The following is a 114,547-nucleotide window of genomic DNA, read 5'->3' on the forward strand; positions in this document are numbered from 1 at the left end:
GCAATTCCGGGTTCACGGCCGGTATGGGTAGGCGCCGCCGTCGATGACGATGCGCTGGCCGGTGAGATAGCCGGCGGCGGGGGAGACGAGGAAGGCGACGACGTCGGCTACCTCTTCGGGGCGGCAGACGTGGCCGAAGGGGGAGGTGGCGTCGAGGTCGGCGGCGTGGCGGTGGATGCCGCCGGACAGGGCTGCGGTCAGGCGGTCGCCCATGTCGGAGGCGACCAGGCCGGGGGCGACGATATTGACGTGGATTCCGTTGGGGGATTCCTCTTTTGCGAGGGTGTGGGCGAGGGCTTCGAGGGCGGCCTTGGCCATGTTGTAGGGGGCGCCGGCCGCGCCGAGGGCGTGGGCGGCGACGCTGCTGATCATGATGATGTCGCCGCGTTCGCAGGTGCGCATGCCGGGGAGGACGAGCTTGGTGAGGTGGTGCGGGCCGATGGCCTGAATGCGCAGCAGTCGCTCGACCTCCGCCGGATCGGTGTCGGAGACCAGGCGGCCACGGCTGGCGACGCCGCCATTGTGGACGAGGATGCTGATCGGGCCGAGCTCGTTCGTCACCCGGTCGACCATGGCGGTCACGGCCACCGGGTCGTCGACCGGGGCGTGCACGGCGAGGGCGGTGGCTCCCAGGGAATGCAGTTCGGCCACAGTGTCTTTCGCCGATTGCTCATGGCGCACCCAGTTGACCGCGACCGCCGCGCCGCGGGCGGCCAGCGCATGGCTGATGGCGCGCCCGATACCGCGCCCGCCGCCGGTCACCAGTGCGACTCGTCCGGCCAATTCGCCTGCTGCTGTGCTCACCTGATCAACATATGACACCTACCACGATTGCGGTCGAGAGTGTCGGCCATTACAGTCCGACCGTTGGGTACGCAGCGGTTCCTCAACCACGGGGTCGGGATGCAATTCACCAAGTTCAGGGGACGAATGCTGGGCGCGCTCGCCCTGTTCGCCACCGCAGTCACCGTCGGGGTACTGGTCCGGCCGCTGGCCACCGCCACTCCGGACGCCGGATCACTGGGCGCGGCCTGGACCGCGACCGAGGACGGGCCGCCGAAATATCCTGGCGTGCACATCGATTGGGACGTCCCGATCACCATGAGCGATGGCACCGTCCTGAAGGCCAATGTGTATCGGCCCATGGACGCCGACGGTCACATCGTCGACACCCCGCTGCCGACGGTCGTCAACCTCACCCCGTACACGAAACTCGTGTCCATGATCGCGGATTCGGCGCTGTCGATTCCCGGCCTGTCGGATGTGCTGTCGAACTTCCTGCAGGGTTTCGACCTGTCCGGTGTCGGCCTGGGCGGTCTCTCCGATCTGGTGAAGGTGGTGCCCGGCGGCGCGGCCCGCGTCTTCACCGCCGACCGGAAGCTGGTCCAGTCCGGCTACACCCAGGTCGTGGCCGACGTGCGCGGCACCGGCTTCTCCGAGGGCGTCTGGCAGGTCTTCCAGGAGCGTGAGCAGCTCGACAGCGTCGAGGTGATCAACTGGGCGGCCCAGCAGCCGTGGTCGGACGGCAAGGTCGGGATGTCGGGCATCTCGTACTCGGCGATCAATCAGGTGCAGGCCGCCGAACACCAGCCGGACGCGCTGAAGGCCATCTTCCCGGTCGAGCCCGGCAGTGACCTGGTGCGCGATGTGCTCGCCACCGGCGGCGCGCTCGGATTCGGTTTCATCCCACCGTGGTTGCTGGGTGTGGACAGCCTCAAACTGCTGCCGGATCTGACCTCGATCTTCTCCGGCGCCTTCGACTGGAAGTGGCTGGCCGACCGCCTGCAGAGCCCGTTCACCTTTTTCGACTACATCATTCAGGCGCTGACGGTGCAGTCCATCCCGGAGATCCCGGACAACCTGAAGAGCATCCTGGAACCCGACAGCAGCCTGCGCACCGCCTGGCTCGGGCATCCGGACCGGGTGCGGGTGCCGGCCATGGTCTACGGCGGCTGGCACGACATCTTCACCTACTCCGAACCCCGCATCTATGACGCGATTCCCTTGCCGCCCGGGCAAAAACAGCTGATCATGGGCGACACCTACCACGCCGATCCCGGCAGCGGCTTCGGCGCACCCGGGGCCCCGCCGCGCCTGGACGTGCTGGAGCGCGCCTGGTTCGACAGGTGGCTCGAGGGCATCGACAACGGCATCGACGGCTACGGCCCGGTGACGCTGTTCCAGCAGGGCGGCTCCTGGACCACGACGGACCAATTCCCGCGCAGCGACGTCGATTACCGCCGCCTGTACCTGTCCGGCGCGCCCAGCGGCACCGCTCCGATGAGTGTGCACGACGGCAGCCTGGTCGCCGATCCCGCCGGGCCGGAGCGGCTCACCGTCGCGCCCGGCGTCAACAGCCTGTGCTCACGCGATTCGGCGCAGATCACCGCGGGCGTCACGGCCGTCCTCGACGCCTGCGCCAAGGACGCGCGGCCGATGGAACTGAACGGCCTCACCTTCACCAGCCGACCGGTGGCCGACGCAACTCTCGTCTCCGGGCCGGTGAACGTGCACCTCAACACGGTGCTCGACGCCACCGACGGCTACTGGACCGCGACACTCAACGACGTCGCGCCCGACGGCAGGTCCACGGTGCTGACCTCCGGCCAGCTGACCGCGTCGCTGCGAAAGGTGGACGAGGACAAGGCGACCCGCTCGGCCAACGGCGACTACACCGACCCGTACCCGGTCCTCACCCTGGCCGATCGCGAGCCGCTCGTCCCCGGTCGGCCCACCACCGTCGATCTGGGCCTGACCGCCACCGACGCCGTCCTGCAGCCGGGCCACCGCCTGCGCATCGACGTCTTCGCGTTCAACTTCCCGCGCGGCCTGCCGCTGCGGCCGCTGTTGAACGAGAGCGAGCTGCTGCCCCAGCACATCGACCTCGACCCGACCGCGCCCAGCTGGGTGAACGTCCCTCTCGGCGGAAATATCGGCTGGTAGGGAGAAAAGAGGCCCTGTCGTCAGCGTGGACGGCAGGGCTTTCCGCTGTCCGGGTTCAGGATTCGAGCACGCCGACCACGTCGGCCTCGGCCATGACATCGTCGAAGGTGTCGCGGGCCAGCAGGTCGGCGTAGAAACCGTTGCGCTCCACCAGTTCCCGGTGCGTGCCGCGTTCCACCACGCGACCCTGATCGAGCACCACGATCTGATCGGCGTCCCGGATCGTGGACAGCCGGTGCGCGATCGTGATGGTGGTGCGATTCGCGGACAGCGCGTCGATCGCCGCCTGCACCTCGCGCTCGGTCCTGGTGTCCAGCGCGCTGGTCGCCTCGTCGAGCACCATGATGGGCGGATTCCGCAGGATGGCCCGCGCCACCGCCAGCCGCTGCTTCTCCCCGCCGGAGAAGCGGTAGCCGCGCTCGCCGACCAGGGTGTCGTACCCGTCGGGCAGGCTCATGATGTGGTCGTGGATCTGCGCGGCCCGGGCCGCGGCATGCAATTCCGCCTCTGTCGCATCGGGTTTCGCGAAGCGCAGGTTGTCGGCGACCGAGGAGTGGAACAGGTAGGTCTCCTGCGACACCACACCGACCGCCGCGGACAGGTCGGCGAAGGACAGCTCCCGCACATCCACGCCGTCGACGGTGACCCGGCCGGACGTCACGTCGTACAGCCGCGCCACCAGATACCCGAGAGTCGTCTTCCCCGAGCCGGTTTCGCCGACGATCGCCAGACTCGACCCGGCGGGCACCTCGATATCGATGTCGCTCAGCACGTTCCGATCCGCGTCGTAGGCGAACCCCACGCGCTCGAACCGCACCGCGCCCGTCACCTGCTCCGGCAGGGGCGTGGGCCGCTCGGGCTGCTCGATGTCCGGCCGCAGATCCAGGTATTCGAAGATCCGCCCGAACAGCGCCAGCGAGCTCTGAATGTCGACGCCGGTCGACAGCAGCATGACGGTCGGCCGCAGCAGGCCGCTCTGCAGCGTGGTGAACGCGACCAGCGTGCCGATCGACACCAGCGGATGCCCCTGGGCCACGGTCATGCCCGCCGCCCAGTAGATGACCGCCGGCATGGCCGCCATCACGATCGAGATGGTCGACTGCCGCCACCGCCCGGCCATGCTGGAGCGGATCTCCAGATCCACCAGCCCCCGCGATTCCCGGGTGAAATCCTCGACCAGCGCGGATGAGCGACCCATGGTGCGTGACAACAGGATTCCGCTCACCGACAGCGATTCCTCCACGATCGCCGACATGCCCGCCAGCTTGCGCTGCTTCTCCGCGGTGATGCGCCGGCGCTCGGAGCCGACCCGGCGGCTGATCCACACGAACAGCGGCAGCATGACCAGCGAGACCAGCGTGAGTCGCCAGTCCAGCGCGAACATGGCGATGACCGCCGCGACGACGGAGGTGAAGTTGGAGACCAGCGAGGTGATCGTCGAGGTGACCGTGGACTGCATGCCGCCGATGTCATTGGCGATTCGCGACTGCACCTCGCCGGTGCGGGTGGTGGTGAAGAAGGACAGCGGCATGGACTGCAGTCGCGCGTAGACGGCCGACCGCAGATCGTGCATGACGTCCTGTCCGACCGCGGTCGAGATATAGGTCTGGAAGACGCCGAACACACTGTTCAGCGCCGCGACCGCGATCATGCCCACGGCCAGCAGGGTCAGCAGTCCGGTGCGACCCTGCGGCAGGGCGTCGTCGATGATGCCGCGCAGCAGGAACGGGGAAGCCAGACCGGCCAGCGAGGCCAAACCCACCAGGGCCGCGACCAGGGCCAAGCGCCCGCGATAGGGATGAAAGAGCCGGACGATCCGGCGAAGTTCAGGTTGTGAAGCCATCAGCGCCTCCTTTCGCAGGGAGTCACGCGCTATAACTGAGTTTGGCTCATAATTGTTCCGAGGACAATGAGTTATGCTCTGGATCATGTCGAGCAGTCCTGCAGACGAGCCGCGCGCGACGGGCGAGAGGCGTGTCGTTCCCGACGATGACCTCGCCGAACTCTTCCTGCGCACCACCAAACGGCTGCGCCGCACGCAGTCGGCGCGGCTGTCGCCGCTCGGCCTCACCCCGGCCCAGGCCCGCGCGCTGCGCATCATCGGCCGCGCCGACGAGCACGGCGACGAACCGCTGCGCATGTCCGCCCTCGCGGAGCACCTGGGCATCGTGCCGCGCTCGGCTACGACCGTCGTCGACGCCCTGGTCGCCGCCGGACTGGTTGCCCGCGAACCGGATCCGGCCAACCGCCGCGCCACCCTGGTGACCCCGACCGCGGCGGGCCGCCGGGTAGTGGCTCGGATGTCCGACGCTCGCCGTGACGCCGCCGAAGAGATCTTCGCCGCCCTCTCGCCCGGTCAGCGCCACACCCTGCGCGAGCTTCTCGCCACCTTGGCGACCGACGACTGCACACCGCCGAACGCGGCGCTGACCCCGCGAACCGGCCCGGAGTAGCAGGTCGAGGGTCCGGTCGGTCGCGCGGATGGGTGGCCGGGCTGTCGTGAGCCTCGAGTACGGTCGGGAGCGTTGTGCCGATCCGATCTTCACCTCGACCCGGTAAGGAACCGATATGCCACGGGAGCTGGCCGACCTGCCTTTCGCGCGTTTCCTGGAACCGCAGGAGACGCTGCTCGATGAGGGCGCTTACGACTGTGCCCATTTCGACGGCCTCTCACTCGACGATCCGCAGCTGCGCGGCGTGACCTTCACCGAGTGCGCCATCTCGGCCACCACGGTGACCGGAGGTTTCTTCCGGTATTCGCGGTTCAACGATGTCTGGCTGGGCAGTACCCGCTGGATTCGGACCGATCTGTCCGAAACCAATTGGATGGATTCGGAATTCGTGCTCGCGGCCATGTCGGGGGTGGAGGCGTTCGGGTCGGCGCTGCGGCGGGTGAGTTTCCACAACTGCAAGTTCGATTCGGTGAATCTGCGTGGTGCGGTGCTGACCGATGTCTCGTTCGTGGATTGCGTGCTGCGGGACGTGGATATCAGCGAGGCGACGCTGACCTCGGTGACCTTCCCCGGCTCGGAGATCTCCGGGCTGTCGCTGCGCAATGCCAAGTTGAAGAAGGTCGACCTGCGTGAGGCCCGGTCGATCGGCATCTCCAGCGGGGTCGAGTCGCTGTCGGGTGCGCTGGTCACCAATACGCAGCTGCTCGAGCTGGCCCCGGTCTTCGCCCACTCCTTCGGAATCCTGGTCAAGGACCTGTAGACGAAAGCGGCCAAGGATCGCTTGTTAGTAGCGCTAGTGAACTGACTCGAGTTACGCTCCTCACATGACGGAGTGGCGGCCCACGGCGTGCATCCTGTGCGAGTGCAACTGCGGCATCCAGGTGCTGCTCGGGCCGGACGGCCGGTCCTTCGAGAAGATCCGCGGCGACAAGCTGCATCCGGCGTCGGAGGGCTACACCTGTAACAAGGCCCTGCAGCTGGACCGCTACCAGAACGGGCACACCGGCCGGCTGACCTCGCCGCTGCGGCGGCGTGCGGACGGCAGCTTCGAGGAAATCGATTGGGAGACAGCGATTTCCGAGGTGTCGGCCAAGCTGCTGGAGGTCGGGCACCACTTCGGCGGTGAATCGATCTTCTATTACGGCGGTGGCGGGCAGGGCAATCACCTGGGCGGTGCGTACGCCCCGGCGACCATGGCCGCGTTCGGCATGAAGTACCGGTCCAGCGCGCTGGCGCAGGAGAAGACCGGTGACTTCTGGGTGGGCGCGCGGATGACCGGCTACCCGATGCGCGCGGACGTCGAGCATGCCGAGGTGGCGTTCTTCATCGGCAAGAATCCGTATCAGTCGCACGGGTTTCCGCGGGCGCGCACGGTGCTGAAGGAGATCGCCAAGGACCCGGCACGGTCGATGATCGTGCTCGACCCGGTGCGCACCGAGACCGCCGAGCTGGCGGACTTCCACCTGCAGCTGCGGCCGGGCACCGACGTATACCTGCTGACGGCCATGGCCGCGATCCTGGTGCGCGACAACCTGATCGACGAGGAATGGCTGGCCGAGCACACCAGCGGCCGGGACGCGGTGCTGCCGGTGCTGCGAGCGGTGCCGATCGAAAAGTACTGCGCCATCGCCGACGTCGATCTGGACCTGGTGACCGCCGCGACGCACCGGCTGGCCCGTGCGAGCTCGGTCGCCGCGCTCGAGGACCTCGGCGTGCAGATGAACCGGTACTCGACGGTGGTCAGCTATGTCGAGAAGCTGGTCTGGCTGCTCACCGGCAATGTCGGAAAGCCGGGCACCCAATACGCTTTCACCGGCCTGAGCAATCTCGGCCACGACCGGGGGCATCCGGCGGGCGAGGGACCCAAGAGCCCGGTAGCCGGCGCGCAGATCGTGAGCGGTCTGGTGCCGTGCAATGTGATCAGCGAAGAGATCCTCACCGACCACCCGGCGCGTTACCGCGCCATGTTCATCGAGAGCGCGAATCCGGCGCACTCCCTGGCGGATTCGGCCCGCATGCGCGAGGCGCTGGCGGCGCTGGAACTGGTGGTCGTCATCGACGTCGCCATGACCGAGACCGCGCGCCTGGCCGACTATGTGCTGCCCGCGCCCACCCAGTTCGAGAAGTACGAGGCCACGTTCTTCAACTTCGACTTCCCGCGCAATATCTTCCACCTGCGGCACCCGGTGCTGCCCGCGCCGGCGGGCGTGCTGCCCGAGCCCGAGATCCACGCCCGCCTGGTCGAGGCCGCGGGCGTGCTGAGCGAGGCGGACTACGCGCCGCTGCGGGCCGCGCTCGCGCAGGGGCGGGAGGCGTTCGCCATGGCCTTCCTGGGGATCCTCGGCGATCCGGCGCGGTCGAAACTCGCTCCCGTGCTGCTGTATCGGACGCTGGGGGAGACGCTGCCCGACGGTGCGGCCTCGGCGGCACTGCTGTGGGCGGCGGCCTACAACATGGTGCGCAAGTTTCCGGCCAGCGTCGAACGCGCCGGGTACGGAACGGGTCTGGAGGCGGGGGAGCGGCTGTTCGAGGCGATTCTGACGGGCAAGCACGGCATCGTGATCTCCGAGGACGATTACGCGGAGACCTGGAACCGGGTGCGCGACAAGGTGATCCGGTTGGAGATTCCGGAGCTGCTGGAGGTGATCGCCACCCTGCCCGTGCCGACCGAGGACGACAGTGCGGACTGGCCGTTCATTCTCTCGGCGGGTGAGCGCCGGGCCTTCACGGCCAACACCATCTTCCGCGACCCGGCCTGGCGCAAGCGTGATGCGGCGGGCACCCTGCGCATCAGCACCGGCGATGCCGAGCGGCTCGGGCTCACCGCGGGCGACCTGGTCCAGGTGACGACCCGGCGCGGCACCGCGCAGGTCCCCGTCGAGCCCACCGACCGCATGCGCCCGGGCCACCTGTCGCTGCCCAACGGTTTCGGGCTCTCGGTCGCCGCCCCGGACGGCACCTCCGTCACCACCGGCACCGCCCCGAACGAGCTGACCTCCTTCGACGACCGTGACGAATGGGTCGGCACCCCCTGGCACAAGTACGTCCCCGCCCGCCTGGATACCGTGACCGCATGAAACGAACGAGTTTCGCGAACTGGCCGTGCACCGTCGCCCGCACCGTCGACCTGCTGGGCGACTGGTGGACGCCGCTCATCCTCCGCGAAGCTTTCTACGGCGCCAAGCGTTTCGACGATTTCGAATCCACCCTCGGTCTCAGCCGCAATATCCTCACCCAGCGTTTGAACCGATTGGTGGACGCGGGACTGTTGACCAAGGTTCCGTATCAGGAGCGGCCGGTTCGCCACGAATACCGGCTGACCGATCAGGGGCGCGATTTCTTTCCCGTCATCGCGGCCATGATGGCCTGGGGGGATCGGTACCTGGCTCCGGAATCCGGGGAGCCGGTGGTTCTGCATCACACGGCGTGTGACCACGATACGCACGCCGAGGTGGTGTGCTCGCATTGCCGGGAACCGTTGCGGCACGAGGACATTTCCGCTCGGCTGGGGCCGGGGTTTCCGGCTCGGCTTCGGAATACGGCATTAGCAACCGGTCGTTTTGGTGATGGGGATTGAAAAGCCTTGTATCAGAGTGGAATTCGGTACTAATGGATAGTGGGGGCGCGGTAGAATTAGTGCATGGGAATCAAGGGGGAGACACTCGACAGCTGTGGCATCGCTGATGTCGATGCTGCGGTGCGGTCTCTTTCGGGTTCGCTGCTGCACGGAGATATGAATCAGTTCTCCGATGACGATGTCGTGGAGTTGATGCAGCGGTTGGAGAGCTGTAAGAGGCAGCTGTCGGCGCTGGATTCACGGCTGATCATCGAGGCGATGGATCGGTCGCTGCCGGACCGCAGCGGGGCCGGTAACGCGGTGCCGTTTCTGCGGCAGACGCTGGGGTTGTCGCGGTATGACGCGTCGGTACGGGTGAAGATCACCAGGCAGTGCGGGGAGTTTCGGCAGCTCACGGGGCATCTGCGGCCGCCGGTATTGGCGGTGGTGGCGGAAGCCTATGAGGCGGGCGATATTTCACGCGATCACGTGCGGAACATCGTGGAGGTGATGACGCATCTGCCCAAGGAGATCGATGCGGGCACTCGCGACAGGACCGAGCGGATTCTCGTCGACTATTCCCGCGAAGGCTGGCCGGACGATCTGCCGAGGATCGGGCGGGAGATCCTCGCCCGGGTCGACCCTGACGGGACGATGACCAGCGATGCCGATCGGAAGCGGCGGCGCGGGATCGTGGTGTGCCGTCCGGGCGTGAATGGCATGTCCTGGATCGAGGGGTGGATCACTCCAGAGCTGCGGGCACTGCTGGATGCGGTGCTGGCCAAGTTCGGACGCCCGGGTATGTGCAATATCGAGGACACTGAAAGCCCCACTGCCGGTGCCGGATCCATCGACACCGATGTGCTGGAGGCCGCTGTGCGCCGCGACCGCCGTGACTCGGCCCAGCGTACGCACGATGCGCTGTTCGCGTTGTTGCAGCCGGGCGTGGACCCGGGCAAGCTCGGCTCCCACCGGGGTTTGCCGGTGGAGGCGATCATCACCATGAGTCTGGCCGATCTCGAGCGCGCGGCCGGGGTCGCGACCACCGCGTCGGGTGGGCACGTCTCGATCAATGAGGCTCTGAAGCTGGCCGAGGGCACGAAGCCGGTGCTGGCGGTGCTCGATGGTGAGGGAATGCCCTTGTACCTGGGACGGTCTCGCCGCCTGGCCAACTCGGCTCAGCGGCTGGCGCTCATTGCTCGCGATAAGGCATGCACTCGTCCGGGGTGCGATGCGCCCGCTTCGATGTGCGCGGTGCACCACATCGTCGACTGGGCTGATGGCGGACTCACCGACCTGAACAACCTTGTACTGGCTTGCGATCACTGCCATGCGTTGGTCAATGACAGTCCCGACGGTTGGAAAACTGTTGTGATGGGCAAGGATTCGCCGTATCGCGGGCGGTGTGGGTGGATCGCGCCCAAGAGGATTGATCCTTCGGGCACTGCTCGGGTCGATCAGAGACATCACGTTGGGGAGTTGGTCGCCAGCTCCATCGTTTCCAGTTGCTCGAGGTGGGGTCCTCGGGTTGCATGACACCCGGCTGCTCGTGTCCTGCTGGCGTGCGCAGGGAACGGGGAAGTGTGGTTGCGTCGCCTGCGCTACCGGACTTGGGCTCACGCCGGGTTGGGAGCCGTGACTTACCTTCCGGCCCACGGACTGCCCGGATCACCTTTCAGAGACAACCCACGAAGAGAATCCGAATCGCTCGTCTGCTGTGGGTCGAGTCCGAATCGCTCGTCTGCTGTGGGTCGAGTCCGAATCGCTCGTCTGCTGTGGGTCGAGTCCGGACCGTTCGTCTGCTGTGGGTGGGGTCCGAGCGGTTGGTTGGCGTGGGTGGAGTCTGAACCGGTTGTGGGCGGGGGTGGGGTGGGCTTTAGGCTGCTGGGACTATGGCCCTGAACGCGACTCTCTACAACGTGAATGTGCAGTTGGCTGATGTGGATCGGGGGGTCTACGAGGAGTTGGAGTTGCGGGTTGCGCGGCATCCTTCCGAGACCGGGGAGTACATGTTGGCTCGGATCCTGGCCTATTGCTTGGAGTATGAAGAGGGAATCGCGTTCAGTGATGGTGGGGTCTCTTCCACCGATGAGCCGCCGGTTCTCATCCGCGACCTCACCGGCCGCCTCACCACCTGGATCGACGTGGGCGCCCCGGACGCCGACCGCATCCACCGCGCCAGCAAACTGGCCGACCGTGTAGCCATCTACACCCATCGAGACCCCGCAAAAGTTCTCGCCCAACTCGCCGGCAAACGCATCCACCAGGCCGACCAGATCCCCCTCTACGCCTTCGACCGCTCCTTCATCGACGCCGCCACCGCCCTCCTCGACCGCCGCAACACCCTCACGCTCTCGGTCACAGACCGCCATCTCTACCTGGACCTGAACGGCACCTCTCTCTCGGCCCCCATCGAAGAACACTCCCTCGCCTAACCTCCGCCGACAGGCCGAGCGACCCGAATTCCACCCCGGGCTTCATGCGACCCGAGCACGCCATCTCAGGCAAACTGGCAACCACGATGCGTCGAACCCGTCCCCGCCCAGCGATCGCAGCCCTGGCCGTCATAGCCCTGGCTGTGGCCGGCTGCGCTCAGCAGCACTCCGAGCCTCCGGTGGAACAGCCCACGTACACCGGTCCGGCCAATCAGCTCATCACCGTCACCGCCGATTCCCCCACCGCCACCACCGCCACCCTCACCGCCTGGGATCGCGATGGCACACAATGGGTTCGAGCGATCGGCCCCCTGCACGCCGACGTGGGTGCGCAAGGCATCGGGCCCACCAGCGAATCGGCCACCCGTTCCCCGGCCGGAATCTGGACGCTGACAGAGGCTTTCGGCATCTCAGCCAACAACGGCACCAGACTCCCGTATCGCCGAGTGACACCATCGGATTGGTGGGTCTCCGACACCAGATCGCCGTTCTACAACACCCACTACACCTGTGCCCCCGGCACCTGCCCGTTCGATGAGTCCGCGGGTGAGGACCTGGGTACGGCCGGTCCCGCCTACGATCACGCCGTCGTCATCGACTACAACCGCTCTCCGGTCGTCGCCGGCGCGGGTTCGGCGTACTTCCTCCATGTCGGAGACGGCACCCCGACCGCGGGCTGCGTAGCGCTTCCAGGCGCGGATCTGGACCGCGTGATGTGCTGGCTGGACCCCGCCCAGGGGCCGGTCATCGACATCGAGGTCCGGGATCGCCCGGCGAACTCCTGATTCGGCGAAACCTCTGTGCAGGTTCTCACAATGTCGCAAATGCGACCGAAGTGGCTTTGACGTGCGCAAATGCGGAAGCATGGCGGTGCCATTCGGTATTTCCCCCGCCTGACCGGTAGCAATCCGCGTGATGTGCATCAGCTATCGGCTCGCATACCCGGGATGGCCTGATGTTTCGTTCAACTAAGGTTCGGGTATTCGACCTAGTCGAACACGATCACCGCAGCTCGGTGATTGTCCGCTGGACGTGTTCGCGGCGTCCTTCGGACGAAAGGATATGGATGATGGGCGCGAGCCTGATGATCGTGGGGGACGACTACCGGGTCCGCAGCGCCCTGCGGGCGGCGATGGAAGGGGAGGGCTACGAGGTCGCCGAGGCAGGCGCGGCCGAGGTGGCCCTGGAGCGGCTGCGCAATCATGGCGCGCCGGATGTGATGATCGTGGACCTGCTGGTGGGCGAGATGGATGCCTTCACCTGTATTCGCGAGGTGCGGCGCGCGCACGAAGTGCCGATCATGGTGGTCAGCGCCAGCGCGGACACCCACGATGTGGTCGCGGCGCTGGAGGCGGGCGCCGATGATTTCGTGACCAAGCCGTTCGAGCTCAAGGAGATCAGCGCGCGCATGCGGGCGCTGCGGCGGCGGCCGCACCTGGGCGGGCTGCCGGAGGATCCGGCGGCCGAGCCGCCGGTAGAGATCATCCTGGACTCCGATGATGCTGCGCCGCTGGTGCTTTCGCCCGATGGTGGCGTGGTGCGCCGGGGCGAGGAGCAGATTCCGTTGACCGTCACCGAGTTTCGCCTGCTGTGTGAACTCGCGGCCAATCCCGGCCGGGTCCTCAGCCGCACCCTGCTGCTCGAACGAGCTTGGGATGAAGGCTTCTTCGGTGACGAGCGGCTGGTCGACGTCCATGTCCGCCGGCTGCGCACGAAGATCGAGACGGACCCGTCGGAGCCGCGCATCGTGGTGACCGTGCGCGGCCTCGGATATCGCCTCGATATGCCGCGATAGGCGAATTCGCGGGTGTGTGAGGCCCGCGGAGTCATGGGATCGTCATGAGATCGCAATGAGTTCGCATGGAAGACCTCAAAACTTCACCGTCAGGCTGAAGTGGTCATGCAGATCCAAATCAGCAAATTTGACGCGATATCCCAGCAAACCATCCAGATCCGGGAGCCGGTGCTCGCCGACGGCGCACCAATGTGGCGCATTGCGGAGGACTCCCGGGTCCTCGACACCAACTCCAGCTATGCCTATCTGCTGTGGTGCCGCGATTTCGCCGATACCTCGATCGTCGCTGAAATAGACGGCGAGATAGCCGGATTCGTCATCGGCTACACCAGGCCCGCATGGCCGCACATCCTGTTCGTCTGGCAGGTGGCGGTCGATCAGCCCCATCGTGGGCACGGCCTGGGCGTCGACATGCTCGACGCGCTGCTGGAAAGTGCCGCGGCGCGCGGAGTCACGCAGCTCGAGACCACCATTGCCCCCGACAATCCGGCCTCGGTCGCCATGTTCGCCTCGCTGGCCCGCCGTCGTGGCGCGGCCCTGACCCGCACCACATTGTTCACGGCGGATCAGTTTCCCGGCGGGCATCAGCCCGAGGACCTCTACCGCATCGCACCGGTCACCACTCAGGAGGAATGGCGATGACTAGCCCCGATATGACGGTTTTCGCGGATCTCGAGTCGAATGTGCGCGGCTACTGCCGTTCCTGGCCCACGGTCTTCGACACCGCGTCCGGCGCCTGGCTCCGCGACGAGTCCGGCCGGGAGTACCTGGATTTCTTCGCCGGCGCGGGCGCGCTCAACTACGGCCACAACAACCCCGTGCTGAAGCAGTCACTGCTCGAGTACATCGCGGGCGACGGCCTCACCCACGGGCTCGACATGTCCACCGTCGCCAAGCGCGATCTGCTGCAGTCGCTGCGCGACCGGATCCTGAAGCCGCGCGGCCTGGACTACAAGGTGCAGTTCCCCGGGCCCACCGGCGCGAACGCGGTGGAGGCCGCGCTCAAACTGGCCCGCAAGGTGACCGGCCGCACCGAGATCCTCAACTTCACCAACGCTTTTCACGGCATGACGCTGGGCGCCCTGTCGGTCACCGGCAATGCCGCCAAGCGGGCAGGCGCGGGCGTGCCGCTGCAGCACGCCACCTCGATGCCCTTCGACGGGTATCTGTCCGGCGCGGACGATGATTCGTTCGAATGGATGGAGCGCGTCCTCGACGATGCCTCCTCCGGCCTGGACAGCCCGGCCGCCGTGATCGTCGAAACCGTCCAGGGCGAGGGCGGAGTCAACCTCGCGAGCGTGCAGTGGCTGCGCAAGCTGGCCGGATTGTGTTCCGCCCGTGAGATTCTGCTGATCGTCGACGACGTGCAGATGGGCTGCGGCCGCACCGGACCGTTCTTCTCCTTCGAAATGGCCGGTATCACACCGGATATCGTCACGCTGTCCAAGTCGATCGGCGGCTACGGCCTGCCGATGGCTCTGGTGCTGTTCAAGCCGGAACTGGACCTGTGGAAGCCGGGCGAGCACAACGGCACCTTCCGCGGCAACAACCCGGCCTTCGTCACCGCCCGTGCGGCGCTGGAGCATTACTGGGCCGACGACGCCCTGGAGGCCGCCACCCGGGCCAAAGGCGAGCGCATCGACCGTGCCCTGACGGGCATGTCCGCGGCCTTCGACGGTGTCGGCGCGCGCGGGCGTGGTCTGGTGCACGGCCTGGTCTTCGACGACGCCTCGCAGGCGGAGAAGGTCTGTGCCGCCGCCTTCCAGCGCGGGCTGCTGGTGGAGACCGCCGGTCCCGAGGACGAGGTGGTGAAACTGCTTCCGCCGCTGACCATTACCGACTACGAGCTCGATCACGGCCTGGAGCTGCTGGCCGCCTCACTGGATGCCGTCAGCGGCGGGCGGGGGCGCTGACATGATCGTGCGCACCACCGCCGAGATTACCGGCACCGATCGGGACGTCGCGGGCCCGGGCTGGCGCAGCAAGCGCATCGTGCTCGGCGGCGACCGGGTCGGGTTCTCGTTCCACGAGACCACCATCGACGCCGAGACCGTCCACGAATTCCATTACCAGCACCACATCGAGGCCGTCTGGCTGGTCGAGGGCGAGGGCACCCTGGTCGATCTCGACCACGGCACCACCTACGAGCTGGGCCCCGGCTCGATGTATCTGCTGAACGGCCATGAACGGCACCGCCTCTTCGCCCGCACCCGGATGCGCATGCTCTGCGTGTTCAATCCGCCGGTGACCGGGCAGGAGGTGCACGACGAGCACGGTGTGTACCCGCTCGTCGCCGTCGACTAGGAGTTTCGAATGACTGTGTCCGACAACGGAAGAATCGATCGCTATCGCACCCGCACGGTGGTCGGCACCCCGCCGATCGAGCGTGACGACCCGACGGTGTGGGGTGAGATCGGCAGCCATGCCCTCGCCGATTTCGACGACAACGGCTACGCCGTGGTCGACAGCCTGCTCGATCCGTACGAGGTCGGTGCGGTCGCGGCCGAAATCCAGCGGCTGACCGGCGATCCCGACCTCGTGCTGGACGAGCGCGTGATCATCGAGCGCGAGTCGCATCGGGTGCGTTCCCTGTTCGAGGTGCACCGGCTCAGCGCCATGATCGCGGATCTGGTGCGCGAGGAGCGGATTGCCGGTCTGGCGCGCGAGATTCTCGGCTCCGAGGTCTATCTGCATCAGACCCGGGTGAACTACATGCCCGGGTTCACCGGCACCGGCTTCTACTGGCACTCCGACTTCGAGACCTGGCACGCCGAGGACGGCATGCCGACGCCGCGGGCGGTGAGCCTGTCGATCGCGCTGTCCGACAACTACCCGTTCAACGGCAGCCTCATGGTCATGCCGGGCTCGCATCGCACTTTCGTCCCCTGTCAGGGTGAGACGCCGGCCGATCATCACCGGGTTTCCCTGCGCGGTCAGGAGATCGGCGTCCCGTCGCAGGCGGCCATCACGGATCTGGCCGGGAAGCACGGCATTACGCAGTTCACCGGGCGGGCGGGTTCGGCGTTGCTGTTCGACTCGAATCTCATGCACGGGTCGGCGGGCAATATCACGCCATTCCCGCGCTCGAATCTGTTCCTGGTGTTCAACAGTGTCGAGAACACGCTGCTCGATCCCTATGCCGCGCCGCATCCGCGGCCGGAGTACCTCGCGAGCCGGGACTTCACCCCCCTGGTGTGAATGGGGGAGTTGCAGAGGGTTTCGTCTCGTATGCCGATGTCGTTCCATGTGGGTGCGATCACATATTTCTCGGATGGGCAGTCTGAGCTGGCGATATGTCTGAGCTGACCATGCTCGATGGAACGACAATGGTTCATTGTGATTGTGGAACGTTGCATCGTACCTCTATGGTTTGACGTGGGTCGAACATCGGGCACGCGCCGGTCGACCAGCGCGTGCCCGGTCGATTCGGCTGCGTCCGAGGGATTTCCGCGCTCGTCGAATCCCGTGACCCTGAGGAACCTTTGCTGCTGGACAAGATTCGCTGGACCGTAGTCGTTCCCCTGCTCGCGGTGGTGATGCTCGCCGGGGTGTGGGGCCGGGAATTGTCGCTGCTGGCCGACATCCCGGTATTCGCTCTCCTGCTGGCGGCGGTACTGGCCGCGGTGCATCACGCCGAGGTCGTCGCGCATCGCGTCGGCGAGCCGTTCGGCGCGCTGGTGCTGGCCATTGCGGTGACCATCATCGAGGTCGGACTCATTCTGACGCTGATGGTTTCGGCCGGGGACAAGGCCGCGCCACTGGCCCGCGACACCGTGTTCGCAGCGGTCATGATCACCTGCAATGGCATCTTCGGAATGGCGTTGCTGGTGGGGGCGTTGCGGCGGCGGGTCGCGGTCTTCAATGCGGAGGGCACGGGTGCGGCGCTGGCCACGGTCGCGACCCTGGCCACGCTGAGCCTGGTGCTGCCGACCTTCACGACCAGCGAACCCGGACCGCACTTCTCGCCCGCCCAGCTGGCCTTCGCGGCTGTCGCCTCACTGGTGCTCTACGGCTGCTTCATCGCCATGCAGACCGTGCGGCACAAAGAGGATTTCCTCCCGGTGGAGCCCGGCACCGACGACGAGGACGAGCACGCGGAGCGGCCGAGTGGGCGCCGCGCGTGGATCAGCGGCGGACTGCTGATCGCCGCTCTGGTCGGGGTGGTCGGTCTGGCGAAGGCGGTGTCCCCGGCCATCGAATCCGGTGTCGACGCAGCGGGGCTGCCGCGCTCGGCGGTCGGCGTGGTGATCGCAATGCTGGTCCTGCTGCCCGAGGCGCTGGCCGCTGTGCGTGCCGCGCGCGGCGGTCGGGTTCAGGTCGGTCTGAATCTGGCACTGGGCTCGGCCATGGCCAGCATCGGCCTCACGATTCCGGCCATCGCGGTCGCCTCGATCTGGCTGGACACCCCGCTGTTGCTCGGTCTGGGCGCGACCGAAATGGTGCTGCTGGCAATAACAGTGGTCGTCGGCATGCTCACCGTGGTGCCCGGCCGCGCCACCCTGCTGCAGGGCACGGTGCACCTCTCGCTCTTCGCGGCGTTCGGTTTTCTCGCGGTCGCGCCGTAGGAACGCCTACTCCGCAGTCCCCTCGCCGACCTTGCGCCGGAACCGCCGGCTCCGGCGCTCCTCGCTGTCCGCCGCCTGCTCACCCTCGGGCGCCCGCCGCCGCACGGCCCGCCGCTCCCGCTCCACGGCCTCCTCCAGCAACTGCAACATGGGCACCTCGGCAAGCGCGTCCTTCGTTGCAGCATGATCGACATCGCTGCGCGTGATGAGCCCGGCAGCGATCAACCCCTCCACCGGATTCACCCCGTAGGCCCGCGCCAGCTCGATCACCGTGTCCGCCACCGGCGGATCCGACTCCTCCAAATGTCGCTTGATCCTGGGCCCATTGCTGTCCAGCTTCTCCGCAATGGCCCGGGTACTGGCACCCCGGGTCACCGCCCGCTTCCAAGCATCGAACGCTTGCCTCATCGCATCACCCTCGGCTCGATCGGCCCGCACGCCAAACCCCGAGCCTATCGAACTCGGTCGATTATGTTCAATCACGCAACACTGGCGTTTCACCCAGGACCGTCACCGCCAGCTGCCCGATAGTCCCGTAGGGGGAGCGGCGGGTGGCACCGTGGGGTGACGCGGGTCGGTGTTCGGGGTTTCTACGTTCGGCGGTGTGAAGACAATAATTCGCGTTGGGGCGGCGGTGGGGCTCGCAGTGGTGGTGTCGTCTGTGCTCGTCGGCTGCCGGTCGGATTCGAGCTCGGGCATCGAGTGGGCCGCGTGTCAGGGGGTGGGGGTCGATTCGCGGCAGGAGTGCGCGACGGTGTCGGTGCTACTCGACTACGAGCATCCGGAGGGGGAGCGGGTTTCCCTTGCGGTGTCGCGGATTCGGAGTGCGCATCCGGAGCATCGGCGCGGGGTGTTGCTGCTCGTACCGGGCGGGCCGGGTGGCAGCGGGCTGAATCTGCCGTCCACCGCGGGGCAGACGCTGCCGGAGTCGGTGCGGGACGAGTACGACCTGATCGGGTTCGATCCGCGCGGGCTCGGAGCGAGCACCGCGGCGAATTGCCATCTCGCGCAACAGGATCTGGCGACGGAGCGGCTGCGGCCGTGGCCGGACGCCAACGGCGGGATCGCGGAGAATGTGGCGATCGAGCGGCGGGTGGCCGAGGCGTGCGTGCGGGATGGGGGTGCGTTGGTGCGGTCGATCGGGAGCCGGACCGAGGCGCGGGACATCGACCGGATCCGGGAAGCGCTGGGGGAACAGCGGATCGCGGCGTGGGGAACGTCCTATGGGACATATGTACTGTCGGTGTACGCCACCCTCTTCGGGGAGCACACGGATCGGATCCTGCTGGACAGCAATGATGATCCGGATCCCGAGCGGGTCGAGCGGACCTGGCTGGGGAATTCCGCCGTCGGTGCGGAGGATCGGTTTCCGGACTTCGCGCGGTGGGCCGCGACCGAGGGGAATCCGGACCGGGTGGCGGAGACGCCCGAGGCGGTGCGGGACCAGTTCCTCACGCTGGCGGCGCGATTGGATCGCGCACCGTTGCCGTGGCCGGGTGCCGAGACCGCGGCATTGAGCGGCAACGGATTACGGCAGATCCTGCTCGACGGACTAGCCAAGGATCAGCGGTTTCCCTATGTCGCTCAGGTGATCAATGCCGCGCTGCGCTCGGACGCCCTGCCTGCCGCGCGGCTCTCCCCGCCGGAGCCCGCGGCCCAGGCGTCGACCGCGGTCATGGTGGCGACCCTGTGTAATGACGTGGCCTGGCCGACGTCGGCGGACGACTATGCGACCGCCGTAGCCGCGGATCGAGCCCGATACCCGCTCACCGCGGGCATGCCGCGCGGCCTCTCCCCGTGCGCGTTCTGGCCATATCCGATCGCGCCACGCACAGTCGTTACCGCGTCCGGACCGTCGAATGTGCTGCTGCTGCAGAATCTCCGGGATCCGCAGACCCCGTACAGCGGCGCGTTGCACTTGCGGCAGGCGTTCGGTGACCGTGCCCGGATGGTGGCGGTCGACGGCGGCGGGCACGGCGTGTATCCCTCGCCGGTCGCCTGCGCGAACGATGCCGTCGAGCGTTTCCTGCGCGACGGCACGCGTCCGGATCAGGACCTCACCTGCCGATGAAGTCGCATCTAATCAGCTTGCGGCAGGGACGGTTCGGTGCCCTCGACGGCCGTAGAGCTCGCGGGCGGCGGCCGGTGTGACCGTTTCGAGCCGGGCCGGGGCCTCCGCCTTCAGGTGCTGTTCCAGGATCTGCCCCGCCATCGGCGCGATGATCGGGGCGGCCATGATCAGACCCGCCTTGTCGAAGAGCGAGGACAGCCGGACCAGGACGCGCGCAGCGGGTCTCACCAGCAGGTCGACAATGCCCGGGCGGTCGAACTGGCCGAGCTTGCGCATCCACTTGGGCAGCGTCGCAATCGAGGCGAACGACAGCAGGCGTGCACCGATTGCGTACGTCCAGCCCGCGCCGTGGCGCGGCGAGGTGAACAGCAGCTGCCGCATGCCGTCCTGGGCGCGCTCCGAAGTACACAGGCGCGCACGGACATTCGCGAAATACTCCTGCACGCCCTCGCGCGTGACCGGTACTTCCTCGGGCTTGCAGGTCTGCAGCTCGGCCGCGATCCGGCACTCCTGCCAGTAGCGGGCCTCCTCCTCGGGAGTCAGTCCGGGCCCGAACATTTCGTAGGCCTTGAGTACCGAGTGCCAGCCGGTGATGTGGATCCACAGCTGGGTTTCGGGGGAATTGGCGCTGTAGCGCTGCCCGCTGATCGGCTCGATGCCCGTGTTCTCGGCATGCACCGTCATCAGGTGCTCGGAGGCCTGGATGGCCGTGCGGGAATCGCCGATGGCCACGATCAGGAAGTACGCGAAGGTAGCGTCGAGGCGGTGGCGGGGCTCGGAGTAGATCTTGCCGGTGTCGGCCACGGCCGCGGTCAGGAACGGATCGAAGTGCTCGAGGGTCACCGCGCGCTGGAAGCCGATCACCGCGGTGGGTGCGGTCCACACCTTCCAGCTTGGCGAATCCGGGCCGAAGAAGCCGTAGTCATCGCGGCGGAGAGTGGTCGGATCGAAGGTCACTGGGGCTCCTCTGCAGGCTCGATCCCATGGAATACAACGCCACCGTAGCAATTGTGGTCGCCGAATACAACGGGGTCGTAGCTTTAGCCCGGACAGGCACGTGACCTCGCTATCCGGGATGACAGAATGGGCCGGTGAAGGTGGAGCGGCAGTGAGCAAACCCCATGTGACGGCAGACCGGCCGCGGCGGCGCTATGCGCCCCGCCTGCCCCCGGGCGAACGCCGGGCCCAGCTGCTCGACGCCGCGTTCGCCGTACTCGAGCAGGCCGAGCTGCACGAGCTGAGCATGGAGGCCGTCGCCGCCGAGGCCGGTGTCGGCAAGCCCGTGCTGTACACGGTCTTCAAGACCCGTGCGGAGCTGGTCGCCGCGCTGCTCGAACGCGAACGCGAGCGCGCCCTGGAGCAGGTCGCCGACACCCTGCCCACCGACCTGCTCGGCGCGGACCCGGTCGTCGCCGCCTCCGCCACGGTCGAGGCGTTCGTCGATGTCGCCCTGCGTAATCCGACCCGCTGGCGACTGCTGCTCGCGGGCCCGGGCAATGCCCCCGACGAATATCGCGAGGCCATCCGCAGCTCCCGCGCCGGCATCTTCGACCGAGCCGAGGCGCTGGTCCGCATGGGTCTGATCGCCGATCCGCGCTGGGCCGGAATCGATTCCGGCCTACTGACGAACTCACTGCTGACCATCGCCGAAATGCTCGGCCGCCTGGCCGTCAGCGAACCGGACGCCTATCCCCGCGAGCGCATCGAAGGCTTCGTCCAGGCCATCGTCCACCTGCTGGTCGGCACCCGCTGACCCTGTTTTTGGGTAACCGGCGGCGCAACATTGACGCGATCCATACGGCGACTCGCCGATGTGCGCGTGCGGAACTCAGGTGGGCGGGCCTAGTATGCCCGCATGACGGTCGGCACTGACCTGCCCAAACCCGATGCCCTCTTCGATCTCGACGTCTGGCTACATCGTTGGCCGGCCAGTGTGTACGCCACCGAATTGCATTACGGCGTACTGGTTTTCACCGGCTGCGACCAGTTCGATGAGCGTGACGTGGAGATCGCTCGACGGACATATCCGGGGCGGCGCATCCTCATCGACGACACCGGCAAGCTCCAGGTGCATCCGGCGGGGGAGAGCCCGCCGATCTCGATCTTCGATCCCGCTCACCCGTTGCGGTCGGCGCAGTAGTCGACCTCTCCTGGCAGCGTTCCGGTCGTCGCGCCGACCGGACTCGCTGAGGGCTGCCACCTGGCCCTCTCGCGTCCGGAACGTGACCCTTGCCACAGTCGGTACAGACGCGTACCGTGCTGGTGGTACGCAGATGTACCAGGCTGGGAGATGGCGCATGACCACAGTGACACTGCCCGACGGACCAACCACGCCGGCCTTCGTGCAGGGCATCGAGATCCTGGCCGGGCGCACCCGGGCCTGGCGTCGCCTGCACCAGCGCTACGGATCGGCGTTCATGGTCGCGATGCCCCGCTTCGGGCCCACACTCGTGCTGTCGGAACCGGCCGAGGTCAAGGCGCTGTTCACCACACACACCGATCTGGTGGACAATGTCGACGCCAACCTCGGCCAATTCCTCGGCCCCGGTTCGCTTTTCGCGCTGCGCGGGGAAGAGCACCGCAAGGAGCGCAAGCTGCTCACCCCGCCGTTCCACGGGCGACGGCTGGCGGTCTACGAATCGCTCATCGAGGAGGAGGCCGTCCGCGAGATGGCCGGCTGGCCGTCGGGGCGCGAGTTCGCGACCATGGACTCGATGATGCGGATCACCCTGAACGTGATCCTGCGGGCGGTCTTCGGCGCGGAAGGCGCGGAATTCGACCAGCTGCGGGCGCTGCTCCCGAAACTGGTGCTGGTCGGGTCGGCGCTGGCGGCACTTCCGGTGCCGCGCAGGCTGTTCGGGCGCTTCGGGCCGTGGGAGCGGTTCGCCGCCTACCGCGCGCAGTACGACGAGATCGTCGGACGGCTCATCCGGCGCGCGGCCGCCGATCCGGAGCTGAGCGAGCGGGACGACGTGCTGGCCATGCTGCTGCAGGCCCGCTACGACGACGGTTCGGCCATGACGCACAGCGAGATCGCCGACGAACTGCTCACCCTGCTCACCGCCGGGCACGAGACCACCGCCACCTCGCTGGCCTGGACCGTCGAACGGCTGCGGCGGCATCCGGACATCCTGCGCCGCCTGGTCGAGGAGAACGACGCGGGCGGGTCCGCGCTGCGCGAGGCGACACTGCTGGAGACCCAGCGGGTACGGCCGGTCATCGACGCCACCGTGCGCAAGGTACGGACGGACTCGCTGCAACTGGGCCGGTGGACGCTGGCGCGCGGGCAGCACGTGATGGTGAGCATCCGGCTCATGCACGACAATCCGGAATTGTTCACCAACCCACGGGATTTCGATCCGGATCGATTCGTCGGCGCCCGGCCGGGGACCTTCAGCTGGATTCCGTTCGGCGGTGGCGCGCGCCGGTGCATCGGGGCGGCCTTCGCGACCATGGAGATGAACGTGGTGCTGCGGGTGCTGTTGCGGGACTTCACACTCGAGACCACCGACGCGCCCGATGAGCGCGCGCACTTCCGCGGTGTCGCACTGGTTCCGGCGAAGAAGGGGCGGGCCGTCGTGTATCGGCGGGCACCGCTGCCGCCGGCGGTCGAGGCCGCCGAAACCAGTGTGGAGCGTGGCGCCGAGGTGACCGCATGAGCGAGCGGGTGGCCGAGGTCGGGCGGGGGATCACCCTCACCTACGAGCGGGAGGGATCGGGCGTGCCGCTGCTGCTGATCGCCGGGCTCGGGCAGCAGAAACACGAATGGCACGACGGGCTGATCGGGCAGCTGGTGGTGCGCGGATACGACGTGGTGCGGTTCGACAATCGCGATGTGGGGACCTCCACGCACGCCGGGTTCCGGCCGCCGGGCGGGCTGGCGATGGCCCGCAAGCGCTGGGACCCACAGCAATACGATCTCGGGGACATGGCCCTCGACACCGTCGGGCTGCTCGACACCCTCGGCTGGCGGTCCGCGCACGTGGTCGGCATGTCGATGGGCGGGATGATCGCGCAGACCGTCGCGGCCCGCTATCCGGTTCGGGTGTCCTCGCTGACGTCGATCTTCTCGACCACCGGTGCGGCGCGGGTGGGGCGTCCCGCGCTGTCCACCTGGGCGCGCATGTTCCGCAAGCCCGCCGGGACCCGCGAGGAGCACCTGGACCGCGCGGTCGGCATGTACCGGCACATCGGCTCGGCGGGATATCCGTTCGACGAGGCCAGGATTCGCGCGACCGCGGGGACCACCTGGGACCGTGATCCGCGCCCGGCGGCGGGAGTGGGACGCCAGCTCGCCGGAATCATGAAGTCGGGCGACCGGACCGCCGAGGTGCGGACGATCACCGCGCCCACCCTCGTCCTGCACGGCGACCGCGACCGCATGGTGAACCCGACCGGCGGCAAGGTCACCGCCGCGGCAATCCGCGGCGCGCGCCTGCACACCCTCCCCGGCATGGGTCACGATCTACCCGCCGCACTCTGGCCCACCTTCGCCGACCTCATCGACTCGCACGTCCGCACCGCCGAATCCAGGAGTTCCGATGCCCCGAACCTCTAGGCCGCTGTCCGGCCACCCGGTCATGATCACCGGCGCGGCCTCCGGAATCGGGCGGGGACTGGCCCAATTGCTGTCTCGCCGTGGGTCGCCGGTGGCCATCGCGGATATCGATGCCGAGGGACTGAAGCAGACGGCGGCCTCCCTCAGCGGGCCGGTGCTGACCCGCGTACTGGATGTACGCGACGCGGCCGATCAGCTGGCCTTCGCCGACGAGGTGCGCGAGTGGCTGCCCGCGCCCCTGGCCGCGGTGTTCAACAATGCCGGGGTGGCGGTGTCCTCCTCGGTGCTCGACAGCGTGCCCGCGGACGATGAATGGTTGCGGCAGATCAACTTCGACGGGGTGGTGAACGGGACGCGCGCGTTCCTGCCGATCCTGGTCGAGCAGGGCAGCGGCGCCATCGTCAACACCTCCAGCGTGTTCGGGCTGGCGGGGATGCCGTATCAGAGTGCTTACTGCGCAGCGAAATTCGCGGTGCGCGGGTTCACCGATGCACTGCGGCAGGAACTTCGGGGCACGGGCGTCTCGGCGGTGACCGTGCATCCCGGCGGCATCCGGACCAATATCGCCCGCAACGGCCGGGTGCGCAAGGATCCCGAGGGCAAGGGCCGCACCCACGAGCAGATGGCCGCCGAATTCGAGGCCATGACCATGACCACGCCGGAGCAGGCGGCCGAAATCATCTGCCGCGGAGTCGAACGCGGCAAGGCGCGCGTTCTCGTCGGACCCGATGCCTACCTGTTCGACACACTGGCGCGGGTGACCCCGACGCACTACTTCGACGTGCTGTCGGTCGTGATGGGCCTGGTGCGCGCCCGGGCCGCGAAGGGAGCGAAGCAATGACCGAACACGTGGACGTGCTGATCGTCGGGGCCGGGCTGTCGGGCATCGGGGCGGCGCATCATCTCCAGGACGCGTTCCCGGGACGCAGCTACGCCATTTTCGAGGCGCGCGAGGCCATGGGCGGGACCTGGGATCTGTTCCGGTACCCCGGGGTGCGGTCGGACTCGGATATGCACACCCTCGGGTACCGGTTTCGGCCGTGGGTGGCGGCGGAGGCCATCGCGGACGGGCCCGCCATTCTCGGCTACATTCGCCAGACGGCCGCCGATGCGGGGATCGATCGGCGAATTCGCTACGGGCACCGGGTGACCGGGGCCTCGTGGTCGTCGCGGGAGGCGCGCTGGACCGTCGGGTTCGAGCACGACGGGATGACCTCGACCATCACCTGCGACTTCCTCTACCTGTGCAGCGGCTACTACCGCTACGACGAGGGCTACACCCCCGAGTTCGCCGGCATCGGCGACTTCCGCGGGCGGATCGTGCACCCGCAGCACTGGCCCGCCGAACTCGATTACGCCGGAAAGCGTGTCGTGGTGATCGGCAGCGGGGCGACCGCCGTCACGCTGGTGCCGGCCATGGCCGAGAACGCGGGGCACGTGACCATGCTGCAGCGGTCGCCGACCTACATCATGTCCGCGCCCAGCGTGGACCCCATCGCCACCAAGCTGCGCGGGTGGTTCGGGACGCGGCGGGCCTACGCCATCACGCGGTGGAAGAACGTCGCCGTCGGCACACTGATCTATCAGCTCAGCCAGCGGCGGCCGCAGATGATGCGCAAGTTCTTCCGGGACCTGACGATCAAGCAGCTGCCCGAGGGCTACGACGTCGACACGCATTTCAACCCGGCCTACAACCCGTGGGATCAGCGGCTGTGCCTGGTCCCGAACGGGGACCTGTTCCGGGCCATCCGCGACGGGCGGGCCTCGGTGGTGACCGATCGGATCGAGCGGTTCACCGCGGACGGGGTGAAGCTGCAATCCGGCGCGGAACTGTCCGCCGACATCGTGGTGACCGCCACCGGGCTGGACCTGCTGGCCCTCGGCGGCATCGGGCTCACCGTCGACGGGCGCGAGATCCAGCCGCCGGACACCATGGCCTACAAGGGCATGATGCTCAGCGGTGTGCCCAACTTCGCCTTCACCATCGGGTACACCAATGCGTCCTGGACGCTCAAGGCCGACCTGGTCGCGGAATTCGTGTGCCGGTTGTTGCGGCACATGGACATTCACGGATACTCCCAGGCCACGCCCTGGCCGGATCCGGCGGTGACCACCGCGCCGCTGATGGACTTCCAGGCCGGCTACGTGCTGCGGTCCATGGACCGCTTCCCCAAGGCCGGATCGCGCGCGCCGTGGCGGCTGGGCATGAACTACGCCCAGGATGTGATCACCCTGCGGCACGGGCGAATCGAGGACGGCACCATCCGCTTCGGCCGCCGCCCGGCTCCTACTGCCGCCGCGGCCGAACGCGGTCCCGAACAGGTCACCGCCTGACCGGGGTGTGAGGTGACACCGCCGCCTGACCGGGTGTGAGTGGTACCGCCGCGAACACACCGACATGCTGCGATGCTCACCGAGATCGGAGAAACTAGGCTGATACTCGTGACCCACGTCGATACCGCCGACACCACAACCAGCGCCGAACCCGCCACCGACTCCGGGTTCCGGCGGCGGCTGCTGGATGCCATGGCCGACGCGGTTCGCGAGCGCGGGTATCGGGACACCACCGTCGCCGATGTGGTCCGCCTGGCGCGGACCTCGCGGCGGACCTTCTACGAGCACTTCGTCGACAAGCAGGACTGCTTCGTCGCCATGCTCACCGAACGCAACAACGACACCGTCCAGCAGATCTACGCGGCCGTGGACCCGACCGCGCCCTGGGACACCCAGATCCATCAGGCGATCGAGGCGTGGATCGGCGCCTCCCGTGACGACACCTGCATCACCCTGGCCTGGATCCGCGACACCCCGGCGCTGGGGGAGCGGGCGCGGCAACTCCACCGGGACGCCGCGGAATCGTTCATCACGCTCATCCAGGACCTCACCGCCACAGCGGGATTCCAGGCGGCCGGACTGCATCCGCCGACGCGGCAGATGGCGACCATCCTCTACGGCGGGTTCCGGGAGCTCATCGCCTCCACCGTGGAGGACGGGCGGGACATCACCGAAATCATCGATGTAGCAGTCGAAACCGCGCTGGCGCTGATCGGGCCGCGGTATCAGGGATAGCCGTCTGTCTCCCTTGGGGCGGGCCCGTCAGTCTCCCTTGGGGCGGGCCCGGAAGTGGGCGCGCTCGCCCTGTTTGCCGAAGAGGCTGAGGAATTCGACCGGCTCGTCGTCGGCCGCGCCGAACCAGTGCGGTTCCCGGGTGTCGAATTCGGCGGCCTCGCCCGGGTGCAGGATCAGGTCGTGCACGCCGAGGATCATCCGGAGCCGGCCGTTGAGGACGTACAGCCACTCGTAGCCTTCGTGGGTCTGCGGATTGGGTTCGGTGCGACCGGATTTCGGGCCCAGCACGATCTTGAAGGCCTGAATGCCGCCGACGCGGCGGGTCAGCGGCAGCATCTGCATGCCACCCCGGTTGATCGGGCGCATGTGCACGCGCGGGTCGCCGGTGAGCGGGGCGTTCACCAGGTCGTCGAGGGTCACATTGTGGGCGCGGGCCAGCGGGAGCAGCTGCTCCAGGGTGGGGCGGCGCGCACCGGACTCCAGGCGGGACAGCGTGCTCACCGAGATGCCGGTCTCGGCGGACAGCTCCGCCAGCGTGGTCTCGCGTTGTTTGCGCAGCTCACGCAGCCGTAGTCCCACCCCTTCCAGGGCTCTGTCGATATCCTCGGTCATGACCTCAGTTTGCCATATCGGCAAAGTAGGTTGCCAGGATCGCGGCATGGTCCGCATGGTCGTAGGCAGGAGGTGGTCATCAATGACCGATCAGCTGAACAGCAGCTATGACGTGGTGGTGGTCGGCGGCGGCGCGGCCGGACTGAATGGGGCGCTCATGCTCGCCCGAGCCCGGCGCTCGGTGGTCGTGATCGACGCGGGCAGCCCGCGCAACGCGCCCGCGGACAGGGTGCACGGATTGTTCGCCCGCGAAGGCGTGCCGCCGTCGGAACTGCTGGCGCGGGGCCGCGACGAGGTGCGCGGCTATGGCGGACACGTGGTTCCGGGCGAAGTGACCGGAATCGTCAGGGACGGAGAAGAATTCGTCGCCACCCTGGCCGACGGGCGGTCCGTCCGCGCCCGCCGCCTGCTGGTGACCTCCGGCCTGGTCGACGAACTCCCCGATATCCCGGGCCTGCGCGAGCGCTGGGGCCATGATGTCATCCACTGCCCGTACTGCCACGGCTGGGAGGTCCGGGACTGCCCGATCGGCGTCCTCGGCCTGGGCCCCATGGGAATTCACCTCGCCCTCCTCTTCCGCCAGTGGAGCGACGACGTCGTCTACTTCGCCCACACCAACACCCCTCCCACCGAGGAGGAGTCGGAACAGCTGGCGGCCAGAGGAATTCGCGTCGTCACCGGCGAGGTCGCCGCCATAGAGATCGCCACCGACCAAATCTCCGGCGTCCGCCTCGCCGACAACACCCTCATCCCCCGCGAGATCCTGGCCGCCCCCACCCGCATGGTCGCCCGCGCCGCCTTCCTGGCAGATCTAGGCCTGACCCCCACCTCCCACCCCACCGGCGCAGGCGAATACATCCCCGCCGACCCCACCGGCCGCACCGAAACCCCCGGCGTCTGGGCCGCAGGCAACGTCACCGACATCTCGGCCCAGGTAGGCAACTCCGCCGCCGCCGGCGCCATGGCCGGCGCCCACATCAACGCCGACCTGGTAACCGAAGAAACCCGCCAGGCAGTCGAAGCCCATCGCGCCCTGGCCACCGCCTGACCAGCCGGCCGGACCGGCCCACGCCGGTCCGGCCCACTCGGTGAATACCGCAGGGAGCGCACCGAACCGCAGGCCGCCCGCCAGATTCTCGGCCGTCTCCTTGGTGAAGTGCCCGGAGATCTGGGTCTGATTCCCGCTCAACGTGCCCTGAATGCGCCGCGCGGACAGGACAGCTCCGTTTTGGACGCGGCGATTCATGCCCGCCTGGCTGCTCTCCGTAGCGGGCCCGGACGACGCGGCCGGCGTGCCCGTGCCGCCGCTGGCCCGGATGTTCAGCGATTGCTGGAACGGACTCAGCGCGCTGCTTTCGGCGACAACTACTGAGCGCGGGGAATCGGCACGTTCACCCCGCGAACAATCTGCATGGACAGTGCAATTTGTTAGGGTGATGGCGAACCGACGGCTGTCGCCCACAGGAGGGTAGAGATGGCGGATCTGACCCCACGCGTCGCGGCCTGGCAGCGATCGGGCACCTTCGAACAGGTCGGACGCCACCGGATCTTCGTCCGTGAACGAGCAGGCTCCCCGGACCTGCCGCCGCTGGTTCTCCTGCACGGCTACCCGTCCAGCTCCTACGACTGGCGGGACGCCTTCGACTCGATCGACGGTCACCGCCTGCTCACCTTCGACTTCCTCGGTTTCGGGCTGTCCGACAAGCCGCGAGATACGCAGTACTCGTTGCGAATTCAAGCCGATATCGCCGAGGAACTCGTGCAGCGGTACGGGGGCGAACCCGTCGTCATGGTGTCCCACGACATGGGCAGCTCGGTCGCCACCGAACTCCTCGCCCGCGACATCGATGGAACATTGTCGTTCACGCTGAAATCGGCTCTGCTGTTCAATGCGAGCCTGGTCCGCGAACAGGCCAGCCTGCTGCTCGGACAGAAACTCTTGCTGAGCCGGCTCGGCCCGCTCGTCACCCGAGCGACGAGCGAATTCTCCTTCCGTCGCTCGCTCGGCAGTATCTTCTCCGCAGCGCATCCCCTCACCGCTGAGGAGACAGCCGACCAGTGGTCGTTGCTGTCCCACAACGACGGTCATCGCATGCTCGACAAACTCATCTACTACAACCACGAACGCGTCACACCCCCGACTTCCACGCGCTGGCACAACGCACTACGCACCTGGCTGGGCGCGCTGGAACTCGGTTGGGCGGGTCTGGATCCCATCTGCACCGAGGCCGTACTGCAAGCAGTTCTGAACCTCAGGCCGAACACGCCGGTAACTCGACTGCCAGGTCTGGGTCACTACCCCCAAATAGAAGACCCCAAGCCCGTATACGAACTCATCCAGCGACACGCGTCGCAAGGCTGAGCGAGCTTCTCAGACCAGTCGGCGGGCACCCAGTTCAGCGTGATGCGCTCGGCCGCACCAAATTACGGGTCAGTGCGTGAACGAGCCGTTCGAGTCATATCTGGCTCAACCGTTCTGATCACGCACTGTGCCTTTGGAATTGGCAAGAAAATGCTGCCTGCCGGCCGAAGGTGCGAGATACGACCGGTGCTCTGGCGTTTGGCATTACGGCGCGCGGGTTGGGTCCGTTTGACTGTCCGGACGGGGCGATCAGCGGCTGAACGAGATATTTGCAGGCTACTAACGGGTCTGGACGGTCTGCAAGGTCTAACGTTGATCGCTATGTCGAGCAAGGACATTGTGGTGACGGTGGGTGAGGATGATTGGCTCACGTTGCGCGATGCCGCGGAGTGCGCGGGGATGAGCATCGAGGCCTATGTCTCATGGGGGGTGCGGGTTTTGGCGTTGCAGGCCCGGCCCGGCGGGGTGAAACAAGGCGGGCGCACGGGCAATCTGCGTGCGAGGAGACGCGCCACGGGGACTGCGGAGGAATCGGAGTCGGCTGCGTGGACCGAAACCTTCACGCAGCGCTTATCGCACCGCGTCGATCGCCAGCAGTACTGAGCTGCGCCTGACTGGGCTAGGCCTGCTGCGCCCTCGTGTTCGGAAGCGGTGGTTCGGTCAGCACTTGCTTTCGTAGAAGTACTGGTCGTTGGTGGACATGGTGTCGGCGGTGATGGCGATCATGTCGGTTTGGATTTTGCGGGTGACGGGCTTGCCCTGGAGGGCGGCGTCGGCCTGGTCTACGCCCTGTTTGCCTATGTCGGAGGGGTTTTGGGCAATGAGGGCTTGGACAGTGCCGTCCTTCAGGTCTTGGACCTGTTTGGGGCTGGCGTCGAAGCCGACGACCTTGACCTGACCGAGTTTGCCGGCGTTGCGGAGGCCGGTGGCGGCGCCCTCGGCGGAGCTGAGGTTGGTGGCGAAGATGCCGGCCAGGTCGGGGTGGGCGGCGAGGGTGGCGGTGACGATGGAGGCGGCCTGGGCGGCTTCGTTGTTGTTGTACTGGACGCCCAGCGACGACATGCCCGGGTGGTTCTGTTTCAGTTCGTCCTCGAAGCCCTGGGCGCGCTGGTCGGTGGTGGAGGTACCGGCCTTGGTGTTGATCACCAGCACGGATCCCTTGTCGCCCACCAGTTTCGCCAGGGTGACCGCGGCCAGTTGGCCGCCCTTCACATTGTCGGAGGAGATGGAGGACAGGGCGATGGAGGTGTCGTCGAGCGCGGTGTCCACCTCGATGACCTTGATGCCCGCGTCCTTGGCCTGCTTGATCGGGCTGGCCATGGCCTGGGCGTGGGTGGGCGCGATGAGGATCGCGCCGGGTTTGTTGGCGATGACGCCGGTGACGATCGGTGTCTGCAGAGAGGCGTCGAATTGGGTGGGGGCCTGGGTGTCCAGGGAGTATCCGAGTTTCTTCGCCTCGTCCTGGGCGCCGCACTGCATCGAGATGTAGAAGGGCTCGTTCGCGACGCCAGGGATGAGCACCAGCTTCTTCGCGTCAGCTTTGCCCGAATTGCTCACCGAGCCACCGCATCCCGCCAGTAGCCCGGCCACCGCCACCACTACGCCGGCCATTACGGCCGCCCGTCCACCGGTCCTCATCATCAGGCCCTCACCTTCGAACTACGTTGTGTTATTTCCGGTCCCGGGACCGCCTGCGGATCTGGTCGAACCACACGGCCGCCACGAGCACGACGCTCACCGCGATGGGCTGCCAGAACACCGGCACCCCCGCGATGACGAAGCCCTTGCGCAAAACCGACGGGATGAACACCCCGATCACGGTGCCCAGCACCGACCCCACCCCGCCGAACAGACTGGTCCCGCCGATCACCACCCCCGCGATGGCATCGAGATTGTCGGTCCCGTGGCCCGCGATCGTGGTGGTCCCGAAGTATGCGAGATTCATGAAACCGGCCAGGCCCGAGAGCATTCCGGCCATGAGATACACCAGGATCAGATGCCGCGTGACCCCGATCCCGGCCCGCCGCGCAGCCTCCGCGCTGGAACCGATCGCAAACGTGTACCGGCCGAACCGAGTGGTGTGCAGCAGCCAGCCTCCGACCACCGTCACGACGACCGCCACCAGCACCAGATCCGGAATCCCGCCCAGCATGGTGCCGAAACCCAGTGAGTCACGCAGCTTCCCGGGAACCGTGCGGGTATCGACCCCGCCGGTGATCAACTGCGCCGCTCCCAGCGCCGCCCCGAACGATCCGAGCGTCACGATCAACGGCGGAATCTTGGCCTTGGCCACCAGAATTCCGTTCACCAGCCCCCAGAGCGCCCCACCCGCCAGCGATATCAGCAGCCCGAGCAGAATGATGCCCCAGCCCGCGTGCGTCGCATCCTCGCCCGGACTGAGCCACTCCATGGTCTTGGCCGCGAGCACGCCGGAGAAGATCAGCACCATCCCCACCGACAGATCGATGCCCGCGGTGACGATCACGAATGTCATCCCGATCGACAGCACCAGCAGCACCGACGTCTCGATCAGCAAGGTCTGCAGCGTGAATCGGGTCGGAAAGGCGTCCGGCCGCACGATGCTGAACGCGGCGTACAGCACGACCAGCACGCAGCCGATCCAGAACGTGCCGGTCCCGGCCAGCCGCCTCATGACTGATCCTCCGTGGTGAGCGCGCCGGTCATGGCTCCCACCAACTGCTCCAACGTGGCGTCGGCGGCGGTGAAGCGGGCGACCCGCTGCCCCAGCCGCAACACTTCGATACGGTCGGCGACGGCCAGCACCTCGGGCATATTGTGGCTGATCAGCACCACCCCGATACCTTGATCGCGCACGCGGCGAATGACATCCAACACCCTCTCCCGCTGCACCACGCCGAGCGCCGCGGTCGGCTCGTCCATGAAGACGACCCGGCTGGCCCACATCACCGCCCGCGCCACCGCGACCGTCTGCCGCTGCCCGCCCGACAGCGACCCGATCGGCACATCCGCACTGGGCAGCACGACACCGAGTCGTTGAAAGTGCTCGGCCGCCTGCGTTCTCATGGCCTTGCGATCGAGCATCCCCAGCCGCCCGGGCAGCCCCCTGCGGAGCAACTCGCGCCCGAGGAAGAGATTGGCGGCGGGATCGAGATCGGGGGCCACGGCCAGATCCTGGTAGACCGTCTCCACCCCGAGCCGTCGTGCCGCGCTCGGCGACGCCATCCGAACCGGCTTGCCGTCCAGCAGAATCCGCCCGCCATCGGGTTGTTCGGCCCCCGAAAGGCATTTCACCAGTGTGGATTTCCCGGCGCCATTGTCGCCGATCAGTGCCACCACTTCGCCCGCACCGACCTGAAAACCCGCCCCGCGCAAGGCCTCCACACCGCCGTACCGCTTCTGAAGCCCTTCGGCTTCCAATACCACGGCTGGCATCGGCGATCACCCCGGCGACATCGACTGAGCGGACGTCCGGTCCGCTCGATTAAGACTCGAACCTTACCCGAGGCAGTCAGGAAACCGCTGGCAGTTCGCCATTTTGAGCGCTGGAGGTTTGCGCGTTCCCGGTCTCAGTCCGCAGTTCGTCCGCAGCGGTGAGCGCACCTGCGTTCATCGCCGCCGCCACGGTGTCGAGATCGTCCGGAAACAGATGGCCGTAGAGGTCCAGCGTCAACGTCGCCGTCTTGTGCCCCAGCATCCGCTGGACCACCTTGACGTTCGCGCCGGCGCTGATCGCGAGAGACGCTGCCGTGTGGCGCAATCCGTGCGGCACCACCCCCGTGATCCCTGCCGCGACCGCCGCGCTGTCGAATACCCACCGGAATTCACCGAGCGACAACCAGTCACCCTCACGCCCGGGGAATACCCGGGCATCCGGCGTCAATCCATCGAGCACGCTCCGGAGTTCGTTGCCGAGAAATTCCGGAATCGGCACCGACCGCGCTGTGTGATTCTTGGTGTCGGTCTCCACGATGCCCTCATATGCGACATGAGTTGCCGAGTGGGACACGGTGATTCGCCGAGCATCGATGTCCACCGCCGAGGCACGCAACGCGATGGCCTCTCCGAACCGAATACCGGTATAGGCCAGCGTGAAGACCAACGGGCGGAATCGGCCGGCCGCCATCGCCAGCCGCAACACCTGCGCGTGCGTCAGGTACCGTTTCTCCGCCGGAGACACCCTGGGCAGGTCGACCTCTTCAGCCGGGTTGGTCGCCAAACGCTTGGACTTGATCGCGAACCGCAATACCTGGTCGAGCACCTGGTATGCCTGAATGACTCGCGACGGCGACAGGCCGCGCCCTTCGAACCGGTAGCTGCCCGACTCCAGCAGGCGCACCACCCACTCCTGAATGTCCTCGAATTCGATGTCCCGCAGCGGAATCGACCCCCACCGCGGAAGCACGAGAGTATCGAGCAGCGATCGATAGCCCGCCTTGGTCTTCAGCTTGCGCAGCGCCTTCGTGGTGAACCACTTCTCCGCTACCACCGAGAACAGCACGCCGCTCCGATCCGGATCCACCCATGTCCCCGTCACGACCTTGGTCGTCACCTCGCCGTCGAGGAACCTCTGAGCCGCAATCTTGGTGTCGAAGGCTCGCGCCCGCTCGATCCCGCTCGGGTCCACGTAGCGAGCCCGCCACCGCTTGCCCCTGCCGTACTGCTTGGACTTCAACCGCGTGCTCTTCACCGCACCCGTCACCGGGTCGGCTTCGGCGATCGTCTTGTACCAGCGATCTTCTACCCCGGCCCGAGGATTACGCCGCGTGGCCACCCTGGGCCTCCTGTTCAGCGATCCAGGCCAGCACCGTGGACTCGCGCCACACCCGTCGCCGCTTGCCCAGCTTGAAACTCACCGGCTTGTCCGGAGCCTCGATATGCGCCCACCACCGCCAGGTAGCTGCCGGAATCCCGGTCAGCTCCTCCAGCTGCTTCGCGCGCAGCAACCTGTCACTCATCTCTCCCAGCCTCCAATGCACTCGTTGAATCAATTGCCGAAACTTGTTGCATCCCGGCGGCGCGGTGGGCACGCATACGGCAGGCCGTCGAGCAGAAGCGCGCGGGCCGACCTGTCGCGGCCGGGGTGATTGTTCCTCCTCAGCTGGTTCGGATTCCTTCGCCAGCGCGATGACGGCGCGGCTGAGCCTGCGAAGATCCGGTGGCTCACGCCTGTCGCTGTCCACGACCAGGCGGTGCTCACGTCTGTCGCCGATCGGAGTCTCACCGCGGCTAGACATCCCGTACTCGCCTGCTGGGCGCTTTGGTGTTGCTACGGCCTAGCTGTTGACCGGAGCACCTTCCAAGATTCTTGTTTTCGTCTTGCACTGCAAGAGGATTAGGTTCGCTAAAAGATAGCCATGGATGGCAATGGGGTTCACGACCTGCGCACAATCGCCCAGCGGCAGCGGCAGCGGCAGCGGCAGCGGCAGCGGTGGCGGCAGCGGCGGTATCGGGAAAGGGCAAGCCTGGCCATGGAATCGCTTGCCATTCATCGCGTTTGCTGTGCCGCGGACACATCCTGGCGGCGTTGGTCTGTCCTCCGCCTTCTCGGTGACGCTCGTATGCGTGAAGCCCGAGCCTGCGACGACCGCCGGTGGAATAGATGTTGGGCGTACCAGGCTTGATCGTCATGGGTTCATGCAACAGAGCTGAGGACTTGATGCACCAGCCGTATGCTGAAATGTGTTGTGCGCGTCGAAGTTGGTTGTAGGTTCTTCTCTTCCAACTTCAGGAACCTCAGAAGGCTGCGCTGATAGATCGTCCGAAATCGCTCTTCGATTCGGGGTCGGCATCGTCCAGTCCCACAGGGATCTGACCGCAGGCTCTGCGCGGCTCAGCTGGCCGACGGGCACCTGTTGCTGAGCGCTGGCGGGCTTCCTGGCCAAAATCCCTCCCGCAAGCCCCAATCCGCGGGTGCGACGGATTCCTTCGCTCGATGGGCCTTGATGCATCGCCCATGTGGCCATGCCTGCGGGGTGCACTACGCCCGCAGCCGCCAATCGACACTCGGCGGTGTGCGTGTCGCAGATCACTGCTGGCGCCACAACCGGGGTGGCGCATGTAGTGTCTGGCCGTCAAACATGCTGAGTGTGATCAACATGGGCGATTACCCCCGAGCGAGCCCCAGGCTGATGTACTTCGGTCTTGGGGCTCGATTGGGTATGTCACGCAACAGCGACCGGGGGTTCCAACGGGCCGGGTCGCTCCGCGTGCCAAACGGTACTTGTTGGTGTGCAACGGTTCTCGTCGAATCGTCGATCGCTTGGACAAGGTCGCGCTGGGTCGCATTCTCACCATGAGAGACGATGGCCGGGGGATAGTGCTGTTGTAGCTCGTACCGGAAGGTCGGGACGAGACGCCCGCGACCGAGGGCGAACCGGTTGGGTGCATGATCTCGTCCTCGGTTGTGCTGGTCAGCAATTCGGCGCGGGGTCCGTGGGCAGTTCCGGTATGGGGTCTGCCCCTCGGTGGCACTGCGGCGCTGCACCGGGTCGACCAGCACGTCGGCAATAGTGGTCACGACCGACGTGCCGGTCGGCCAAATCCCCGACACAATTGTCTCAGCCGGTTGATAGCGCACTGGGTATCGCCTGCGATTGGGGTGGGGATCCACCGCAGGCTGATCAAGTCGCACCCAAGCGACGGTTACCCGAGTTCGAGTGCGAATCGCCCTTGCAAAGTTTGTTGTCGCGAGGTTTTGCTAGCGGCATAAATGTCCGGCAGCCCCCGAACCAGGGGTGGCCTTTGTGGCGCTGGACACATTAATGTCTGGTGTGCATCGGGCGCTATCGCGGGATGGGCTAAAGCGGGTCGGTGGCGTTTTGCCTGTACGCATAGCAGACGCGGATATCGCGGGTGTCTGAGACCTCGGCGATATCGATGCTGATGGAGTACGGATCGCCTGTGTCGGGGTCGCGCAGGTGGGCCAGTTCGTTGGGTTGGCGCGCGTAGTCGACACGGATACTGCTGCTCCAGATACATCTGAAGTCGCGATCGCGTTTGAGGTAGTCGAAGAAAGCTTTGACACGGGGGCTGGTGCGGTAGCGGCCGAAGGCGCCTCGGAGCATCGCGACGTGGAAGAGAGCCTCCTGCTCCCATTGGAGTGTCACGTTCATCGCCGGGCGGGCATTCTTGTGGGTGCCGAACAACCACTGGGCGACGTTGCTATTCGCCTGATCGACACCCGGCAGGGCGCGACGGAATGATTCGTTGGCGGACAGGACATTCCATAGCGGATCTGTGTAAACGCAGATCACACCTGTTCTATCCAGCTGGTCGAGCGTCTTGATCCTGCTTGGCGTGTTGACTCGGTCGCGGAGCTCACCTACTGAGGGGAGCGTAGCTGGAGGCTGCCAGAGCTCGAGGGTGTGGCGAGCCTGCATGGCGTTCATGCCGTAGCCGGCGATCAATCGATGAATCATGTCTCGTCCGGGGATGTACCCGCGATCGATCTTGGCGATGTAGTCCTTGCTGATGTGGGTGAGTTCTGCCGCTTCCTCTCGGGTGAGGTGGCGGTCTTCCCTGACCCGTTGTAGCCAGGCGCCCAGGCTGGGCATCTGGATGTCGACTGGCTTCTTGTCGTGTGTGGTAGGCGGTTGCCGGCGGAGATTTCTTCCAGGAGCTGGACTCATGTCCTCTCCCCCCGTTCTGCGGTCGTGGTTCATCGCAAGGCGAACTGCGTTTTGAATGGCTCAACTCCCCCTTGAGTCGGGACCGTTCCTACCAGGGCGGGATGGTCCCGGCAACGAGGATTTCGCCATCTGGATTGCGGGGCGTTTGCGATTGTGGCAGCAGTGTTGGGGGTCGTCTAACCGTGTCCGATCCATCCGTTGCGTCGAACGAATAATTTCCTTACCGGTTGGATCAACATTGCCTGCGTATTGGTCGCGAGCTCGATGGTAAGAATGTTATTTGGTAAATCCCTTACCATCTCCAGGTGTGGCGCGACGCTGTTTTCGAGGTTTTGATGAGGTTGCAAGTGCAACCGTTGAGAAAGGGAACCTCGTGGATCCGATGTCTATTCTGTCCTATCTGAATCTCGGCTCGTCGATCGCGTCGAATGGTCTGAGCCTCTTGACTCAGCTCGTTTCGATCGTGGCGTCGTTCCTGTAATTCCCGCCTCTGCCTGACGGCGGTACTGGCTGCAAAGCTGCAGCCAGGATGCCCGGCATGAGGGATTTCGAGCAATGCGCGATTTGGCGCGAAGTCATCTCTTCTCCTGATGAAGGGTCTATTCGGAATGCAAATTCCCGATAATCACGACGCGTGCGATCGGTGGTCAAGGATGCGCCGAGCCCGTGGGGAGCGCATCCGTGCGGTGTCTACGTCGGCGAGGCCGATCATCGTCCGCTGCGGGCACATCGTTATCGCAGGCATCGTACCGGTCTCGATAATGCTGACTGGGTCCAGCCACGCCGTCGGCGCCGCGCCCGAACAAATCTCTGATCAACCCGGTGTCACCAGTCCTTCGCAGCCAGGGACGGTGGCCCCGGCCGCCCCACCCGCACCATCCAGTGACCAGCAGGCCCAGCCCGACCAGGGCGCCCAGCAGTATCCCGAGCAACCTCCAGAGGTGCGCAACGGTCCGTCGCCGAGGCCTCAGCCGTCCTCGGACCCTGCGCCGCAGGTTGATCTGCAGGATCTGCACCCGCCCGAGCCGGTACCGCCGGTAGCGCCTATTCAGCCGCCGGACAACACAATTCGTGTCGGTGAGTGGCAGACCCCCTCGCCCGACTGGATGCCCACAGACGTGCGGGACTGGATCAACACGACAGCCGCTGATGCCGAGGCGCAAGTCGCGACAGCTTTGGACTCCGTCGGAGTGCCTGCCGGACGCTCCGACCGGGTCAGCGGCGCAACACTGGCCGGTGCGGGCATCGGGGGTGCGGCAGGAGCGGTCATTGCCGGAGGCCCGGTCGCCGCGATCGGCGCAGTCGTTGGTGGCTTGGTCGGTGGCACAGTCGGCGGAATCGCCGGTGCCGCAGTCGGAACCCTCGTGCCGGTTCCCATCGTGGGAACGGTCACTTCCGGTGTTTTCGGGACCGCGATCGGAGCAGCGGCGGGTGCCGCAGTCGGTGCCGCCGTGGCAGGCATCCCTGTGGCCGCGGTCGCGGCGATTGCCGGCGGCAGCGTCGGAGCGGGATTCGGAGCCGGAGTCGGAGTAGGGCAGCCATGAGCAAACGCGCATTGCGCATGGCAGGCGGCGCAGCAATGACCTTGGCGTGTGGCGCCGTGCTGGTCGGTGGATCGGAAACCGCAGTGGTGCACGCAGTCCCGATAGGACCGGGTTGCCCGGCCCTGTACGTGCTCGGCATCCAGGGGACAGGCCAATCGTCGCCAACCGCGGATCCGACCGCGGACAGTGGAGTGATCGGTGCGTTACTCGGGCCGGTGGTTGCGACGGTTCCAACGCTGGTGCAGCGCAGTTACATTCCGTACGACGCGGCCTTCGGTGGTGCGGTGCCCGGCGGCGGCGTGGACCCCTACGTGACTTCGGTCAACGATGCGCTCGCCGGGCTCGACAGCGCCGCGACCCAGGTCGCGGCGACGTGCCCGGATACGATGCTGGCAGCAGTCGGGTATTCACAAGGCGCGCAGGCTGTCGCAGAGTTCGCGCGATCGGTCGGTTCAGGCAATGGTCCTGTCCCGGCTGAGCGGATCGCTGGAATCGCGCTGTACTCCAACCCGACTCGCCCTTCCGGCGCTCCCGTGTTCCCTGGGCGACCAGGGCAATCGGTTCCGGACCCTGCCCCTGGCACCAACGGTGCGGCAGTGTCTGGAGTCCAAGTCATGAGTTCCGCCTCTGTCGGTGGGGGGATTGCCGATGATGACGCGACCTATGGCGCGCTGACAGGCCGTGTCGCTGACATCTGCGTCGACGGTGACTTGGCGTGCTCGGCACCGGGTAACGCGGCCTTACTTCGTGCCGGTGCCGAACTCGCCGCCCAGGCCGACCTTCGCGATCCGATCGCAGCAGTCGGCTCGATTCACTCTCTGCTCTCGGCGGCCCTTGGAGACGCCTGGACAGAATTTGTACTCAACGACTTTCGTGTCCAGCCCGAGGCCGTCGACTACCTGCCGGCCGAGAGTTTGTCCCAACGGCTGATCGACGCGGCCGACCCACGCGTTCCCCGCCCATCATCCGACGATGTCGCAGCAGCCGCCGGGCGCTGGGGTGAGATCACGACGGCTGTCACGGTGGACCCGGTTGCCGTCTTGCCGAAGCTGGCAGCTCAGCTATCAGCGGCCTGGGGGCAGTTGATAGCTGATAACAGCGACCTCGTGAACCCGGCTGTGTGGATTCGATTCGCCGACACGGTCTCTCGTCACAACGGGTACGCCGTGACTGGCCAGATGAACTCGGGCATCGCCTGGTTCATTGCTCTGGCCCGCGACATTGCGGGGAGCCGGTCATGACCGAGTTCTATGCACCGTTGATAGTGGCGGGCGATCGACGCCCGGGTGAGCTCGTACGGATCGAGAGAACTAGAGTCCGAAACTTGCCCGATGCGGCGAACGCCTGGCGAATCGTCTACGCGTCCAGCGACTCTCGCGGTGAGCCGATCCCGGTCTCGGGGATCGTGATCGCGGCGGGCACGGCCGCCTCGTCGACTCCGCAGCCGCTGGTTGTGTTTTGCCCCAGCTTCCACGGACTCGGCGGCGAGTGCGCGCCGTCGCAACAATTGCTGGCAGGGGAGGAACCGCTCGATCAAATTCAGGCAGCTCTGGATCGCGGGTGGACGGTGGCTGTCCCCGATGGTGAGAACCTTGGCATGACCGGGCTTGGACCGCACACCTTCCTCGCTGCTCGCGCGGCCGGTCAGGTGATTCTCGATCTGGGACGGGCATCGCAGGCGATACCGGAAGTGGCGCAGTCGAATCCGGGACAAGCACCGATCGTCTTGTGGGGGTATGCCGATGGTGGGCGTGGTGCGGTGTGGGCAGCAGAACTGCACCAGGAGTACGCACCGGAGCTCGACCTGCGCGGAATCGCTGCCGGTGCCGTGGTGGCCGATCCGGGCGCGCTGGTCCGATCTGCGCACCGTGGTCCGTGGTCGGCGCTCACATTGGCCGGGCTGATCGGGCTCTCGCGGGCCTACCATCATCTCCCGCTGCGCCATGTACTCACAGAAGACGGCCTCCATGTCATACGGCACGCTGAAAACCTCAGCGCAGCACAGCTTCTCGAACAGTATCGACAGCCATTGGAACGCTGGTGTCAGCGTCCGGATCCCTGGAACGACGCCATCTGGCGCTACGTCCTGACCCGCGAAAGCCGAGCCCACGCCGCGGCGCCCTCGGTTCCGGTCCACCTCTATCACGGCACCCACGATCGGGTGATCCCGGTCGAATCGGGCGTTGGATTGTTCACCGAGTACCGCAGTCGCGGTGTGGACGTCACCTGGCGCGAATACGACACCAACCACTTCCGCACAGCCACCGACAGCACGTCCGACGTGATCGCACATCTCAGCGGATTCCTGGGACGCCCTACGCCCAATCGACACGCCGATCCAGCCGACCGATCGCCGACCGATCTTCGCTGACTCCGAGAGCCGTCCAGCAACCCGTGGATAGACCAGAACCGAGGTGAATTGCCATGCCGCACAAGACGCTCCTCCTGCTGACGCCGCGCCGGAGTGTGGCTGCCGTAGTAGTGGCATTCCTGCTGGCGGGACTGTGTGGGTCCGGCGGTGGGGTGGCTGTGTCGCAAGCAGACGTGCCGCTGAGCGGTGACTGCCCCGCCTTGTATGCATTCGGCGTCCAAGGAACCGACGAAGGCCCCGCTGATGCTGCGCCGACCACCGATACCGGAGCACTCGGGCAGTTCTTCACTCCATTACTGGCCCAGGCCGGCGACTCGATACAGCGCTCGTACATCCGATACGGCTTCGCCGACGACGGCACCGAAATCGCCTACCCGCAGGCCGTGACTGATGCGACACAACTTCTCGACAAGGATGCCGCAGAAGTCATCGCGCGATGCCCGGCCACACGCGTGGCCGCCGCCGGATACGGGCAAGGTGCCGCGGTAGTCGCCGGCTTCGCGCACACCGTCGGTACCGGCACGGGCACCGTGGACGCCGCCAAGGTGGCCGGGATCGCTCTGTTCGCTGATCCCACCCGCGGTGACCAATCCGTGCTTCCCGGTCGTCCAGGGCAATCCACGCCCACTGCCGCACCCGGCACATCAGGTGCCGCCGTCTCCAAGATCGCGCTGGCCAACACCGGCGGCGGGGGATCGGGCATCGATAGCAGCACTGCAGTCGATTACGGCGCACTGGCCGGCCGGGTCGCCGAGTTCTGCACACCAGGCGATCTCACGTGCGACTCCTCGACAGATACGCCGTTGACCAAGACCGTGAAAAATATTGCAGCACAGTCGGATACGAAAGACCCCATTGCGGCGATCTCCACGATCGCGCAAGCGCTGTCCGCAACGATCTGGAAAACGACGGTCGGTGTGGTCACCGAAGACCTGTCCGGCACCAGCCTGGACCAACTGTCCTACAACCCAACGAAAACCCTGGGGCAGCGGCTGGCCGAAGCGTCCGACCCCAGCACACCGATGCCAGGAATCAGCGACGCACTGTCGGTTCTGTTCCGGCTCGGCACGATCGGGCTCAACACCGTGGTGTCGATCGCACAGAAGGTATTCACCACCACAACCATCAGCGAACTGGCCACAGTAGGGCTGACCGATCCGGTCGCCGCCCTGGCAACCCTGGGCGCCAAGATCGTCGGCGCCGTCGCGGAGCTGATCCCTCCACAGAGCGCATTGGGGTGGGTGAACCAGGCGTTCACCGCCATCACCTCCACCGTCACCAACGACAGCGATCTGTACAACCTGGCGACCTACACCCAATACAGCGACACCGCCGGACGTCACAACTCCTACACCAGCGCCTCCACCGATTCTTCTGGCACCGCTCCGCTCTCAGCTGCCGCCACGTGGTTCACAGCGCTGGCCCGCGATATCGCCGCGACGAATCCCGCTACCTCGCTACCAATGCCGACTACCAGCGCGACCACTCCTTCACCTGGACCGCTGTCGCCCGGACCTGCCCCGTTCTCCGGCTCTTCGACCGTGTCGACGACCCCACCGACCCGAACCGGCACGCCGGTTCCTTAGACCCCTTCGGGGCGGACGGCGGTCTCTGCGCCAGAGAGACACCAGATCCGTCCCTCGCGGGCCGTCTCCCCGAAGGGCCCACCTACTCAACTCTTCTGACCTGCAGGAGGTGAATCGATGCCCCACGACAATTCCACCGACACTCCCAACCGCGTCGACGACGAGTGGGGCTGGCTCGACGACCAACCACCCCTCCCCTTGCCCACCATCACCGAGACTCAACGATCCGACAGCGAGGCTGAATGGAGCCGGCTCGATCGTGACGCTCGTCACCGAACCCCCGGTGCGACGGGGCGAGCAAGGCCGAACAGATCGGCTCGCCGGTGGATCGGACCAGTTCTGACCACAGCTGTCGCAGCGGTCGTGATCACCACGGCAGTCCTCGCGATGCGCTCCAATGCGCAGCAGTCAGTAACGGTTTCACAGACAGTCGCGTCAGCCACGACCCGAGCCCCGCTGCGCAGCGCGGCGTGCGCCGGACTGTCCGCGACCACCATCACCGACGGAGCAGGCGACACAACCAGCGTCGCTGGAGTCATCGCGGCCTTCGAATACGCGTACTACCAACAGCGTTCACCCGACGCCGCAATGCGGCTGCTGGCATCGGACGCCGGGATCGCGCTCGAACCACTGACCGCTGGCATCGCGTCGATCCCCGCTGGAACCACGCACTGCGTGGCAATCACACCGATCACCGACAACACGGCCAACGTCCACCTGGTCGAACTTCACCTCGACCGGACCCGCACCGACTACCTACAGGTAATCAACCTCCACCACATCGGGACCGGACTGCTGATCTCCAACATCCAAAAGCAGGGATAATCCCATGCACGCCAATGTTATTCGCCTACACGACACCGACCGCGTCGCACCCGGCCGACTGGATCCGGAAACGATCACCACCCCTGCCCCCGAACATCGGGCACCGACCCGTCTGACCCCACTGCCCACAACCGGGCCCTACCCACCATTGTTCGCCGTGCTCGGCGCGCACGGCGGCGCCGGCACCTCCACGCTGACACGCTGGTGGGCACACTCCGCCGATACCGGTATGGCGTGGCCCGCGTCGACGCGCACCACCCAGCGCGTGGTCATCGCTGCGCGCGACTGCATTCCGGGGCTGACTGCGGCCGCGGACCGACTACGCGAATGGCACGGGGGATTGGCTCCAGCTGGGGTCACCGTCGTGGGCCTGGTGGTGAGTGCCGCTCGTCCTGGCAGAGTTCCTGCTGCGGTCCGCCGCTACCGGCGCATCGTCGAGGATCTGGTTGACGGCGCAATTTGGCCGATCCAGTGGCACGAGGAACTCATCGTCTGCGAACTCGACGACCTCGCGCAATTCGCGCCGAATGACTCTCCACCGCCTCGACGAGCTGCGCTGAGCACCGCCGTACCGATGGACGTGCACCGAGCCGGCACCGCGATCACGGCTCGGATCGCAGCGTCCCGGCAGCAGATCTCGCCCAAAGCGTCGGGAACGTGACTATGACGGGTTCGCAATTGCTCGCCGATACCGTCGTCATACTCGCGCAGCAGGTTCAGATCACCCCAGAGCAGCCACCCGGCGCCAATGGCCTGATCAAGATCGTCAACTGGCTGTCGTGGTTCGTGATGCTGGCCGGAATCGCCGCGCTCATCTACGCGGGCGGCAAATTCGCGTGGGAGCGCTGGCATGGCGGCGCGGTGGAAGCTCCCAAGATTGTCCTCGGTGCCCTGGTGGGCGGCATCATCGCCACCAGCGCCGGAACGATCATGACTCAAATCACCAGTGCCAAATGACGAGAACGAGTGAAAAAAGCTGGTGGCCAGCGCATCTCGTCAGCGAACTGTCGCCCAGCTTGCGCCGCATAGGTTTCCCGCCCGGTCAGCCTTCTTCTCGACTCCGATTAATGAGGACCAATCCCTATGACTGCGATCGATCGTTGCGCCCTGACCATCTCGACATCCGACGACCTACGACTTGCTGCCACCCGGTTGGGTGCGACGACGGCACCAGCGACCGTCGTTTACGTTCACGGGTTACTGTGCGACGGCACCTACTGGGCACCGGTCAACGAATGCCTGCACAGCCGCCTCGGCGGCGAAATCACGCAGATCACCTACGACCAGCGTGGCCACGGCCGCTCGGGCCGACCCGACCGCCGCACCGCCACCACCCTGCGCCACCTGGTCGACGACCTCGACGCCGTCCTCGCTCACGCCACCGGCGAAGTCGTCTTGGTCACCCATTCGGCGGGCTCACTCGTTGCCGCCGCCTACGCCGAACATCACCCCGCCCAGGCCGCGGCCCTGTCCGCACTGGTGATTTTCGGCGGAGCCGCTGAATTTCCCGAATTCCCCAGCCTGTCACGGCGTTACCGTGACCTGCCGCGGCATATGCAACGGATCCGGCACACCCGCTTCGACAGCGTCGTCGCGGCAACGGTTGCCGTCGCGGAGCAACGATTCCGGACAATCAGCCGACGCCTCGGATCCAGGGCGCACCTGATGTGCGGTGCGCGCCGCGGTGATCCGCGAGTGATCGCCGACGTGATGGCCGCCTACAACAGCTTTGCCCTCGACAGCGAGGCTGCTGCGGTTCTGCGGAGCATTCCAACGTTCGTGATCGCCGGCGAGCGCGATCGAATCGTGCCACCGGCCCAGTCGGTACGCCTGGCCGACAAGATCTGGGCCGATTACGAACTCGTGCCGGGCGCAGGGCACTCCTTCCCGCATGCAGAGCCGGACCACGCTGCGGAGGCGATTCTGCATGCCCTCGAGATCGCCTACCGAAACGAGATCGACCGAACCATCGGCGGAGCCGCAGTCCAAGGAGTTGACGGGGTGTGGTGAGCGCGAAATCTCTTCCCCCACAGGTCACTGAGTATCTCTATCCGATGCTGGGGTGGCTCGCGTGGATGGTGCTGCTCATGTGCATCGCCCGCACCATCTTCCTCGCCGGCTTGCTGGGAGTCCGCGTGTATCGCGACGAAGCGACCGAAGGACTGGCGGGCTCCCTGCTCGCCGCAGTCCTGGTCGGTTCGGCCAGCGGGATCGCCGCGGCGCTTTTCCCGACACATTGATCACACCACCGGGAGTTCGGGTGAACCATCCACCATCGACGCTTACCTTCAGAGCCACCCTGTGGGCGGGACTCGTGGGGTGGGGCATCCTGCTGGCCGGTTGCGGCCAACACCCCAGCAACGCTGTCGTTCACAATCCGCCCGAGATCATCGATCTCGAGGCGCGGCCTACCAATCTCAAAGCGATGCTTTTCCAAGGCATTTCGCTCCCAGTGGCAGATCAGGGTCCACACATTGCCTCTGATGCGGCGGCGAGCGGTTTCGATCGCAATCCCATCGGAGCTTCCCTCGCCGCCATCCAGGCGACAGTTCGAATATCGGTAGCCACGGACAGCCAGTGGGTCATCGTCGGCCAGCGGATGCTGGCGCCGGGCCTCGGACGTGACGCCTGGGCCACAGCCCGATCCCAAATCTCCATCACGGATCCCATCGCCGTAAACGCTCCGAAGATCGCGGGCTACCGCGTCGTGAACTACACGCCAGATCGCGCTGACGTCGTCATTTACACCGTCCAGTCGGACGGATCGATAACCCGCAACAGCGCCACCGTCGTCTGGCAGGCCGGCGACTGGAAGCTGCTACTTCCCGCGCAACCGCAAGCGTCGCCCGTGGCGGCTGTCACGGATCTGCCAACCAACCTCGTTCCCCTTTCGCTCCAATGATATTCAGGATGCACCTGCCGTGAACCTCCAACGCCTCGGGCCGCTGCTACCGATCGGCATCGCCGTCGTAATCGTCACCGTCACTGTTCTCGCCGCTATCGGCCACCGCAGCAACGCCAGCCACACCTCCTCACCTCCAGGCGAGGTGGTCGCGCCGTCAGCAGGCAGCGCTGTCACGACATCAAACGTCCCGGGTCTGCCGACAAGTGACATTTTCGGAAACCGACTCGAGGTGCCCACCGACCCGTCGGGCGTGCCGCTCGCGCAGGACCCGACGTCGCGACCAAATCCAGGCCACAGCGACTATCTCACGGTCGCCCCAACTCGCCTGCAATGGCAGCGTGGGTGGGGAGGCGCAGCGCTGCCGGTTTCAGGTAGCGATGGCCCTGTCACCATTGATGGCGGCGTAGCGTCAGGGTTTGCCCAAACGCCGCAAGGTGCCGCCCTCTCGGCCTGCGACGCAATTGCTCGCGCGTTCGCTGCGCCAGATGGTGTGTGGCAAAACGTCATTCGATTCCGCTTCCGCGGCGGCGACGCAGCCCTGACCGCCCGAATCGGCAAGAGTCGCCTCGAAACACTGAACGCGGCCACCTATCTCGCGGTCCCCGAGGGCATACGTGTTCTGCCGGGTTATCGCTCGGATTTCGCGGTGGTGCAAATCGCAGTCCGAGCCAGCACCGGCTGGGCATATGCCAACTGGCCCATGGTGTGGAGCGACGGCGACTGGCGCGTTCGGGTGCCCGACGACGTCGAATCCCTTTGGCAGTCAGCGGTTCCCATCAGCTCACTCACCGACTTCGGAAACTGGAAAGGAACGCCGTCGTGAACCACTGGGTCACCCTCGCTGCACCCGCCGCCGAGACCGGGCCGCTGCGTGATTCACCCGGCCAGATCCTGTGCAACCTGCCGAACGTAATCGGCGCAGTATGCCAGCTGAAGAACCTTGGAGAGAAGGCCGCAGGGTCGGCGGCAAACTCAGTGTTCGACGACATCGCCAACAAATTCGGCGATGCGCTGGCCCTCTTTATCCGAATGGCGCTGACCTGGTGGGTCAATCTGCCTTCGCCGCAACTGGCGTCGAGCACCGGTGAACCAGGACCGGCACTGACTTCGATCCGCGACTACACCAGCGGATTGCAAGTGTTGTTGATGATCGCAGGCATCCTCTTCGCCGCCGCGCGGCTGGCGATGGCCAAACGGGGCGGAGTGGCGGGTGAGGCTCAAGAGAGTTTCTTGATCTTCGCCCGCGCAGTGTTCGCTTCGATGATGTTCTCGGCACTGATCACCATGGGGACCAAGGCAGGCGACGCCTTCAGCAATTGGGTGATCTTCGACGCGACCAGGAACGACCTCAACGGTGCGGTGTCGCGGCTGGTGGACCACGACCTTCGCACTGATACCGGATTGGGTTCTGCCGTACTGCTGTTGCTCTGCCTTCTGGGCTCGATCAGCATGCTCGCACAGCTGGTGATGCTGGTCGTCCGGCAAGCCGTCCTGATCCTCGTCGTGGCGGCGATCCCGTTGGCCGGCGCGGCCGCTGGAACGGGTCCCGGCTCGCAGGCATACAAGCGAATGTTGTCCTGGGCGTTGGCATTTGTCCTGTGGAAGCCGGTCGGGGCACTCGTCTATGCCATCGCCTTCACCGCCGCGGGCAGCGGCAACGGCGATCAGCAGGACACGCAGCTGGTGCTGCTGGGCATGCTCCTGCTGCTGTCGGCACCGATCGTGTTGCCCGCGCTGATGCGGCTGATCGCGCCCGCGGTAGCGACCTTGGGGGGCGGTGGAGGCGCGGCGGCCGCGCTGGCCGGCGGCGCATTCGGCGTGGCGATGGGGTCGCTCGGTGGCGGGGGATCGAACGCCCGCAAGGTCTCCGAAGGAGAGAACGACGCCGGCGGGGGACCCGGAGGTGGTGGTCCCGGTGGCGGACTACCGCCCCCATCTCCGCCCGGCGGTGGAGGCGGTAGGCCGATGGCAGGGGGCGGGGGAGGGTCCGGGGGCGGAGATGGAGCGGGTGCGTCGCGTAGCAGTGGGGCCTCGACCGGAGCATCCGAAGGCCAGCCTGCAGCCACTGGCCAAACCGGCGGTTCGGCCCCTGAGGGCGCCGCCGCGGCAGGTCCCACCGGAGCGGCAGTGATTGCGGCGCAGGGCATGAAACAGGCCGTGCAGCAAGCCGGTTCGGCTGTCGAGGACACGTTCCGGGAGGCCACCGAGTCCGGCTGGGATACGGAGGCGCCAGGGCCTCAGGAGGTGCGGCGATGACGTCCGCGCGCATGTACGGGCGGTGGGAGAAGCCCCGCTCGGCCGGATTCTTCGGGATGACGTGGGGGGTGAGCATGCTGGGCCTCGGATTGGTGATCGTGATCATGCTGACCTTCATGCTCACCCGCTCACTGACCCTCACCAGTGCGGTTATCGGCTGCAGCGCAGCCGTTTTCACTCCGCTGGTGATAACGATCAACGGTCGGACCGGCTGGGAGCTCGTCGTTCTGCGTGCGCAGTTCGCTCGGGCACGCATGCGCGGCGAGTTGGAGTATCGGGCGGGTCGATTCTCTCGGATTCCGGGGATCGCGAAATTACCTGGCTTGCTGGCGGACTCGCGGTTGTCGGAGTACGAGACCCCGGGCGGTCGACGGTTCGCGCTGATTCATATTCGCCGGACCGATCACTACTGCGTGGTGCTGCGGGTCCTGCCGCGCGGCAAAGAGCTGGTCGATCAAGCCCAGATCGACTCGTGGGTCGAGGACTACGGGCAATTCCTGGCTGCGCAGTCGCGCGGCGGGGAAGTCGTGGCGGTGACCTCCGTGCTGGACAACATCGTCGAAACCCGGCTCAAACAACGGCGTGAAGTCGCTCGACTCGTCCGCCCCCGAGCACCCGAGTTCGCGAAAACGGTGATGCGCGAAGCCGCCACCGATATCGGTGGTCTGGGGGTCCGCATCGAAGCCAGGATCGCGATCACCTACCGCGCCATCGGCAAAGGACGCATCCGGCGCGACACGGCCGAACAAGCTCGTGAGATCGGGCAACGCCTGCAAGGAGTGCTGTCCCAACTCGCGCGCGCCGGCCTTCCCGCGACACCGCTGGAAGGGTGGGAAGTCCTGGGCCTGGTGCGGTCACGCTACGACGTGGCCTCACAACGCGATATCGAGGCCGCCGGGCGCGAGATTCTGCGAACCCAATCATGGGACAGCATCGGCCCCGTCGCGCACGCCGACCGCTGGGACCATTACGTGCACGACGGTGCCCGGTCGATCACCTGGGAGATGGACGCACCTCCGCGTGGTGCGGTGCTGGAGACCGGTCTCGAGGAACTTCTGCGTCCGCGTCCCGATGTGCCCCGTAAACGGGTCGCGGTCATCTACCGGCTGCATTCGGCAGCCGAAGCGGCGGACCTCGTCGACTCCGACTACAAGGACGCGCTGGCTGCCGAGCAGACCGAACGCGGGATCGCTTCGGCTTCGGCGTCGATCCGGGTCGACAACACCCGCGCCGCACGCCAGGAACAGGCCCGCGGTGCTGGTCTGACCAGATTCGGTGCCCTGATCACCATCACCGATTCACTCGACGGTGATCTGCCCGGTATCGAGGCGTCGGTGCGGGCGATGTCGGCGGCGGCTCGATTGCGGGTGCGCCGCTGCTACGCCGCCCAAGCCGCCACCTTCGCCGCCAGCCTGGGCATCGGCCTGATCCTTCCCGAACACGTCTCCATCTCCAAACGGATGTCGGCATGACCCCACGCAAACACACCGACAAAACAGGCCGGACAGTCCGCGCCCCGAGGACGATGACAGTAGGTGGGATCCGGGTCCTGACACCGCAGGCCCGGCTGCGTGCCGAAACTGCTGCGGCGCAGCGCGGATTGCGCGGGCTACCGGCACGATGGGCGCTGTCGTCCGACAACCACCGCCGCGCGAACGCCGAACGCCGCGTCGGCGATGAGCAGGACAACGACTACCACCGGCCATTGGCGCCCCTCACCGACCGCGGATACGAAGGTCTTGGTGGTGGACGGGCGTCGGTGGTGCCTGCGATGCCCGAATGGCGGTCCACAACCGTGCAGGTCGCTGGGCTGTGGCCGTTCTCGGTCGGTGCCGCCGCACCCACAGTGGGCACGCCGGTCGGCACGCATTACATTACCGGCGCGCCAGTGCATTTCGACCCGATGAGCTGGTTCCTGCGCGGCTACATCACCGCCCCCATCGCCTTCATGTTGGCGCTCAACGGATTCGGAAAAAGCTCGCTGATTCGCCGACTCGTCACCGGGTCGGTCGCGACGGGGGAAACCGTGCTGTGCATGGGCGACACCAAACCCGACTACCGCGACCTCGTCGAAAGGCTCGGCGGGCAGATCATCGAACTCGGGTACGGGTACGGCAGCATCAACCCCCTCGCGGTCGGCGCGCTCGGGTCGGTGATCGATCGCATGCCTGCCACCGACTTGCGCCGCCGTGTCGCTGCCCGTGTCGAGGCAGGCCAGATCACCATCGTTGCAGGGCTCATCGAACTCGTCCGCGGCTCCCGGATCGCGGACTACGAGGAGACCCTCATCGCCGCAGGGCTGCGCGAACTCTACAGCCCTGCAGGAGGATTCACGGCAGCTGACCCGCCTTTGCTGTCGGACTTGCTGGCTGTGATCTCCGAGGGAGCCGATCGACTACGGCAGTTCGCCGAGGAGGACGATAACCCGTCCTACCGGGCGAGTACCAAGATGCTGAGGCGTTCGCTGCGTGCCCTGATCGAGGGTCCGTGGGGCGAGATCTTCGATCGCCATACCAGCACGCCGATCAACCTGGACAGCCCAGCGGTGTGTGTGGACGTGTCGCGCATCCCTGAGGGCGACACCAAACTCCTTGCCGCCGTGCTCATGACGTGCTGGAGCGAAGGATTCGGTGCGGTCGCCGCCGCGCACGCTCTTGCAGACGCCGGGTTGGCGCCGGCGCGAACTTTCGGCGTCGTGATGGACGAGATCTGGCGGGTGCTGGGCGTCGGTGAATTCATGGTCGACCGGGTCGACGCCCTCACCAGACTCAACCGTGTCCTGGCCTGCTGGCTGATCATGTGCAGCCACACCATCAAAGACCTCGCCAGTTTGAAAGCCCTCGGGTTCTTCGAACGCGCACGCGCCAAGATCATCGGACCCGTCGGCCCGGACGAAATCGAACGCATCCGGTCCACGGTGTCGATCACCGAGACCGAGAAGCTGCTGGTCACCTCGTGGGCTGCGCCGCGACCACCGACCGACGACGGCCTCGACGGTTCGACAGTGCGCGAAACACCGCCGGGCACTGGCTGTTTCCTGCTCAAGACCGGCGAGGCCGCCGAGCCGGGCATCGCGTTCCGGATGACCTTCACCCCGACCGAACGACAATCCGACATCCACAACACCAACAAGCGTTTCGACCACCTCACCATCGACAGCCCTCCAGCAGGACCCGAACAGCCGATGAGCGGCGACGACCCCTCTGCCGCCGCGGCGTCCGAAACCCGGGAGGCGGGGCAGTGATCGGTGAACCCATCGAAACCGACAGTAGCGGTGCTTCTTTCGCTTCCTGTGTTCCTGATCCTGTTGTTCGTGGTGCTGATCGGCGCGGTACCCACATCGACGTGTGCCGGCGCGTTGTCGGGGAGTGGATTGCAGGGTGCGACCGGTGCCTCGATCGACGGACTGACCGAAGCGCAACTGCAGCTGGCTCGCAACGGCGTCGCGATCGGCAAGCAACGCGGCGAGCCGGACACGGTCATCCTCGCCGAACTGGCGGCCCAGGCGACCGAGTCGACTCTGCGCAATCTGGCGAACCCGGCGGTACCGGAATCGTTGAAGTACAGCAACGACGGGCTCGGACACGACGGCGACTCAGTAGGCCCACACCAGCTTCGCGTCAGCGTCTGGGGATCGGTCGGGATCGCGACGCTGATGAACCCGATCTACCAAATCAACTGGTTCTACGACCAGGCCGACCGAATCACCAACCGCGACCGGATGTCACCCGCCGACCTGGCACAGGCCGTCGAGGTAGCCAAAGTCAACGCCTACGCGGGACAACTGGATCTCGCCCGACGGCTCTACACGCAATTCGCGAACATCGACCCGGCATCGATGCCGGCAGCGCAGGCCGGGCAACCAGCGACAGGATGCGGATCGAACGGAGCTGGTGCCCCGCTGCCCGCTGGAACCAGCGAATTCGGCGCAGCGATCGTCCGGGCTGCGGAGAAATGGATCGGCACACCGTACGTGTGGGGCGGTGGCGACCAAGCCGGGCCGACCGACGGCGGATTCGACTGTTCCGGGCTGACGCTCTACGCCATCTATCAGGTATCCGGCGGCCGACTGCGGCTGCCGCACTTCACCCAGGCCCAGCAAGATCACCCCGACGCGCAAGTCGTGCCCTTCGACCAGCGCCAGCCCGGAGACCTGATCTTCTTCACCTCGCCGGGCGAGACCAGTTCTCACCACGTCGCCATCTACTACGGCCGCAACAACCAAGACCAGGACCTGGTCCTGCACGCACCGCAGAGCGGGCAGACCGTCACCATCGCGCCGCTGTGGGGCGGCGATCACCTCGACGTCCGCCGCTACTCGCTCCCAGCCGACTCCGCCACCAGCGAAGGGAAAAGCCTGTGACAGAAGACAACACACATCGATCCAGCGGACCCGACCGCGGCGAAGGTGAGCAGTCCGGGTCTGGGCCCGCCGACCCGGCAGACGGCAACCCGATCGTTCGGGGAGGGAAGATCACAACGCCCGAAGATCGAATGGCGGCCCTTGCTGCCCGGGGACCGTATCTGGTGCTCTGGACCGCGGCAACGCTGCGAACGTTCACGGTGTGCCGGCCGGACAGAACGGTCGTCTGGCATTCTCGATTCCACGCCGATCTGGTCATCGACAACGAAGTCGAGGCAGCGAAAGTGGGGGCACTACAGGCAATCTGGATCGCAGCACGGGCGCGTGAGGAGTGGGGCGCGGACGTCGCCACGCTGCGGCTCACCGTGGCGCGGGCCGGCATCGACCGAAGTGCCGTCGACGCCGCGGCGATCGGTAGCGGGCTGATTCTGGATCTCGCCGTCGACACGATCGGGAACCCCGCGCTGGGCCACCCGCCCGAACGCTGGGTCAACTGGTGGACCCGTGATCTGGGCACGCTCATTCACAATCCCCAGGGGCTGACATGATGCCCGGGACCGCTGGCAGGGTGGCGGTCACCGCAGGTGGATGCATTCTTCTCGTTGCGGTCGAGGCGTGCGGACAGAGCCCATTCGCCGACCATGAATCAGGCGATCTGCCCTGTACAGCAAGACCTTTCGATCCGCCTTTCGATCACGTGGATCCGTGCTGCGCGGAGCAGGTCGCCGTTGCCGCGGTGGAAACGACATTCACCTACCGGCCCAACGAACAGGCCGACCAGAGCTCTTCGTTCAAGGCGGCGGCACCGCTGATGAACGTCGAACTCGCCGCTCGCTCGGGGACCAGCGGTACGGTCCTGACCCCGGTCACCGGTTCCCAATGGCAACGGTGGCGCAGCCTGGGCATCTCGGTCGTCCCCTCGGCGCGGCTCGGTGAGGACGACCACCCGATCGATACCCAGACCACGTTCACGAGGGTAGCCGCCGTCACCCTGCATCCCGGAGACGAGACCGAAACGATTCTGCTTGCAGCCTTCGTACGGGCCAGTCGACCGGATTCCTCAGCAGGATGGCGCATTTCGGCATTGGAGGTCAGGACGTGAGCGGCGGCGGCGACCCGGTCGAGGAGAGCGGGCAGGCGGTCCGGACCGGGTTCGTGCAAGCCATGCAAACCGCGGCGATGACGATGAACCTGCTGCAACGCCGCGGCGTCGAATCGCGATCGGCCGCGGAGTTCGAGCGCCGTGCTGAGGAAGCTGACACCCGGCTGCAGCAGAACCGGGAGGTCCATGACCTGAAGGTGGCCGGCTATCAGACTCGCCACACCAACGAGTCCGAACTCCACACGCTCGAAACACAGTTCAAGACACGCCAGATCGAACGCGCCGAAGAACTGCACATCCTGGAACGCCGGATCAAGGAGCGGATCATCGAACGCGGCGACGCCGACCTGGACCGCCGCACCGCAGACAGCGCGGCCGAACGCGCGAACAAGGATGAACTCCATCAACTCCAGCGCCAGAATCTGATCAACCGCGGCGCCTGGGAAGAACAACGCCACGACCTCGACGTCGAGTACAAGCAGCTGCTCATCGAGATCCGCCGTCGCGCAGCAGGTTTCACCGAGACCCTCAACGCCCAGGACCGCGACGACGCGGCCGGATGGCGTTCGGCCGCGGCCTACGCCGCCGCCCACAGCACCGCCGATCTGTCCGAGAAACACCGCTCGCATGCCGACGCCTTCGACGAGCGACTCACCGAAGACACCGGCGTGAGCGCGACCGACATCCTCGACGCACAGCCAGACGATATCGGTCCGGGTACCGAGATGACCCCTGCGGTATTGCAGGCGACTCGCGGCCTGACCGACGAACTGAACTTCTACATCGTCGTCAACCACGCCGCGCAACCCGACACCAACAGTCCGGCCGACGAGATCGTGGACGGCAGCGTGATCGGAGCAGCGATCGAGGCGGCCGACGTCATCGATGTCGAGGTCGTCGAAGAACCCGGTGCGGACCCTGACCCGTTCATGCCGCCCGAGGTGACGGCACCGCCGCCGACAGCGCCGGACCAGGGGATCGAGCCATGAGCACGAGTCCAAGGGCCGCGCGCCAGCCGTATGCGAGGACGTCGTCGATCGGGAGCAGGCGATGAGCAAGCCGACCCGGATGCAGATGAAAGTCCTCAAGGCCGTTCACGGTCAGGCCGCGATGGCGCGCGTGATGCGCGATCGCGCGAAGGCCCGGCAGCAGGCGACAGGCAGCCCGCCGCCGAGTTCGTGGTATGAGGATTTCCACGGACATGCGCTGCTGCGTCAACAACTCGAAAATGCCACTGCAGCAGCGGCGATCCCGACGGCGTGGGTCGAGCAGTGCCGCCATCGTGGTGATCTCGGGATGCGGTGGCGAGCCGATGTGCACTGGCGTGCTCCGGAGCGGGTCGACCGAGAACGGTCGTTGGCCGAGCTCGAACAGCAGGTCCGGTATGTACAGGGGATGGCGGCTGTGGCTGCCATGTACGGGGAGCGTGGCGCGGGCGCCGAGGTCGGCACCGCGCAACTGTTCGACCGCAAGTTGCGAGTGCTGGCCCAGCATGCCCGCGCCATGGCCAGCGTGCTCGACCTCTCGGCCGAGGAAGCCGATCGGCTGTGGGGAGAACGGACCTGGGCATCGGCCACCGCAGCTGTGCGGGATCTCGATGCCGCCGCGCTGGTGAAGCGGTGGCGGGCCCACGCTAGTGCCGACACGACCGATTTCGCCCTTCAGGTCAAAGCGCTCGGTGAGGCCGGCGTGCCACCGGAGCGCGGCGTGTGGGAGCGGCTGACTCCGGCCCACATGATCGAGGAGGTCCGAACACGGCTATCAGCGACTGCGGACGAGCCGGGGGCGGATCCGCAACCCGGCGCGCGGATCGGTGCAGCGATCGACGCCGCGGGAATCCGTAGCGACGCGAGCACCTCGCTCGAACTCGACACAATGCCGGCGCCTGCCCCGGCGGCCGAAACAACGCCGGGAATCGAACCATGAACGAGCCTCCAGGCCAGATCCACACGGCGCCAGCAGAACTGGCTGCTCCGAGCGCCGCGCAGAAGGTGCTGTTGCGGGAGATTCAGAACACCGCCAAACAGTGCGCGGACATGCTCGAGGCCCACCGCATCGTCGGTGAGGTCACCGGCACCCTCGCACCCCAATCCTTCTACTCCGTCTATCAGCGTCACGTGGAACGTGGCCGGGAACTGGAGGCCATCGCGCGGGCCGGTGGCGTTCCGGCGAACTGGATCACGCACGTGCGCGGCAAGGGCGAACAATCGATCAGCTGGCACGATGCCCGCAAGTACTGGCCGCCCCCGCAGCCTGTCGACCGCGACGCGTTGATCGCCGCGCTGGGCGCGGAGGCGCGGGCATTGCAGACCGCGCTCGCGGTCGCGGCCACCGGCAGGATTTTCGGTGCCAGCGGTGAACGGCTCTGGCCTGTCGGTCAGTTGAGCCGCGTGATGGCCGCGTCCTGGGAACGCATCGCCGGTGTCGGGTTGCTGCTCGATCCCAGCGCGGCCGAACGAGAACAAATCTGGCCGAGCGGCCCTGACTGGGCATACACCACCGTCGCCGCGGTACACGACTGGGACGACCGATCGCTCGAGAACTGGCGTGACACCGAATTCAGCAGGCATGCAACGGCTTCAGAGCAACCAGCGCATCTCCCGGACCTGGCCGGGTTGGCGTTGACCGACCACGAGCTGATCGTGGCGCCCTTGTCGGAGTTGGCCGACCTCGCAGGGGCCGCGCACCGCAGCCTGGGCCACCCCACCGAGCAGCTCGGCGCCGACAGGCCCGTCCACGCCGGCCAGATCACATCGGCGCCTGGGCAGGTCATCGCTGACGCCGTCGCTGCGGCGGCCCTGGATCAGCAACGGCTCGCGGCTTCGGGGCTCGACGAGATCGCCACACCGTCAGGTGAGTGTGTGCGCCCATCGCTGGAAACGCAGGGACCGCAACCCTGACTTTCCCGGGCGCTCTGGGGTGATCGATCGATGAAAACCATTGCATTGCATGGCAGTACAAGTCGAGAGGACTTCTCATGACCGAACCGAATCCGCCTACGGCGATGGCGGGGGAGCCGCGCTGGCGGCTGCGTTTGCTCGATCGGATTCAGAACCTGGCCGCCGATCGTGTGCGTGTTCTTCAACAGGGATATCAGATCACCGGCATGAACGGGGATGCTCCCGTGTTGGCGTGGCGGACCCAGCTGCACCTGCTGGCCGACGCCCGTGCAGAGGTGGAAGCCCACGCTCGCGCGGTGGGCATCGCCGACGCGCACATCGAGGATGCCCGGTTGTTGGGGAACCGAGGGTTTCGCGTGTATTCCGATGCGCATGCCGGAAATCCGGTGCGCGACAAGATGATCGACGGTGTCGTCGGCGACACCTGGCAGCTGCAGCATATGGCCGCCATCCACATGGCCGGTGCGCTGCGGCCCGGTCCCATCGGCGCCGGGCCGGATTCGCTGGTGGCCGCTCAATTCGAACGCAACATGGCGGCGGTGTGGATGCGCGCGACCGCGGTCTCGCACGCCATCAGCTTGACCGCCGAGGAATACGCGGGAATGTGGGCCACCGACGTACAGGGCTGGCAGCGGGTGCTGGCAGCCACTGTCGACACCTACGACCACGCGGGGTTGGAAGAACGCTGGCGAATCTACGCCTGGCCCGGTCTGGCCGAGGAAGCGCACCGAGACCTGCGCGCGCTCGGCATCGACCCCGCCGAGGCGTTCGCTCCTGATCCTATTCCTCTGCCGCACACCATGTATGAGCAGGCGTCGGCCGCGATCGACGCCGCCGACCATACCGTCATGGCCCAAGTGATCGATCATGCCATCGACACGGCCCTGCCCACCGAGGCCGAACTGGCATGGACCACCGAACCAGCCGACCTTTCCGGCGGATCGCCGCCACCTGCGGATCCCGCCCTGGGAGTCGAGCCATGAGCCGAGGCACCCCGCACCGGGCCACACCGCCTGCGAACGCAGGAGGTCGGAAGCGATGACGGAGCCGAACCCGCAACCCCGCGGGCGGGAGATCCCCGCGGACCAGATCGCGCTGCTGCAACGCATCCAAGGGCTGGCACTGCACAGCGGCCGGTTGCTGCAGGCGATGTACGAAGGCGGCGGTGACGCACGAACATCGATGCGGGCGATCGCCGAAATCAATGCCCTCGACCGTGACCGGGATCTGACCGAGATCAAGGCCCGCGCCGCGGGTGTCCCGGCCGAATGGATCGATCGAGTCCGAACTCTGGGGCAACGCGGTTACCCGTGGCGCGCCGATCAACCCTTGCCCGATCCCGCACCCCGCGCGTGGCGGCGCACGATCCGGCGGGTCGCCGACGACGTCGAACAGCTCAAGGACATGGCTGCCGTCCACACCGCCTACCTGCACACCCGACCCGTCGGTGAGCCTGTCTCGGAGATGGAGCAGGCGGTGACGCAGCAGTTGCATCGCAACATGGCCGCGTTGTGGATGCGTGCCGGACGTACTGCCGAATCGATCGGCATGAGCGCAGGTGAACGGGCCGTGTTGTGGAAGGTGGCTCCCGAGGAGTGGGCGCAGCGGGTAGGCCACTACCTCGGCGGTGAGGACCTGGGTGAGCTCCACACGCGGTGGCGCCGATACGGCGATGCTGCCATCGCGACCGCTGCCCGCAAGTCCCTGGGCAAGTTGAGGCGCGCGGGCGAACACGGCCCCGATATTCCGCTGCCGGACATGCCGATGCGCCCGCGTCAGATGCTGCACGAAGCCCACGCCACCATCACCGACCTCGACTCCCCGGGCAGCGCGGAGAACACCGCAATCACCACCGCCGTCGAGGCCGCACTGCCCGAGGACCTGCCGGCCGACTGGTCCACCCAGGACCACCCACTGCCCGGCACGCCTGGGCACGGGAGCGAGCCACACGTGAACAGTGAGCTCGAGCCATGACATCCGTGATGCGAATTATGTTGTCGTGGAACATATGTGGTGGCGTGGGGTGGTCGCGTTGACCGGCCCCGATCGGGAGCCGCCGGCCGTGGCGATCGAACGGTGGAAGATCGATCTGCTCCAGCAGGTCCACGACTTCGCCGCGGAGTTCCGGCGGATCGACGCTCTCGGGCCCCAAGGCTACGACGGCACCGACGGCGACGGCACGAAGGATTGGCTCGATCACCTCGACGCGTTGTCCGCTGCGCGGGAAGCCACCGAACGCATCGCACTCTCGGCGGGGGTCCCGCAACCCTGGATCGAACGAGCCCGCACCGTCGGTGCCGAATACTCGCCGACACCCGCACCGGACATGTCCCTGGAGCCGGTGGGCGAAGCCAAACAGTTTTATCTCGACATGCTCAGCGTCGAGGTGTGGAACCTGCAGCGCATGGCGTATGTGGCCGCCGCCCGGGAACTCCGTACCCGCGAGGGCGCCTACGAATTCGGGACAGACCCGGTCTCCGGCACCGAATACCGCAACAACATGCACCTGTTGCACCTGCGGGTGCAGGCACTGGCCGACGCCGCGCAACTGAACCATCACGACGCCGAGAAGCTGTGGGGTGCAACGGAAACCGCTGGACTGCGGCAGGTGACAGCGGTCGCGGTGAACAGCTGGGACAACTTGACCCTGGAATTCGCGTGGCGGCAGTACACGCGACCCAACCCCGCTTCCGCGGTCCCGCCCTACCTCAGTGGTGACGAACACGCCCGACGTCGGCTCGCGCGCAGCGCCGTGAGCCCACCGACGCCTGAGCAGCTCATCGCCGACGCCGCGCACGCGTTGCGCGAGCACCCCTTCCAGCCGCCGACCCCACACTGGGACATCGAAATCGCCGTCGACCTGGCGCTACCGGCCGAAGTCGACTGGCATTGGGGTCCCCAACCGCCTGGGCCCGACACCGCCGCGGGTCACACCCCACCTACGCCCGGACCCGAACCCTGACCCGGCCATCTCCTGCACACAGGTGACCATGCGCACCGCATGAGGACACCGCAGGATATCGGACTCGTGGTGGCGCTGGCGCCGACCACTGCGAGAACTACTCAGCAACTTCTCCGCGAGGGACATTAGGCGACCGCGAAGGCGGAAACATGGTGTCCGACAAATACTTCGACAATTCTGCTGACGAGCCAGCATCTGGAAAGCTCCCACGCACGTCCGGATCGGCCTGGCCCTTACGTGCACAGGACCCGACCCCGACGACTACGCCCGCGGGGGATCCGTTGGCGGCTGTGCGTCGGATGTATGGATCGAAATTCGATGTGCCCCAAGCCTTGCGCGAGGGCGCGATCGCTCACCGATTCGGCGCCGACGACATCGACGCCATCCGCGCCGCGAAACTCAAAGCCGTCCAGAACGCCGCATTCCTGCGCGCGGCATGGATGACCAACGCCGTCGCCAACGATCTCGACATCGGCGATCCCCGACCCCGCTGGGCGATGTTCGTCAACGGGATCGCCGAAGACCTGCACGCGGCACGCATCGACGCCGCGCAGGCAGGAATCGATTCCGCCGATATCGAGCATGCCGACAAGGTCGGTGCCAGCGGACTCGCCTGGGAACAGCAGCCCGCTCACCGGCTGCTGGGCCGTCTCGAAGACCTCAGCCACGAGCTGTATCACCTCGGCAGCCACAACGCCGAACAAGCCGAACGGATCCGACACCTCACCCAGCGGCTGGACACCGCCGAGGCCGCTATCGACGCCCTCGGCGACACCGTTGCCCAGCAGGAGGTCTCGCTACGCGAACTGCTGGGCGAAGTCGTCGACCACCACTGGAACACCAGCCGCCCCGAGGTGGTGCCCGCGCCGGGATCGCTGGCGAGGTTGCGTGAGGCCAACACGATCCTCGCCGCCGCCAACACCGTCGACGCCCTCGACCTACCGCAACCTCGAGACAGCGGCCCGCCGGGCGCCGACATCGGTACAGCGGTCGAGGTCGCCATGGCAGGCACCGATCCACCAACCAGCGAGGATCCGGCCCTCCAGGCGCCACCGGTCACCCCACAGCCTTCTGTCACGACCGAATCGGAGCTCGAGCCATGACCTGGATCGCTGAACCGGTCGGGTACGCCAATCCCGCCTACTACTTCGATTCGGCCGACGGCATCGAACGGCAACTGCGTGCCGATTTCGCCAAGTACTACCAGTTGCGCGAGATCGCACCGTTCGGTGATACACCGGATGACACCGCGGAAATGACCCAGCGTGCAGACGATCTCGCGACGCGGTGGGGACGCCACGAATCACCGAAACGCCGCCGGATGTGGGAGACGCTGCAGGCCGCGGTGATGGGCTGGGAAGTCCGCCCCGACCTCGCGCGCCGCAACTTCGACCAACTCGCCCTCGCGCGCCAGGCCGGGGATCTCACCGTCGACGACGCCCTGTGGCGCAGCCTTGCGCAGGCCCGCGCGATCACCGGCCACGGCACCGATCTCCCCGTCACCGGTTCCGCCCAGGACGCGGTGCACCGATTCCCGAATCTCGAGCTCGAGCCCGCACTCACCGACCACACGCACCGAGCCGGACCCGAATCCGATTCGCGCACGGCCGTGGAGCGCACCCTCGGCGCACCCCGTGAACAGTCCGCCGACTCGAAAATTGCCAGCCTCGAACAGATCCGAGACATCATCGCCGCCACCGACGTGGCTCTCGGAATCGAAGAAGACGCCGGTGATCTCGATACCGGCCGTGACGCCCGCGCAATGCTGCTGCCCAAGGCTGTGCGTGAGGCGCCGATCAGCTACAACTACACCCAATCCGAGGTGTGGGAGCTACGCCAGGCCGCGCTGCTGCGCGAGGTCCAAGACCTCGCCTGCGAACACAGCAGCGCGGCCGACGCCTTCGACGGACACGACGATCAAGCCCGCATCACCAGACTCGAAGCCTTACGCGACGGGCTGGCCTCGGCGCGCCGGGACGCGCTGCGCGCCGGCGTGCCCGCCCCCGATGTCGACCGCGCCTATGTCCTCGGCCGCGACGGCACCTACTGGAGCACCGAACCCTCCCACCCGCGTCTGGGCCGCATCGCGCAACTATCCGACGAACGCGACCGCGCCCGCGCCGAGGCCGCCGCCCTACGCAGCCGACAAACCAGCCCGCCACAGCACCCCGACGTCATCATGCAGCCATCCTCTGAAACAACCAATGGCACAACAGTTTCCACCGACTCCCCAAACCCGATATCCGCTGAGGGCGGCGCTCGCATCGTCGAAGCCATCGACGCCGTTCTCGCCGACACGGACGCCGAGAACTGGACCGAAACCGACCCCGCCACGCACGACCCCACCACATCGAGCGCGGAGATCGAGCTCGGGGTGCAGCCATGAAACCGACTGCACAGCAACCGATCCCACCGCATCTGACGCGTGAAGCGAGGTCGGTGTCATGCCGGTGAGAGAGACTCGTCGCCGCAAGACCGGCGGCCTCGGCGAGGAAGCATGGCTGCTACTACTGTTCCTCGCCGGCGTCTTCATTGCCGTTCTCGGCTGGGCCGCTTTGTGCGCCGGGAGCTGGCTTGCAGGACTGCCGGTAACGGCGAATCCGGTCGCCGCGCTGCTCGAAATTGCTCTCGGGCGACGGACCTGGCCGTGGCAATCCACCTGCGTCGCCATCGTTTTCACTGGCAGCGCGATTGTCGGAGCCCTCTCGATTCGGAGACGGGTGCCCGAGCGTGCCGGCCTCGACTCAGCCGCGCGAACGATGGCCCCACCACGCGCCATCACGCTCGCCCGAGCTCGAGACAACCGCACTGCCGCGACCCGCCTGCTCAAGGACGCGCCCGCCGACATACGCTGGCGCCCGGGGCCGCCGTTGGGACGCACCGTGATCGGCGATGTCGACCTGTTCGTGCCCGCCGAGCTGGGGGTGTTCATCGCCGCCGGCCAACGCACCGGCAAAACCATGGCCTGGGCCATCCCCGGGCTGCTCTCGGCCTGGGGACCAGCGCTGGCCACCAGCAACAAACCAGACCTATACCGGCACACCAGATTCGGGCGCGCGCAGCGCGGCCGCGTGTGGCTGTGTGACCTGCAAGCCGTCACCGGACGCGCGGAATGCGAGTTCTGGGTCGACCTGCTCGCCCAGGTCAACAGCCTGCCCTCCGCACGGAAACTGGCAGCCTTCTTCGTCAGCGGATCCTCGGGCTCCGCAGCCCAGCAAGCCAACGCCAAGGTCGATTCGTATTTCGATGGTGGTGCGCAGGAACTGCTAGCCCTGTACCTGTTCGCTGCGGCGTGTGTCAGCGGCGATCTGCTGCATGTCGCCGAATGGCTCTCCGGAGACCAAGACCAAGCACCCGCGTTGATCCTGCGTCACCATGGCCACCATCGGCCCGCGCAGCGGATTCTCGACGCGCAAAGCCTCTACGCCCGCCAACGAGATGGGTTGTACGACATGGGCAGACGATTCCTCAACGTGCTCAGCGACGCCGACTACGCCCGCATGATCACCCCACCGGCCCGCAAACTCTTCGCCGTCTACGAGGGCGAAGACACCATCGTCATCGACATCGCCCACGAGCCCGCCACCCACGCACTGCCGGAATTCAAACCCGCCCACTTCGTCCACAGCAATGACACGCTCTACGCGCTGTCGATGACCGGCCCCGACTCCGCCGGCCCGCTGACCGCCGCGCTGGTAGGGCAGATCCTCGAAGCCGCCCTCGCCGTGGCACGTTCACGGTTGGACGGCCGGCTGGCGGTGCCGCTGCTGGCGGTCCTCGACGAAGCCGCGAACTGCGCCCGCATCGGAGAATTGCCCAGCTACTACACCTACTGCGGCGGCTGCGGCATCATCCTCATGACCATCATCCAAGTCCTCGAACAAGGCGAAGACCTCTGGGGCGTCAACGGCGTGAAAACCATGCGCGCCCAATCGATCGAACTCTACGGCGGCAACATCGCCGCCGTAAACTACCTCGAGGAATGGTCGAAAATGATCGACGAACACGACGTCGCCGACCGCTCCCGCTCCATCGGCCCCGGCGGAGTCAACCACACCGTGTCATGGCGTGCCGAGCCGATCCTCAACGTCGCCAAACTCGGCGCACTACCCAAAACCCGCGCCCTGATCCGGCTGCCGGGCCACGAACCGATCCTCGTGCGCAAGATCTTCTGGTGGGACCACCCAGAATTCGCGCCGATCGTCCACGCCTCCCTGGCCGAGTTCGAGCCCACCGTTTCACTGGTGAAACAGCCGCGAACACCCAGCGAGAACGGACGGCAAGGAGGTACCCCACAGTGACCACGACTTCGTCCGGGCCGGCCTCATCTCAGAGCGGATCCGGTAAGAAGGCGCCCAAGCCCCCCGCATTTCCCGACTTCGTCACATTCGGTGAGAAATGGCTGTTCCCGTTCGTCACCGTCCGGCTGGCCGAAGCCAACCGAGAACAGACATACACGTGGTGCACGCAATGGTGGCGACACCGACCGATCGCGGTACGAATCGCTCACTTGCACAGCGCATTCGAGGCATCGCGGCGCAGTCAGTCGGGCGGGTCGATCTCCGCGTTCCTGCTGAGCCATATCGACGCACACATGAGAGTCATTCTCGATGCCGCCAACGGGCCCCTGCACCGGTGCACTCGATCCAAACATACCGTGCTGCAATCGCTTTCCGCTGACCCGGTTCCCCTGGGATGGTTCGGGACTACGCGTCGACCACCGGATGCGAACGGCTCCGCCGGTGACCGCAAAACCAAACCGCCACGGTTCACCCACTACTCCGACTTCGTGAACCAGTGGCTACTGCCGGTGACTGCCGTGCGTGTGGCCGCGAATCATCGTGAAGGTCAGTACACCTGGTGTCGCCAATGGTGGGCACATCACGGCGTAGCGGTTCGGTTCGCCGCCCTGCACGCGGTGTTCGAAGCGGCCCGGGTCACCGAGGACGGGACTGCCATGAGCACCCTGTTCGTCTCACACATCGACCCCCATCTGCGAATAGTCCTCGATGCAGCACAAGGCCCGCTACACCGCTGTACCCCGGACAGGCACGTCCCCCAGCCGGGTCTGCCCGCTGCGCCGGTGCCCACCGGATGGTTCGACACCATGGGCAGATCGACAGCGGTCGAGGAACTCGGCTTCGGGCCGGACTTCCGGCTACTCCGGAACAGCAACAGCCTGTGAATACCGGGCACAAGCGAAGTCTGGCAGGCGCTCCGAGAATGACCTGTCCGGGCCTGCCCAGACGTGCTGCGGACGGATTAAACCGGCGGCTGGTTACCTATTCGCGAGGAGTGGTGCTCGCTTATGCTCAGCTGCCGACCACCGCGCGAGCTGGGACGTCCTGAGGCGAATAGCGCTGCATCCCAACATTTCTGATGTCACATGCCGGGGTGGGGTATATCGAGGCGCTGTTCTCACCCTGGTCGAGCATCTGATTGCACACATAGTCAGCCGTCCCACGCCATAACTGGCCGTTGACACCGCGCAACCCACAAAATCCAAGCACCCCTCAATTGGTTTCGGTTCGGCTCCGTTCGCCGACCCAAGCGGCTATCTGGGCGCGTGAGGTGAATCCGAGTTTGGTGAGGATGTGTTCGACGTGTCCCTCGGCGGTGCGCTGGGAGATGCTCAGACGGGCGGCGATGGCCCGGTTGGACAGACCTTCGGCGACGAGGTCGGCCACCTCCCGCTCCCGTGTGGTCAGCTCCGTTCGGTGATCCGGACCGGGAGCGGGGGCCCGTGGTTGTTGGCTCAGGGCGTAGCCGATCGCGGCGTCGAGATCCAGCGTGGCGCCTTCGTGGTAGGCGGCCTCGAATGCTGGCCCGCCGAGCGAGTGACGGGCGGCTCGCTCACTGTCCTCATGGTGGACCGCCAGATTGGGGAACAGCACCGCAGAGGTGCCCGTCGAATGGGACAGTGCATGCGAGGCACCCAGCAACACGGCGGTGCGGTGCGCGCTGTCCTGGGTTCCCGCAATCCATGCGAGTGTTTCCAGGGCTATCGCCGCCATGTACGGGTCTTTCTGCTGCCTGATCAGCTGAAGCCCCTGCCGCAGCAGCCGCAGGGCTCGGTCGCCATCACCCTGACGCCACGCGGCGACCGCTGTGGCCCACAGGGCGTATGACCGATGCACGGAATCGCCGTGGGATTCGATGATCGCGAGGGCCTTCTCGTGGTATGAGATCGCCGCTGCGCTGTCCTCCTGTAGGTCATGCGCCCATCCGAGCGCGAAGAGCGCCCAGACCTGCCCATACACATCGCCCTGGGCAGCAAACGACTCGAGCGCGGTTTCCATGGGGGTGCATGCGCGGGCAGGGTCGCCGCCGCAGAGAGCGTAGAGGGCTTGGGTGAGCTCTGCGTACGCGTGCACGATCGGCTGGTCGGTCGTTGCGGCGAGCGTCTGCGCCTGCCTGACAAGTACGGACGCTGCGGTGTGGTCACCTTGGGATTCGGCCGCCATCGTGGTGCGCCACACCGCCTTGGCGCGTGCCGCGGTGGCGGTCGCGGGCCGCTTGGCGAGGGCGAGGTCGAGCCAGTGCCGTGCCTCACTGGCTTGGCCGCGGGAGAACCAGAATGGTTGCAGCGCTGCCGCTATCGACAACGCGGCGTCGGATTCCGCTTCGGTGTCGGTCAGGCAGAAGTCCAGCGCCTCGCGTAGGTTGGGTTGTTCGCGGTCGAGGCGGGCGATCCAGTCGAGTTGGCGGGGGCTGATCCAGTCGGCGTCGGCGTCCAGGGCGAGCTGTCGATACCAGTCCCGATGTCGGCGCCGTAATTCCGTGTACTCGCCAGCTTCATGGAGTTTGTCGCGGCCGTAGTCGCGGACCGTCTCGAGCAGCCGGAACCGTACCACGGAGTCCGACTCCTCCCGGATCAAGATGGATTTGTCGACCAGGGCGGTCATCACGTCGAGAAGCTCCTCCCCTTCGAGGTCGTCTTGGCACACTTGTTCGGCGGCGTCGAGTTCGACGCTGCCGGCGAATACCGACAGCTGTTCCCATACGTGTTGTTCGGCCGGGGTGCACAGCGAGTAACTCCAGTCGATGCACGCGCGCAGGGTCTGTTGACGGCTGGGCGCGTTGCGGCTGCGGCGGGTGAGCAATGTGTAGCGGTCGGTGAGCCGCTGCAGGATCTGTTCGGGTGACAGTGCCCGCAGCCGGGCCGCCGCCAGCTCGATCGCCAGCGGCAGTCCGTCGAGGTGGCGGCAGATCTCGGTCACGGTGGCGAGGTTGTCCTCGGTAAGCGCGAAGCCTGGGACTGCGGCGCTAGCCCGTTCGGCGAACAGCGTGACCGCGTCGTAGCGGGGCGCAGACCGCAGCGACGCTTGCTGATTGGGGTCGGGGACGGTCAGCGGCTGCACTCGAAGCACGGATTCCCCGCCGATGCCGAGAGGCTCGCGGCTGGTGGTGAGGATCCGCAGTGTCGGGCACGCCCGAAGCAACTTCTCGGCGACCTTTGCTGCCGCATCTACGATCTGTTCGCAATTGTCGAGAACCAGTAGCAGCTGCCGCGGCGCCAGATAGCTGATCAGCACGTCGATCACTGGCAGCCCCTGCGGGCGCAAACCCATAGCAGCGGCGATCACCCCAGGCAGTAGGGCGCCGTCGTGGAGCTCACCGAGCTCGACCAGCCACACCCCGTCAGGGAAGTCCCGTTTCGCACCGGCCGCCACCTGTGACGCCAGTCGGGTCTTGCCGACCCCGCCGATCCCGGTCAAGGTCACCAGCCGGGAGCTCACTAGCAGCCTCTTGGCCTCGGTCAATTCGGTGCGGCGGCCGATGAAGCTCGTCAATTCGAGGGGAAAGGACGCCTTTCCGGTGAACGACGAACCGAGCGGCTGGGGTTCTCGCACCAGCGAGCGGCCGGCGGTCAGCGGAAGCAAGGGAACCGGGGTGCTTTCTTGCGGCTCGGCACCTGCGTCGGCCCGCACCGCCATTTCGTCGATCGGCAGCCCGCGCCCAGCCTGCAATTGCTGCAGTTGCTCGCCCAAGGTCGCCGCGGAGGGCCGCTGCTCAGGAGTGCGGGCCATGGCCTGTTCGATCACCGCCGAGAGGTCCTCGTCGATGCCGTGCTCGCGCAGATTCGGGGTCGGTTGTGTGGTGATTCGCAGGAACTGGGCGACGACCTGTTCGCCGCTCCGTCGCTCGAACGCCGCGTGCCCGGTCAGCGTGGCGAACAAGGTGGCGCCGAGTCCGTAGACGTCCGCCGCGGGGGTGGGTGCCTCGCCTGCCAGGACCTCCGGCGCGGTGAACGCCGGCGAACCGGTGACCGTGCCGGTGGCGGTGTGGAATCCGTCGGGGATGCGTGCGATGCCGAAGTGGTCAGTGTCGGTTCACCGTAGTCGGTGATCAGGATGTTGCTCGGTTTGACGTCGCGGTGCAGGATGCCGAGCCGGTGCGCAGTGGCGAGGGCCCCGGCCAGCTTCACCCCCAGCCGGAGCGTTTCCTCCGATGACAGCGGACCGTGGCGGCGGATCCTGGTGTCGAGGGAGTCCTCCGGATAGTAGGGTATGACCAGGTAGGGCAGACCGGAGGTGGTGGTGCCGACCTCCAGCACTCCCACGATGTTCGGGTGCCCGGTCAGCCGGCCCATCGCCTGCTGCTCTCGGACGAACCGCTCTCGGTTGCTCTCGTCAAGGTCTGCGGTGAGCACCTTGACCGCCACCATCCGGTCCAAGGTGACCTGGCTGCACCGGTACACCACACCGAACCCGCCGCGCCCGATCTCTTCGGCGTCGGCGAATCCGGCTGCCACCAGCTGCGCTGTGACCTCGGGGATCACGTCGCGTTGAGTTTTCAGCGGGTCGATGTCGCCCATGCGCGGTCCTGCTCCGTGACGTACGCCCCAGGATATCCCGCCGTTCACCGTGGTTGCTGGGTCCATCGTCGGATCCAAGATCCGGCACCCGAATTACCTAACCACCGCTGCCTGATGCGGCACTGGCTCAGCTCGTGCACAAGTTCGCGCAGATCATGGCCAACCGGCGTGGCGCCGAAATCGACTGCTGGATCAAGCAGGTCCGCGCGGCCGGCCTCATCGAGCTGGAAACCGTTCCTCACCAGTGTCGACCAGGACCACGATGCCGTCGGCGGGCCCGACCCTGCCTTACAACAGCGGCCCGATCGAAGGCGTCAACACGAAAACCAAACTGATCAAACGACAACTGTATGGCCGATCGGGATTCGACTTACTCCGGCACCGCATCCTGTTGGCCTCACCACGCCGGTGTCATCACCACCGAAGTGCGACAGAGCGTTATCCCGACACTCGGGGCAGTCGCCACCCTGATTCATCGTGGCCTACAAACTGTCGAATGTTGGGCCCGTGTGCTGGGTGCCGCTGCCAGGCAGTGTCATATCGTTGACGGATTGCATGATTAGGGACTCGACCAACGTGAGGAGGAGGTTCTTGGCTGATTCCCGGCGGCGTGCATCGCAAAGCATGATCGGTACCTGGTACGGGAGATCCAGTGCGGTGCGTACTTCCTCTGGGGTGTAAATCGGTGCGCCGTCGAAGCAGTTGGTGCCGACGACGAAGGGAAGCCCGCGTCGTTCAAAATAGTCGACAGAAGCAAAGCAGGACTTGAGGCGTCGAGCGTCGGCGAGAACGACGGCCCCCAGCGCTCCCTGTGACAGCTCGTCCCACAGGAACCGGTATCGGTTCTGGCCTGGAGCACCGAACAGGTACAGCACCAGTTCGCTGTCGATGGTGATGCGGCCGAAATCCAGAGCGACTGTTGTGGTTGTCTTCCCGTCAATTCCGGTGAGATGGTCGACACCCGTGCTGGCGTCGGTCATCAACTCCTCGGTACGGAGCGGGGGTATCTCGCTTATAGACGAGACCATCGTCGTTTTTCCGACACCGAAGCCCCCTGCAATGAGAATTTTCGCTGAACGTAGGGGTGGTAGCTGGTTGGTGACCGTGTCAGAGATTGCGAATGCCATTCAGGACCTCGTGCAGAAGGTTCACGTCGTGAGCGACAGCGTCCGGCGCGGGCGCGCGCCGGTAGGTGAGAAACCCCTGGTCGATCAGGTCACAGATCAGTATTTTTGTGACGATCAGGGGGAGGCGCAGGTGCGCCGCGACTTCTGCAACCGACAGCGGCTGGCTACATATGTGCAGGATGTCGTTGTGCTCGGGTCCAAGCCGGTCGGTGCCGACATGCTGGCGCGCGGCCACGACGAGCGTGATTATGTCGAGTTCATGGCGGACCCCGCCACTGCGCCCGCCGACTACAGCGTACGGGCGCACCAGCGGACCGCCGTCGTCCTCGAACCAAGATTCGCGGGCGGGGGTCATGGCCGTAAGTCGACACGTTTCGGCTGGCTATGCCGCGAGGTGGTAGCCAGATACCCCCCGACCCGTTGCACAGTTTGGTTCGTTTCGTAGGCAACCATTCCCATGTTCGCCGACTCGTCCGCCCACAGCGCGAGACAGGCATTGGGCCCCCCAGCGGTAACAAACAATATGGCCGCATCGAGTTCTACAACCGCCTGGCGGACAGTACCTCCGGCGAAATGGCTTCCCGCGCTGCGTGCAAGGCCGTATAGCGCCGAAGCGAGAGCGCAGAAGTGTTCGGCATCGTCCCGCTGCATACTGCTGCACCGCGCCATCAGTAGTCCGTCGGCCGACAGCAGGACGGCTTTTCGAACACCAGGTAGGCGATGGACGAGTTCGTCGAGCAGCCAGTCAAGATCGGTCGAAGCCGGCGTCGTCATGTGTTCCTTCTCGATCGTATTCGGTGGTGTCGTGCCCGGCGCGACGTCCTTGGACGGTGCCGGTCGCGATTGCTGACATCAGGTCACGTGCTTGCTCGGCCGTCCGTATCCTGGCGGCCGGAGAGTTATGTGGTTCGAGAGTGACAGTCGAGTTAGCAAGTTGTGGTGATAGGTGCTCCTGGCGTTGGCGCCGCGGGAGTGGTGGTCGGCCGTCCTCCGCCCGTCCTGGGGGACCTGCCAAAGCAGCTGATATTGCAGGCAATTCGTGAGCCACAGGCAGTGGTGCTCTTTGCGGTGGCTCGGGCACAGTCGAGGGTCGCGCTGTCGGGGAGTGAGTGAAGTCTGCCGAGCTGTTCTTGTGGGATGGGACGGCCTGCGGCGACGGTGCACTAGATCCGGGTGATCGCCATTGGTCTGCGTTCGGGATCTCGCTGGGCGTCAGCAGCGTGTCATCCACAGCCAGGAGGGTTCTCGGTATGAGGACGACGGCTTTGATACCGCCGTAATCGGATTCGGCCAAGCGAACCTTGATTCCGTTTCTGAACGCAAGTGCTGAGACGACGATGAGCCCGAGCCTCGAATCGCTCGACAGCTGAAGCAACCCGAAATCCGGTGTGTCGCTGAGGAGTTTATTGATGCGAACCATCTCATCGTCGGGCATGCCCAGGCCTTGGTCGACGATCTCCACGACGGCGCCGCGGCCGACAACGTTACCCGATGCTTCGACGCGGGAGCTCGGCGGGGAAAACGAAGTGGCGTTGTCGAGTAGCTCGGCCAGGAGATGGATAACATCAGCGACGACGGCACCGTTGATGCGGACGTCGGGCAATCGTGTCGCGTCGATTCGTGCGTAATCGTGCGTCTCAGCAATCGCGCTGCGGACGATGTCCAGCAGCGGCACAGGGTTTCGCCACTGTCGGCCTGGCCGTTCTCCACCTAGGATGATCAGGTTCTCGGCATTGCGCCGCTCACGGGTGGCGAGGTGGTCGAGCTGGAACAGCAGACTCATCAACACAGGGTTTTCTTCCTGGGCCTCAGCAGAGTCGAGCACTTCAAGCTGCCGGTGTGCCATGAGTTGGCTGCGATGGGCGAGGTTCAGAAATACGGCGTTGACGGCTTCCCGAGTCTTGGCTTCAGTCACCGCAGCCGAGACCGCTGCTCGTTGCGCAGTATCGAATGCCTTTGCTACCTCGCCGATCTCGTCGTGATCGAGGTCGAGAACCGGAAGCGCCGATTCAAGGTCGACATGCTCACCGGCGCGAATACGCGTCATGATCTCGGGCAGCTGGTCCTCGGCCAGGCTGAGGGTCTGCGCGCGAAGCCGATTGAGTCGTCGAGCAAGGCGATTGGCGAGCCACAGGGTGAACAGGAAGGCAGCGAGTGTGACCACCAGGGCAGTTCCGCCGACGAGTATCGCGGTGTTTGTCGTGCTTCTGGCGATGTCGGCGGCGCGTCGCTGCGTGCCTTCGTAGTGACTGCGCCACAGTTTGCGGAGGCCGTCGATTGCCGTTCCCGAATCCTGCTGCAGGATAGTCGGGTTAGCCAGTGGCTGGGTCGTCCGGTCGGTGCGAGCGGTGTCGGCGTTCTTGCCGGTCTGATCGGGAACGCTTCCGGCACGGTCGATCAAGGAATTCTCGAACACCGACAGTCGTAGCCACGCTGGGGTGGACGTGAGGGCGGAGATCTCTCCGCGTAGCTGCGTGTCATCGCTGCCGTGCGCGAGAGCGTCGAGTTCAGTGTGGTAGGCCCCGGCCTGGTGAATGAATTCGTGCAGTGAACCGCTGTCGAATCCATCTTCGGTAGTTACCGTATCGGCTAGTGCATATGCTGCGGACATGGCGTCCGCCGCGCGGAATAGAGACGCAGTGTTGGCAGCGGCGACAGCGCTGCCAGCATCAGGAGCATGGCTAGCCATGATCGCAATAGCTGCGGCTCCGGTTCCGGCTAGCCGCGTGTAGACCTCGTAGGCGTCATTGATGGTCGCTGTATCGGCCTCGGCTCGCAGGCGCAGGTCCGCCAATTGGCGGAAGTCGTATCCCACCTCGCGGCCGAACTGTTCAAAGGTTCCTGGCACGACTTCGCTGAGCGAGGCCACTGTGGTCATCAGAGCTTGGCCCGAGTCGTCCACGCGTTGACGCTGGGTCCGGAGCAGGGTCTCGTCGAAGGGACGGTGCGCGACACGGAGCATTGTGAGTCGGCGCTCCTGCAAGATTGCCTCGTTGAAACTCACGGCGTACGGAGCGGACCGCAAGATCAGGTCGGCCAGTGCACGATCCTGCCGAGCCTGCCAAATCAACTGACTCACAACACCGGTCACCGAAACGACCAGCACCAGGCTCGGTATCAACGCGATGGCAAGGATGCGGCTACGGACCTTGGTCTTGGGAATCAGTCCGAGGAGGCGTCGTTTTGCGGTGCCGACCGTCATCTTTTCGCTAGCGGGGCGAAGCTGTACTCGACGTGTCATCGGAAGTGCCTCTCGGCGCGCACATCGGGTACGACGCGACCGATCGAGACGAGCGTCCGGAATGCGGCTCGCTTGTGATCGCAGGAGTCGGCTTGGCATCTCCGATGTAGTCGCATCACGGAGTGGGCCTCGTCGGGAGTTAGCGACGCCGCCGGCGAATGGTCATAGCAGTCGACCTGGGCGCTGGGCGGCATCGAGTGAAGCTCGCCGGTGAGTAGGTGACGATTTCGGAACCGCGGACGTGGACGGTCGTGCGCAGAGCGCAGAGTCATGGCGAGTCCAATGACATACGTGCCGATAAGGACGAGGTAGACAAGGATCAGTACGTTCATTGCATTTCCGTATCGACGTCCGATAAGTGAGGCCGGTTAAGGACACCGACCGATGGGTCAGTGCCCATAACCGGGGCGGATTTGGGGATGTACACGACTGTTTTTCGGTGAGCGTCGCTCACCGCGGGTGAGTGGATCGTGGCGTCGGTTCGCAGGAGCGGGGCTGTCTGCGGGGATTCGGCGCTACCCGGTGGGGACGGGATCGCTCGGCACAGAGTCGGCCGGGAGCGACGACGGGCTGTGGCGCCTGACCACGCCGAGCCCTACCAGGGCGAGCCCCAGCGCGAGCAACATCGCGGGGGCGACGATCGAGACGACGTAAAGCAGACGCGCTGTTGATGCGGCAGTGTCGGCCGCGGACTTGATCGACTCTTGAGTGAGGTTCACCCTCATCGCCAGGACAGGCATGAGGCTGATCGTCTTGCCGCTGGTCGAAATGTTCGCAATGATTTCCTGGTCAATCGACCCGTCTGCAGGGGTACCGAGGGTCTTGTCGGCGGCGAGCGCCAACTTTGAGGCGACGGTGTACTGGACCGGCACAGGGTCGGGCAACGCAGCGATGATCTCGGGCGTGACTTTGGCGAGTACGTCGGCGGGCAGCGCTGGGGCGAGCTGTGCCAGTTGAGCTTTCGGTAACGCGGCAGGCAATGTACTCAGTAGGGCTTGGTCGGCGAGCGGTCCGGAGGCGTCAGCGGTATAGGTCAGGACGTCGCGGCCGGCGACTGTGGCTGATCCGGTGTGAGTGAGTGGAACGCTCGTGCGCGTTGCCGAATCGTAGAGCTGGTAGTGGGCATCCGGATCTGGATGGATTGGTAGGCCGATCGTCAGCCCGTTGTGCGGCTCGACCGCGGGTTCGCTGGAGTCAGGGGCCGTGTCCAAGGTCTTACGGTCGAGAGCATAGATGTGGTTGCTCTGGACGGGTGCGCCACCGGGTGTGTGGACCATGAAGTCGTCGTGAGCAATGGCGATTGCGCCCTTGGTGGAAGAGACGTAGCTATGACGGTCGATAGCCACCGGGACGTTCTTCGCAATCACGTTCGCAAGATCGCCGGACTGCAGCGCGGCTGCATTGAGAAGCGTACCCGTGCCTGTGTAGTGGTTGGTGACGTTGAGATTGCTGGGCAACTTCGATATCGATGGGACCAGTGCGAGCTGGATCCCGGCGGCCAGCCCGAGTGCTAGCACTCCGAGTGCTATCAGAATGAGCGAAGATCTGCGAATCGCCATCGTAGGTATCTCCTAGTGTTCGACGCTGAACGTTGTTGAGCAGCAAAGGTTTGACGGGTCGATTGAGGGCTGTCGATCAGCAACGCGAGGCGACTTGTCAGGAGGGGCGCGGCTGGGAGACTGGCCGCCGATGGATGCTGGGGAACCGGCAGCGGATCGGATGTGAATTGGTGACCATCATGTGTGAGAGTGGACACAGCACTCTTGTGCGCTAAGCCCCATGGATGGTCCTGGAATTGCGCTCTGAGACACAGGGTCTGGCAACACTGCCGCGAAGCGGGTTCAGTGATTCTGTGCGACGAAGGATCTGAGAGGGCAACGGTACGACCAGTGCCACTATCAGGAAGCCATAGTGATCAGAGTCCTTGGCTTTGCAGGGCTGCGATCAAATGTGATGGTGGGGAAGGCCTGTCGGAGTCGGTTCGCCGGTCCGTATCGCCGAGCTGAGCTGAGCGACCAGGGTGTTTGCGGTCAATGGAAGCTCATCGCGCTCAGCGTGCATCACCTGGCGAAGCTGAGGCCACTGCGGATGCTGGTGGCGCACAGTTAGGAATCGCGGAGCGAACAACCGAACCGGCTTGTTCGCTACTTCGTGCTGAAGCATCTTGACCAGCGCCGATTCTGCAAATTCCAGCTGCGGGCCGAGTCCGATGAGACCTGGATGATCCGGTCTGACGTTGACGATGATGCCCCGCGCTGAGTCGGCAAGCCCGGGCAGCATTGCCCGACTGATCCGAAGTGTGCCCAAAACCGTTGTCTGCCACACCCATTGCCAGTCGTTGGCCAGGACGGTGCCGGTGGGTGCGAGCCCACAATCTGTGCCGGCAGAATTGATCAGAACACTGGCGCGCCGACTGCGCTGGGCGAACTGCCGAACGGAGTCAGCGCAGGTGATGTCGAGCTCGATGACTGTTGCACCGATTTGCGCTGCCAGCGCACTACACCATGCCGTGCGCCGCGTCCCGAGGATGACGTCGAACCCCTGTTTTGCCAACGCGCGGGCAAGTTGTTCCCCTAGCCAAGAGCCGGATTCGGTCAGGGCCACTGTTGGCGATGTTTCCGAGTACCGCGTCATCAAGCACCTCCGGTCGGTCGAATGGGTACGGACGGAAACTGCGAATGCGTGAAGGTATGCCGATGCTGGTGCTCCTGTTGGCTGACCTCGAAGTTTGGCCCAGTGAAAGGGCATCGTCACCCCCTCGGCTTCATGTCGATCACGCAGAAATGCCACGCTGAACGCCACTTACTGTGATCGACCTCGGCCTGCGGAGCAACGTGTCCAGGGCGCAGTTGATCAATCTGCCCTTGGGCGTAGAGCGCGACCACGTCCATCGCGGAAATGTCGTTGTTACGCAGCGCGCAACAAGTGCCCTCACCTTGTAGCTCAGCGCGCAAGATCCTTGTGTTGGCAGTCACACATGATGGGCATCACAGCCAGCAGTTGCTCCGGTGGTGCCAGGCATGCCGACAATCCCGCCCGGCCGCCTACGCCTTCAGGACGTTGCTGTGCTCGTTCATCAACAGAGAGGTTCATCGAATAATGAGCAGGCGCGTTCTTATCAAGGGCGGTTACATCATCCCGACCGCCCCTGATAACAATGACATTCCCGACGGCGACATCCTCATCGACGGCGACGTGATCGTAGAAGTTGGCCACGCGATCAACGCGGAAGCCGACGAGGTCGTCGATGCCACCGGTCGGATAGTGATCCCGGGGCTGATCGATACCCACCGGCACGTCTGGGAGACTGTCCTGCGCAATATGCTGCCCGACGGCAACCTGATGGACTACTTTCAGCAGGTCCTGTGGCTCGGACAGCACTTTCAGCCCGATGACGTCTTCAACAGCAATTTGCTGGGCGTCACCAGCGCCTTGAACGGCGGCATCACAACGCTTCTGGACTGGTCGCACATCTCCAACACCCCCGAGCATTCCGACGCTGCGATCTCCGCCCTGCACGTGTCGGGCATGCGTGCCGTGTACGCCCACAGCGTCGGATTGGACCCACTACAGGACTGGCTCGGTGTCGACTGCGTCAACGGCCATCCCGAGGACATCCGGCGCATCGCGGATCAGTACCGCCCCAGTAACGACACGAGCCTGCTGACCGTCGCGGCGGCGATCCGTGGGCCCGAATTCTGCGATTACGAGACCTCCTGGAACGACGTGCGTCTGGCGCGTGAGCTGGGGCTGCGGATGACGATTCATGCTGGCTGCGGTGCGTTGGGTGCTCGCAACACTGTCGAGAACCTGAACGCGCAGAACCTGCTCGGCCCGGACATTACCTATGTGCATGCAAATACCTGCTCGAGCGAGGCCTTGCGCCTGATCGCCCAAAGTGGTGGCACGATTTCCTCGTCGCCGGCGGTGGAATCTGTCATGGGTCACGGCACCCCGGCCTTCGCCCGCTTCGAGTCTGTCGGCCTGCGGCCGAGCTTGAGTGTGGACGCTGAGGTTGGAGTATCCGGTGATCTCTTCGCTCAGATGCGTAGTGCCTATGAGCAGAGCCGCATGATGAGCCACGCCCTTGTGGCCGAGGGAGACCCCGCAACGATGCACACGACCCGAGATGTGTTGTCGTGGGCGACGATTGAAGGTGCGCGTGCCCTGGGACTGGAGCACGTCACTGGCTCGATCGAAGTCGGTAAGCAGGCGGATCTGGTGATCCTGAACCTCGACACCTTGGGCGCTGGGCCTGTCAACTCTCCGATCGGTGCAGTCGTGCTCAACGCTTCGGCGGCTGACGTCACCGATGTCTTCGTTGCCGGGCGAGCCCTCAAACGACATGGAGCCCTCGTCGGTGTCGATCTCGACGCCATCCTCGAGAACGGCCGCGCTAGCGCCGCGAAGGTGCACAAAGCCTCGACCGCCGCGGCTGTCAGCGCCTGAGCACCTTTCGCCCAACCGATTCTGCTCACCTCGAGCGCCAAAACATATCCGGAGAACACGACAATGACCGTTATTGCACCCGTCGACGAGATCACCTCGACAAAGGACGTCCTCGATCGCGTCCGATCCCTGATTCCGATGCTTCGAGCCAACGCCGCCGACGCTGAGGCGGCTCGACAGGTCCCCGACGCCAACATTGAAGCACTCGCCGCGGCCGGGGTGTACCGGTTGACGTTGCCGAAGTCGCGCGGTGGCTTCGAGGCATCGGTGGCAGTCCAGAACGAGATTCTGGCCGAGATCGCACGCGGATGTCCGTCCACCGGCTGGGTCTCGGGCCTGATCAACTCCGTCAACTGGATGCTCAGCCTCTTCCCGGACAAGGCGCAGGACGAGGTGTTCGCCACGCCGGGCGTCCGGGCAGCCGGTGTCTTCGCTCCGACCGGCAAAGGCAAGCGGCAGGACGGTGGTCTCGTCGTCAGCGGCCGCTGGGCGTTCAACACCGGCGCCGCGAACGCACACTGGGCGGGCCTGGCAGCTTTGATCGAGGAGGAAGACGGCACTGTGGTGCCCCAGTTCCTCCTGATTCCCTACAGTGACTTGGACTTCGACGACGACTGGAACGCATCGGGTCTTGCCGGCACTGGAAGCCGCACGACTGTTGCCCGGGATGTCTTCGTACCAGAACACCGTGTGCTATCGGTGCAGAACCTGGGCATGGGTATCTACCCCGGCAGCACGATCTCGGCTGAGAACCCCTACTTCCGGATGCCCGGGATCACGGTTTTTCTGGCCGCGTCGGCAGGTGCACCGGTCGGCATCGCTCGCGGCGCTCTGGATGTCTTCCTCGAACGGCTGCCGGGAAGGACCATCACATACACCGCCTACGCCAGCCAATCCGAGGCACCGATCACCCACCTGCAGTTGGCTGAGGCCAAGCTGAGGCTGTTCTCCGCCGAATCGCACGCCGCGCGGGCCGCTGCCATTATCGACGACAACGTGGGCGAGTCCCTGCAGATTGAAGACCGTGCCGCGATTCGCGGGCATCTCGGCCACACGACGAGGCTCGCGCGTGAGGTCGTGGAGCTGTTGTTCCAGGCCAGCGGCGCATCAGCGATTCAGTACGCGGTGCCGATCCAGCGCTATCACCGAGACATGCAGTCCCTCGCGCTGCATGCGCTGATGCAGCCGAACACGAACACCGAGCTGTATGGGCGGGTTCTGCTCGGTCTGAGCCCCAACACCAACGTGTTGTGATTCCGCCGCAAACGACATAGAAAGCAGACCTCCCATGTCTATCCTCGACAAGATCTACGACCGATGGAACGCCCACGACATCGATGGCGTTCTGGCCTTTTTCCACGATGACCTCGTCTATACGGACAAGACCATCAACGCCACCTTCAACGGGCGCGACGAACTGGCTGGGTTCATGGCCACGTCCTTCGAGTCGATGCCCGACCTGCGTTTCCAGCTCCTGCACAGCTTCGAAACCACGACCGACTGCGCTGGCGAAGCGCTGATGCTCGGGACCTTCGAGAAGGACCTCGCCGGAATCGCGGCCACAGGCAAGGAGTTCACGGTGAAGTACGGCATCGTCGGCCGAATCGTCGACGGGAAAGTGGCCGAGTTGAACGACTATTGGAACTTCTCGGAGTTCCTCGGCGAATAATTCAAGCAACGGTCCTGCGCAGCGCTGCGGGAAGGAGACACCGGTAATGACTGCCGTACGTGGAGACTGGGTTCGGAAGCTGAGACCAGAACCCGAATGGCACGTCGAGCCGGTGTGCTCTCCCGCAGTGCTCGCGCCCGCCATCGAACAAGTCGGCCCCGACGCTGTCGCGTGGGCCGTCCACCTCGGCTACGAGATCGCCGAACGGTGCGTCGAGATGTTCCCTGTCTTCGGCAAGGGTGCCGCGCAACTGGCAACAGTCCGATTGGGCACTGAATCCGCGGCGATCACAGCCATGCGGATGATCGACTGCGGCGACACCCTCACCCTGGCGATCACCGCAGAAACCGTGCGAGCCATTCAGGACTATGTGCACCGGGGGATTCCGCTGCCCGTGGTCTGGAAGGCCGTCCGGCAGGGCCACGCCTGGCTGGCCGACGCTTACATGCGCGCGTGCGTTGAAACCGTTCCCATCGACGAACAGCCTCCTCAGCTGCAGCGTTCCTCCGAAGCGTTGTTCGAGTTCGTCAATCACTTCATGGACGACATCAGCAGCGAATACAGTGCCGAGCATGAACGGTGGGTGATGACCACCGTCGCGGCCCGCGAGGACACCGTCAAATCGCTGCTGGCGGGAACCAACACAGATACCCCAGCAGCGGAATCGGTCCTCCACTATCACCTTGCGCACCGTGTTCATCTCGGGGTGGTGCTGTGGTTCGAACGACCTGCGGCGTCCGACGACTCCACCCTGCACAAAGTCGCCGCAAGCCTGCTGCAAGCGAGTGGCGCAGAACAGACACTGGTCCTGTCACGAGGGATGTCGGCACTCCACGCGTGGGGTAACAGCGTCCGGGAAATCGATCCAGGCAAGTTGCGCCAGCTACTCGACGACCACGATGGCATCCGATGCGCCGTCGGCTAACCGCGGCGCGGGGTCGAAGGATTCGTCCGGACCCACGCGGATGCGAGCGCTGCCTTCGATGTCGCCGAAGCGCTGCCGAACGTCTCCGACCCGGTCGTGGTGTTCGACGACGTACGGCTGATGTCATTACTGGTGCATGACATCGCTGAGGCACGTCGGTTCGTCGTGGACGAACTTGGTGAACTCGCAGCGGACACTGCGCACAATGCCGACCTGCGCAAGACCGCAGCGTCGTACTTGAGATTGAAGCGCAGCCCCATGGCGGTAGCCGGCGAAATGTACGTCGTCCGGAACACGGTGAGCTATCGCCTCAAGAAGGCCGAGGAGCTGCTCGGCCACAGCCTCGACGATCGGACGCTGGAAACCTGGGTGGCGCTAGTGCTGATGGAAGCCATGGGTGCCGACCAAGACGGCGAAGCGCCCGCTGTGAAGCGAATGCGTTAGTACGCCACGCGCGGACCACACCCAATTCGGCGCGCCCGCACCGTGATCAGCTCTCCGGTGTGACGGCGGTGCCTCGATAGTCTGCGGGCAGAGAAGATCCTGGCATGACGATCGGCTCCGCGCGCGATATGTCATCCACGGTGCGCTCGCGGCGGTGCCCGCCCGATTGGGCGCAGCGTACGAACAAGTGGGCTGGGGAACCAATTCGACCTCAACAGATTTGTCTCTCGAACCAAGAGCGCTGTGGTCGACCTCACAGAAGATGAATGAGTGGTGCGGGACAGCGCTGGACAAGAAATCCAGCTACGTCCCGAAAACAACGTTGTTGCAAACCGGAAGGTTGAAATCTCATGACTCAGGCAGAATCTCGCCCCGTTGACGATGTCATCGCCGACGTGCGCCCGGATTCGGAACTCACCCGTGACGAGGTGATTGCCCGGAACCTCGAAGCGGTGCAGGCGCATTTCCACAACGAGAATCCCGACGATGTCGACAAGGCGATTGCGCTCTACACCGACGACATCGTCTGGGAAGCTCCTTCGCGCGGGCAGGTCTACCTCACGGCGGATGACGTCAAGGAAAGCTACAAGGGGATCTTCAAGACCCTTGTCTATGACAAGACGATTTCGTTGCGGCGTTTCGCCACCGAGGAATTCGTGTTCGACGATCAGATCGCGCACGTCACCGTGACCGGTAACGAGATGCCGAACCTGCCGTACCCGCTCGGCACCAAGATGAGCGTTCGGTTGGTGCATTGTTTCCAGATGCGGGACGGCAAGATTGCTCGCGAAATCGCCTACGAAATGTGGCGTGAGATCGGTTCTGCCGAGGACCACGACTCGATTCCGGACGGTGCCAAGGTCGAAATCTTCGAAGACGGCCAGGTGGGCAAGCGCGGCCCGCAGTCCTGATCACGGAGACCCTATTCCCATCCAGGTTCAGAGAGAAACCATGTCGAGCATAATTCCGCATTGGATCAACGGTCGCCCCCATGTGGCTGAAGCCGAACAACAACTGCCGGTGGTCAACCCGGCGACGGGGCAAACCGTGGCAACGGTGGGCCTCGCAGACGGCGACACGATGAAACAGGCTCTGGCTGCGGCCAGTGCCGCTCATCCCGGGTGGTGGGACCTGCCGGCCGCCCGCCGCGCACAGGTCATGTACGACTTCCGTAACCTGGTGCGGGATCATCGCGACGAACTCGCCGCGATGATCACCGAGCAGCATGGCAAGACCCTCGACGATGCACTCGGAGAGGTTGCGCGGGGACTGGACTCCGTCGAACTGGCGTGCGGCGTACCGTCGCTCATCAAGGGCGAGATCACCGAACAAACCGGCCGCGGCATCGACACCTTCTCGATCCGTCACCCCCTGGGTGTGGCACTGGGCATCACTCCGTTCAACTTCCCGGTCATGATCCCCCTGATGATGGCCTCGATCGCGATCGCCGCGGGTAATACCTTCATCCTCAAGCCCAGCGAACAGGATCCTGGTCCGGCCATCCGACTTGCCGAACTGTTCAAACAGGCAGGCCTTCCCGATGGAGTCTTCAACGTCGTCCACGGTCAGCAGACCATCGTCGAAGCACTCATCGCAGCCCCCGAGGTCGCGGCCGTTTCATTCGTCGGTTCCACCGCTGTGGCCCACAGCATCTACCAGCGCGCCGCGGAAGCAGGCAAACGGGTGCAAGCGTTCGGCGGAGCCAAGAACCACTTGGTCGTCATGCCCGACGCACCCATTGACGTCGCGGCTGATGCCATTGCGTCGGCAGCTTTCGGTGCTGCGGGCCAGCGTTGCATGGCGATCTCGGTTGCCGTAGCCGTTGGCGGCGTCGGCGACGCGCTGGTCGACGCATTGGCGGAGCGTGCCCGCGCGGTCGTGATGGGCCCGGGGGACAACCCCTCATCCAACATCGGACCTGTGGTCTCCGCAGGTGCGCAGCAACGGATCCGAGGACTGGTCGCATCTGCTCGCGAATCGGGCGCGACCGTCGTTGTCGACCGAACGAACGAGCCAGTCGCGAACTTTCCCGACGGCTACTATGTCGGGCCGGCGCTCATCGACAACGTTGACCCGTCGACTGATATCTACCAGACCGAGGTCTTCGGGCCCGTGCTGGTGGTGGTCCGCGTCGACACACTCGAGGACGCACTGCGCTTGATCCAGGATCACCGCTACGGCAATGGAGCTGCGATCTTCACCGCCTCCGGAAGCGCGGCCCGCCAGTTCCAGCGCGAGGCATCGGCCGGCATGGTCGGAGTGAACGTGCCCATTCCGGTCCCCGTGGCGACCTACGCGGTCGCCGGTTGGAAGAGCTCGGTCTTCGGCGACACCGGCCTGAACAACGAATCCTGGCGCTTCTACACACAACTGAAGTTCGTCACGACCCGCTGGGACGAAGCGGTCGCCGGCATCGAATTCGGCTTCCGGCCGAACTAGGAGCAGCGCACACCATGCCCCCCAGAACCACCATCCACTCTGGTCGAAGGAGTACGACATGCGTCTGATCGGATATCAACGTGACGGCGTCCGGTTCATCGGATCGCTCGACGGCGACAAAGTGACGTCGCTGGGTACCATGACGGAGTTCTATCGCGATCCGCGTGCGGCGTTGAAGACCTCGTCGAGCACTACTCCTCTCGAATTCAGTGCGCTCGAACAAGTGCCGGCCGTACCTGAGACCGCGCGAATCTTCTGCGTCGGCATCAACTATCTGTCCCACGCGGATGAATCCAAATCCGTTGCGGGGCTCGACCTGCCGAAGTTCCCGATGATCTTCGGGCGCTGGGCGTCCGCACTCGTCACTGACGATGCACCAGTGCCTGTGCCGCCCACCGAGCGTGGCCTGGACTGGGAAGTCGAACTGGCCGCCGTGATCGCGGAGCCGGTCTGGGCGGCACAAGAAGACACTGCGCTGCGCCACGTGTTGGGCTACACCGCGTTCAACGACCTCAGCGCCCGCCGCAAACAAATCGAGACACCGCAGTTCACTCTCGGTAAGAACGCCGACCGCTCCGGCCCGATAGGCCCGGTGATCGTGACACCAGACGAGCTGGCAGATCCAACGCACTTACGGGTACGGACCCGCGTGAACGGTGAAACCGTTCAAGACGGCAACACCAAGGACCTGATCCACTCGGTAGCCAAGATCATCGCCTACATCACCGACACCATGACCCTCCAGCCCGGGGATGTTATCGCCACTGGAACGCCTGGGGGCGTCGGGGTTGGCATGAATCCCCCGAGGTTCCTCACGCCTGGCGATGTCGTCGAGGTCGAAGTAGAAGGCATCGGCATTCTCCACAATCCGATCGTCGACCGCGCGGAACTGGAAATCTGACTCGTCGCCCGAGGTGCAGTGGGTCAGTGCCGCGATCGGCTGCTGGCCCACGGCAAATCCACGCCAACATAACCTTTTTCACATTGGAAAGCGAAAGACGTATGGCCACGGCCTCCGAAATCCGCACTGTCAGCACGCCGAAACGCCAAGCCGAGCTGCTCTACCACGATCTGCTGTCGACCGAGGAGACGTTGCGGGTGCGCGCACAAGCCCGCAGCTTCGCCGACAAGGTGGTTGCGCCCGTGGCAGCTCGGATCGCTGCCGGCGACGAGGTCGTCGATGGTTTCCCCCACGACGTGTTCGGGTCGATGGCCCAGTCGTCGTTGTTCGAGATTCCGTTTCCGAGCGACGTGGGCGGTACCGGCCTGGAGCGTCCCGCCTCAGCGACCGCCGCAGTCGTCGAAGAACTCGCCTACCATTCCAACAGCGTCGCAGCCATTTTCGACGTGCATTGCATCCTGGCGGGCAACGCACTCAACCAAGGAAGTCCGGAACAGCGGCGCCGCTGGCTGATTCCCCTCATCAATGGGGAAATCGTTGCCGCCTTTGCGACCAGCGAGCCCGGCGCTTCCAGCGACTTGAGCCCAGAAGCGGTGCAGACCGTCGCCACCAAGACCGTCAACGGATGGGTGCTGAATGGGCGCAAACGATGGATCACCAACTCACCGGTCGCCAACGTCATCGTCGTCCTGGCTAGGACCGACCAACGGCTGTCGCTGTTCATCGTGCCGACCTCATCCAAAGGCGTGACCATCGGTCGGCCTGATCGCAAAATGGGCAACAAGGGCCAGTTGACGGCCGATGTCATTCTCGACGACGTCGCGCTTGACGAGGACGCTGTGCTCGGGCCGGTCGGCGGTGGGTTGAAAATAGCCCTTTCCACTCTTACTTATGGCCGAATCGGTATTGCGGCCGCAGGTGTCGGCATGGCGCAGGCTGCGTTCGACCACATGACAGATCGGCTCGCTACCCGAGATGCGTTCGGCCGCAAGCTCGGTGCCATGCAGCACTGGCAATTCAAAATGGCCGATTACGCACTTGCGCTCGAAACTGCGCGGACGCTGTACGCCAAGGCGGCTATGCGGCTCGATACCGGCATCGCCTTCCCTGAACCAGAGGCCGCGATGGCGAAGCTGGCCGGGACCGAGCTGTCGGTGACCATCGCTCGCGATGCTGTGCAGGTGTTCGGCGGACTGGGTTTCACCCGCGAACTCGGCGCCGATGCTTCGGCTGGCCCTGTCGAGGCGATCTACCGCGACAGCAAGATCGGCGAAATCTACGAGGGCGCCAATGAGATCCAGAAATGGATCATTGCCCGTCAGCTGCTCGGCCGTGACATTACCGGCTGAGGCATGCATAAGTCAGTGTGTGAAGGAGAACCCTATGACCGCCGTGGATACCGTCAAGGACGCGTTCAGAGAAGTCATGGCAAGTGTCGCCACGCCCGTTTCGGTCGTCACCGTCCTCTGCGATGACCAGCCGTATGGCACAACCGTCAGCGCGTTCGCATCACTCTCGATGGACCCGCCCATGATCTTGGTATCGCTCGACCGCGGGTCCGAAACGCTTGCTCTGCTCCACAGAACCGGTCGCTTCGGTCTGAATGTACTGGGAGTCGAGCAAGCGTCGACCGCGCTGTGCTTCGCCAAGAAGGGTGGCGCCGAGAAATTCCGCGATGTCGGGTGGGAGATCGATCACGAGCTGCCAAGGATCGATGCGGCACCCGGCTGGGTTGCGTGTACGGTCGCTCAGTTGGTCGACGGCGGCGATCACGTGATCGCGCTTGGGCTCGTCGATGCGGCGGATCTTACGAGCGGGAAGCCACTGGTCTATCACGGGCGAACGTTCGGAACCCACCACCCCAGCTGATGAAGCGCTCGGTGTATCGGAGGGTGGGAGGTCGGCGAATGAATTGCGACCGGTCATCACCCGCCTTGCACCGAGTCCAGTCGCCCGCACCAGCGTTGTGCCGGAAGCCCAAGAGTTGGGCGCCGTCGTGCGCACATGCTGGGTTACGTGAGCTTGAAGTTCCCGAGCATCAGAACACTCTCTTTCACAGAAAGCCCGAAACATGGATACAGGTCTACTTCTAATTCGTGTGCTGCTCGGGGTCGTCATGTTCACACATGGCACACAGAAGGCACTTGGCTGGTTCAATGGCCCAGGGCCGGAGGCTGCTGCGGCGTTATTCGAAAAGCTCGGGCAACGGCCAGGCAAGGTGACGGTCTGGATCGCTGTGACGTGTGAACTAATCTCGGCATTGCTTATGGGGCTCGGACTATTGTCGCCGCTTGGCGCCGCAATTAGCGCCAGCACCATGATCGCTGCAGGATTCTCGCTCAATCACCTGTCGGGAAATTTCTGGAACGCCGCCGGAGGCGGCGAATACCCAATCGTTCTCGCCATCGCCGCATTGGCACTCGGGTTCACCGGCCCTGGTCGCTATAGTGTCGATTTTTTGCTGCCATTGCCCTGGGCAATCAGTGGTACGGCGCAGACGCTCACCGGCTTCGCAGTGATATCTTTCGCCTTTTCCGCCGCGGCGGTTCCTATCGCTTCGCTGCGGCGCAGCCGCGCTGACGTCGTTGCCGGGAGCTAGCCTCGATCTTTCGCGGGGCCTTCGGCCCGGCGTGATCGGTTTCGGATTGGCTTCCGGCGGCTGACGAGTGGCCTGTGGGCAACACAGAGTAGCCCGGTCAGCGGGTGCCGCCGGGTTCCACGAGCCCGGAGGAGAGTCCTTTCGATCGTTGTCGGGACGGGTTTGTCGCTGGTCAGCCTGGTTGCAGGCGGTGCAGGGCGGTGATCAGCAGGCCGGTGTGGCGAGCGTGACGAGACAGGCGCAGGTGAGTGCGTCGAGCGTGTCGCGCGATGCGGGCTGGTAGTGAGAACAGTTGCAGGCGTAGGGTTTTCGGTTCCCATCGGCGGGCCCGGTGGTCGTGCAGGGCGATGGTCTGGCACCAGGCGATCAGGTCCAGGGCCAGCGCGACGATGGCCAGCCAGATCCGGTTGGCGTCGAAGGAACGGAACGGCAGGTTACGCAGCCCGGTGTCCTTGGCCGCGCGGATGCGGTCCTCGCAGCGGGCGCGGCGGCGGTGCCGTAACTCCAGGTCCGGCAGCTGGCCGCGGCGGGTGTTGGTGACGAACGCGGTCAACCGCAGCCCGTCGACGTCGGTGAACCGCAACTGCGCGCCCGGGTGCGGGCGCTCTTTCCGCACGATCAGCCGCATCCCGTCGGGCCAGCCGGAAAGCTCTGCCAGGCCGGTGATTTCGGCGACCCATGCTCCCTCGCGGACTTGCCCGTCTGTGCCGTAAGCGGGGGTCCACACATGTTTCGGGATGGCGTTGACCGCCTCGACCAGGGCGTCGGTGAGAGTGAAACCCAGCGAGTATTGGACTCGACGGGCATGGCAGTAGGCGAGGAATTCGTGGGTGCCGCCGCCGGCATCGGTGCGCACCAGGACTTTGCGCCCGACGCGGTAGCCGGGCCGCAACGGTAGCTGCTCCAGGGCGGCGGCGAGGACCTGTTTGTGGTCGACGGCGGTATTGGCACCGGCGTTGCCCGGTCGCAGCAGTTGCGCGAGGGGTTCGCCGGTGCCGTCCGCGCCGTGGTCGGCGAAGGCCAGCAGCGGGTGAAACCCGAAGCCGCGCTTGAATGTTGGGCTGGCGTATTCCTTGTCCGAGTGGGCGTCCACCAGTGTCGCGTCCAGGTCGATGACCAGCGGATCAGCGGCGGTGATCCCGTGATCGGGTGCCCGCTCACCCGCCGCGCCAGGCCGCTGCCCGTGCGGTGGCGCGGGCAGAAGCGATGGCAGCCAACGCTTTACGTGCGTCACCAGCCAGGGCGGCGATCAGTCGTGACACTGTCGGGTCCGACGCCACCGCCCCGAACACGTCCGGCTCGCACCGCAGCATCGCGATATCGGCGGCGCAGTCGCCGCCGATCGCGACCGCCACCGCCAGGTCCAGCAGGATCTTTCCCGGATCGTGTACGGCGAACCGCTTGCGCCACGGTCCCATGACCTGCGACAACGCCCGATCCAACCCGGCCACGCCCGCGGTCTGCAGCAGGGCCACCGCCCCGGCGTGGGCCACCACCCCCGACCCGTGCCCGTCAACTTTCAGCGACGGGTACCACCACGTAGACTGCCTCACCAGAAAGGTGCTCCTGCTACTTCGATATTCAGCCCTCAGCAAGCCGAATTATCGCAGTTCAGAGCACCTTTCGCCATTTCAAAGCCACCGACGGCCCCATCAGGCGTGATTGGGCGAGGCTAGTACCTCATCCGGAAAGGTTGACACGGTGATGCCTGAGGATCACGACCGGCCATGACCGCCAAAGGATGGTTCCCTCCCGAAGATGATGTCCACGTGCGAATCTGGCTGGCCGGCATGGTCTTCGACTACATGGCCGCCGCGCCGGCAGTGCGCAACTTGATCGACGATTGGAGGCAACAGCATTGGTGCACAGTCGAATTGATACGCGACACCATTGACGACTGTCGGTTGCTGCCGCGCCTGCCGTGTGAACGACTGTTCCTCGGGCCGTGACCAGCAGCGCCGAGACGACAGCGGGTCAGGTTGATCAGCGAGCTGTGCTCGGGCTGTTCCGTCGCGTGCGGCTCTGCAGTGTAGTGCCGAGGGTTCCACTTATTGAACCAACTTTTCATGACATGACATTTGGGGCTGTGTCAGCGCACAGGGCCGCGACGCCAGCGCACCGATGGCGAGCCTGGAGCAGAGAGGCACCAGTATGAAGACTGCCCAGTCGTACTTAGTCGGCAGTGGCATGCTGATCGAGCTCAACGATGGCGAATTGCGTCAGCAAGCCGAAGCGCGACTGAACAAGGCGATGTCAGCATTGGCGGGCGGTCGGTCGATTCTGTTGTGTGACAACAGTATTCAACCGAGTCGCGGAGAGTTGGTGCATGCCGCTGTTTGCGCCAGTGTATCGTCGACGGCATTCGCGATCCGGCACACAGGCGGATTTCTGCATGTTGCGCTCCCCTCCGACCGCTGTGATCAATTGAATCTCTGCTCACAGGTCGGGGCTGTTCCAAACGGTCTAGGCCAATGCGTCACCGTCGACGCGAAAGACGGGATCGGGACTGGGATCTCGGCAATCGACCGAGCAAAGACACTGCGCCTTTTGGCATCGTTCGATGCCACTGCAGATTCGTTCACGCGCCCAGGGCATGTCGTTCCGCTACGTGCGGATCTGGATGTCCCGGCGTCGCAATATGGGTATCCGGAGGCGGCACTGCGGCTCGTACAGGATGCTGGCTTGCCAGCGGCCGCCGCAATGGCGACAGTAGAGGGCATCGCGGACCCAACGAAGCTCGCTGCGGGTGATGAACTCCTGGCATTCGCCGAACTCCACGGCCTGCCCGTAGTCAGCGTTCAGGATCTCAAACTCGTGCACACCGCTGTTACGACCACGAGTCTGCAGGTGCAACTTGGGGATAGAACCGGAGCAGGCCGACTAATATTCGTCGGTGAAGGCTCCGACCGGTTCATTTGCTTAGTTGTCGGTGCAGTCGAGGGTCTCCATGATGTTCCCTTGCGAATCGTCGCAGCGCATCGAGCGCTTGACTACCAGACGGCTGTTGACACCAAGCCGCAAATACTGGTCGCAGCCCTCGGTGATTCTTCCGCGGGAATTCTAGACCAGCGGGTCCGCCTGGGCGCTGCGGTAAATCAAGCCGGCAGTACGATTCGTCGAGTGCTTGCCGACCTCGGAATTCTCTCAGTGCGGCTATCCGTCCAGCGGACCGATGGACTACCACCGCGCACGGATATGCCCTAACCACAGCCACACGTCATTCTTAGAGATGATCTGGCCAGCGCGGGCGCGTTTGGGCGCTGAGCGCAAACGCCAACCTCAACTAGTGGCCGAGCACGCGAGAACTGCCGTCTCAAGTGATCGCATGATGACGAGACAGACATTAGCAACGAGACTGGCGAAGGGAGTTGGCGCCATGACTACCGCGACCGGTGCGTTCTTTAGCTGGACGGCCCGCAAGATCGCTCTCCCGGACCTGCGCGCCATCCGAAATAACAAGGCGCGAAAGCAATTCGACGAACTCGCCCGGTACCTGCACCTCGATGTCAGAATCGCTACAGGCCGACGTGAATGCCGTCTCCTTTCCTGCGGGGAACCGCATGACGAGGACGTTGAATACACCGCTCTGCTTATTGGTGACACGTACGGCTCGCGGGACGTGCCGATTCGGATCGTCGACAGCGAGATTCTTCTGCTAGCTGCTGCACGCAGCGAACTTCGGAACGAAGTTCTCCTCAGCGTGACACGCTTCGGGAGGCCTCATTCGATGACGAACTCAGAGCTCGCCACTCAGCTATTTAATGGCGGTCCGATCGCCAATCTCCTAGCACTCGCCGATATCGCCTCCGTGGTTGTCGACGACTGCGGTGAAACAATCCGCGCTGCATAGTCGAAGTGGTGTCCCGCCAATATATTTGGATAGTCTCGAGTGCTGGTATTGACCACTTTTGAGAAGGGCGACATGATTATTCCAACCACATACTCGCACCTGGCGATACCAACCGCTCTCCGGCGGGCGTCTAGGCGGCGGTACGATGCGATGATTGCGGCAGATATAGATGCGCTATCCACCATTCTAGCGCCAGAGCTGATCTATACTCACACCAACGGTGATATGGACAGCAAGGAATCCTATTTAGAAAAGGTTCGCAGTCGATACTTCGACTACCACTCTATCGCGCACGCTGACGACAAGATCGTGAGACTTGGGGGAGCCTTCCTCCTCTATGGGCGAATGCGTGCGAACGCTTCCCTCGATGGCAAAGACATCATGATCAACAACGTCATACTGACCGCCTGGGCGCATACGGACATCGGCTGGCAGATGTTCGCTCATCAGCCTACGCCGCTCCAACCGGTGCGCGGTTTGATGCTCCGCCCTTTTGGCCGCGAATGCGAAGCGATGTAGCCGATATGGCGTCGAGTTCATAAAGGGTGCCAGCTAAGGAACTGCGAGGAACCATGGAGTTCACAGCCTACTATTCGTACTACGGTCGGCCTTTATTTATCGAGCGTCGCACTGATGGCACATTGATGGGCTATCGCCTTGTGCCTGGGACCGGGGAGTTCGAGCGCACTCACGATAGGGTGGTCGATGACGTTCAGCTGGCCGGCGACGATGCACAAGTGCTCCGACTGGATCGCGACACATTCATTGAGGACACCGAGCGTACGCGGTCTGAATCCGTTCACGGAACCGGCCCGATATTCGAGATCTGTGCGATTGTAGACGAGATCAGAAGGACGGCGATCTGGGAGAAGCGTCAACCTACGCGCGACGAAAGTAGGATGATACGCACTCTTTATCGGCAAACATTTTCATGGTGGGAAGAGTGCGAAGTCGCAAGACAACATCACACGGATCTTTCCCGAACTGTTCATCCATGAGTACTGGTAAGCCTTACTGCGCACAGCGTCGGTCGGGTTCCGCCGACATCGACGAGTCGTCGTGGCTGGTGCCAAGAGCGCAACGGCGACACGAAACTTTGGTCTCCGAGCGCAAGCGCGAAGATTTATGAATGTTAGAACCTGTCTAGGTGGTTGCAACTGGAGTTCGAGAATGTTAGTCTCAAATACCTATTTAACACACTAGCTCTGATTCCCGGATCCTGCTGCGACTTGTTTCACGATGTACGCCCATCAACCCGATCGATGGGCGTGGCTCGTTGCTGCCACACGACATCTCCGAAGTGGGGAAGCGGCGACAAACCTGGATCTCACGCCACATTTCCCGCGCATTGTGTGGCGTGTTGTGTCCTTGCCGTCAACTACCCGGACGGTGAGGGCACATTCCAAAGCCCGCGCCATTCTCAGTCGTCGTTGGCGCGGCGTGCCGCTACCGCTGGCTTGGCTACCCCCTGCGGTAGCGGCACTTGGAGACGCGCCGCGCTGCAGGCTGCGTGGCGCCGCGAAGTGCCGTCATCGACCGGCAAACCGTTTCGATGGCGGCACCTCGTGCGCAATTCCCAATTCGCTGCAATTCGGGCCTGATGGGATCTCGGACTGGTGAGGTCGCGTATTCGCCGATCGCCGGGTGCGGTCGAATCTTGGAACCATTCAGGCGACCGTTCGGACATGCAGCCGACGAACGACCCAGGTCGGCATCCGGAGCCGGGGCTTGGTGTGATGAGTCGCATCCGATGCCAGAATGTCCGGATCGGATGGGACTGCGGGGAAGAACTACTGGCGGCTGGCCTAATCCGTGCACGGATGGGCCAGGGCGGATCACACTCCCAGCGGCGACCTTGCCGCCGAATCCGGCTGGTGGACGACAAATTCGCCGCGTCGAGCCGGGTCAAAGCCTTCGGACCACCCCCCGATGCACGCTGCCGTCGCGGAGTGAGGATTTATGTGAGCAGTTTGCTGAATGTAGTCTCCGAACCTTTACTCACACTAAGCGGACCATGGTCCGATCCCATTCCTGGGAAGAACCGCGAGAGGCCTGTGATCTACAGCACATCCATGCCGGACGGCATGATGCCCGAACGTCCGCTGCTCGGCGTCGATCCGCCCCTGCTCGTCAATACCGAACGCGCGGACGCGGCGCGCAACCGCCGGCTACTGCTCGACGCGGCACAACAATTGGTGCGTGAACGAGGCGTGGACAGCCTGACGATGGACGCGCTGGCCAAGCGGGCCGGTGTCGGCAAGGGCACCGTCTTCCGCCGGTTCGGCAGCAGGTCTGGATTGCTGCGCGCGCTCTTGGATCACGCTGAGCGAAAGTTCCAGGAAGAGTTCACGTTCGGACCGCCGCCACTGGGGCCGGGCGCGGCGCCGGTGGATCGGCTCATCGCCTTCGGCCGGGCCCGGCTACTCGATATCGAGGTCGCGGGCGAACTGCACCGCGCCGCGGAAATCGGCGAGGGGAACCAACGCTATACCGGCCCGCCCTACGGCCTGCTCCGCGCACATGTGATGATGCTGCTGCGGGCGGCGTGGGTGGACGGCGATGTGGTGCTGATCGCCGATGGGCTGCTGGGGCTGCTCGGCGCCGCGCTGGTGATGCACCAAATGCATGTGCTCGGCTACGACCGCTGTCGGATCGGCGACAACTGGGAGGCATTCGTTCAACGGGTCGCCATCCCGTCGCGCCCAGTAGAGCGCGTCATAGAGAATCTGTGTGAGTAGATCATCGCCGAGTTGGAGCGGTAGAGCGGGATGATTGTGGTGTCTGCGGTGTTGCGCAACCGCGGGCCGCATCAAAGTGGTGAGCAGTTCGGCGACTGTGAAGGGACTCATTGTAAATGTGGTCGGGTCACATGTGGTTGTCTGGGGACTGCCGCGGTTTGGCTGATTCCTGATCTGTGAGGACTTCGTCCTCGCTGGAAGACATCTCACGTTGTTAAATGTCAAGTGGCGGTGCCTGGTTGGAGTGGGAATGGCAGGTGCTCGTTGTAGTACTGCCTGGTCTGGAGGCAGTGGTGGAGTTGGCCGAGAAATTTGTTGAACAGGTGGCGTTGGGCCTGGTGGTTCCAGTCCCCGGTGGCGTGGCGCGCGTCGAAGTGTCGGCGGGCGCCGGGTGAAGACCGTAGCGAGCCCAGCGCCCAGACCGATCCGGCCGCGGCGAGTCTGTTGTTCTTGATATGCCGGTGCAGCACAACGGTTTTCTTGCCACTGGCGCGCGTTATTGGTGCGGACCCGGCGTATGCCTCGAGGCCTCGCGCGTCGGGAAAAGGGTCCGGTCGTACCCGATCTCGGCGAGCACCCGGGCGCCGGCCAGGTTCCCGAGGCCGGGAGAGCTGGTGATGATCTGGGCGTCCGGGTGTCGCTCGAAATGGCTGGTCACAGCCTGGGCAAGGTCGTCGGCTGCGGCGCAGGCGGCGTCGAATTGACGTAGCAGCGCGGTGAGTTGCAGGCCCATCGCTTCCTCGACCTGTGCGGGTTGGCGCAGCTGCGACGTGGCGAAGACTTCGCGGAGCCGGTCGATGTCGCGATCGATGTAGCGTTGGCGGCCGGCCTTGACCAGCAGGCGTCGCAGCTGGCTTCGGGTCAGCCGCGCAGCCTGAGCCGGGGTCGGCGCGGCTCTGAGCACGGCGCGAGCGTCGGGCCGGGTCAGCCCGCCGTCGAGGTCGGCGAACACCGACAGCGCGGCGGGGTAGTAGTCCTTGAGCAGGTCACGGATCTGGTTGCCGACCTGCTGGCGTGCACAGACGGTGTCTTGCTGGGCACGAGCCAACACTCGAATGGCCTTGGCCAACTCGGTGTCGGCGGGCAGTCGCCGGTGCGCGGCGGCGTCAGTGCGCAAGATGTCGGCCAACAGCACCGCATCGGCGGCGTCGGATTTGGCGCCCGACACCGCGTGCCGCGCCCGGTAGCGGGAGGCCGCCAACGGGTTGATCGGGTAGATCGCCCGCCCGCTCTCCCGCAGCGCCGCGACCCATAATCCGTGCTCGGTCTCGATCGCGACCGGGATCAAGTTCTCGGCCGTGTCGCCGGCCTCGGCCAGTAGGGTCAACAGCTCGGCGAAGCCGATTGCGTCGTTGGGCACCCGGCGCCGCGCGATCACTCGCCCGTCTTCGTCGAGGACTGCGACATCGTGATGCGCTGCAGCCCAGTCTATTCCGCAGTAAGGCATGTAATCATCGCTGCTTTGCTCGCTCAATCCGTCCCGAATCCGGGTGGGGTCACGCAGCGCCCTCATCGCAGGACTCGAGGTCCGTCATCTCACTGGCTGTCCATGGCTCCAGCGCACCGCAGGACCTCGTTCTGTCAGAGAGCTCGAAGCTCGGGAAAGCCATCGAGAGGTGACCTCTGCGGGTGGGCTCGAGCAACGGAATCCCACCACCACACACCAAGACCCACCGTCAGGCGCGCCGATCTTCCAGTAGACCTCGAACGCCAGGATGTTCCGGGCATCACCCAACGGCGGATCTCAGAGCTGCGAACCCCGGATCAAGCGACCCAAAATCCGTCCCTACCAACCGATTAGGATGTGCACCGGCCGAAGCCGTGTTCGGAGGAGTTTCGCCGCGATGTCGTCGCGGTCGCTCGTAAGGTGAAAGCGTCGATCAAGCAGGTGGCCAAGGATTTCGGGATCTCCGAAGCCCTGCCTGCACAACTGGTTCAAGCAAGCCGGCATCGACGACGGTAGCAATCCCGGCCTGACTCGGGAAGAATCAGCGGAGCTACGTGAGCTGCGCAAACGCACCATGCAACTGGAGCAGGAGAACGAGATCCTGCGCCGTGCCGCGGCGTTCTTCGCCCGCGAGCTGCCCCAAAAGAATGAGGTTCCCGCTGGTCCTCGACCTGGCCGCGAACGGGTTTCCTGTCGCGGTGACCTGCCGGGTTCGCGGCTTCACGCCGCGGGCGTTCTACAAATGGCGGCAAAACCCTGTGTCCCAACATGATTGGGATGATGCGCACCTGATCGAGGCAGCCCGCGACATCCACGGCGACGACCCTGCGTTCGGATATCGGTTCATCGCCGAAGCGGACTCAGCAGACGCTCGGGCCCACCTGTCCACGACGACCTCGTCACTCGCGAGTTCACCGCTGCGGCACCAAATCGGATGTGGCTGACCGATATTGAGCGTCACGAGGCATTCCTGAACCCTGCGGTGTGGAAGGAAATCGCCGCCGGGTCGGTCGCGGCCGGCCGGTTGACTCTGAGGACAGTCTGCACCGTGGGATGACGGCGTGGGCGGGAAGCAGTCTTGACAACGACGAGGCGGGCCAGCACTGCCAGATTAGGTCAGCAGGCACACGCGAGCGACTCCATCTCCGCACAAAGCGGTGCGCATTCCTCGCGCTGGCTCACGCGACGAACTGATTCCAGTACCAGCCGCCTTGCTGGATGACTGCGGTGAAGGTAAGCGTGCGGGTGTACTCGACTGTGGCCACAGCGAACGTCAGCGCGGCTTGAACTTGCTGGCGGTCAAGGGATCCGGCGACTGCACGCAACTCGAGGCTCTTGGGGGGTGCGGGTTGATCGCCTGATAACGGCTCAACCCGAACCGGTGACAAACCCGCCCTCGAAATGAGCGATTCCGAAGTCCACCAGCGTCGGCTCGTTTCTCGCATGAAAGCGATCTATCAGGCGCTCTATGTCGCAGGCCGGGGGCTCACTCGTCATGCGACGGCATGCTTGCGGACCGGGCGGACACTGCGGATCCCGAGAGCTCGCCACCCGCGGGCGCGGCAAGAAGTTCGTCAGCGCCGAGGTGGTCATCGACCAGTGTCCCGCCGAGGCCGAAGACCCGACCGCCGCCGGGCATTGGGAATCTCAACGGTGTTGTCAAGCAGCGGATTTGGTAGTCATGGGCGGTTTTCGGTGTAGCAGCGTTGGTCGCGCACCAGCGCCCAGGGAACATCGACGCGTCGGCGCCGATCTGGTGTGCTGCAATGCCGGAGTCGACGAAGGCGAGTTTGGGCGGAGCGACGAAGCACTGCGGTGGAGGCATCTCCAGAGATGCCGACTATTTATATTTGCCAACCGTGCTCACCGGTGTGCCCGCCGAGGCGGAGATGGCCCGCACCGAGAACGGGCTGGCCGCCTACCTGTACACCAGGGATATCGCCCGTGTCGTGTGCGTCTGCGAGGCGCTGGAGTTCGGCATGGTCGGTGTCAATCGAGGAGTCGTCTCCGAGCCTGCCATACAGCTCGGCGGCATGAAGGAATCCGGATTCGGACGGGAAGGCAGTGTCGAAGGACTCGACGAGTACCTCGAGACGAAATACCTGGTCCTCGCGATCTGAACGGAGCCGCACCCTGACCACCGCGATCGTTCGCGTCGTGCACCTATGGCTACCGGTGCGTGTGCTCGCGCGCTGCCGGCACAAGCCTGCCGCACCCGCACGCTGCGCAGTGGCGACGACCCCGAAACGCTCCGGGGTCGCCTCGAACGAGGAGGAACGCTGACGCCGTAGTACGAACCCGTCACGTCGGCGCACCCAAGCGTTGAAATCGGCGAACTCGGGGATCGCGCAGGCGATCGAGTTTCGGATACGGTCGTAGTCGTGGGCGAATTCGCTCCACCGAACGGGATGCGCTGGGCCGAACATCGCCTCGGCGAGACCACAGACGATGGATACCTCGCTGCGGATGTGTTCACTCGGCGGTGTCAACCCACCCCGCGACGCGTGTACCACCGACATCGAATTCTCACGGTGACCGAATTGCCTGCCTCCACCACGGATGTCTTCTATCGGTGCGTCCCAGTGACGGCAGGATCAGTGCCGTGCGTCCGGTCACGATATGCAATCGGTTGAGTTTCGTGGATACCTGCACGGTGAGTTCGCAGGCGCAGCGCGGCTTCGCTCAGCCCGCCGTCGTTCTGGCTGATTCGGGTGCGGGACGTGGCTTGTTCTGCAATATTTGAACAATCGTTTGTTATGAGTCTGGAGTTGTCGATGGCTTCGCTTCGCCAGTCTTGGCCGCAGCCCGGCTTGATCGCATTGTCAGCGACGTTGGGTCGGTTCGCGGTGCTCGACGACCCGCTGATGACTGCGCGGGTATTCGTGGCAGTAGCGGAAGGCGCGCGCAGTGCGGGCATCGTGGGCGATGTCACCTGGCCGGGTGCTTCCGTCGTCGATGCGGTGCGTGCGGGTTTGCGCGCCGGCATGGAGAGCCCCTCCGACGGACATCGGCGCGCCGACTATTTCGCGGCATTGACGACAATCACCGAGATCGATGCGCATGTCGAGCGGCAGAGCCTCCTGCAGCGGTTGCTGATGTTGCAGCGAGTGGAGGAGGCACTGGGCCGGCTCGGCGGTGCGGTGACATCATCGGAGCTGATCGCGGCGGCTCCGCGCGAGTTCGTTCGAAGCTGTGGTCTCACCGGCGCGGTGATGGCGCGGGTGGAGAAAGGGCGGTGGTACGCGGAATCGGTCTGGTTCCCGGCGGGGCCGGACCATGACGAGTTTGATGCCCCGCCCGACGGCGGTTCGTTGCCGCGATCGGGTGACGTGCCGCCGCAAGTGCTCCGTGAGCGAAAGACGGTGCAGGTCCGGGTGCATGGCGGGGGATGGCTCGACGGCGTGGAACTTGTCGCGCCGATCTGTTCCGATGACCGGGTCGCCGGCGTGCTGCTGGCTGCCGGTGCCGACGATTGCTTCGCCCGGACCGGACATGGGCGCACCGTCTGTGATGCGTTCGTCCGAGGGCTGGGTCTGCTCATGGAAAAGGTGGCGACCGGCGCGCGGCTGCGTGAGCAGCGTGAGCGGGTCGTTCGTGTGCTCCAGCAGATGGACGACGACCTGTCCGGGGGACTTCCGGAACCAGGACTGGAGCGCTATGGGCGGCGAACGGGTGCTTCGGACGGTCGCCGCGCACCGGTTGTTCGGGCGGTGGTGGCGGGTTCGCCGCCGTTGAGTGCCAGAGAGCGCGATGTGGCCGAGCTGCTCGTTGCGGGGCTGACGAATCGGCAGATCGCCGAGGAGCTGTATATCGGCGTGGAGACGGTCAAATCCCATGTCCAAGCGGTCATTCGGAAGTTGCGTGCGTGCGGTCGGGCTGACGCTGTCTCTCGCTACCTGAAGGCCGGTAGGTCGTGAGTGCCGGGTCTGAGTCGACGAGTGCGCCGGGAGATATCGGCGCGGCTGTCGGTGGCTGGCGCGAGGATGCGGAGTTGTGGTGCGAGTTCGAAGAGATCACGGGCTGCATCGCGTTCGGTTGCGGTTCCTCGCTGCCCGCATTGGCGGCGGCGATTCACCGCTGGCTGGTCGACCACGATGGTGCGCCTACAGCCGGGGCTGTGGCGGAATTGGGATGGCGAGTTCAGCAGGCAGTAGCGATTCGGGCGCGCAGCGTCGCCGAGTCCGAACACCGGCGTCTGGATGGATGTGAGCGCGGCCTGACGAGGCTCCGGAGACTAACGACGACAGCGGAGTTGATCGACGGGGTCTGTGACACGCTGTCTCACTCGTCGGGCTTCGGGCGCGTGATGTTGGCGCGGGTGCAGGACATGCGGTGGTGGCCGTGGAAAGCCAATGCAGGGGTGCTACGGCAGCGCTGGTCCGCGGAATGGCTGAATGCGTCGATCTCTTTGGATGCTGCCAGCGTGGAACGTCGTCTGCTGCAGTGCTGTACACCTGAACTCGTCAGCGATACGACTGTTCCCGGGATCGCGGGAATCGTGCGTGCGGCGGGAGTGCATTCCTATGTCGTCGCGCCGATCGTATCCGGTGGTCGGGTGATCGGGTTCCTGCATGCCGACCACGGGGCCGAGGGGCGCTCCTGCGATCTGGTCGATCGCAGCATGATGTGGGTCTTCGCCGAGGAGTTCGCCAGGATCTACGAGCGCAATGTGCTGCTCGAGCAGCTGGGAGCTCGACGGGCCCGCCTCGAGGCCGCGGTCGCGGATCTGGAGCGGGGACTGGACGAAGTGCTCGCTCGTCCGTTGTTCGGCGAGTACGGCCTCGGATGGCCGGGTCCGGCGGGACCGGGGGTGCGCGGTGGCGCGCACGCAGACGAGCGGGTGGCGCGGCTGACCGCGCGCGAGCGGGAAGTGCTCGAACTCGTGGCCGATGGTGCACGCAACAGCGAGATCGCCGAGTCGCTGGGCATCGCGGCGGTGACGGTCAAAACGCATGTCACGAGGATCCTGGTGAAGCTGGGGGTGGAGAACCGTGCTCAGGCCATCGCGCTTCGCGTGGGGGCCGGTCCGGTACGAAAGCAGGGGTGAGTCGTGCGCTCCGTTCTAGCGAGCGGAGCGCACGACCCGGATCAGTGCGCGGAGTACCCGCCGTCGACGAGGATGCTCTCGCCGGTCACGAACGAGGATTCGTCACCGGCGAGGAATAGCGCGAGGTTGGCGACTTCCTCAGGCTGGGCGATCCGCTTCAGTGGAGTGGCGGCCTCGATGCCGGCGATGAGATCGGCCGGCAGGTTCGGGGTCATTCCGGTGCTGATGACGCCCGGCAGGATGGCGTTGGCGCGGATGCCTCGGTCGGCGTATTCCACGGCCGCGGTCTTGGTCAGCATCACGATCCCGGCCTTGCTCGCGCAGTAGGCCGGCATGTTCGCGAACGCGACGGTGGCGGCCATCGAGGCGGTGCTGATGATCGACCCTCCGCCGGTGCGCAGCATCGCTGGGATGCCGAAGCGCATGCCGAGGAAAACGCCCTTGAGGTTTACTGCCAGCACACGATCCCATTCCTGTTCGGGATATTCGCCGGTCGGGGCCTGGTCGCCGTCGATTCCGGCGTTGTTGTACAGCACGTCGAGGCGGCCGAACCGGTCCAAGGTCGTCTGTACGAGGGACTCGACGTCGGCCGCGTTCGCGACGTCGGTGTGCACGGCCAGGGCGTGTTCCCCGAGTTCGTCGGCGACGGCCTTCTCATTGCCGGACACATCGGCGACGACCACGGCTGCTCCTTCGCGGCGAAACAGCCGGGCTGTCGCCGCACCGATGCCGGAACCGGCGCCAGTGACGATGGCGACTTTGCCGTACAGACGTGTGCTCATTGGGTTCTCGATTCTCTGAGTGGGGCTCGGGCTGTGCGCTGCGCGGGCCCGGCGGGCGTCTTGTAGATGTCAGGCGAGCACGAACATCGCGGTCAGGGAGGTGCCCACGACGAGGCACCAACCGCCGAAGAGCAGCCGCAGCGCGAGCGGGGCGTGCCGTAACTCCATGAAATGGTCGCCGATCAATTGGACTTTCACGACGCCGACGACGATTACGACGATCGCGGCGTTCTTGGTGCTGTTTCCGGCGCCGAGGTACCACGACAGTAGCGTTGCGGCCATCAGGGCGGTCCAGACGAGCAGCAACGTTCGGGCCTGCGGCCCGAGCGAGCGCCCGCTACCGGTGGACAGGAACTCGGTCATGGGTCACCTCGCGAGGTAGAGGAGGGGGAACAGGATGATCCAGAGCAGATCGACGAGGTGCCAGTAGATCGCGCCGGATTCCAGGGTGGCGTGGTCCTTGAGCGTTGCGACGCGGCGGCGGACCAGGCGCCACATGATCGTCAGGACCACGAGCCCGAGTAACAGGTGCAGCAGGTGGATTCCGGTGAAGACGAAGTAGTACATGTAGAAGTCGTTGGTGCCCGGTGTGTGTCCGGTGCTGACCTCGCTGTGATACTCGATCGCTTTGTTCGCGACGAAGGCGGTGCCGCAGAGCAGGGCCAGCGCGATGAGCCGGGCCGCCAGCCGATCCGCGTTCGCGCGCACTGCATGGACGGCGAGCGCGACGAACAGCGATCCGGTGAGCAGCAGCAGGGTGTTGATGGCGCCGAGGCCCAGGTTCAGCGTCGTCCTGGCCTGTTCGAAGACCTCGACCTGGCTGGACCTGCTGTAGGCGAAGACACCGAAGAATACCGAGAAGACGATCATGTCGCCGAGGACGAAGACCCACACTCCGACTTCGCCCGGTACGGGCGGCCCGGATGAGGAGCGGCGCGGCGTGCCGTGCAGCGCATTCCGCGTCGCTCCTCCGAAGGGGTCTGCGAACTCGGTCTCGAACGCGTCGATAGATCGAGCTGAGTTCACGACCGTGGTCCTCCGATCGTCATCGCTCCGCCGGGAGGTCCTGGCTGTGGACCAGGCCGCGGCGAACGTTGCGCATCGACAAGTAGCTGAAGGTCACCACCCAGATGCCGAAGATGATGAACACCTCCCACAGCGCGATGATGCCGTTCCAGCCGAACGCGCCACCCTTGAAGAACCAGGCGCCCGAACCGGGGATGTAGAGGATTCCGGTCCAGATGCTGAGGTAGCCACTCCAGCGGGGGAAGACGGGCTCGTTGGTCTTGTCCATGAGGATGGCCAGGCCGAGCGCGATCGCCCAGATCGTGAACGGCATCCACGTTCCCAGCAAGAGCATCCAACCGAGATCGTTGAGCGTCTGGGTGATCTCGGGCGAGATCTCACCGGGCCGGAAGGCGGCCGCCGCCCAGACGCCGGCCATCACAACGATCTGGGCTGTGCCGGTGGCCATGCCGGTCAGTTGGACGTAGGTCAGGACCGGGAAGGCGCCCTCCTTGCGCCTGGTCTGGACCGCCATCGCCACGCCCCAGGTGCCCATCAGCCCGTAGGCGCAGGCGGTGAAGATGAGGCCGATTCGGATGCGTGTTGTGTGCTTGGCGTAGAAGTCGGCGACCGTCTGCGCCGAGTCGCCCGGCAGGATCTCGGGCGGGAAGTAGCGGGCGAGCCAGACGCTGCCGATGCCGAAGAAGAAGATCATCAGCGGCCCACCCCAGGCGCACAGCAGCTGAGCTGTGCGGTTCATGCTCTGCGCCTCGGGCGAGCGGGGAGCAGCCGTATCGGTGGCGGCGAGTGTTTCGGCGGAGCGGCCCGCCACGGATTCCCTGAGACTCATGACGTCTCCTCTTGGTCGAAAGGGGTTGGCTCCGAATGGGTTCGGAATCGTGAGCCAGGTCTCAAGTGTCGGGAATCGCCCTCGCTCACTCGTCGTACCGGCGGGGGATTTCTGTCCCTCGGAAGTCGTAGGTACACCGGACCACAGAAACGAACAAACGTTTGTAGACGGCATCTGGCATCGTTCGACTCGCTTTGTGATGTGATTCACGGTCATGTGTTCTGCCGGTGCATGTCGCGTCGGCTGGCGAGTGACCGGCAGAAGGGAGACGCACCTCGGGCGATCCGAACCGACCAAGGCAGCAGCGTGAAAGCGCGTTGCCACAAGGATCGCCGGCCTGCTGGTGTTGATATCGAAATGTGCCATGCGAGGAGGACCGACAGGGCGCGGGCGCACAGGGTTTCGACTCTGCGGACCCGGACTCATCAGCTCGTGGAGCGCTACGGCCGCGAGGTCCCCTACCGCCGGCATCGGTGAGCCTGTGCGGAAGCTGATTCCGGCCGGCAAACGGATCGTCTACATCAGTCGTGGTGCGTATGCGTGCGAGTACACCGGCCAGGTGCTGACCGGGGCTTCGGCGAGGCTATTGTGCTGCGGCCGGATGCGTCGGGCTACAACGGTTTCTCGCGCGGGAATTCGTGAGGCAACTGGCCGAGCTCGACAGTCTCGGGGTCCCTGATTTGGCCCCGCACACCGTCGACGGACCGGGCACCGGGCTGACCTTCACATGCCTGGACTCCTCGGTCATCGGGGAGAGCGAGCGGATTCTCGCCGTCGAGGTCCTCGTCGATGTCCGTCGGCCGATCTCGATCGGCGTAGGGACGTTCGGACTATCCGGTAGTGGCGGCGTATTCGACCGTGTTCAGCAAGATATCGAGGAAGACTGCCCGCAATGTGAGATGTGATTCGCTCGCGATCGGACAAGCGCAGATGGGCATCGACCAGATCACGTTCCCGCTCAACGATTATCCCGACGTCGAGGCGCTCGTTCTCGGCCTCGACGATCTCGCGATCGGACTGTCCGACCGACTCGCGGGTCTTGGCGGGGGACATCGTCGAGCGCTACACCTACACGCCTGCCAGGTCGGGGGTCGAGGCGCTTGCCCAGGGTGAGCGCGCCGCGTCGTTGCCGAGCCCGCACCACAGGTGGGATCTCGCCGCCGCGATAGCTCACGTGTTCGTCCCGGTCGCCCGCTACGAATCTCGGCGGAGGTGTTGCCGTGGACGATCTGGGCTCACGATCTCGCTGTGGGTGTTCCGGGCGTCGGAAGGCCGAGGCGTGGTTGTCGACGACCATCAGCGGCAGTTCGCCCAACTGTGCGGCTGGTGAGCCGCTTCCGACGAGTCAGGGGATCGGATGACAAGCGAGACCGGGGCAGTCGAGTCGGCCATTTCGACTGCCCCGGTCTCGTCCCGCACCGGGCTGCGGTGCCTACTGGGCGGTGAGACCGCCGTCCACGATGTGCTCCATGCCGCTGATGTAGGAGGATTCGTCACTGGCCAGGAACAGGACCAGTTGCGAAACCTCATCGGGGTCCGCCATCCGGCGCAGTGGCACGTGCGCGGAGATGCCTCCGCCGTCGGCGTCGGTGGCCGCGGCCATCATGGGCGTCTTGATGTAGCCCGGGTGGACCGAGTTGACGCGAATGTTCTGCGGCCCGAATTCGGCAGCGGTGTGCTTGGTTATGCCGCGGATGGCGAACTTGCTGCCGACGTAGGCGAGGTTGGGGGCGCCGACGATGGACACGACGCCGGCAACCGAGGAGATGTTGACGATCGAGCCGCCGCCCGCAGCCTGCATGGAGGGAATGACCGCTTTCATACCGTAGAACTGGGAGTGCTGGTTCACGGCGATGACATCGAGATAATCCTTCTCGTCGATGTCGAGGATCGAGCTTATGGGGCCCAGGATGCCGGCGTTGTTGACCAGGATGTCAATGCGCCCGAAACGGCTCTCGGTGTCGGCGACGACCCGCTGCCAGTCGGCGAAGGAGGTGACGTCGTGGCGGAGGAACACCGCGTTATCGCCGAGTTCGGCCGCGATGGTGCGGCCGCGGTCTTCGTTGAGGTCAGTCAGGACGACCTGGGCTCCCTCTGCGACGAATCGGCGGGCGTGCGCTTCGCCCATGCCCTGTGCTGCTCCAGTGATGATCGCGGTCTTCCCGCTCAGACGTCCCATGGTTCTTCACCTCTATGTCGAGTACGCCGCGGGGCGCGGGCCCGGCGGCGCGATGGTTGTAACGAGCCCGAACGGCTCCGCCTCAGCCTGGCATAACAAACGATTGTTTGTCCATGATGCAGAACGGCCAAGGTGCCGCGGCCCTACGTCAGGGTGCTGTCAGCCCGTCGACGGCGGAGTCGGCCAGTGCTTCGCCGAATTCTTCGGTGCCCAAGCGGCCTTCGGGGGAGTACCACTCCGCCGCCGAGGTGAGCATGCCTATCACGGCCAGCACGGCGATCCGCTCGTTGCGTGCCTCCCGGAACGAACCCTCTCGGACACCGTCGCGGTAGATCTGTGTGAACACGTCCTCGTACTGTCGGCGCAGGGCGATGACACGCTCGCGTGGCTCGTTACTGAGGTATTGCCACTGGTGAAACGCCACGCGCGTCTGCTGAACGGTTTTCGAAAGCACCCGGACGTGGGCGCGGATCGCCCCGCGCATCCGTTCGGGCGCGGAATCGTCCGATTTGGCGAACGGTAGCAACTCGGTCAGGTAGTTCGTGATGCCCTCGGCGACGATATCGGCGAGGAGTTCCTCTTTGCTCGTGATGTGGGCGTAGAGGCTTCCCGGTAGCAGTCCGACGGCGTCGGCGATGTCGCGCATGCCGATCACCGGGAAGGTCTTGTCGCTGAACAGGGTCAGGGCGGCCTCACGGATCTGAACGATCGTCACGGGCCCGGTCTTGGTCGTGCTGCGTATGCGTTTGGCCCGCGGTGGCATTTACCCCTCCTGCTCGTGGTTCTCTCACTCGTCCACGTGCAGATTACACGTCTGCCCAACAAACAGTTGTTCCACGGTCGGCGTCTGTGGATACCCCGCAGCCAGAGCGGCCAGGAGAAAGTCGGCTATCGGCACATCGGTCGGCGCAAGCTCGAGACCGGTGGGCGCAACCCATTCCGGTGCCCAGTTCAGCGCTCCCAGTACTGCCAAGGTGGCGAACCGGATGTTGAGGTCGGCACGGAACGCGCCGGATTGCACACCATCGCTGATGATTTCGCGGTAGTACATCTCATAGCGGCGCCTCGATGCGACCACGTCGGCGCGTGCGCTCTCTCCAAGGAAGCGCCACTGGTGAAAGACGACCAGGGCACGTTCGGGATTCCCGGCGACCAGCGACAGATGGGCCGCGACAGCCTGTCGGAGCCGCTCACCGGGAGTCAGCCCGGCGTCGATGGAATCGACAGCGGCGAGGAACTCACGGATGCCGACGTCGACGATCTCGTGCAACATCGCCTGCTTGCTGGTGACGAAGGCGTAGATGCTTCCCGGCAGCATGCCGACCGCACGCGCGATATCGCGGATCGAGACAGCCGGGTAATCCCGTTCGCCGAATAGTGTCGTCGCTGCGGCGAGGATCGTCTGCCGGGGGGACGCCGCTGGCTCGGTGCTGATGTCGTTCACTGCGAAACTGATTGCGGGACAGTAGATTCCGGGTTAAATTTCCCCTGATTGAAGTGCGCGGGCCGTTTCTCGAGGAACGCCGTCACGCCCTCCCGTAGGTCGGGGTTGTAGTGCAGGGCGGCGATCGCCCAGTAGCTGCTGGTCATAGACGTGGCCAGGTCGACCTGCCAGCTCGATCGCAGCGCCTGTTTGGTGGCCTCCACTGCACGCCAGGACTTCGTGGCGATCCGGTGTGCAAGGGCGGTCGCCTGCTCGAGCAGCTCCTCGGCGGCGACGACGCGATTGACCAGCCCGATGTCGAGTGCGCGCTGGGCGTCGATGACGTCGCCGGTCAACGCAAGCTCGGCGGTCATCCCGGAGCCGATCAGCCGCGGCAGGAAGTAGGTTCCGCCGTTGCCGGGTGGCAGGCCCATGTTGATGTAGGTCTCGCCCAGCTTCGCCCGCTCGGAGCAGATCCGGATGTCACAGGCGAGTGCGAGGTCGAGCCCCCCGGCCGTGGCACCGCCGTTGATGGCGGCGATCACGGGCAGGCGTGAGGCGACGATGCGCTGGGTGAGCGGGAACAGGATGCGCGCGTTGTAGGGCTCGTGGTCCACCTGGTGACGGTTGTCGAGGTAGTCCTTCATGGCCTTCAGATCGGCGCCGGCCGAGAACTGCTTTCCGGCGCCGGTGAGCACCAGCGCGCGCACCTCGCGATCGGCTTCGAGAACGTCGAGGACGCGCATGAAGTCGCGAATCAGTTCGGGCACGACACCGTTGCCGCGATCGGGCCGATCGAGTGTGATGACGGCGATGTTGTCGATGCGATCGACGTACAGCGTCTCGAGTTGCTGCCGCACGATTGCTCCTTCGGTCGGTGGAGGACGGCGGTCCTCAACGGGTCAGAACGGTGGCCACTGTGGTGGCGTAGGCGCCGGCGAGCCATCCACCGGCGTTGACGGCCAGCGCCGTCCGCGCGCCCTCTACCTGCCGGGATCCTGCTCGGCCGGTCAGCTGGTCGAAAAGCTCTACGATCTGCGCGCATCCCGTGGCCCCGAGTGGGTGGCCCCGGCTGAGCAGACCTCCGCTCGTGTTGACCGGAACCCGGCCCCCAAGACTGGTTTGGCCCTTGCGGAGAAGCAGATGGCCCTCGCCCTCGGCACAGAGCCCGATCTCCCCGTACTGCAGGATTTCCGACGGGGCAGCGGCATCGTGAACTTCGACGACGTTGAGATCCTCCGGCCCGATTCCACTGGCGTCGTAGACTGCGCGCGCGGCCCGAGCCACCGGTGCCGACCCCGCACCGGTGCCAGATGCCACGTCGATGCCGCGGATCTCACACCCGCTGATTCCGGCCCGCGCGCGGTACCGTTCCGAGACCAGGAGCACCGCCGCCGCTCCGTCTGTGGTGGGCGAGCACATCGGCAGTGTCAGCGGGTCCACGATCATCCGTGCCGCGAGTACGTCTTCGACGGTTTGCGGTGCGGTGAACTGGGCGCGGGGGTTGAGGGCTCCGTGGGTGCGGTTCTTGACCGCCACGGCAGCGAAGTCCTCGACCGAGGCGCCGTACTCGACCATGTAGGTCTGCGCCTCCTCGGCGTAGACGTCGAGCAGCGCCGAACTCTTCAGCTCGCGGGAAGCGTCGTCTTCGTCGATGTCGGAGACGTCGGTGGCTCCGCGGATCGCGGCGAAGGTCCGGTGCTTGTCCTCGCTGGACAGCTTCTCCACTCCGACGGCCAAGGCCACGTCGCAGCGTCCTGCGCTGATTGCGTCGAAGGCGCCCAGAATCGCGCTGCTTCCCGAGGCGCAGGCGTTCTCGACGTTCACCAGCGGGATTCCCGCGAGCGGGGTGCGCCGCAGCGCGACCTGGCCCCGGATCATCTCCTGTCCGGTCAGCAGCCCGGCCGCGCCGTTGCCGAAGTAGAGGCGTCCCAGTTCCGACACCTCGATCCCGGCGTCGCGCAGCGCCTCCGCGGCGGCGGCACCGGCCAGGCTGCCGATGCTGCGGTCGGTCCGGCTGACGAATGGTGTCATGCCCACGCCGGCGATGAATACTCTGTTCACAGCTGTCTCCTGGGATTCCGGGACCGGTCAGGGTGTCGGCGCGGCGACACCGCGTGCGCCGCCGCCGACCTTGCGGTCGTGCCCGATCCAGTAGCGATCGCGAACCTCGCGTCGCAGGACCTTGCCGTACGCGCTGACCGGAAGATCGGGAACGAACTCCACGGCCTTGGGCTTCTTGTAACCGGCCAGGCTGTCGGCGCAGTAGCGGATCAGTTCGTCGGCGTCGGCGTGCTGCCCCTCTTCGAGCACTACGACGGCGTGTACCGCCTCACCCCAGTACTCGTCGGGGATGCCGAAGACCACGACGTCGGCCACCGCCGGATGAGTGATGAGCACCTCTTCGACTTCACGCGGATAGACGTTGTTGCCACCGGAGACGACCATGTCCTTGGTGCGGTCGAGCAGGAACAGGTAGCCGCCTTCGTCGAAGGTGCCCACGTCGCCGGTGTGCAGCCAGCCGTCACGCAGGGTCTCGGCGGTCGCTTCGGGGTTGTTCCAGTAGCCGCGCATCACCACATCGCCGCGGACGATGATCTCGCCGGGCTCACCGGCAGCGACGGGCAGGCCGTCGGGATCCACCACGCGGACCTCGACATCGGTCCGCGCGATTCCGGCCGACCCCAGGCGGGGGTCGTCGGTGGCCGCGAACCGAGCATGCATCGCCCGGTCCAGCCCGGTCGCGGTGATCGGTGCCTCGCCCTGCCCGTAGATCTGGGAGAAGATCGGTCCGAAGGTCGCGACGGCGCTCTTGAGGTGTTCGAGGTAGATCGGTGCACCGCCATAGCACACGGCCTTGAGGGTGCTCAGGTCGAAACGGGCTGGATCGTACTTGTCGAGCAGCGCGACGATCTGTGTCGGCGCGAGGAACGCGATGTGCGAGACCTGATGCCGGGCAACGGTTTCGAACAGCAGCTCGGGGGAGAAGCTGAGGGCGTCGAGGATGACGTTGGTCGCTCCGCGTGCGATCGTGGGCAGCGCGACGATACCGCTACCGTGCGAGAGCGGCGCCGCGTGCAGCACGACGTCCTCCGCCCCGATGTTGTAGACATCGGAGAGGTAGTTCATCACCACGACCCGGCCGGTGCGGTGGGTCCAGGTCGCGCCCTTGGGCCGGCCGGTCGTGCCGGAGGTATAGAACAGCCAGCTGGCGTCCTCGGAGGTGATCTCCACCGCGGCAGGCAGGGCATCCGGCGAATTCAGCAGGTTCCTATAGTTCTCGGCTCCCGATTCGCCGTTGACCTCGAAGCGCCACTCGATCCCGTCGAATTCGGTGAGGTGGCGCTCGATCTCGGCGGCGAATGCCGCACTGTGGATGAGTACCCGGGCCCCGGAGGAGCGGGCGATGTAGGCCATCTCCTTGGCGTGCAGCCGGGCGTTCATGGGAACCACGACGAGTCCGGCGGCCAGGCAACCGAACACGGTTTCAAGAACCTCGGGGCTGTTGTGCAGCGCGAAGGCCACTCGGTCGCCGCGCTGCAGGCCGCGGCCGAGGAGTTCGCCGCCGATATTCAGGGCGCGCCGGTAGAGCTCGGCGTAGGTAATGGTGCGCGTGCCGTGCACGATCGCGGCACGGTCGGGATGGTGGGTCGCCGACTTGGCCAGGAAGGCGGCGATGTTCATCTCAGGAGTCGGCGTCATCGCCGTGTCCTTCCGGAACGAAGTAGGCGATGTGGCGTCCCCCATCCGGCGTGGCGTCGAAGCGCACCCGCATGTCGCAGCGGTAGTGGTCCCATTCGCCGTCGGCGCCCGGGCGCAACCGGGCCAGCAGTTGCACTCCCTCGTCGAGTTTGACCACGCCCAGGGTGTAGGGTAGGTCGGCCTCGAAACCGGTCGGCGCGCCGATTCGCTGGATGGTGAAACTATGCAGGGTGCCGCCGCCGGCGGCGGGAGTCCAGCCCAGATCGGTGCTGCCACACACCGGGCACAGGTACTTCGGGTACATGATCGGCGCGGCGCAGTCGCCGCACTGCTGGATCACGAGTTCCCCGCGCTCCAGCGCGGCGTAGTACTGCTCGGTCAACGGTGTCGTCATTGTCTCTGCCTCACTTGTCCACGCGCTCGAGCAGGAGCACTTGGCTGTCCATGTATGTGCCGCCGGTGCCGCCGCAGACCGCTCGCCTGCAGTTCGGGATCTGCCGATCCGCTTCCGCGCGGCCCAGCAGCTGGCGGATGCCCTCGACGAGCAGGGCGGTCCCACCGCCGACGCCGGTGTGTCCGGCCGAGAGCAGGCCGCCGTTGGTGTTGACCGGCAGGCGGCCACCGGGAGAGAACTCACCGGCGGCGAACAGCCGTGCGCCCTCGTTCGGCTTGCACAGCCCGAGCCCTTCCAACCCGATGGTCAGCACCGCGGCGTAGGAGTCGTAGACCTCGGCGATGTCGGCGTCGTCGGGGCCCCAGCCGGCTTGCTCGTAGGCGCGATCACCGGCGGTCTTCCAGCCCAGCACCGCCAGGTCGTTCTCCTGGCCGATGCTGTAGTGCGAGACACACCCGCCGGATCCGGCGATCCGTGCCCACCGGTCGTGGTTGCGCCGGGCGTTGGCGGTGCTGGTCATCACGTATGCGGCCGCGCCGTCGGCGAGCATCGGGCATTCCATCGCGTGGATGGGATCGCAGATCATCTTGGAGGACAGGACCTTCTCGATGGTGAGGTCCTTGTCCTTGTACATCGCGTTGGGGTTGAGCCGAGCCCACTGCCGCAGTGCGACGCAGACCGCGGCCATCTCTTCGGCGGTGGAGCCGGACGCAGCCATGTAGCGCTGCGTGATCAGCCCGCCGACCGCGTTGAATGTCAGCCCGGTGGGGCGTTCCCACTCGCGCGGGATCCCGTAGCCGCTGAGCATGTCGACCATGTCGGCCACCGGCGCCGAGCCCCACTTGTCGGCCTGGACGACCAGGACGTTCTTGGCCTGGCCGCTGGCGATGAGGCCGGCCGCTACCCGGGTGATGTTGTCGCTGGTCGAGCCGCCCGAGTGCAGCATCGCGCTGGCTTTGGCGCGGCCGTGGAGGCCGAGTTCTTCGATCACTCGGGAGAAGATGAGGTCGGCTTGGTCGTCGGGCGAGTGCAAGCACGGGATGAGCAGCACGGTGTCGATGTCGGCGATCTGCAATCCGGCATCCTTGACGGCCGCCGCGGCGACCTGGACGAGCGAGCCGATGAAGGGCCGCTCGGGGTACTTGCCCGACGGAAGTTCGGCGACACCGATGAAGGCGGCTTCCAGCGGGCTGCCATCCATAGGGTTCGTGCCGAGATCGGTCGTGGTCATTGCTCAGCCTTTCAGATCGTGACGACGTTTGGCCTGCAGAACCATCTGGACGGTCATGACCGTCTCATCGTTCTGGTTGAGGATCGAGTAGTCGATTGAGAGAATCCCCTGATCAGGGCGTCGAGAGGGATCCGCGGCGACGACTTCGGCGCGCACCCGCACGGTGTCACCGGGGCGAACCGGCTTGAGGGCCCTGATGGAGCGGACCTCGCGCATCGCCACGATCGCGTCGCCGTAGAACCCGGCCAGGGCCACCAGCCCGACGGCGATCGAGAAGGTCAGAGGCCCGTGCGCGATGCGGGTCCCGAACTGGGTCGTGCTCGCGTACTGCTCGTCGGTGTGCAGCGGGTAGTGGTCACCGGTCAGGCCGGCGAACTGCGAGATGTCGCCGATATCGATCGTGCGACCGCCGGTCGTGCACACGGTGCCGACCGGGAAGTCCTCGAATCGCCGTTCGGCTGCGGTGGCGCTTGCTTCGGCCGTGGTCACTGTTCTCCCATTCCGAGGTCGATGGCGGCCAGCGCTTCGTGCGCCAGCCCGTACCCGAGGTCGGCTTCGAGAAGGCGGCGCAGCGGGCGGGTAAGCACCTTGCGCGCGTAGCGGCGGGCCAGCAGGGGCTTCTCGGCGATGGTGCGCGCGACTTCCCACGCGCGCGGCAGCAGCGCGTCGGCGGCTAGCACTTCGTTGACCGCGCCGTACTCGAGCGCTGTGCGGGCGTCGAGTTCCCGGCCGGAGAGCAGGAAGTGGCGGCCGCGGTTGGGGCCGAGCACGTACGGCCACACGACGTGCGCGCCGTCTCCGGGGACGATCCCGGAGGGGAAGTGGGGGCCGTCCTGGAAGCTGGCCGACTCCGAGGCCAGGACGATGTCGGAGACGATCGGGATCTCGGGATGGTTCGTGACCGGGCCATTGATCGCGGAGATGACCGGGACTTCGATGCTGAGCAGGTTGTTGAGCAGTCGCTGGCCCTCGAAGATGATCTCGTCCCAGTCGTGGGGGGTGCCGAGGTTGAACGAGGTGAAGTCGATCTCGGCGCAGAACGAATCGCCGGCGCCGGTCAGGATGACGACTTTGTTCTCGCGATCGCAGGCGATGTGCTGGAAGCAGTAGGCGAGCTCGTCGTGGGCGGTCGCGGTCCAGACGAGGCTTTTGCCCTCAGTGTGCACCGTGACGAGCAGGATCCCGTTGTCACGTTCGAGGCGGATGTTCTCGAACTGCGTCGAGTACTCGGCAAACGGTGCCGGGAAATGCTTCATCGGACTTCCTCCCAATGGGACGAACAAGTGTTTGTTTATGAACCATAACACTCAGTGAACTGGGCAACAAGGGTTGGCGATTACTACTGTACAAACGTATGTTTTATGGAATTGCCGGAAGCTTTCCCAGACGGCGAGGAGCCGAGATGACCCCACCGAACCGTGCCGCTGCACCAGCCGTTCGAACCACCAAGCAGGATCAATTGGTCCGCGAGGCGATCCGATTGTTCAGCGCGCAGAGCTACGCGGGCACGTCGATCCGTGACCTCGGCGAGGCGCTCGGTATCAAGCCGGGCAGCGTCTACGCCCACATCGAGAGCAAACAGGCGCTGCTGGTCCGGGTCGTCGAACAGGGCATCGACCAATATCTCGCGGCGACCGCGCGCCTGGTCGGCCCGCCGGCGCAGAGACTGGGCGCGTTGGTTCACGCCCATATCGGCGTGGTCGCCTCCGATATCGACCAGGCGCTGGTCGTCTATCACCAGTGGCGTCACATCCACGAGCCCGACCGGCGCCGCATCGTGGGCAAACGCCACGCCTACGAACGGGTGGTCGGGCACATCCTCGACGAGGGCGTCGCGACCGGCGAATTCCGCCTCGCGGCCGACAAGGCATCCTCGGTCCGCGGAATTCTCGGAATCCTGAACTGGAGCCCGGAATGGCTGTCCCCGGACGGGCCTGCGTCGCTGGCGGCCGTCGGAGAAGCGCTTGCCCGGATCGTGCTCGCCGGTGTCGGCGCTGGTCATGGTTCGGGCCAGTTCGCGGTGGCGAGGACCGCTCCGGACAGTGCAGCAGGCACAGCCGAGACGATGGTGCGCTTCCCGAACAGCCAACGCCGGCCGTCGTAGCGGAAAATATCGTGGTAGGTGCCCAGCGCCAGAAGATGCAGCACCGACTCTTCGGTGCGCACTGCCAGGACCCGGGCGGTGCCGCGGGCGACAGCTGGATGTTCCGCGTCGATCAGGACGTCGGTCACCATGTGCGAGCTGCCGTGTGAGCGGGCCGTTGCGACCGCGAAGAACTGCTCCAGTGCCGGTCGGCCGATGACAGGTGGCGCACCCGGCGGTGTGAAGACGCCGTCGGCGGTGAACAGTGCGGCACATGCAGCGGCGTCGGCGCGATCGAACGCGTGGGTATAGCGCGCGTAGAGCTCGAGGAGCTCGAGACGGTCGATGAGGTCGAGCGCGC

At 65.4% G+C, this 114,547-nt stretch carries 108 protein-coding genes and 6 pseudogenes (1 of these 114 running past the window's edge); 74 read left to right on the forward strand and 40 right to left on the reverse strand.

Annotation, left to right across the window (positions count from 1 at the left end; all coding sequences use genetic code 11):
* Positions 1-12 precede the first annotated feature (12 nt).
* On the reverse strand, positions 13-804 hold the full coding sequence (locus tag ACWEQQ_RS28065) for an SDR family NAD(P)-dependent oxidoreductase (protein WP_452342706.1): 792 nt from the start codon (positions 802-804) through the stop codon (positions 13-15).
* 99 nt (positions 805-903) lie between these two features.
* Between ACWEQQ_RS28065 and ACWEQQ_RS28070 the strand changes: the two genes are divergently transcribed.
* Complete coding sequence (locus ACWEQQ_RS28070; protein WP_452350450.1) at positions 904-2,943, forward strand: CocE/NonD family hydrolase; 2,040 nt, start codon at positions 904-906, stop codon at positions 2,941-2,943.
* A 55-nt stretch (positions 2,944-2,998) separates the two neighbouring features.
* Here ACWEQQ_RS28070 and ACWEQQ_RS28075 read toward each other — a convergent pair whose 3' ends face one another.
* Positions 2,999-4,786, reverse strand: coding sequence for an ABC transporter ATP-binding protein (locus ACWEQQ_RS28075; protein WP_452350339.1), 1,788 nt, complete (start codon positions 4,784-4,786; stop codon positions 2,999-3,001).
* A gap of 85 nt (positions 4,787-4,871) precedes the next feature.
* Between ACWEQQ_RS28075 and ACWEQQ_RS28080 the strand changes: the two genes are divergently transcribed.
* The 13 genes from ACWEQQ_RS28080 to ACWEQQ_RS28140 all read left to right on the forward strand — a co-directional run bounded on the left by ACWEQQ_RS28080 (position 4,872) and on the right by ACWEQQ_RS28140 (position 17,747).
* Positions 4,872-5,396, forward strand: coding sequence for a MarR family winged helix-turn-helix transcriptional regulator (locus tag ACWEQQ_RS28080; RefSeq protein ID WP_452350340.1), 525 nt, complete (start codon positions 4,872-4,874; stop codon positions 5,394-5,396).
* A 115-nt stretch (positions 5,397-5,511) separates the two neighbouring features.
* Entirely contained in the window at positions 5,512-6,156 is a 645-nt protein-coding gene (locus ACWEQQ_RS28085; RefSeq protein WP_452350341.1) for a pentapeptide repeat-containing protein, read from the forward strand.
* A 64-nt stretch (positions 6,157-6,220) separates the two neighbouring features.
* Positions 6,221-8,473: a molybdopterin-dependent oxidoreductase gene (locus ACWEQQ_RS28090; protein WP_452350342.1), complete on the forward strand. Its 2,253-nt coding sequence runs from the start codon at positions 6,221-6,223 to the stop codon at positions 8,471-8,473.
* Positions 8,470-8,973 (forward strand): winged helix-turn-helix transcriptional regulator, encoded by a 504-nt coding sequence (locus ACWEQQ_RS28095; protein WP_452342710.1) that lies wholly within the window; start codon positions 8,470-8,472, stop codon positions 8,971-8,973. The genes ACWEQQ_RS28090 and ACWEQQ_RS28095 overlap by 4 nt, the downstream gene beginning before the upstream one ends.
* A gap of 63 nt (positions 8,974-9,036) precedes the next feature.
* Positions 9,037-10,488: a DUF222 domain-containing protein gene (locus ACWEQQ_RS28100; RefSeq protein ID WP_452350343.1), complete on the forward strand. Its 1,452-nt coding sequence runs from the start codon at positions 9,037-9,039 to the stop codon at positions 10,486-10,488.
* A gap of 356 nt (positions 10,489-10,844) precedes the next feature.
* Positions 10,845-11,387 (forward strand): YaeQ family protein, encoded by a 543-nt coding sequence (locus ACWEQQ_RS28105; protein ID WP_452350344.1) that lies wholly within the window; start codon positions 10,845-10,847, stop codon positions 11,385-11,387.
* A 179-nt stretch (positions 11,388-11,566) separates the two neighbouring features.
* The gene (locus ACWEQQ_RS28110; protein WP_452350345.1) at positions 11,567-12,172 is read left to right on the forward strand and encodes a L,D-transpeptidase family protein; all 606 of its coding nucleotides are present in this window, start codon (positions 11,567-11,569) and stop codon (positions 12,170-12,172) included.
* A 284-nt stretch (positions 12,173-12,456) separates the two neighbouring features.
* Positions 12,457-13,182, forward strand: a complete 726-nt coding sequence (locus tag ACWEQQ_RS28115; protein ID WP_452350346.1) for a response regulator transcription factor — start codon at positions 12,457-12,459, stop codon at positions 13,180-13,182.
* Between the two features lie 105 nt (positions 13,183-13,287).
* Positions 13,288-13,824 (forward strand): diaminobutyrate acetyltransferase, encoded by a 537-nt coding sequence (ectA, locus tag ACWEQQ_RS28120; RefSeq protein ID WP_354844736.1) that lies wholly within the window; start codon positions 13,288-13,290, stop codon positions 13,822-13,824.
* Positions 13,821-15,095: a diaminobutyrate--2-oxoglutarate transaminase gene (gene ectB, locus ACWEQQ_RS28125; protein WP_452350347.1), complete on the forward strand. Its 1,275-nt coding sequence runs from the start codon at positions 13,821-13,823 to the stop codon at positions 15,093-15,095. Before ectA ends, ectB begins: the two co-directional genes overlap by 4 nt.
* Before the next feature lies 1 nt (position 15,096).
* Entirely contained in the window at positions 15,097-15,486 is a 390-nt protein-coding gene (locus ACWEQQ_RS28130; protein ID WP_379388996.1) for an ectoine synthase, read from the forward strand.
* 9 nt (positions 15,487-15,495) lie between these two features.
* On the forward strand, positions 15,496-16,380 hold the full coding sequence (gene thpD, locus ACWEQQ_RS28135; RefSeq protein ID WP_452350348.1) for an ectoine hydroxylase: 885 nt from the start codon (positions 15,496-15,498) through the stop codon (positions 16,378-16,380).
* 287 nt (positions 16,381-16,667) lie between these two features.
* The gene (locus tag ACWEQQ_RS28140; protein WP_452350451.1) at positions 16,668-17,747 is read left to right on the forward strand and encodes a calcium:proton antiporter; all 1,080 of its coding nucleotides are present in this window, start codon (positions 16,668-16,670) and stop codon (positions 17,745-17,747) included.
* A 6-nt stretch (positions 17,748-17,753) separates the two neighbouring features.
* On the opposite strand, the gene ACWEQQ_RS28145 is transcribed toward ACWEQQ_RS28140, so the two are convergent.
* Positions 17,754-18,155, reverse strand: a complete 402-nt coding sequence (locus tag ACWEQQ_RS28145; RefSeq protein WP_379388994.1) for a hypothetical protein — start codon at positions 18,153-18,155, stop codon at positions 17,754-17,756.
* A gap of 346 nt (positions 18,156-18,501) precedes the next feature.
* Here ACWEQQ_RS28145 and ACWEQQ_RS28150 point away from each other — a divergent pair, with 346 nt between their 5' ends.
* Positions 18,502-19,818 (forward strand): alpha/beta hydrolase, encoded by a 1,317-nt coding sequence (locus tag ACWEQQ_RS28150; protein WP_452350349.1) that lies wholly within the window; start codon positions 18,502-18,504, stop codon positions 19,816-19,818.
* Positions 19,819-19,830: 12 nt separating this feature from the next.
* On the opposite strand, the gene ACWEQQ_RS28155 is transcribed toward ACWEQQ_RS28150, so the two are convergent.
* Positions 19,831-20,775 (reverse strand): oxygenase MpaB family protein, encoded by a 945-nt coding sequence (locus ACWEQQ_RS28155; RefSeq protein WP_452350350.1) that lies wholly within the window; start codon positions 20,773-20,775, stop codon positions 19,831-19,833.
* Positions 20,776-20,926: 151 nt separating this feature from the next.
* Here ACWEQQ_RS28155 and ACWEQQ_RS28160 point away from each other — a divergent pair, with 151 nt between their 5' ends.
* The 7 genes from ACWEQQ_RS28160 (at position 20,927) to ACWEQQ_RS28190 (ending at position 27,445) form a co-directional block, all read left to right on the forward strand.
* Positions 20,927-21,571, forward strand: a complete 645-nt coding sequence (locus tag ACWEQQ_RS28160) for a TetR/AcrR family transcriptional regulator (RefSeq protein ID WP_452350351.1) — start codon at positions 20,927-20,929, stop codon at positions 21,569-21,571.
* Between the two features lie 102 nt (positions 21,572-21,673).
* Entirely contained in the window at positions 21,674-21,958 is a 285-nt protein-coding gene (locus tag ACWEQQ_RS28165) for a hypothetical protein (protein WP_452350352.1), read from the forward strand.
* Positions 21,959-22,115: 157 nt separating this feature from the next.
* Positions 22,116-23,477 (forward strand): cytochrome P450, encoded by a 1,362-nt coding sequence (locus ACWEQQ_RS28170; RefSeq protein WP_452350353.1) that lies wholly within the window; start codon positions 22,116-22,118, stop codon positions 23,475-23,477.
* Complete coding sequence (locus ACWEQQ_RS28175; protein WP_452350354.1) at positions 23,474-24,376, forward strand: alpha/beta fold hydrolase; 903 nt, start codon at positions 23,474-23,476, stop codon at positions 24,374-24,376. The genes ACWEQQ_RS28170 and ACWEQQ_RS28175 overlap by 4 nt, the downstream gene beginning before the upstream one ends.
* Positions 24,360-25,217 (forward strand): SDR family NAD(P)-dependent oxidoreductase, encoded by an 858-nt coding sequence (locus ACWEQQ_RS28180; RefSeq protein WP_452350355.1) that lies wholly within the window; start codon positions 24,360-24,362, stop codon positions 25,215-25,217. Before ACWEQQ_RS28175 ends, ACWEQQ_RS28180 begins: the two co-directional genes overlap by 17 nt.
* Positions 25,214-26,710 (forward strand): flavin-containing monooxygenase, encoded by a 1,497-nt coding sequence (locus ACWEQQ_RS28185; protein WP_452350356.1) that lies wholly within the window; start codon positions 25,214-25,216, stop codon positions 26,708-26,710. The genes ACWEQQ_RS28180 and ACWEQQ_RS28185 overlap by 4 nt, the downstream gene beginning before the upstream one ends.
* 108 nt (positions 26,711-26,818) lie before the next feature.
* Positions 26,819-27,445 carry a TetR/AcrR family transcriptional regulator gene (locus tag ACWEQQ_RS28190; protein ID WP_452350357.1) on the forward strand — a complete coding sequence of 209 codons (627 nt, stop codon included), beginning with the start codon at positions 26,819-26,821 and terminating at the stop codon, positions 27,443-27,445.
* A 27-nt stretch (positions 27,446-27,472) separates the two neighbouring features.
* On the opposite strand, the gene ACWEQQ_RS28195 is transcribed toward ACWEQQ_RS28190, so the two are convergent.
* Positions 27,473-28,057, reverse strand: coding sequence for a helix-turn-helix domain-containing protein (locus ACWEQQ_RS28195; RefSeq protein WP_452342726.1), 585 nt, complete (start codon positions 28,055-28,057; stop codon positions 27,473-27,475).
* An 82-nt stretch (positions 28,058-28,139) separates the two neighbouring features.
* On the opposite strand from ACWEQQ_RS28195, the gene ACWEQQ_RS28200 reads away from it, so the two are divergent.
* Entirely contained in the window at positions 28,140-29,105 is a 966-nt protein-coding gene (locus ACWEQQ_RS28200; protein ID WP_452350358.1) for an NAD(P)/FAD-dependent oxidoreductase, read from the forward strand.
* 108 nt (positions 29,106-29,213) lie between these two features.
* Here the strand turns inward: ACWEQQ_RS28200 and ACWEQQ_RS28205 are convergent.
* Positions 29,214-29,303 (reverse strand): annotated as a pseudogene (locus ACWEQQ_RS28205) (hypothetical protein); the annotation flags it as partial.
* A gap of 228 nt (positions 29,304-29,531) precedes the next feature.
* Here ACWEQQ_RS28205 and ACWEQQ_RS28210 point away from each other — a divergent pair.
* Together ACWEQQ_RS28210 and ACWEQQ_RS28215 are read left to right on the forward strand one after the other, a co-directional pair.
* Complete coding sequence (locus ACWEQQ_RS28210; protein WP_452350359.1) at positions 29,532-30,419, forward strand: alpha/beta fold hydrolase; 888 nt, start codon at positions 29,532-29,534, stop codon at positions 30,417-30,419.
* A gap of 321 nt (positions 30,420-30,740) precedes the next feature.
* A complete protein-coding gene (locus tag ACWEQQ_RS28215; RefSeq protein ID WP_452342730.1) occupies positions 30,741-31,022 on the forward strand; it encodes a hypothetical protein in 282 nt (93 codons plus the stop codon).
* Between the two features lie 57 nt (positions 31,023-31,079).
* On the opposite strand, the gene ACWEQQ_RS28220 is transcribed toward ACWEQQ_RS28215, so the two are convergent.
* From ACWEQQ_RS28220 to ACWEQQ_RS28250, 7 genes are all read right to left on the reverse strand, one after another.
* The gene (locus ACWEQQ_RS28220) at positions 31,080-32,060 is read right to left on the reverse strand and encodes an ABC transporter substrate-binding protein (protein WP_452350360.1); all 981 of its coding nucleotides are present in this window, start codon (positions 32,058-32,060) and stop codon (positions 31,080-31,082) included.
* A 28-nt stretch (positions 32,061-32,088) separates the two neighbouring features.
* Positions 32,089-33,072, reverse strand: a complete 984-nt coding sequence (locus ACWEQQ_RS28225) for an ABC transporter permease (protein ID WP_452350361.1) — start codon at positions 33,070-33,072, stop codon at positions 32,089-32,091.
* Positions 33,069-33,833, reverse strand: coding sequence for an ATP-binding cassette domain-containing protein (locus tag ACWEQQ_RS28230; protein ID WP_452350362.1), 765 nt, complete (start codon positions 33,831-33,833; stop codon positions 33,069-33,071). The genes ACWEQQ_RS28225 and ACWEQQ_RS28230 overlap by 4 nt, the downstream gene beginning before the upstream one ends.
* A gap of 76 nt (positions 33,834-33,909) precedes the next feature.
* Positions 33,910-35,172, reverse strand: a complete 1,263-nt coding sequence (locus ACWEQQ_RS28235; RefSeq protein ID WP_452350363.1) for a tyrosine-type recombinase/integrase — start codon at positions 35,170-35,172, stop codon at positions 33,910-33,912.
* Positions 35,156-35,356 carry a helix-turn-helix transcriptional regulator gene (locus ACWEQQ_RS28240; RefSeq protein WP_452350364.1) on the reverse strand — a complete coding sequence of 67 codons (201 nt, stop codon included), beginning with the start codon at positions 35,354-35,356 and terminating at the stop codon, positions 35,156-35,158. Before ACWEQQ_RS28240 ends, ACWEQQ_RS28235 begins: the two co-directional genes overlap by 17 nt.
* 318 nt (positions 35,357-35,674) lie before the next feature.
* On the reverse strand, positions 35,675-35,890 hold the full coding sequence (locus tag ACWEQQ_RS28245; RefSeq protein WP_452350365.1) for a hypothetical protein: 216 nt from the start codon (positions 35,888-35,890) through the stop codon (positions 35,675-35,677).
* A 1,308-nt stretch (positions 35,891-37,198) separates the two neighbouring features.
* The gene (locus ACWEQQ_RS28250) at positions 37,199-37,954 is read right to left on the reverse strand and encodes an MmyB family transcriptional regulator (RefSeq protein ID WP_452350366.1); all 756 of its coding nucleotides are present in this window, start codon (positions 37,952-37,954) and stop codon (positions 37,199-37,201) included.
* Positions 37,955-39,569: 1,615 nt separating this feature from the next.
* Between ACWEQQ_RS28250 and ACWEQQ_RS28255 the strand changes: the two genes are divergently transcribed.
* From ACWEQQ_RS28255 to ACWEQQ_RS28380, 26 genes are all read left to right on the forward strand, one after another.
* A complete protein-coding gene (locus ACWEQQ_RS28255) occupies positions 39,570-40,814 on the forward strand; it encodes a cutinase family protein (protein ID WP_452350367.1) in 1,245 nt (414 codons plus the stop codon).
* Positions 40,811-41,944, forward strand: coding sequence for a lipase family protein (locus tag ACWEQQ_RS28260; RefSeq protein WP_452350368.1), 1,134 nt, complete (start codon positions 40,811-40,813; stop codon positions 41,942-41,944). Before ACWEQQ_RS28255 ends, ACWEQQ_RS28260 begins: the two co-directional genes overlap by 4 nt.
* Positions 41,945-41,997: 53 nt before the next feature.
* The gene (locus tag ACWEQQ_RS28265; RefSeq protein ID WP_452350369.1) at positions 41,998-43,530 is read left to right on the forward strand and encodes a cutinase family protein; all 1,533 of its coding nucleotides are present in this window, start codon (positions 41,998-42,000) and stop codon (positions 43,528-43,530) included.
* Positions 43,531-43,647: 117 nt separating this feature from the next.
* Positions 43,648-44,355, forward strand: a complete 708-nt coding sequence (locus tag ACWEQQ_RS28270) for a hypothetical protein (protein WP_452350370.1) — start codon at positions 43,648-43,650, stop codon at positions 44,353-44,355.
* A 4-nt stretch (positions 44,356-44,359) separates the two neighbouring features.
* Positions 44,360-45,016: a DUF6668 family protein gene (locus tag ACWEQQ_RS28275; protein WP_452350371.1), complete on the forward strand. Its 657-nt coding sequence runs from the start codon at positions 44,360-44,362 to the stop codon at positions 45,014-45,016.
* Positions 45,017-45,018: 2 nt separating this feature from the next.
* The gene (locus tag ACWEQQ_RS28280) at positions 45,019-45,312 is read left to right on the forward strand and encodes a hypothetical protein (RefSeq protein WP_354836635.1); all 294 of its coding nucleotides are present in this window, start codon (positions 45,019-45,021) and stop codon (positions 45,310-45,312) included.
* Positions 45,313-45,438: 126 nt separating this feature from the next.
* Positions 45,439-46,365, forward strand: coding sequence for an alpha/beta fold hydrolase (locus ACWEQQ_RS28285; protein WP_452350372.1), 927 nt, complete (start codon positions 45,439-45,441; stop codon positions 46,363-46,365).
* A complete protein-coding gene (locus ACWEQQ_RS28290; protein WP_452350373.1) occupies positions 46,359-46,595 on the forward strand; it encodes a hypothetical protein in 237 nt (78 codons plus the stop codon). The genes ACWEQQ_RS28285 and ACWEQQ_RS28290 overlap by 7 nt, the downstream gene beginning before the upstream one ends.
* Positions 46,596-46,615: 20 nt before the next feature.
* Entirely contained in the window at positions 46,616-47,257 is a 642-nt protein-coding gene (locus ACWEQQ_RS28295; protein WP_452350374.1) for a hypothetical protein, read from the forward strand.
* Positions 47,258-47,276: 19 nt separating this feature from the next.
* Positions 47,277-48,083 carry a hypothetical protein gene (locus tag ACWEQQ_RS28300; RefSeq protein WP_452350375.1) on the forward strand — a complete coding sequence of 269 codons (807 nt, stop codon included), beginning with the start codon at positions 47,277-47,279 and terminating at the stop codon, positions 48,081-48,083.
* Positions 48,080-49,516, forward strand: a complete 1,437-nt coding sequence (locus ACWEQQ_RS28305; protein ID WP_452350376.1) for a hypothetical protein — start codon at positions 48,080-48,082, stop codon at positions 49,514-49,516. Before ACWEQQ_RS28300 ends, ACWEQQ_RS28305 begins: the two co-directional genes overlap by 4 nt.
* Positions 49,513-50,988, forward strand: coding sequence for an SCO6880 family protein (locus ACWEQQ_RS28310; protein ID WP_452350377.1), 1,476 nt, complete (start codon positions 49,513-49,515; stop codon positions 50,986-50,988). Before ACWEQQ_RS28305 ends, ACWEQQ_RS28310 begins: the two co-directional genes overlap by 4 nt.
* A gap of 53 nt (positions 50,989-51,041) precedes the next feature.
* Complete coding sequence (locus tag ACWEQQ_RS28315; RefSeq protein WP_452350378.1) at positions 51,042-52,760, forward strand: hypothetical protein; 1,719 nt, start codon at positions 51,042-51,044, stop codon at positions 52,758-52,760.
* 48 nt (positions 52,761-52,808) lie between these two features.
* On the forward strand, positions 52,809-53,879 hold the full coding sequence (locus ACWEQQ_RS28320; RefSeq protein ID WP_452350379.1) for a C40 family peptidase: 1,071 nt from the start codon (positions 52,809-52,811) through the stop codon (positions 53,877-53,879).
* A 131-nt stretch (positions 53,880-54,010) separates the two neighbouring features.
* Positions 54,011-54,427 (forward strand): hypothetical protein, encoded by a 417-nt coding sequence (locus tag ACWEQQ_RS28325; protein ID WP_452350380.1) that lies wholly within the window; start codon positions 54,011-54,013, stop codon positions 54,425-54,427.
* A 20-nt stretch (positions 54,428-54,447) separates the two neighbouring features.
* On the forward strand, positions 54,448-54,981 hold the full coding sequence (locus tag ACWEQQ_RS28330) for a hypothetical protein (RefSeq protein WP_452350381.1): 534 nt from the start codon (positions 54,448-54,450) through the stop codon (positions 54,979-54,981).
* On the forward strand, positions 54,978-55,970 hold the full coding sequence (locus ACWEQQ_RS28335; RefSeq protein WP_452350382.1) for a hypothetical protein: 993 nt from the start codon (positions 54,978-54,980) through the stop codon (positions 55,968-55,970). The genes ACWEQQ_RS28330 and ACWEQQ_RS28335 overlap by 4 nt, the downstream gene beginning before the upstream one ends.
* A 61-nt stretch (positions 55,971-56,031) precedes the next feature.
* Complete coding sequence (locus ACWEQQ_RS28340) at positions 56,032-56,907, forward strand: hypothetical protein (protein WP_452350383.1); 876 nt, start codon at positions 56,032-56,034, stop codon at positions 56,905-56,907.
* Complete coding sequence (locus tag ACWEQQ_RS28345) at positions 56,904-57,881, forward strand: hypothetical protein (protein ID WP_452350384.1); 978 nt, start codon at positions 56,904-56,906, stop codon at positions 57,879-57,881. The genes ACWEQQ_RS28340 and ACWEQQ_RS28345 overlap by 4 nt, the downstream gene beginning before the upstream one ends.
* Positions 57,882-57,958: 77 nt before the next feature.
* Entirely contained in the window at positions 57,959-58,864 is a 906-nt protein-coding gene (locus ACWEQQ_RS28350; protein WP_452350385.1) for a hypothetical protein, read from the forward strand.
* A gap of 55 nt (positions 58,865-58,919) precedes the next feature.
* Positions 58,920-59,855: a hypothetical protein gene (locus ACWEQQ_RS28355; RefSeq protein WP_452350386.1), complete on the forward strand. Its 936-nt coding sequence runs from the start codon at positions 58,920-58,922 to the stop codon at positions 59,853-59,855.
* 25 nt (positions 59,856-59,880) lie between these two features.
* The gene (locus ACWEQQ_RS28360; protein WP_452350387.1) at positions 59,881-60,843 is read left to right on the forward strand and encodes a hypothetical protein; all 963 of its coding nucleotides are present in this window, start codon (positions 59,881-59,883) and stop codon (positions 60,841-60,843) included.
* 320 nt (positions 60,844-61,163) lie between these two features.
* Positions 61,164-61,946, forward strand: a complete 783-nt coding sequence (locus ACWEQQ_RS28365) for a hypothetical protein (protein WP_452350388.1) — start codon at positions 61,164-61,166, stop codon at positions 61,944-61,946.
* Positions 61,943-63,229 (forward strand): hypothetical protein, encoded by a 1,287-nt coding sequence (locus ACWEQQ_RS28370; protein ID WP_452350389.1) that lies wholly within the window; start codon positions 61,943-61,945, stop codon positions 63,227-63,229. Before ACWEQQ_RS28365 ends, ACWEQQ_RS28370 begins: the two co-directional genes overlap by 4 nt.
* A gap of 58 nt (positions 63,230-63,287) precedes the next feature.
* Positions 63,288-65,144 (forward strand): type IV secretory system conjugative DNA transfer family protein, encoded by a 1,857-nt coding sequence (locus ACWEQQ_RS28375; RefSeq protein ID WP_452350390.1) that lies wholly within the window; start codon positions 63,288-63,290, stop codon positions 65,142-65,144.
* On the forward strand, positions 65,141-66,028 hold the full coding sequence (locus ACWEQQ_RS28380) for a DUF4913 domain-containing protein (protein WP_452350391.1): 888 nt from the start codon (positions 65,141-65,143) through the stop codon (positions 66,026-66,028). The genes ACWEQQ_RS28375 and ACWEQQ_RS28380 overlap by 4 nt, the downstream gene beginning before the upstream one ends.
* A gap of 328 nt (positions 66,029-66,356) precedes the next feature.
* Here ACWEQQ_RS28380 and ACWEQQ_RS28385 read toward each other — a convergent pair.
* The 8 genes and pseudogenes from ACWEQQ_RS28385 to ACWEQQ_RS28420 all read right to left on the reverse strand — a co-directional run bounded on the left by ACWEQQ_RS28385 (position 66,357) and on the right by ACWEQQ_RS28420 (position 76,920).
* Positions 66,357-69,661: pseudogene (locus ACWEQQ_RS28385) on the reverse strand (protein kinase domain-containing protein).
* 482 nt (positions 69,662-70,143) lie between these two features.
* Positions 70,144-70,788, reverse strand: a complete 645-nt coding sequence (locus ACWEQQ_RS28390; RefSeq protein ID WP_452350392.1) for a GTP-binding protein — start codon at positions 70,786-70,788, stop codon at positions 70,144-70,146.
* Entirely contained in the window at positions 70,769-71,143 is a 375-nt protein-coding gene (locus ACWEQQ_RS28395) for a DUF742 domain-containing protein (RefSeq protein ID WP_452350393.1), read from the reverse strand. The genes ACWEQQ_RS28390 and ACWEQQ_RS28395 overlap by 20 nt, the downstream gene beginning before the upstream one ends.
* A complete protein-coding gene (locus ACWEQQ_RS28400) occupies positions 71,140-71,562 on the reverse strand; it encodes a roadblock/LC7 domain-containing protein (RefSeq protein WP_452350394.1) in 423 nt (140 codons plus the stop codon). Before ACWEQQ_RS28400 ends, ACWEQQ_RS28395 begins: the two co-directional genes overlap by 4 nt.
* On the reverse strand, positions 71,534-73,990 hold the full coding sequence (locus ACWEQQ_RS28405; RefSeq protein ID WP_452350395.1) for a nitrate- and nitrite sensing domain-containing protein: 2,457 nt from the start codon (positions 73,988-73,990) through the stop codon (positions 71,534-71,536). The genes ACWEQQ_RS28400 and ACWEQQ_RS28405 overlap by 29 nt, the downstream gene beginning before the upstream one ends.
* Before the next feature lie 554 nt (positions 73,991-74,544).
* Entirely contained in the window at positions 74,545-75,588 is a 1,044-nt protein-coding gene (locus ACWEQQ_RS28410; protein ID WP_452350396.1) for a porin PorA family protein, read from the reverse strand.
* Between the two features lie 385 nt (positions 75,589-75,973).
* On the reverse strand, positions 75,974-76,633 hold the full coding sequence (locus ACWEQQ_RS28415) for an SDR family oxidoreductase (protein WP_452350397.1): 660 nt from the start codon (positions 76,631-76,633) through the stop codon (positions 75,974-75,976).
* 146 nt (positions 76,634-76,779) lie between these two features.
* Positions 76,780-76,920: a hypothetical protein gene (locus ACWEQQ_RS28420; RefSeq protein WP_452350398.1), complete on the reverse strand. Its 141-nt coding sequence runs from the start codon at positions 76,918-76,920 to the stop codon at positions 76,780-76,782.
* A gap of 208 nt (positions 76,921-77,128) precedes the next feature.
* Between ACWEQQ_RS28420 and ACWEQQ_RS28425 the strand changes: the two genes are divergently transcribed.
* The 11 genes from ACWEQQ_RS28425 to ACWEQQ_RS28475 all read left to right on the forward strand — a co-directional run bounded on the left by ACWEQQ_RS28425 (position 77,129) and on the right by ACWEQQ_RS28475 (position 87,455).
* Positions 77,129-78,478 (forward strand): amidohydrolase family protein, encoded by a 1,350-nt coding sequence (locus ACWEQQ_RS28425; protein ID WP_452350399.1) that lies wholly within the window; start codon positions 77,129-77,131, stop codon positions 78,476-78,478.
* Between the two features lie 63 nt (positions 78,479-78,541).
* Complete coding sequence (locus tag ACWEQQ_RS28430) at positions 78,542-79,732, forward strand: acyl-CoA dehydrogenase family protein (RefSeq protein ID WP_452350400.1); 1,191 nt, start codon at positions 78,542-78,544, stop codon at positions 79,730-79,732.
* Positions 79,733-79,766: 34 nt separating this feature from the next.
* Positions 79,767-80,147 carry a nuclear transport factor 2 family protein gene (locus ACWEQQ_RS28435; RefSeq protein WP_452350401.1) on the forward strand — a complete coding sequence of 127 codons (381 nt, stop codon included), beginning with the start codon at positions 79,767-79,769 and terminating at the stop codon, positions 80,145-80,147.
* Positions 80,148-80,193: 46 nt separating this feature from the next.
* Positions 80,194-81,072 (forward strand): hypothetical protein, encoded by an 879-nt coding sequence (locus ACWEQQ_RS28440; RefSeq protein WP_452350402.1) that lies wholly within the window; start codon positions 80,194-80,196, stop codon positions 81,070-81,072.
* Positions 81,073-81,168: 96 nt separating this feature from the next.
* A complete protein-coding gene (locus ACWEQQ_RS28445) occupies positions 81,169-81,516 on the forward strand; it encodes a helix-turn-helix domain-containing protein (protein ID WP_452350403.1) in 348 nt (115 codons plus the stop codon).
* Positions 81,517-81,866: 350 nt separating this feature from the next.
* The gene (locus tag ACWEQQ_RS28450; protein ID WP_452350404.1) at positions 81,867-82,427 is read left to right on the forward strand and encodes a nuclear transport factor 2 family protein; all 561 of its coding nucleotides are present in this window, start codon (positions 81,867-81,869) and stop codon (positions 82,425-82,427) included.
* A 40-nt stretch (positions 82,428-82,467) separates the two neighbouring features.
* Entirely contained in the window at positions 82,468-83,955 is a 1,488-nt protein-coding gene (locus ACWEQQ_RS28455; protein WP_452350405.1) for a CoA-acylating methylmalonate-semialdehyde dehydrogenase, read from the forward strand.
* A gap of 58 nt (positions 83,956-84,013) precedes the next feature.
* Positions 84,014-84,856: a fumarylacetoacetate hydrolase family protein gene (locus ACWEQQ_RS28460; protein WP_452350406.1), complete on the forward strand. Its 843-nt coding sequence runs from the start codon at positions 84,014-84,016 to the stop codon at positions 84,854-84,856.
* Between the two features lie 101 nt (positions 84,857-84,957).
* The gene (locus ACWEQQ_RS28465) at positions 84,958-86,205 is read left to right on the forward strand and encodes an acyl-CoA dehydrogenase family protein (protein ID WP_452350407.1); all 1,248 of its coding nucleotides are present in this window, start codon (positions 84,958-84,960) and stop codon (positions 86,203-86,205) included.
* Between the two features lie 34 nt (positions 86,206-86,239).
* Positions 86,240-86,725 carry a flavin reductase family protein gene (locus tag ACWEQQ_RS28470; RefSeq protein WP_452350408.1) on the forward strand — a complete coding sequence of 162 codons (486 nt, stop codon included), beginning with the start codon at positions 86,240-86,242 and terminating at the stop codon, positions 86,723-86,725.
* Positions 86,726-86,927: 202 nt separating this feature from the next.
* Positions 86,928-87,455: a DoxX family protein gene (locus ACWEQQ_RS28475; protein WP_452350409.1), complete on the forward strand. Its 528-nt coding sequence runs from the start codon at positions 86,928-86,930 to the stop codon at positions 87,453-87,455.
* A gap of 172 nt (positions 87,456-87,627) precedes the next feature.
* On the opposite strand, the pseudogene ACWEQQ_RS28480 reads toward ACWEQQ_RS28475, so the two are convergent.
* A pseudogene (locus ACWEQQ_RS28480) lies at positions 87,628-89,008 on the reverse strand (IS1380 family transposase).
* 174 nt (positions 89,009-89,182) lie between these two features.
* On the opposite strand from ACWEQQ_RS28480, the gene ACWEQQ_RS28485 reads away from it, so the two are divergent.
* The 6 genes from ACWEQQ_RS28485 to ACWEQQ_RS28510 all read left to right on the forward strand — a co-directional run bounded on the left by ACWEQQ_RS28485 (position 89,183) and on the right by ACWEQQ_RS28510 (position 94,043).
* A complete protein-coding gene (locus ACWEQQ_RS28485; protein ID WP_452350410.1) occupies positions 89,183-89,404 on the forward strand; it encodes a hypothetical protein in 222 nt (73 codons plus the stop codon).
* Positions 89,405-89,606: 202 nt separating this feature from the next.
* Positions 89,607-90,659 (forward strand): 3,4-dihydroxy-2-butanone-4-phosphate synthase, encoded by a 1,053-nt coding sequence (locus ACWEQQ_RS28490; protein ID WP_452350411.1) that lies wholly within the window; start codon positions 89,607-89,609, stop codon positions 90,657-90,659.
* A gap of 172 nt (positions 90,660-90,831) precedes the next feature.
* Positions 90,832-91,305, forward strand: a complete 474-nt coding sequence (locus tag ACWEQQ_RS28495) for a hypothetical protein (RefSeq protein WP_452350412.1) — start codon at positions 90,832-90,834, stop codon at positions 91,303-91,305.
* 39 nt (positions 91,306-91,344) lie between these two features.
* On the forward strand, positions 91,345-91,824 hold the full coding sequence (locus ACWEQQ_RS28500; protein ID WP_452350413.1) for a nuclear transport factor 2 family protein: 480 nt from the start codon (positions 91,345-91,347) through the stop codon (positions 91,822-91,824).
* Positions 91,825-91,877: 53 nt separating this feature from the next.
* The gene (locus ACWEQQ_RS28505) at positions 91,878-92,303 is read left to right on the forward strand and encodes a hypothetical protein (protein WP_452350414.1); all 426 of its coding nucleotides are present in this window, start codon (positions 91,878-91,880) and stop codon (positions 92,301-92,303) included.
* Positions 92,304-93,392: 1,089 nt separating this feature from the next.
* Complete coding sequence (locus ACWEQQ_RS28510) at positions 93,393-94,043, forward strand: TetR/AcrR family transcriptional regulator (protein ID WP_452350452.1); 651 nt, start codon at positions 93,393-93,395, stop codon at positions 94,041-94,043.
* A 221-nt stretch (positions 94,044-94,264) separates the two neighbouring features.
* Here ACWEQQ_RS28510 and ACWEQQ_RS28515 read toward each other — a convergent pair.
* Positions 94,265-95,490: pseudogene (locus tag ACWEQQ_RS28515) on the reverse strand (IS110 family transposase).
* 357 nt (positions 95,491-95,847) lie between these two features.
* Here ACWEQQ_RS28515 and ACWEQQ_RS28520 point away from each other — a divergent pair.
* Positions 95,848-96,451 (forward strand): annotated as a pseudogene (locus ACWEQQ_RS28520) (transposase); the annotation flags it as partial.
* Positions 96,452-96,668: 217 nt separating this feature from the next.
* On the opposite strand, the gene ACWEQQ_RS28525 reads toward ACWEQQ_RS28520, so the two are convergent.
* Positions 96,669-96,815 carry a hypothetical protein gene (locus tag ACWEQQ_RS28525; protein WP_452350415.1) on the reverse strand — a complete coding sequence of 49 codons (147 nt, stop codon included), beginning with the start codon at positions 96,813-96,815 and terminating at the stop codon, positions 96,669-96,671.
* A 534-nt stretch (positions 96,816-97,349) separates the two neighbouring features.
* Here ACWEQQ_RS28525 and ACWEQQ_RS28530 point away from each other — a divergent pair.
* Positions 97,350-97,610: an aldehyde dehydrogenase family protein gene (locus tag ACWEQQ_RS28530; RefSeq protein ID WP_452350416.1), complete on the forward strand. Its 261-nt coding sequence runs from the start codon at positions 97,350-97,352 to the stop codon at positions 97,608-97,610.
* 168 nt (positions 97,611-97,778) lie between these two features.
* Here the strand turns inward: ACWEQQ_RS28530 and ACWEQQ_RS28535 are convergent.
* Positions 97,779-98,176, reverse strand: a pseudogene (locus tag ACWEQQ_RS28535) (hypothetical protein); the annotation flags it as partial.
* A 70-nt stretch (positions 98,177-98,246) separates the two neighbouring features.
* Here ACWEQQ_RS28535 and ACWEQQ_RS28540 point away from each other — a divergent pair.
* Both ACWEQQ_RS28540 and ACWEQQ_RS28545 read left to right on the forward strand, forming a co-directional pair.
* Positions 98,247-99,407, forward strand: a complete 1,161-nt coding sequence (locus ACWEQQ_RS28540; protein WP_452350417.1) for a response regulator transcription factor — start codon at positions 98,247-98,249, stop codon at positions 99,405-99,407.
* Positions 99,404-100,537 (forward strand): helix-turn-helix transcriptional regulator, encoded by a 1,134-nt coding sequence (locus ACWEQQ_RS28545; RefSeq protein ID WP_452350418.1) that lies wholly within the window; start codon positions 99,404-99,406, stop codon positions 100,535-100,537. Before ACWEQQ_RS28540 ends, ACWEQQ_RS28545 begins: the two co-directional genes overlap by 4 nt.
* A gap of 41 nt (positions 100,538-100,578) precedes the next feature.
* On the opposite strand, the gene ACWEQQ_RS28550 is transcribed toward ACWEQQ_RS28545, so the two are convergent.
* The 4 genes from ACWEQQ_RS28550 to ACWEQQ_RS28565 all read right to left on the reverse strand — a co-directional run bounded on the left by ACWEQQ_RS28550 (position 100,579) and on the right by ACWEQQ_RS28565 (position 103,174).
* A complete protein-coding gene (locus ACWEQQ_RS28550; protein ID WP_452350419.1) occupies positions 100,579-101,319 on the reverse strand; it encodes an SDR family NAD(P)-dependent oxidoreductase in 741 nt (246 codons plus the stop codon).
* Positions 101,320-101,388: 69 nt separating this feature from the next.
* Positions 101,389-101,682 carry a cytochrome C oxidase subunit IV family protein gene (locus ACWEQQ_RS28555; protein ID WP_452350420.1) on the reverse strand — a complete coding sequence of 98 codons (294 nt, stop codon included), beginning with the start codon at positions 101,680-101,682 and terminating at the stop codon, positions 101,389-101,391.
* Positions 101,683-101,685: 3 nt separating this feature from the next.
* The gene (locus tag ACWEQQ_RS28560) at positions 101,686-102,345 is read right to left on the reverse strand and encodes a cytochrome c oxidase subunit 3 (RefSeq protein WP_452350421.1); all 660 of its coding nucleotides are present in this window, start codon (positions 102,343-102,345) and stop codon (positions 101,686-101,688) included.
* Positions 102,346-102,364: 19 nt separating this feature from the next.
* On the reverse strand, positions 102,365-103,174 hold the full coding sequence (locus ACWEQQ_RS28565; protein ID WP_452350422.1) for a hypothetical protein: 810 nt from the start codon (positions 103,172-103,174) through the stop codon (positions 102,365-102,367).
* A gap of 638 nt (positions 103,175-103,812) precedes the next feature.
* Between ACWEQQ_RS28565 and ACWEQQ_RS28570 the strand changes: the two genes are divergently transcribed.
* Positions 103,813-104,079, forward strand: a complete 267-nt coding sequence (locus ACWEQQ_RS28570) for a hypothetical protein (RefSeq protein WP_452350423.1) — start codon at positions 103,813-103,815, stop codon at positions 104,077-104,079.
* Between the two features lie 527 nt (positions 104,080-104,606).
* On the opposite strand, the gene ACWEQQ_RS28575 is transcribed toward ACWEQQ_RS28570, so the two are convergent.
* The 10 genes from ACWEQQ_RS28575 to ACWEQQ_RS28620 form a co-directional block, all read right to left on the reverse strand.
* The gene (locus ACWEQQ_RS28575) at positions 104,607-105,353 is read right to left on the reverse strand and encodes an SDR family NAD(P)-dependent oxidoreductase (protein ID WP_452350424.1); all 747 of its coding nucleotides are present in this window, start codon (positions 105,351-105,353) and stop codon (positions 104,607-104,609) included.
* Positions 105,354-105,501: 148 nt separating this feature from the next.
* Positions 105,502-106,068, reverse strand: coding sequence for a TetR/AcrR family transcriptional regulator (locus tag ACWEQQ_RS28580; RefSeq protein ID WP_452350425.1), 567 nt, complete (start codon positions 106,066-106,068; stop codon positions 105,502-105,504).
* Positions 106,069-106,140: 72 nt separating this feature from the next.
* Positions 106,141-106,797 carry a TetR/AcrR family transcriptional regulator gene (locus tag ACWEQQ_RS28585; RefSeq protein ID WP_452350426.1) on the reverse strand — a complete coding sequence of 219 codons (657 nt, stop codon included), beginning with the start codon at positions 106,795-106,797 and terminating at the stop codon, positions 106,141-106,143.
* A complete protein-coding gene (locus ACWEQQ_RS28590; protein ID WP_452350427.1) occupies positions 106,794-107,636 on the reverse strand; it encodes an enoyl-CoA hydratase/isomerase family protein in 843 nt (280 codons plus the stop codon). The genes ACWEQQ_RS28585 and ACWEQQ_RS28590 overlap by 4 nt, the downstream gene beginning before the upstream one ends.
* Positions 107,637-107,670: 34 nt before the next feature.
* Positions 107,671-108,840: a thiolase family protein gene (locus ACWEQQ_RS28595; protein ID WP_452350428.1), complete on the reverse strand. Its 1,170-nt coding sequence runs from the start codon at positions 108,838-108,840 to the stop codon at positions 107,671-107,673.
* A 27-nt stretch (positions 108,841-108,867) separates the two neighbouring features.
* Positions 108,868-110,478 carry a class I adenylate-forming enzyme family protein gene (locus ACWEQQ_RS28600; RefSeq protein ID WP_452350429.1) on the reverse strand — a complete coding sequence of 537 codons (1,611 nt, stop codon included), beginning with the start codon at positions 110,476-110,478 and terminating at the stop codon, positions 108,868-108,870.
* Positions 110,462-110,872: a Zn-ribbon domain-containing OB-fold protein gene (locus tag ACWEQQ_RS28605; protein ID WP_452350430.1), complete on the reverse strand. Its 411-nt coding sequence runs from the start codon at positions 110,870-110,872 to the stop codon at positions 110,462-110,464. Before ACWEQQ_RS28605 ends, ACWEQQ_RS28600 begins: the two co-directional genes overlap by 17 nt.
* Before the next feature lie 10 nt (positions 110,873-110,882).
* Positions 110,883-112,103, reverse strand: a complete 1,221-nt coding sequence (locus tag ACWEQQ_RS28610) for a thiolase family protein (RefSeq protein ID WP_452350431.1) — start codon at positions 112,101-112,103, stop codon at positions 110,883-110,885.
* Positions 112,104-112,106: 3 nt separating this feature from the next.
* Positions 112,107-112,592, reverse strand: a complete 486-nt coding sequence (locus ACWEQQ_RS28615) for a MaoC/PaaZ C-terminal domain-containing protein (RefSeq protein WP_354850011.1) — start codon at positions 112,590-112,592, stop codon at positions 112,107-112,109.
* Complete coding sequence (locus tag ACWEQQ_RS28620) at positions 112,589-113,359, reverse strand: enoyl-CoA hydratase/isomerase family protein (RefSeq protein ID WP_452350432.1); 771 nt, start codon at positions 113,357-113,359, stop codon at positions 112,589-112,591. Before ACWEQQ_RS28620 ends, ACWEQQ_RS28615 begins: the two co-directional genes overlap by 4 nt.
* Positions 113,360-113,505: 146 nt before the next feature.
* On the opposite strand from ACWEQQ_RS28620, the gene ACWEQQ_RS28625 reads away from it, so the two are divergent.
* Complete coding sequence (locus ACWEQQ_RS28625) at positions 113,506-114,207, forward strand: TetR/AcrR family transcriptional regulator (RefSeq protein ID WP_452350433.1); 702 nt, start codon at positions 113,506-113,508, stop codon at positions 114,205-114,207.
* Here ACWEQQ_RS28625 and ACWEQQ_RS28630 read toward each other — a convergent pair.
* A protein-coding gene (locus ACWEQQ_RS28630) for a nuclear transport factor 2 family protein (RefSeq protein ID WP_452350434.1) crosses the window boundary here: on the reverse strand, positions 114,102-114,547 show its 3' portion. The gene runs 40 nt beyond the window's last position; only the last 446 of its 486 coding nucleotides appear in the window; the start codon falls outside the window, past its right edge; it ends in the stop codon at positions 114,102-114,104. The genes ACWEQQ_RS28625 and ACWEQQ_RS28630 overlap by 106 nt on opposite strands.

Source organism: Nocardia sp. NPDC004123 (genome assembly GCF_053603795.1).

Bases quoted from the DNA above. Each gene is read 5' to 3' on its own strand.
- ACWEQQ_RS28435 (WP_452350401.1), top strand. From the start codon at position 79,767: ATGTCTATCCTCGACAAGATCTACGACCGATGGAACGCCCACGACATC.
- ACWEQQ_RS28085 (WP_452350341.1), top strand. From the start codon at position 5,512: ATGCCACGGGAGCTGGCCGACCTGCCTTTCGCGCGTTTCCTGGAACCG.
- ACWEQQ_RS28220 (WP_452350360.1), bottom strand. From the start codon at position 32,060: ATGATGAGGACCGGTGGACGGGCGGCCGTAATGGCCGGCGTAGTGGTG.
- ACWEQQ_RS28095 (WP_452342710.1), top strand. From the start codon at position 8,470: ATGAAACGAACGAGTTTCGCGAACTGGCCGTGCACCGTCGCCCGCACC.
- ACWEQQ_RS28455 (WP_452350405.1), top strand. From the start codon at position 82,468: ATGTCGAGCATAATTCCGCATTGGATCAACGGTCGCCCCCATGTGGCT.
- ACWEQQ_RS28405 (WP_452350395.1), bottom strand. From the start codon at position 73,990: ATGACGGTCGGCACCGCAAAACGACGCCTCCTCGGACTGATTCCCAAG.
- ACWEQQ_RS28250 (WP_452350366.1), bottom strand. From the start codon at position 37,954: ATGCCCAGCCTGGGCGCCTGGCTACAACGGGTCAGGGAAGACCGCCAC.
- ACWEQQ_RS28215 (WP_452342730.1), top strand. From the start codon at position 30,741: ATGTCGAGCAAGGACATTGTGGTGACGGTGGGTGAGGATGATTGGCTC.
- ACWEQQ_RS28375 (WP_452350390.1), top strand. From the start codon at position 63,288: ATGCCGGTGAGAGAGACTCGTCGCCGCAAGACCGGCGGCCTCGGCGAG.
- ACWEQQ_RS28100 (WP_452350343.1), top strand. From the start codon at position 9,037: ATGGGAATCAAGGGGGAGACACTCGACAGCTGTGGCATCGCTGATGTC.
- ACWEQQ_RS28115 (WP_452350346.1), top strand. From the start codon at position 12,457: ATGGGCGCGAGCCTGATGATCGTGGGGGACGACTACCGGGTCCGCAGC.
- ACWEQQ_RS28485 (WP_452350410.1), top strand. From the start codon at position 89,183: ATGACCGCCAAAGGATGGTTCCCTCCCGAAGATGATGTCCACGTGCGA.
- ACWEQQ_RS28605 (WP_452350430.1), bottom strand. From the start codon at position 110,872: ATGACGACACCGTTGACCGAGCAGTACTACGCCGCGCTGGAGCGCGGG.
- ACWEQQ_RS28550 (WP_452350419.1), bottom strand. From the start codon at position 101,319: ATGAGCACACGTCTGTACGGCAAAGTCGCCATCGTCACTGGCGCCGGT.
- ACWEQQ_RS28240 (WP_452350364.1), bottom strand. From the start codon at position 35,356: ATGAGTGACAGGTTGCTGCGCGCGAAGCAGCTGGAGGAGCTGACCGGG.
- ACWEQQ_RS28175 (WP_452350354.1), top strand. From the start codon at position 23,474: ATGAGCGAGCGGGTGGCCGAGGTCGGGCGGGGGATCACCCTCACCTAC.
- ACWEQQ_RS28245 (WP_452350365.1), bottom strand. From the start codon at position 35,890: ATGAATGGCAAGCGATTCCATGGCCAGGCTTGCCCTTTCCCGATACCG.
- ACWEQQ_RS28410 (WP_452350396.1), bottom strand. From the start codon at position 75,588: ATGGCGATTCGCAGATCTTCGCTCATTCTGATAGCACTCGGAGTGCTA.
- ACWEQQ_RS28350 (WP_452350385.1), top strand. From the start codon at position 57,959: ATGACCGAACCGAATCCGCCTACGGCGATGGCGGGGGAGCCGCGCTGG.
- ACWEQQ_RS28565 (WP_452350422.1), bottom strand. From the start codon at position 103,174: ATGAGTCTCAGGGAATCCGTGGCGGGCCGCTCCGCCGAAACACTCGCC.
- ACWEQQ_RS28625 (WP_452350433.1), top strand. From the start codon at position 113,506: ATGACCCCACCGAACCGTGCCGCTGCACCAGCCGTTCGAACCACCAAG.
- ACWEQQ_RS28475 (WP_452350409.1), top strand. From the start codon at position 86,928: ATGGATACAGGTCTACTTCTAATTCGTGTGCTGCTCGGGGTCGTCATG.
- ACWEQQ_RS28165 (WP_452350352.1), top strand. From the start codon at position 21,674: ATGACGGTCGGCACTGACCTGCCCAAACCCGATGCCCTCTTCGATCTC.
- ACWEQQ_RS28460 (WP_452350406.1), top strand. From the start codon at position 84,014: ATGCGTCTGATCGGATATCAACGTGACGGCGTCCGGTTCATCGGATCG.
- ACWEQQ_RS28070 (WP_452350450.1), top strand. From the start codon at position 904: ATGCAATTCACCAAGTTCAGGGGACGAATGCTGGGCGCGCTCGCCCTG.
- ACWEQQ_RS28130 (WP_379388996.1), top strand. From the start codon at position 15,097: ATGATCGTGCGCACCACCGCCGAGATTACCGGCACCGATCGGGACGTC.
- ACWEQQ_RS28395 (WP_452350393.1), bottom strand. From the start codon at position 71,143: ATGACCCCCGCCCGCGAATCTTGGTTCGAGGACGACGGCGGTCCGCTG.
- ACWEQQ_RS28280 (WP_354836635.1), top strand. From the start codon at position 45,019: ATGACGGGTTCGCAATTGCTCGCCGATACCGTCGTCATACTCGCGCAG.
- ACWEQQ_RS28340 (WP_452350383.1), top strand. From the start codon at position 56,032: ATGAGCAAGCCGACCCGGATGCAGATGAAAGTCCTCAAGGCCGTTCAC.
- ACWEQQ_RS28075 (WP_452350339.1), bottom strand. From the start codon at position 4,786: ATGGCTTCACAACCTGAACTTCGCCGGATCGTCCGGCTCTTTCATCCC.
- ACWEQQ_RS28620 (WP_452350432.1), bottom strand. From the start codon at position 113,359: ATGAAGCATTTCCCGGCACCGTTTGCCGAGTACTCGACGCAGTTCGAG.
- ACWEQQ_RS28230 (WP_452350362.1), bottom strand. From the start codon at position 33,833: ATGCCAGCCGTGGTATTGGAAGCCGAAGGGCTTCAGAAGCGGTACGGC.
- ACWEQQ_RS28310 (WP_452350377.1), top strand. From the start codon at position 49,513: ATGACGTCCGCGCGCATGTACGGGCGGTGGGAGAAGCCCCGCTCGGCC.
- ACWEQQ_RS28390 (WP_452350392.1), bottom strand. From the start codon at position 70,788: ATGGCATTCGCAATCTCTGACACGGTCACCAACCAGCTACCACCCCTA.
- ACWEQQ_RS28270 (WP_452350370.1), top strand. From the start codon at position 43,648: ATGCCCCACGACAATTCCACCGACACTCCCAACCGCGTCGACGACGAG.
- ACWEQQ_RS28285 (WP_452350372.1), top strand. From the start codon at position 45,439: ATGACTGCGATCGATCGTTGCGCCCTGACCATCTCGACATCCGACGAC.
- ACWEQQ_RS28225 (WP_452350361.1), bottom strand. From the start codon at position 33,072: ATGAGGCGGCTGGCCGGGACCGGCACGTTCTGGATCGGCTGCGTGCTG.
- ACWEQQ_RS28555 (WP_452350420.1), bottom strand. From the start codon at position 101,682: ATGACCGAGTTCCTGTCCACCGGTAGCGGGCGCTCGCTCGGGCCGCAG.
- ACWEQQ_RS28275 (WP_452350371.1), top strand. From the start codon at position 44,360: ATGCACGCCAATGTTATTCGCCTACACGACACCGACCGCGTCGCACCC.
- ACWEQQ_RS28200 (WP_452350358.1), top strand. From the start codon at position 28,140: ATGACCGATCAGCTGAACAGCAGCTATGACGTGGTGGTGGTCGGCGGC.
- ACWEQQ_RS28170 (WP_452350353.1), top strand. From the start codon at position 22,116: ATGACCACAGTGACACTGCCCGACGGACCAACCACGCCGGCCTTCGTG.
- ACWEQQ_RS28575 (WP_452350424.1), bottom strand. From the start codon at position 105,353: ATGGGACGTCTGAGCGGGAAGACCGCGATCATCACTGGAGCAGCACAG.
- ACWEQQ_RS28255 (WP_452350367.1), top strand. From the start codon at position 39,570: ATGAGCAAACGCGCATTGCGCATGGCAGGCGGCGCAGCAATGACCTTG.
- ACWEQQ_RS28430 (WP_452350400.1), top strand. From the start codon at position 78,542: ATGACCGTTATTGCACCCGTCGACGAGATCACCTCGACAAAGGACGTC.
- ACWEQQ_RS28210 (WP_452350359.1), top strand. From the start codon at position 29,532: ATGGCGGATCTGACCCCACGCGTCGCGGCCTGGCAGCGATCGGGCACC.
- ACWEQQ_RS28490 (WP_452350411.1), top strand. From the start codon at position 89,607: ATGAAGACTGCCCAGTCGTACTTAGTCGGCAGTGGCATGCTGATCGAG.
- ACWEQQ_RS28470 (WP_452350408.1), top strand. From the start codon at position 86,240: ATGACCGCCGTGGATACCGTCAAGGACGCGTTCAGAGAAGTCATGGCA.
- ACWEQQ_RS28145 (WP_379388994.1), bottom strand. From the start codon at position 18,155: ATGAGGCAAGCGTTCGATGCTTGGAAGCGGGCGGTGACCCGGGGTGCC.
- ACWEQQ_RS28090 (WP_452350342.1), top strand. From the start codon at position 6,221: ATGACGGAGTGGCGGCCCACGGCGTGCATCCTGTGCGAGTGCAACTGC.
- thpD (WP_452350348.1), top strand. From the start codon at position 15,496: ATGACTGTGTCCGACAACGGAAGAATCGATCGCTATCGCACCCGCACG.
- ectA (WP_354844736.1), top strand. From the start codon at position 13,288: ATGCAGATCCAAATCAGCAAATTTGACGCGATATCCCAGCAAACCATC.
- ACWEQQ_RS28265 (WP_452350369.1), top strand. From the start codon at position 41,998: ATGCCGCACAAGACGCTCCTCCTGCTGACGCCGCGCCGGAGTGTGGCT.
- ACWEQQ_RS28465 (WP_452350407.1), top strand. From the start codon at position 84,958: ATGGCCACGGCCTCCGAAATCCGCACTGTCAGCACGCCGAAACGCCAA.
- ACWEQQ_RS28450 (WP_452350404.1), top strand. From the start codon at position 81,867: ATGACTCAGGCAGAATCTCGCCCCGTTGACGATGTCATCGCCGACGTG.
- ACWEQQ_RS28180 (WP_452350355.1), top strand. From the start codon at position 24,360: ATGCCCCGAACCTCTAGGCCGCTGTCCGGCCACCCGGTCATGATCACC.
- ACWEQQ_RS28600 (WP_452350429.1), bottom strand. From the start codon at position 110,478: ATGACGCCGACTCCTGAGATGAACATCGCCGCCTTCCTGGCCAAGTCG.
- ACWEQQ_RS28610 (WP_452350431.1), bottom strand. From the start codon at position 112,103: ATGACCACGACCGATCTCGGCACGAACCCTATGGATGGCAGCCCGCTG.
- ACWEQQ_RS28345 (WP_452350384.1), top strand. From the start codon at position 56,904: ATGAACGAGCCTCCAGGCCAGATCCACACGGCGCCAGCAGAACTGGCT.
- ACWEQQ_RS28355 (WP_452350386.1), top strand. From the start codon at position 58,920: ATGACGGAGCCGAACCCGCAACCCCGCGGGCGGGAGATCCCCGCGGAC.
- ACWEQQ_RS28315 (WP_452350378.1), top strand. From the start codon at position 51,042: ATGACAGTAGGTGGGATCCGGGTCCTGACACCGCAGGCCCGGCTGCGT.
- ectB (WP_452350347.1), top strand. From the start codon at position 13,821: ATGACTAGCCCCGATATGACGGTTTTCGCGGATCTCGAGTCGAATGTG.
- ACWEQQ_RS28080 (WP_452350340.1), top strand. From the start codon at position 4,872: ATGTCGAGCAGTCCTGCAGACGAGCCGCGCGCGACGGGCGAGAGGCGT.
- ACWEQQ_RS28510 (WP_452350452.1), top strand. From the start codon at position 93,393: ATGCCCGAACGTCCGCTGCTCGGCGTCGATCCGCCCCTGCTCGTCAAT.
- ACWEQQ_RS28400 (WP_452350394.1), bottom strand. From the start codon at position 71,562: ATGACGACGCCGGCTTCGACCGATCTTGACTGGCTGCTCGACGAACTC.
- ACWEQQ_RS28540 (WP_452350417.1), top strand. From the start codon at position 98,247: ATGAGTCTGGAGTTGTCGATGGCTTCGCTTCGCCAGTCTTGGCCGCAG.
- ACWEQQ_RS28505 (WP_452350414.1), top strand. From the start codon at position 91,878: ATGGAGTTCACAGCCTACTATTCGTACTACGGTCGGCCTTTATTTATC.
- ACWEQQ_RS28105 (WP_452350344.1), top strand. From the start codon at position 10,845: ATGGCCCTGAACGCGACTCTCTACAACGTGAATGTGCAGTTGGCTGAT.
- ACWEQQ_RS28370 (WP_452350389.1), top strand. From the start codon at position 61,943: ATGACCTGGATCGCTGAACCGGTCGGGTACGCCAATCCCGCCTACTAC.
- ACWEQQ_RS28495 (WP_452350412.1), top strand. From the start codon at position 90,832: ATGACTACCGCGACCGGTGCGTTCTTTAGCTGGACGGCCCGCAAGATC.
- ACWEQQ_RS28185 (WP_452350356.1), top strand. From the start codon at position 25,214: ATGACCGAACACGTGGACGTGCTGATCGTCGGGGCCGGGCTGTCGGGC.
- ACWEQQ_RS28325 (WP_452350380.1), top strand. From the start codon at position 54,011: ATGGCGGCCCTTGCTGCCCGGGGACCGTATCTGGTGCTCTGGACCGCG.
- ACWEQQ_RS28425 (WP_452350399.1), top strand. From the start codon at position 77,129: ATGAGCAGGCGCGTTCTTATCAAGGGCGGTTACATCATCCCGACCGCC.
- ACWEQQ_RS28260 (WP_452350368.1), top strand. From the start codon at position 40,811: ATGACCGAGTTCTATGCACCGTTGATAGTGGCGGGCGATCGACGCCCG.
- ACWEQQ_RS28420 (WP_452350398.1), bottom strand. From the start codon at position 76,920: ATGGACGTGGTCGCGCTCTACGCCCAAGGGCAGATTGATCAACTGCGC.
- ACWEQQ_RS28440 (WP_452350402.1), top strand. From the start codon at position 80,194: ATGACTGCCGTACGTGGAGACTGGGTTCGGAAGCTGAGACCAGAACCC.
- ACWEQQ_RS28195 (WP_452342726.1), bottom strand. From the start codon at position 28,057: ATGACCGAGGATATCGACAGAGCCCTGGAAGGGGTGGGACTACGGCTG.